This is a genomic window from Prolixibacter denitrificans (genome assembly GCF_003014495.1).
Taxonomy (GTDB): Bacteria; Bacteroidota; Bacteroidia; order Bacteroidales; family Prolixibacteraceae; genus Prolixibacter; species Prolixibacter denitrificans.
The window spans coordinates 115,344-230,686 of sequence record NZ_PYGC01000004.1 but is presented as its reverse complement, the minus strand read 5'-3'; the positions used below and the strand labels follow the sequence as shown (position 1 = coordinate 230,686).

At 45.6% G+C, this 115,343-nt stretch carries 84 protein-coding genes (1 of these 84 only partly in view); 37 read left to right on the top strand and 47 right to left on the bottom strand.

Features of this window, described 5'->3' with window-relative positions; genetic code table 11:
- Positions 1-143: 143 nt before the first annotated feature.
- Positions 144-1,142, top strand: coding sequence for a zinc dependent phospholipase C family protein (locus CLV93_RS09975; protein WP_106542055.1), 999 nt, complete (start codon positions 144-146; stop codon positions 1,140-1,142).
- 92 nt (positions 1,143-1,234) lie between these two features.
- Here the strand turns inward: CLV93_RS09975 and CLV93_RS09970 are convergent, their stop codons facing one another.
- From CLV93_RS09970 to CLV93_RS09930, 9 genes are all read right to left on the bottom strand, one after another.
- Entirely contained in the window at positions 1,235-1,933 is a 699-nt protein-coding gene (locus CLV93_RS09970; protein WP_106542054.1) for a LytR/AlgR family response regulator transcription factor, read from the bottom strand.
- Entirely contained in the window at positions 1,930-2,979 is a 1,050-nt protein-coding gene (locus CLV93_RS09965; RefSeq protein ID WP_106542053.1) for a sensor histidine kinase, read from the bottom strand. Before CLV93_RS09965 ends, CLV93_RS09970 begins: the two co-directional genes overlap by 4 nt.
- Positions 2,976-3,623: a hypothetical protein gene (locus tag CLV93_RS09960; RefSeq protein ID WP_146141998.1), complete on the bottom strand. Its 648-nt coding sequence runs from the start codon at positions 3,621-3,623 to the stop codon at positions 2,976-2,978. Before CLV93_RS09960 ends, CLV93_RS09965 begins: the two co-directional genes overlap by 4 nt.
- A gap of 327 nt (positions 3,624-3,950) precedes the next feature.
- Positions 3,951-4,331: a GxxExxY protein gene (locus CLV93_RS09955; protein ID WP_106542210.1), complete on the bottom strand. Its 381-nt coding sequence runs from the start codon at positions 4,329-4,331 to the stop codon at positions 3,951-3,953.
- A gap of 252 nt (positions 4,332-4,583) precedes the next feature.
- Positions 4,584-6,785 carry a xanthine dehydrogenase family protein molybdopterin-binding subunit gene (locus CLV93_RS09950; protein WP_211297796.1) on the bottom strand — a complete coding sequence of 734 codons (2,202 nt, stop codon included), beginning with the start codon at positions 6,783-6,785 and terminating at the stop codon, positions 4,584-4,586.
- A 4-nt stretch (positions 6,786-6,789) separates the two neighbouring features.
- Positions 6,790-7,773: an FAD binding domain-containing protein gene (locus tag CLV93_RS09945; RefSeq protein WP_106542050.1), complete on the bottom strand. Its 984-nt coding sequence runs from the start codon at positions 7,771-7,773 to the stop codon at positions 6,790-6,792.
- A 23-nt stretch (positions 7,774-7,796) separates the two neighbouring features.
- Positions 7,797-8,399: a (2Fe-2S)-binding protein gene (locus CLV93_RS09940; protein ID WP_106542049.1), complete on the bottom strand. Its 603-nt coding sequence runs from the start codon at positions 8,397-8,399 to the stop codon at positions 7,797-7,799.
- 221 nt (positions 8,400-8,620) lie between these two features.
- A complete protein-coding gene (locus tag CLV93_RS09935) occupies positions 8,621-9,133 on the bottom strand; it encodes a hypothetical protein (RefSeq protein WP_106542048.1) in 513 nt (170 codons plus the stop codon).
- Positions 9,134-9,341: 208 nt separating this feature from the next.
- A complete protein-coding gene (locus tag CLV93_RS09930) occupies positions 9,342-10,748 on the bottom strand; it encodes a methyltransferase RsmF C-terminal domain-like protein (protein WP_106542047.1) in 1,407 nt (468 codons plus the stop codon).
- Between the two features lie 175 nt (positions 10,749-10,923).
- Between CLV93_RS09930 and CLV93_RS09925 the strand changes: the two genes are divergently transcribed.
- On the top strand, positions 10,924-12,696 hold the full coding sequence (locus CLV93_RS09925; RefSeq protein ID WP_106542046.1) for a family 16 glycosylhydrolase: 1,773 nt from the start codon (positions 10,924-10,926) through the stop codon (positions 12,694-12,696).
- A 141-nt stretch (positions 12,697-12,837) separates the two neighbouring features.
- On the opposite strand, the gene CLV93_RS09920 is transcribed toward CLV93_RS09925, so the two are convergent.
- The 5 genes from CLV93_RS09920 to CLV93_RS09900 form a co-directional block, all read right to left on the bottom strand.
- Positions 12,838-13,764 carry a YitT family protein gene (locus CLV93_RS09920; RefSeq protein ID WP_106542045.1) on the bottom strand — a complete coding sequence of 309 codons (927 nt, stop codon included), beginning with the start codon at positions 13,762-13,764 and terminating at the stop codon, positions 12,838-12,840.
- A 232-nt stretch (positions 13,765-13,996) separates the two neighbouring features.
- Positions 13,997-14,347, bottom strand: coding sequence for a 50S ribosomal protein L19 (gene rplS, locus CLV93_RS09915; protein ID WP_106542044.1), 351 nt, complete (start codon positions 14,345-14,347; stop codon positions 13,997-13,999).
- 140 nt (positions 14,348-14,487) lie between these two features.
- Positions 14,488-16,161, bottom strand: coding sequence for a dipeptidase (locus CLV93_RS09910; RefSeq protein WP_106542043.1), 1,674 nt, complete (start codon positions 16,159-16,161; stop codon positions 14,488-14,490).
- Positions 16,162-16,276: 115 nt separating this feature from the next.
- Complete coding sequence (locus CLV93_RS09905) at positions 16,277-17,329, bottom strand: anhydro-N-acetylmuramic acid kinase (RefSeq protein ID WP_106542042.1); 1,053 nt, start codon at positions 17,327-17,329, stop codon at positions 16,277-16,279.
- Positions 17,326-19,044: a M23 family metallopeptidase gene (locus tag CLV93_RS09900; RefSeq protein WP_106542041.1), complete on the bottom strand. Its 1,719-nt coding sequence runs from the start codon at positions 19,042-19,044 to the stop codon at positions 17,326-17,328. Before CLV93_RS09900 ends, CLV93_RS09905 begins: the two co-directional genes overlap by 4 nt.
- Positions 19,045-19,167: 123 nt before the next feature.
- Between CLV93_RS09900 and CLV93_RS09895 the strand changes: the two genes are divergently transcribed.
- The 3 genes from CLV93_RS09895 (at position 19,168) to rny (ending at position 21,451) form a co-directional block, all read left to right on the top strand.
- Positions 19,168-19,461 carry a hypothetical protein gene (locus CLV93_RS09895; RefSeq protein ID WP_025863942.1) on the top strand — a complete coding sequence of 98 codons (294 nt, stop codon included), beginning with the start codon at positions 19,168-19,170 and terminating at the stop codon, positions 19,459-19,461.
- A 14-nt stretch (positions 19,462-19,475) separates the two neighbouring features.
- Entirely contained in the window at positions 19,476-19,769 is a 294-nt protein-coding gene (locus tag CLV93_RS09890) for a cell division protein ZapA (protein ID WP_106542040.1), read from the top strand.
- A gap of 122 nt (positions 19,770-19,891) precedes the next feature.
- The gene (gene rny / locus CLV93_RS09885; RefSeq protein WP_106542039.1) at positions 19,892-21,451 is read left to right on the top strand and encodes a ribonuclease Y; all 1,560 of its coding nucleotides are present in this window, start codon (positions 19,892-19,894) and stop codon (positions 21,449-21,451) included.
- Positions 21,452-21,502: 51 nt separating this feature from the next.
- Here rny and CLV93_RS09880 read toward each other — a convergent pair whose 3' ends face one another.
- The gene (locus tag CLV93_RS09880; RefSeq protein WP_106542038.1) at positions 21,503-22,363 is read right to left on the bottom strand and encodes a transglutaminase family protein; all 861 of its coding nucleotides are present in this window, start codon (positions 22,361-22,363) and stop codon (positions 21,503-21,505) included.
- A gap of 9 nt (positions 22,364-22,372) precedes the next feature.
- Entirely contained in the window at positions 22,373-23,248 is an 876-nt protein-coding gene (locus CLV93_RS09875; RefSeq protein WP_106542037.1) for a nucleoside phosphorylase, read from the bottom strand.
- A gap of 152 nt (positions 23,249-23,400) precedes the next feature.
- Here CLV93_RS09875 and CLV93_RS09870 point away from each other — a divergent pair, with 152 nt between their 5' ends.
- Together CLV93_RS09870 and CLV93_RS09865 are read left to right on the top strand one after the other, a co-directional pair.
- Complete coding sequence (locus tag CLV93_RS09870) at positions 23,401-24,213, top strand: prohibitin family protein (RefSeq protein ID WP_106542036.1); 813 nt, start codon at positions 23,401-23,403, stop codon at positions 24,211-24,213.
- Between the two features lie 61 nt (positions 24,214-24,274).
- A complete protein-coding gene (locus CLV93_RS09865) occupies positions 24,275-24,739 on the top strand; it encodes a DUF4293 domain-containing protein (protein ID WP_106542035.1) in 465 nt (154 codons plus the stop codon).
- A gap of 72 nt (positions 24,740-24,811) precedes the next feature.
- Here the strand turns inward: CLV93_RS09865 and CLV93_RS09860 are convergent, their stop codons facing one another.
- The 8 genes from CLV93_RS09860 to CLV93_RS09825 form a co-directional block, all read right to left on the bottom strand.
- Entirely contained in the window at positions 24,812-25,270 is a 459-nt protein-coding gene (locus CLV93_RS09860) for a GAF domain-containing protein (protein ID WP_106542034.1), read from the bottom strand.
- A gap of 59 nt (positions 25,271-25,329) precedes the next feature.
- Positions 25,330-25,782, bottom strand: a complete 453-nt coding sequence (gene pyrI, locus CLV93_RS09855) for an aspartate carbamoyltransferase regulatory subunit (RefSeq protein ID WP_106542033.1) — start codon at positions 25,780-25,782, stop codon at positions 25,330-25,332.
- 12 nt (positions 25,783-25,794) lie between these two features.
- Complete coding sequence (pyrB, locus tag CLV93_RS09850; protein WP_106542032.1) at positions 25,795-26,706, bottom strand: aspartate carbamoyltransferase; 912 nt, start codon at positions 26,704-26,706, stop codon at positions 25,795-25,797.
- A 305-nt stretch (positions 26,707-27,011) separates the two neighbouring features.
- A complete protein-coding gene (locus CLV93_RS09845; RefSeq protein ID WP_106542031.1) occupies positions 27,012-27,626 on the bottom strand; it encodes an IMPACT family protein in 615 nt (204 codons plus the stop codon).
- Positions 27,627-27,629: 3 nt separating this feature from the next.
- Complete coding sequence (locus CLV93_RS09840) at positions 27,630-28,490, bottom strand: hypothetical protein (RefSeq protein ID WP_106542030.1); 861 nt, start codon at positions 28,488-28,490, stop codon at positions 27,630-27,632.
- 81 nt (positions 28,491-28,571) lie between these two features.
- Positions 28,572-30,002 (bottom strand): chromosomal replication initiator protein DnaA, encoded by a 1,431-nt coding sequence (dnaA, locus tag CLV93_RS09835; protein WP_106542029.1) that lies wholly within the window; start codon positions 30,000-30,002, stop codon positions 28,572-28,574.
- A 352-nt stretch (positions 30,003-30,354) separates the two neighbouring features.
- A complete protein-coding gene (locus tag CLV93_RS09830) occupies positions 30,355-31,614 on the bottom strand; it encodes an MlaD family protein (RefSeq protein ID WP_106542028.1) in 1,260 nt (419 codons plus the stop codon).
- Positions 31,615-31,683: 69 nt separating this feature from the next.
- Positions 31,684-32,883 (bottom strand): N-acetylmuramoyl-L-alanine amidase family protein, encoded by a 1,200-nt coding sequence (locus CLV93_RS09825; RefSeq protein ID WP_106542027.1) that lies wholly within the window; start codon positions 32,881-32,883, stop codon positions 31,684-31,686.
- Positions 32,884-33,034: 151 nt separating this feature from the next.
- Between CLV93_RS09825 and CLV93_RS09820 the strand changes: the two genes are divergently transcribed.
- Positions 33,035-35,671, top strand: a complete 2,637-nt coding sequence (locus tag CLV93_RS09820) for a putative LPS assembly protein LptD (protein WP_146141997.1) — start codon at positions 33,035-33,037, stop codon at positions 35,669-35,671.
- A gap of 9 nt (positions 35,672-35,680) precedes the next feature.
- Here CLV93_RS09820 and CLV93_RS09815 read toward each other — a convergent pair whose 3' ends face one another.
- Positions 35,681-36,838 carry a serine hydrolase domain-containing protein gene (locus tag CLV93_RS09815; RefSeq protein WP_146141996.1) on the bottom strand — a complete coding sequence of 386 codons (1,158 nt, stop codon included), beginning with the start codon at positions 36,836-36,838 and terminating at the stop codon, positions 35,681-35,683.
- Positions 36,839-36,943: 105 nt separating this feature from the next.
- On the opposite strand from CLV93_RS09815, the gene CLV93_RS09810 reads away from it, so the two are divergent.
- Entirely contained in the window at positions 36,944-37,417 is a 474-nt protein-coding gene (locus tag CLV93_RS09810; protein ID WP_106542024.1) for a superoxide dismutase [Ni], read from the top strand.
- 69 nt (positions 37,418-37,486) lie between these two features.
- Here CLV93_RS09810 and CLV93_RS09805 read toward each other — a convergent pair whose 3' ends face one another.
- Entirely contained in the window at positions 37,487-38,026 is a 540-nt protein-coding gene (locus CLV93_RS09805; RefSeq protein WP_106542023.1) for an HD domain-containing protein, read from the bottom strand.
- A gap of 184 nt (positions 38,027-38,210) precedes the next feature.
- Between CLV93_RS09805 and CLV93_RS09800 the strand changes: the two genes are divergently transcribed.
- The gene (locus CLV93_RS09800) at positions 38,211-40,772 is read left to right on the top strand and encodes an SEL1-like repeat protein (RefSeq protein ID WP_106542022.1); all 2,562 of its coding nucleotides are present in this window, start codon (positions 38,211-38,213) and stop codon (positions 40,770-40,772) included.
- Positions 40,773-40,824: 52 nt separating this feature from the next.
- Positions 40,825-41,934: a cellulase family glycosylhydrolase gene (locus tag CLV93_RS09795; protein ID WP_106542021.1), complete on the top strand. Its 1,110-nt coding sequence runs from the start codon at positions 40,825-40,827 to the stop codon at positions 41,932-41,934.
- A gap of 5 nt (positions 41,935-41,939) precedes the next feature.
- On the opposite strand, the gene CLV93_RS09790 is transcribed toward CLV93_RS09795, so the two are convergent.
- Both CLV93_RS09790 and CLV93_RS09785 read right to left on the bottom strand, forming a co-directional pair.
- A complete protein-coding gene (locus CLV93_RS09790) occupies positions 41,940-42,443 on the bottom strand; it encodes a hypothetical protein (RefSeq protein ID WP_106542020.1) in 504 nt (167 codons plus the stop codon).
- 27 nt (positions 42,444-42,470) lie between these two features.
- Positions 42,471-43,349, bottom strand: coding sequence for an AraC family transcriptional regulator (locus CLV93_RS09785; protein WP_106542019.1), 879 nt, complete (start codon positions 43,347-43,349; stop codon positions 42,471-42,473).
- Positions 43,350-43,536: 187 nt separating this feature from the next.
- On the opposite strand from CLV93_RS09785, the gene CLV93_RS09780 reads away from it, so the two are divergent.
- The 5 genes from CLV93_RS09780 to CLV93_RS09760 are packed head-to-tail and all read left to right on the top strand — an operon-like array spanning position 43,537 to position 51,921.
- Positions 43,537-46,140 carry a TonB-dependent receptor gene (locus tag CLV93_RS09780; RefSeq protein ID WP_106542018.1) on the top strand — a complete coding sequence of 868 codons (2,604 nt, stop codon included), beginning with the start codon at positions 43,537-43,539 and terminating at the stop codon, positions 46,138-46,140.
- A gap of 59 nt (positions 46,141-46,199) precedes the next feature.
- Positions 46,200-47,489: an MGH1-like glycoside hydrolase domain-containing protein gene (locus CLV93_RS09775; protein ID WP_106542017.1), complete on the top strand. Its 1,290-nt coding sequence runs from the start codon at positions 46,200-46,202 to the stop codon at positions 47,487-47,489.
- A complete protein-coding gene (locus CLV93_RS09770) occupies positions 47,486-49,066 on the top strand; it encodes a sodium:solute symporter family protein (protein WP_106542016.1) in 1,581 nt (526 codons plus the stop codon). The genes CLV93_RS09775 and CLV93_RS09770 overlap by 4 nt, the downstream gene beginning before the upstream one ends.
- 3 nt (positions 49,067-49,069) lie before the next feature.
- Positions 49,070-50,749, top strand: a complete 1,680-nt coding sequence (locus CLV93_RS09765; RefSeq protein ID WP_106542015.1) for a sugar phosphorylase — start codon at positions 49,070-49,072, stop codon at positions 50,747-50,749.
- 50 nt (positions 50,750-50,799) lie between these two features.
- Entirely contained in the window at positions 50,800-51,921 is a 1,122-nt protein-coding gene (locus CLV93_RS09760; RefSeq protein WP_106542014.1) for a glycerate kinase, read from the top strand.
- 5 nt (positions 51,922-51,926) lie between these two features.
- Here CLV93_RS09760 and CLV93_RS09755 read toward each other — a convergent pair whose 3' ends face one another.
- Positions 51,927-52,952 carry a zinc-dependent alcohol dehydrogenase family protein gene (locus tag CLV93_RS09755; RefSeq protein ID WP_106542013.1) on the bottom strand — a complete coding sequence of 342 codons (1,026 nt, stop codon included), beginning with the start codon at positions 52,950-52,952 and terminating at the stop codon, positions 51,927-51,929.
- A 136-nt stretch (positions 52,953-53,088) separates the two neighbouring features.
- Between CLV93_RS09755 and CLV93_RS09750 the strand changes: the two genes are divergently transcribed.
- Both CLV93_RS09750 and CLV93_RS09745 read left to right on the top strand, forming a co-directional pair.
- Positions 53,089-53,841, top strand: a complete 753-nt coding sequence (locus tag CLV93_RS09750; protein ID WP_106542012.1) for a DUF72 domain-containing protein — start codon at positions 53,089-53,091, stop codon at positions 53,839-53,841.
- Positions 53,842-53,850: 9 nt separating this feature from the next.
- The gene (locus CLV93_RS09745; RefSeq protein ID WP_106542011.1) at positions 53,851-54,120 is read left to right on the top strand and encodes a cytoplasmic protein; all 270 of its coding nucleotides are present in this window, start codon (positions 53,851-53,853) and stop codon (positions 54,118-54,120) included.
- Positions 54,121-54,125: 5 nt separating this feature from the next.
- On the opposite strand, the gene CLV93_RS09740 is transcribed toward CLV93_RS09745, so the two are convergent.
- Entirely contained in the window at positions 54,126-55,682 is a 1,557-nt protein-coding gene (locus CLV93_RS09740; protein ID WP_170108915.1) for an ArnT family glycosyltransferase, read from the bottom strand.
- A gap of 474 nt (positions 55,683-56,156) precedes the next feature.
- Here CLV93_RS09740 and CLV93_RS09735 point away from each other — a divergent pair, with 474 nt between their 5' ends.
- The 9 genes from CLV93_RS09735 to CLV93_RS09695 all read left to right on the top strand — a co-directional run bounded on the left by CLV93_RS09735 (position 56,157) and on the right by CLV93_RS09695 (position 74,802).
- Positions 56,157-57,053 carry an ABC transporter ATP-binding protein gene (locus CLV93_RS09735; protein WP_106542009.1) on the top strand — a complete coding sequence of 299 codons (897 nt, stop codon included), beginning with the start codon at positions 56,157-56,159 and terminating at the stop codon, positions 57,051-57,053.
- A gap of 50 nt (positions 57,054-57,103) precedes the next feature.
- Positions 57,104-60,445, top strand: a complete 3,342-nt coding sequence (locus CLV93_RS09730; protein WP_106542008.1) for a golvesin C-terminal-like domain-containing protein — start codon at positions 57,104-57,106, stop codon at positions 60,443-60,445.
- An 11-nt stretch (positions 60,446-60,456) separates the two neighbouring features.
- Positions 60,457-61,944 carry a TolC family protein gene (locus CLV93_RS09725; protein ID WP_106542007.1) on the top strand — a complete coding sequence of 496 codons (1,488 nt, stop codon included), beginning with the start codon at positions 60,457-60,459 and terminating at the stop codon, positions 61,942-61,944.
- A 24-nt stretch (positions 61,945-61,968) separates the two neighbouring features.
- Positions 61,969-63,024 carry an efflux RND transporter periplasmic adaptor subunit gene (locus CLV93_RS09720; protein ID WP_106542006.1) on the top strand — a complete coding sequence of 352 codons (1,056 nt, stop codon included), beginning with the start codon at positions 61,969-61,971 and terminating at the stop codon, positions 63,022-63,024.
- Positions 63,025-63,065: 41 nt separating this feature from the next.
- Positions 63,066-66,161 (top strand): efflux RND transporter permease subunit, encoded by a 3,096-nt coding sequence (locus CLV93_RS09715; protein ID WP_106542005.1) that lies wholly within the window; start codon positions 63,066-63,068, stop codon positions 66,159-66,161.
- 69 nt (positions 66,162-66,230) lie between these two features.
- Positions 66,231-70,958: an efflux RND transporter permease subunit gene (locus CLV93_RS09710; RefSeq protein ID WP_106542004.1), complete on the top strand. Its 4,728-nt coding sequence runs from the start codon at positions 66,231-66,233 to the stop codon at positions 70,956-70,958.
- 28 nt (positions 70,959-70,986) lie between these two features.
- Positions 70,987-71,721, top strand: a complete 735-nt coding sequence (locus CLV93_RS09705) for a hypothetical protein (protein ID WP_211297794.1) — start codon at positions 70,987-70,989, stop codon at positions 71,719-71,721.
- 83 nt (positions 71,722-71,804) lie between these two features.
- Positions 71,805-72,701 carry a DMT family transporter gene (locus CLV93_RS09700; RefSeq protein WP_106542003.1) on the top strand — a complete coding sequence of 299 codons (897 nt, stop codon included), beginning with the start codon at positions 71,805-71,807 and terminating at the stop codon, positions 72,699-72,701.
- A 148-nt stretch (positions 72,702-72,849) separates the two neighbouring features.
- Positions 72,850-74,802, top strand: coding sequence for a KamA family radical SAM protein (locus CLV93_RS09695; RefSeq protein WP_106542002.1), 1,953 nt, complete (start codon positions 72,850-72,852; stop codon positions 74,800-74,802).
- Positions 74,803-74,970: 168 nt separating this feature from the next.
- On the opposite strand, the gene CLV93_RS09690 is transcribed toward CLV93_RS09695, so the two are convergent.
- Positions 74,971-77,283 carry a beta-N-acetylhexosaminidase gene (locus tag CLV93_RS09690; protein ID WP_106542001.1) on the bottom strand — a complete coding sequence of 771 codons (2,313 nt, stop codon included), beginning with the start codon at positions 77,281-77,283 and terminating at the stop codon, positions 74,971-74,973.
- A gap of 332 nt (positions 77,284-77,615) precedes the next feature.
- Between CLV93_RS09690 and CLV93_RS09685 the strand changes: the two genes are divergently transcribed.
- From CLV93_RS09685 to CLV93_RS09665, 4 genes are all read left to right on the top strand, one after another.
- Positions 77,616-78,161 (top strand): hypothetical protein, encoded by a 546-nt coding sequence (locus CLV93_RS09685; protein ID WP_106542000.1) that lies wholly within the window; start codon positions 77,616-77,618, stop codon positions 78,159-78,161.
- Positions 78,162-78,252: 91 nt separating this feature from the next.
- Positions 78,253-81,378 carry a SusC/RagA family TonB-linked outer membrane protein gene (locus CLV93_RS09680; RefSeq protein WP_106541999.1) on the top strand — a complete coding sequence of 1,042 codons (3,126 nt, stop codon included), beginning with the start codon at positions 78,253-78,255 and terminating at the stop codon, positions 81,376-81,378.
- A gap of 12 nt (positions 81,379-81,390) precedes the next feature.
- Positions 81,391-82,887 carry a SusD/RagB family nutrient-binding outer membrane lipoprotein gene (locus CLV93_RS09675; protein ID WP_170108914.1) on the top strand — a complete coding sequence of 499 codons (1,497 nt, stop codon included), beginning with the start codon at positions 81,391-81,393 and terminating at the stop codon, positions 82,885-82,887.
- Between the two features lie 1,449 nt (positions 82,888-84,336).
- Positions 84,337-84,804 (top strand): GNAT family N-acetyltransferase, encoded by a 468-nt coding sequence (locus CLV93_RS09665; protein ID WP_106541996.1) that lies wholly within the window; start codon positions 84,337-84,339, stop codon positions 84,802-84,804.
- A 63-nt stretch (positions 84,805-84,867) separates the two neighbouring features.
- Here CLV93_RS09665 and asnB read toward each other — a convergent pair whose 3' ends face one another.
- Both asnB and CLV93_RS09655 read right to left on the bottom strand, forming a co-directional pair.
- Positions 84,868-86,535, bottom strand: a complete 1,668-nt coding sequence (gene asnB, locus CLV93_RS09660; RefSeq protein ID WP_106541995.1) for an asparagine synthase B — start codon at positions 86,533-86,535, stop codon at positions 84,868-84,870.
- A 311-nt stretch (positions 86,536-86,846) separates the two neighbouring features.
- Positions 86,847-87,368: a hypothetical protein gene (locus tag CLV93_RS09655; protein WP_106541994.1), complete on the bottom strand. Its 522-nt coding sequence runs from the start codon at positions 87,366-87,368 to the stop codon at positions 86,847-86,849.
- A 154-nt stretch (positions 87,369-87,522) separates the two neighbouring features.
- Between CLV93_RS09655 and CLV93_RS09650 the strand changes: the two genes are divergently transcribed.
- Positions 87,523-88,776: a hypothetical protein gene (locus CLV93_RS09650; RefSeq protein WP_153637039.1), complete on the top strand. Its 1,254-nt coding sequence runs from the start codon at positions 87,523-87,525 to the stop codon at positions 88,774-88,776.
- Here the strand turns inward: CLV93_RS09650 and CLV93_RS09645 are convergent.
- A complete protein-coding gene (locus CLV93_RS09645; RefSeq protein ID WP_170108913.1) occupies positions 88,773-90,239 on the bottom strand; it encodes an ATP-binding protein in 1,467 nt (488 codons plus the stop codon). The genes CLV93_RS09650 and CLV93_RS09645 overlap by 4 nt on opposite strands.
- A gap of 294 nt (positions 90,240-90,533) precedes the next feature.
- On the opposite strand from CLV93_RS09645, the gene sfsA reads away from it, so the two are divergent.
- The 5 genes from sfsA (at position 90,534) to CLV93_RS09620 (ending at position 95,263) form a co-directional block, all read left to right on the top strand.
- A complete protein-coding gene (gene sfsA / locus CLV93_RS09640) occupies positions 90,534-91,226 on the top strand; it encodes a DNA/RNA nuclease SfsA (protein WP_106541991.1) in 693 nt (230 codons plus the stop codon).
- Positions 91,227-91,256: 30 nt separating this feature from the next.
- The gene (locus CLV93_RS09635; protein ID WP_106541990.1) at positions 91,257-92,486 is read left to right on the top strand and encodes a PNGase F N-terminal domain-containing protein; all 1,230 of its coding nucleotides are present in this window, start codon (positions 91,257-91,259) and stop codon (positions 92,484-92,486) included.
- 168 nt (positions 92,487-92,654) lie between these two features.
- Positions 92,655-93,221, top strand: coding sequence for a hypothetical protein (locus tag CLV93_RS09630; protein WP_106541989.1), 567 nt, complete (start codon positions 92,655-92,657; stop codon positions 93,219-93,221).
- Positions 93,222-93,303: 82 nt separating this feature from the next.
- Positions 93,304-94,533, top strand: coding sequence for a dienelactone hydrolase family protein (locus tag CLV93_RS09625; protein ID WP_106541988.1), 1,230 nt, complete (start codon positions 93,304-93,306; stop codon positions 94,531-94,533).
- Between the two features lie 106 nt (positions 94,534-94,639).
- A complete protein-coding gene (locus CLV93_RS09620) occupies positions 94,640-95,263 on the top strand; it encodes a histidine phosphatase family protein (protein WP_106541987.1) in 624 nt (207 codons plus the stop codon).
- Positions 95,264-95,326: 63 nt separating this feature from the next.
- On the opposite strand, the gene CLV93_RS09615 is transcribed toward CLV93_RS09620, so the two are convergent.
- The 13 genes from CLV93_RS09615 to hemE all read right to left on the bottom strand — a co-directional run.
- Positions 95,327-96,631, bottom strand: a complete 1,305-nt coding sequence (locus CLV93_RS09615; protein WP_106541986.1) for a M16 family metallopeptidase — start codon at positions 96,629-96,631, stop codon at positions 95,327-95,329.
- Between the two features lie 31 nt (positions 96,632-96,662).
- Positions 96,663-98,021, bottom strand: coding sequence for a M16 family metallopeptidase (locus CLV93_RS09610; RefSeq protein ID WP_106541985.1), 1,359 nt, complete (start codon positions 98,019-98,021; stop codon positions 96,663-96,665).
- 259 nt (positions 98,022-98,280) lie between these two features.
- Entirely contained in the window at positions 98,281-100,707 is a 2,427-nt protein-coding gene (locus CLV93_RS09605; protein ID WP_106541984.1) for an ABC transporter permease, read from the bottom strand.
- Positions 100,708-100,722: 15 nt separating this feature from the next.
- Positions 100,723-101,376 carry a 3-keto-alpha-glucoside-1,2-lyase-like domain-containing protein gene (locus tag CLV93_RS09600; RefSeq protein ID WP_106541983.1) on the bottom strand — a complete coding sequence of 218 codons (654 nt, stop codon included), beginning with the start codon at positions 101,374-101,376 and terminating at the stop codon, positions 100,723-100,725.
- A 70-nt stretch (positions 101,377-101,446) separates the two neighbouring features.
- Complete coding sequence (locus CLV93_RS09595) at positions 101,447-103,783, bottom strand: ABC transporter permease (RefSeq protein WP_106541982.1); 2,337 nt, start codon at positions 103,781-103,783, stop codon at positions 101,447-101,449.
- A 47-nt stretch (positions 103,784-103,830) separates the two neighbouring features.
- Positions 103,831-106,230 (bottom strand): ABC transporter permease, encoded by a 2,400-nt coding sequence (locus tag CLV93_RS09590; RefSeq protein WP_106541981.1) that lies wholly within the window; start codon positions 106,228-106,230, stop codon positions 103,831-103,833.
- Between the two features lie 87 nt (positions 106,231-106,317).
- Positions 106,318-107,316 carry a DUF4097 family beta strand repeat-containing protein gene (locus CLV93_RS09585; protein ID WP_146141994.1) on the bottom strand — a complete coding sequence of 333 codons (999 nt, stop codon included), beginning with the start codon at positions 107,314-107,316 and terminating at the stop codon, positions 106,318-106,320.
- 27 nt (positions 107,317-107,343) lie between these two features.
- Complete coding sequence (locus CLV93_RS09580; protein ID WP_281351405.1) at positions 107,344-109,668, bottom strand: ABC transporter permease; 2,325 nt, start codon at positions 109,666-109,668, stop codon at positions 107,344-107,346.
- A gap of 301 nt (positions 109,669-109,969) precedes the next feature.
- The gene (hemH, locus tag CLV93_RS09575) at positions 109,970-110,989 is read right to left on the bottom strand and encodes a ferrochelatase (RefSeq protein WP_106541978.1); all 1,020 of its coding nucleotides are present in this window, start codon (positions 110,987-110,989) and stop codon (positions 109,970-109,972) included.
- Positions 110,990-111,031: 42 nt separating this feature from the next.
- Positions 111,032-111,937, bottom strand: coding sequence for an oxygen-dependent coproporphyrinogen oxidase (gene hemF / locus CLV93_RS09570; RefSeq protein WP_106541977.1), 906 nt, complete (start codon positions 111,935-111,937; stop codon positions 111,032-111,034).
- A complete protein-coding gene (gene hemG / locus CLV93_RS09565) occupies positions 111,937-113,307 on the bottom strand; it encodes a protoporphyrinogen oxidase (RefSeq protein ID WP_106541976.1) in 1,371 nt (456 codons plus the stop codon). Before hemG ends, hemF begins: the two co-directional genes overlap by 1 nt.
- Positions 113,308-113,310: 3 nt before the next feature.
- A complete protein-coding gene (hemN, locus tag CLV93_RS09560) occupies positions 113,311-114,687 on the bottom strand; it encodes an oxygen-independent coproporphyrinogen III oxidase (protein WP_106541975.1) in 1,377 nt (458 codons plus the stop codon).
- Positions 114,688-114,698: 11 nt separating this feature from the next.
- A protein-coding gene (gene hemE / locus CLV93_RS09555; protein ID WP_106541974.1) for a uroporphyrinogen decarboxylase crosses the window boundary here: on the bottom strand, positions 114,699-115,343 show its 3' portion. It continues 402 nt past the right edge of the window; only the last 645 of its 1,047 coding nucleotides appear in the window; its start codon lies off the right edge, out of view; its stop codon occupies positions 114,699-114,701.

The following is a 115,343-nucleotide window of genomic DNA, read 5'->3' as shown; positions in this document are numbered from 1 at the left end:
GTAAATTTGATTTGAGTATCCGGAGGGGGCGTAAGCGTTATAGAGATGACCATTATTTTAAATTATTCTTAATAAAGAGCGATTGTTGCAACTTTGGATTAGTTTTGGAGGCAGAAATCTTCGACGGATATAAATTTTTAACAATGAAACTTTTTTTAAAGAGTTACTGGAGCCGGATTGTTCCTTTTATCTTCCTGGCACCTTTTCTGATGTCATGGGGAACCTTCGGGCACGAGCATATCAACCGCGCTGCTGTGTTGGCGCTTCCTGCTCCCATGCAGACTTTCTTTTTCAATCATATCGATTTTATGACAACGGAGGCGACGGTTCCGGATATTCGAAAATATACGTTGCGTTACCAGGCGGAAAAACCCCGGCACTATATCGATTTGGAGAGCTACGGAACGTTGGATAGTTTGCCGGCTACCCTGAAGGAGGCGGAAGAGAAATATTCACCGGAGTTTTTACAGAAGAACGGAATACTCCCCTGGTACATCGAGGAGATGATGAAGAAGTTGACCACTGCCTTTAAGGAAAAGAGGAAAAACGAAATCCTGTTTTTGGCGGCGGACCTGGGGCATTATGTCGGCGATGCTCACATGCCGTTGCATACGTCGGTGAATCACGATGGCCAGTTGACCGGCCAGCGGGGGATTCATTCCTTCTGGGAATCGCAACTGCCCGAAATGTTCGGTGACCAGTACAACTACAACTGCGGTCAGGCGAAGTATATTAAAAATATTCACCAGGAGGTGTGGAAGATTCTCCGCCATTCGCATCAATTGGCCGATACGCTGTTGCTGGCCGACCGGGAACTGAAGAAGCACTTCAAAGGGGATGTGTTCGAGCGGGATGCTTCGGGCAAGATTCGCAGAAATAAGTATCATCAACCCATTCATACAGCGGCCTATGCCCGTGCTTATAACAAGGCGTTGAACGGAATGGTGGAGAAACAACTTCGGAAATCCATCAAGGAAACAGCTGATTTTTGGTATACAGCATGGGTGAATGCAGGAAAACCGGACCTGACCAGTCTCGACCCGGCAGAACAGACCAAAAGAAACCAGCCGGAGCTGAAGAGGGAACTTCAGTTGTGCCATCAGGGCAAACTGACGGACCTGAAGAGCAATAAGGAATTTTAAGCGATAAGCTTAACTTTTAAGCAGGGAATCAATCATGTCGAACGGGGCCATCCACCCGGCGAAGTGTTGATTCCCTGTTTTCTTTCTATACCTTACGATTTTTCCCCGAGGGTTTTCAGTAAATCATCCTTGTAATTGGCTCCTATCGGGATGAGCTGGTCGGCTATTTTTACCTGGTTGCCGTCGATGTACTGGATTTTGCTCAACGCGATAATGTAGGACTTATGGATGCGCAGGAACTCTTCCGGAGGCAATTGCTCCAGCATATTTTTCACGGTATCATGAACCACCAGGCACTCTTCAGATGTGAATACTTTAATATAGTCACCAAACGACTGCAAATAGTCTATCTCGTCGAAATTGACTTTGTACACTTTTTTATCTGCTTTCAGTAAAATAAACCGGTTGCCTGCCGCGGTTTTCATATTGGCAAAATTGATTTTCTCGACAGCCTTATTGATGGCTTTCAGAAATCGTTCGAACGAAAACGGTTTCACCAGGTAGTCGACCGCATCAACCTCGAAGCCTTCTATGGCATATTCGGGATACGCGGTGGTAAAGATAACCAACGGTGGATTGCTTAGCGTTTTAACGAACCGGACACCTGAAAGCTTGGGCATATTGATATCCAGAAAGATGAGTTGTATGTCGTCGTTCTGCAACTTGTCGTTCGCCTCAAATGCATCGAAACAGATGTCGACCAGTTCGAGCATCGGGCTATCGGCAATGTATTTCTTCAGTACATCCTGCGATAGCGGTTCGTCGTCAACAATTAAGCACCTGATTTTCATTTGGCATGGTTGATGGTTAGTTCCACTTTGAACGTTTCTTCCCCGTCGGTTATTCTTAGCTGATGATTGACGGGATAGATCATTTCAAGCCGTTTCTTCACATTGGCAAGACCAATCCCCTTGTATTCTTTCTTTTCCACGTCATCGGTCACGCCCTTGTTGTTCTCCACGGTTAAGGTAACGTGGTCTTCTGTCATCTGCAAATTGATGTGAACAAACGATTGGCTGGTGACACCTTTGATGCCGTGTTTGAAACTGTTTTCGATTAACGGAAAGAAGAGTAACGGCGCAATCCGGATGTTTTCCGGGGTACCGGTCATTTCAAAGGTAACAGTGGCCCGGTTATCGGTTCGCAGTTTCTGTAGCTCGATGTAATCTTCCAGGTATTTGATTTCCTTTGTTAGAGCGACTCTATCTACGCTGGCTTCGTATATAATGTACCGCATGATATCGGAAAGCTTCAATACAATTTCCGGCGTTTTGTCGGAGTGGCTCAGGGCCAGCGAATAGATACTGTTCAGGCTGTTGAAAAGAAAATGCGGGTTGATTTGTCCTTTCAATGCTTTTAGCTCCGTTTCCACTTTTTCTTTCTGTAGTTGGTTCAGGCGGTGTTTGGCTTCTGACAGTTCGAACCACCCCTTGGATAACTTGAGCAGGGTTGTAATCCCGACAAATACGACCACAAATTTTACGATGTCGAAGAACTCGTAATAGGAGATGAAATAATATCCCGGTAGTAGGTAGCTAACCCATTTATCGAAAAAGAGCAGGTTGAATCCGGCGGTAGCCAGTATTGTCATAGCCAGCAGTATTCCGTACACGAAATACCTATTTCTGCTCAAATACCGGGGAATCAGAATCGATAGATTGACATATATGCCGGGAATGATGGTGACCAGAAACAAGATAGTGTAGATGATATCAATCTTTTCGATCTTCCCGGAAGGGGTAAACAGATTCAGCAAAACGTAATACGAAACACACCAAAACAGGATATGCTGTACAATCCTGTTCCGGTAGATGTTTTTTATTTTGTCGATGTTCATTGCTGTACCCGTTTCAAATAAAAGCACATGATTTCATCCTTGTTTTTAGCATCGGGATTATCGACAAAAGCATTCGGGTCGGTTCCGTATTTTATCAGGAACTTTTGCAGCTCATCTGTCGATGCCGTTAAGATATAGGAATCATCCTGATACTTTTTGTGAATAGTTTCATGTGAGATACGGATTTTATTGTTTTTAAGCAAATCAGCCAGCCAGGCTTCGTTGAACCATTTGATGCTCAAACTGTCTTTCGATATTCCTATTTTGGCAATGCTATGTGCCTTTACCAAATGGAAAGCAGTTAGATCAGGAACATTGACATCGTCCGGGTAGAAATCGACGTATAGCTGGTGGTTGAGCTGAAACAGATGGACGACAAACTTCGATGTGCCATCTTTATCGGTATACGAAACCGAATAATTATTCTGCAACGAATCGGCCGGATTGCCTGGAATTGGCCCTCCCGCATGATGTACTGTTTGCTTAATGGTCCATTTATTCGATTCCTGGTCGAGCCAGGTTCCTAGCAGTTCCTTTTTGAAGATGACATCTTTTGCCTTATAGAAAGGATGGAGTGACTTGACTATACAGCTGCTGACGATTACTGCCAGCAGGAGAGTTAACAGGAGCATTTTTGTTTTCATGGCGATTGAATTTAGTGGTTAAACAATCTGTAACCAAAGTAAATTCAACTAGCCCTTGCAGACAATTTTTTTCGATGAACACGCTTGTTTCTTCGATGAAAAGGAAAGTTAACGGTGATTTTTCATTCGGATACTCACTTTACCACAAAGTGCACGAAGATTTTTCACAAAGGACACCAAGACCACGTTGTGAACTTTGAGTTTTCTTAGTGCTCCTTGTGGTTAGTTTTTTACCACAAAGCACAAAGTTTTCAACAGAGCCCGAAAGACGAGCTTATCAGTGGCAGTGGCAGAGTTATCGATCTTCGGTAAGAATTATTCATTATTTCAAATTGAACCATTAATTACACGCCGGACTCCGTCTTTGAATAAAACAGTATTGAAATTCATTAGTAATCCAAGGCGACTATGACTCAACTTGAGGTAGGTCAATATTTGTGCTAAATGTAAATCATTCAACGCTTCGACAGATTTTATTTCCAAAACGAGTTTGTTTTCAACCAATAAGTCAACTCTATAACCTGCATCCAGTTTAACCTCTTCGTATATTAACGGTAAAGCCTTTTGTTTCTCTACTCTTAGGTTTAACTTATAAAGCTCAAAATAAAGACATTCTTCATAAGCACTTTCCAGTAGACCAGGTCCTAGTGCCTTATGAACCTTAAGCCCTGCTTCAAAAGCAATTTTAGACAATTCATTTTCATTCATTGCGTTCTGGTTAGTAGGTTTGCATTTCATCAAAGCTCAAATCAATTTATAAAAATTAGATGTGCAACCGATCGAATCTCTTTTAGTAAATGCAGTGATTCCGTAGTGGCCTTTGTGTTTCCTTTGTGAGCTTTGTGGTAAATCGTCAGAGAGACGCACTCTTCGTTATCGTGTTAATTGGCACTTTGACTGGTTCTCATAAAAAAGACCGGCGGAAAAATTGCCGGCCTCTTTCTATCTGTTTGAATTTATCTATGCATTGAAAAATCGCTCAACTGTGATAGGTAGATCACGTACCCGTTTCCCGGTAGCGTTGAAAACAGCATTGGCAATGGCTGGCGCTGCTCCGATGATGCCGACTTCGCCCAATCCTTTTGCTCCCGACGGATTGATATTCGGATCGGGTTTGCCGATAAAGGAAACCTCGATGAGCGGCACATCGGCATTGACGGCAAAGTGATAGCCCGCCAAATCGTTGCCAATCAATCGCCCCGTTTTGAAGTCCACCAGCTGTTCTTCCATCAGGCCCATACCAATGCCTCCGGCACCGGCACCAATCACCTGGTTGGCGGCTGCTTTCGGATTGATAATCCGTCCGGCATCTACCACAATCACCATTCGGTCGACCTTGATTTTACCGGTTTTTTCATGCACTTTCACTTTATAGAAATGCGCGGCAGAAGAGCAGAAGCCGTACTTCTTACGCTCTTCACCCGGCCCGGCAAATTCCTCTACCTTGATGTCGTTGAGATTGTTTTTGCTGAAGATATCGGCATAAGGAACAAAATTGTCCTTGTAGGTAACGCCTTTATCGGACAACGAGATGTCATCGATATTCAAGGAATTGGCATCTTTATCGGGCCAGGCATAACCAGCCACTTTTCGTTTCAGCGCCAGACTGGCGGCGTAAACTGCACTACTGACGGAGGCCATTCCCCGGCTACCACCCTGACTGGGAGCCTTAGGGAAATCTGAATTTCCCAGCTCGATCTTTATCATGCTTTTGGGAATACCGGTAACTGTGTGAGCTACGTTTTGCATGCCAGTTCCTGTTCCGGTCCCGATGTCCGTCATGGCTGTGCGAACGGTGATAACTCCATCTTTTTGCATGTCGATGGAGGCGCCGGTGTACGAACGGCCGGAGCCCCACATGCCCACGGCAACGCCGTAACCAACTTTGTAATCGCCTTCTTTCAGGGAACCGGGAACCGGATTACGGTTCTTCCAGCCAATCAGTTCGGCACCTTTTTCCAGGCACTCATTCAGATAATTGGTCGACCACGGCAGACCGGTTTCCATTTCGTAAGGAGCGATATTTTTCAGACGAACTTCCACCGGGTCCAGTTTCAGTTCGTGGCACAATTCATCGATGGCACTTTCCACACCAAAACAACCGGTTGTGTCACCTGGACCACGGTTCCAGGTCGGCATGGGTAAGTTGAGTTCAACGATGGCTTCCTCTGTTTTTACATTCTTAAAGCCGTAGATTTTGCGGGTAACGCGGGTAATTCCATCGGAGAAACCCTGTATTTTGGAAGAATTGTTCCTGGCCTGATGGATGATTCCCATGAATTGACCGTCTTTATCGGCTCCCAGTTTCACCCGTTGCCACGATTCAGGCCGGTAGCCGACCATCGTAAACATCTGCGGACGCGTGAGCATCACTTTTACCGGACGTTTGACTTGCTGGGATGCCATTACTGCAGCGATGGTATGAGGCCATACTCTTAGACCGCTTCCAAAGCCGCCTCCGACAAATTCACTGATGACATGAATGTTGTCTGTCGGAATATCGAACAAGCTGCTGATGACGGACTGCACCCGGTTGACCCCCTGATTTTTATCGTACAGTACGAGTTTGTCATTCGGTTTCCATTGGACAATGGTGGCGTGCATTTCCATCGGGTTATGAATTTCCTTGGCAATGGTATATTCCTGGTCCACCTTGTAGGGCGCATTTTCCCATGCACCAACGCTGCCCCGGTCGTTTTCGGTCTCTTTCAGCGATACCTCTTTGACTTTCTTTGCGAAGTCCGTTTCGGGTATTGCTTCCTCGTATTCCGCTTTAACCAGCGAAGCGGCAAACATGGCATCCTCGATGGTTTCGGCTACCACCATGGCGATGGGCTGGTCGTTGTAGTAAACCTTGTCGGTATAGAAAACAGGTAGTCCGAACCGATTGTCCGGCATCTCTTTCATTCCGGAGAAACCGGATACATAAGGCTTATTTTCATGCGAAAGAATATCAATGACGCCGGGAGCCTTCATCGCTTCTTCAACCTGCATTTTTAGAATCCTTCCTGAGGCGATGGTACTTCCGACCATCACTCCGTATGCTACGTCAGGAATATCATATTCCGCTGAATATTTTGCTTTGCCGGTTACCTTCGCTATCCCTTCCACACGACCTTTCGGCATTTGTTTCGTGTTTTTCGAGTCAAAAAAGTAGCTCATCACCTTATGCTTTATTCGTGAGACAAGTGTGTAATGCGGTTTCTATCGCGCCTTTCAGTAAAGGAACCTTGAAGGCGTTCGTCGATAGGGGAGCGGTATCCTCAGCAGCTATCCGTGCTGCTTCGGCAAAGTTCTCGGCGGTTGCCTGTTTCCCTTTCAGGAAGGCTTCGGCTTTGGTCCAGCGCCAGGGTTTATGTGCTACTCCACCGGATGCCAGCCGGGCTTCACTGATCTGGTTCCCGTCCATATCCAAGGCAGCTGCTACCGAAACGAGGGCGAAAGCGTACGATTCACGGTCGCGCAGTTTCAGGTACTCGAAATGCTTGCTGAAGTTGTTCTTCGGAACAAAGATGGAAGTAATCAAAGCGTTTTCCGGAAGGTTGTTATCCTTTTCGGGATTGTTTCCGGGCAACCGGTGAAAATCCAGGAAGTTCATCGTCTCTTCCGAACCGTCAGCTTTCCGGATATTGACCTTGGCATCCAGCGCGGCGAGTGCCACACACATGTCTGAAGGATGAACAGCCACACAGGCATCGGAATAGCCAATAATTGCACCCATCCGGTTATTCCCTTTTAAGGCGCCGCAACCGGAGCCATTTTTTCGTTTGTTGCACGGAAGCGTCAGGTCGTAAAAATATGGACAGCGGGTACGTTGTAACAGGTTTCCTCCGGCCGAAGCCATGTTGCGAATCTGGGGTGAAGCTCCCTTCAGAATGGCTTTGGAGAGTAACGGCCAGCTTTCCAGGATGGCTTTGTTTACAGCGATGGCTGTATTCCGGACCATCGCCCCGATGACGACTCCGTTATCTTTTACTTCGATCTGGTCGGGTAAGGTGTTGGTTATGTCCAGCAACTTATCCGGTTCATCGATTTGCTTTTTCATTAAGTCCACCAGGTTGGTACCTCCGGCAATGTAATGGGAATGTTTGGTTACCGAGGACAGCGCTTCGCGGACCGTTTTGGGTTTCGTATATTCGAAAGGTTTCATCTGGTTATTTTTTCATGGACGTTTCATTTGGCTACTTGCTGGATGGCTTCTGTGATGCCGTTGTAAGCACCACACCGGCAGAGATTGCCGCTCATGTATTCTTTGATTTCCTCTACCGACCCGGTGTGTCCTTCGTCGACACAAGCTACTGCCGACATAATTTGCCCGGAGGTGCAGTAGCCACACTGGAAGCCGTCGTGCTCAATGAAAGCTTCCTGCATCGGGTGCAGGTTGTCTCCGTCGGCCAAGCCTTCGATGGTGGTGATTGCTTTCCCCTGGGCCATGGCGGCCAGGGTTAAACAGCTCAATGCTCGTTCGCCGTTTATATGCACTGTGCAGGCACCGCATTGACCATGGTCGCAGCCTTTTTTACTGCCGGTCAGGTTTAACTCTTCCCGGAGTACGTCCAGAAGTGTAGCCCGACTGTCAACGGTGAGCGAATATTGCTTTTTGTTGATTTCGAGCTGGATGGGAATCATCTGCTTTTTGACGAAGAACTTCTCTTTGACGTCCTGGTAAAAAGCTTTTACGCTGTTGGGAATGAATGACAATGCCGCCAGTGCAGAACTGGATCTTAAAAAGAAACGGCGGCTCATCGACATGGCATTAGAATGGGAATGTTTCATCGTTAGCAATTAATTTGGTTAATGCCTTAGCAGGTCTCTCTTTCAAATTTATGAAATTTCAACCAGTCCCCGGCATTGACTTTTGAAATATTGGCTAATGAATGAGGTTGTAAATCTTATGCTTACGATACGGAATTGGAATGTGTCAGCGTGAAAAGTCGACACTCACCCCTCCATTTTTAGTTTCCGTTATCCAACAATTGATGGAGCGGAAATGGTTTTTAGATAAGCAGAAGTGCAATGGCAATGACCACACCTGAGCCTGCGACTATCATTCCTTTCTTGAAAATTTTTGCTTTGGGTTTGAACATCCACAAAGAAGAGACGGCTAAAAAGAGCAGTAATATTCCAAATATCGTGGTAAACAAATGTGATGGATTTTGACTGACTGATTTATGAACTGAGTTCATCTTCGAAAGAATTGTAGGAAGTGCTTTAATCTTATAATTGGCAACTCCAGTGGCCTTATTATAGGTGCCGTTGGCAAAATAATGCAGGTCGCCTTCCGTTTTGATGATTTTGAAACCTCTCATATGTAATTCGCTGCCTAATGCCGCTTCGTCAAGATTTACAGGGAGTTTTCTCTCTACCGTTGTTTCCCTTTTCAGGAAATCGGTATCCCGGTAAACCAGAATGATTCCGCTGATGGAATAGATGAGGGTAAAGCCTAATACGAAATAGCCAACATAGCGATGTAACATTCGCATATAATAGTGGATGCTTCTTTTTTTCATGTTTTAGGTTTTAGTCGAAATGAAACTTAAGATAGTCTGCGTTTGTTGCTCCCCGGTGCTATTGGCTGAGCAACATGTAATTGGATGAGAATGCCAGACGAAGGTTTAACTTAACGTTTCAATTTTTTCTTCGATTCGCAGAGGGAAGGGCGGGCAAAGAACAGAATTTTGGAGAAGTTTCTGGTGTTTGGCGTCTCGTTGCGGATGTCTACCTTATCGGAAACTTTGCTTTTTCCTCTTCCAGTTTTTCGGCCAGGTATTCGGTGATGTCCATCCGGATACGCCATTCTTTTGGATAGTTGCTGTTGAAACGATTGCCCAGGTTTTTAGCCCATCCTAGCGGGATATTCCGGTAGGTGAGCAGGTGCCAGCCTCGCTCTTTCGCTTCGGGTCGGATTTCATCGCGGTGCAGGAATTTGATGGCATCGTCAAGCGTTAATTCGATTTCAGGAAATGTGCCTCGTTTCAGGATGGGAGAAAGCGCCAGTTCGTGTGCCGGAACGACCTCTTTCTTTTTCTGTTCCCCGATTTTGACACCCGCGTGTACAATCCGCAAGCCTTTCTGCAGCCAGGTTAACTCGGCAGCGTATTTCGAAGGAAAAGCAAATAGCGTATCGTTCAGTTTAAATATGTCGAGATTATCGCCGGTAAGCCAGCCTTCAACCAGAGCTTTCTCAGCACGAGATGCTGGCGAGAAGGCAGCACTCTTCATTTTCCTGGGCATGCGGGTTGTTTGGCCATCCAATTTGCGGACAACTGCCATAAAGAAGCCTTCTCCTTTGGTTTTGTGCGGATAAAACCGGTATCCCGAAAGACCGCCCGCTTCCGTTTCAGTAACGCCCCATTCTGCTTTCATCGGAAGGGAAATATTCTCGACGTTGGCAAATTCGTTCAGCCATTTCAGATTTTCCTCGTTTTCGCCCGGATTGTAAGTACACGTGCTGTAAATGAGGATGCCTCCGGGTTTCAACGCCGGCCAAACATCGGCGAGAATGCGCTGTTGCCGTTGGGCACAAAGTTGTGTGTTTTCGGGCGACCATTCAGCAATGGCGTTTTCATCACGCCGGAACAGACCTTCTCCGGAGCATGGAGCATCCACCACAAGCACATCGAACTGACCTTCGAATGTGGCAAAGTCCTTCGGATCATTGTTGGTGACCATGACATTGGGATTTCCCCACTTTTTCAGATTTTCCGAAAGGATAACTGCCCGGCTACGGATGACTTCGTTGGAAACGAGCAAACTGTTTTCCGGAAGGAGAGAAGCAATGTGGGTGGATTTACCACCCGGAGCACCACACAAATCCAGCACTTTTAAGGGCTCGTCGGGTAATTGACGAAAAGCTTGCTCGGAGAACATCGAGCTGGCTTCCTGGACGTAATAGACGCCGGCGTGTAAAAACGGGTCGAGCGTGTAAAAAGGACGTTCTTCTAGATAGAAACCGGTTTGACACCAGGGGACCGGTATCCCGTTTGCCGGCTTTTGGGCTTTCGCTGAATTGACCCGGATGGAACTGACAGCTGCTTCCGAAAGCGATTGTTGAAATGCTTCGAATTCATCCCCCAACTGAGCTTGCATTCGTTGAGTAAAACTTTCGGGAAGTTGTGTCGCCATGGTCGTTCGATTTCCATTTAAAATTATGCAAAATTAGCTTTTTAAATCAGAGGGAAGTTCTAAATTGTGGCCCCGAAACGAAATATTTGATTCGTTTTCACGTTAGATAGTTGACAACATAAGCTAATTAAAAAGGCCGGATTATCCGGTTACACGCTCGAAATCAGTATAAAATATGTCAGGTTTTAGTTTGAAATACAAGCTGGGACTCATCCCGGGTACGGCAAAAATTGATGCAAAGTGGAACAAGTTGCTGGGCATGCGCGATGAGCTGCAGGAATTGGAGCAATCGGACGAACTGGCTCGTTACCGTGAGCTGGATGCTGAACTGAAATCTGCTGAGTTCAGGGCCCGGAAAAAAGAGCTGACCCAATTGAAATTTGAAGGGAGCCATGAGCAAAAAATACTGAGTGAATTGGAGCACTTAAGTCGTTCCAAGTCGATGAAGCAGTATTTTAAAACGCTAAGCTCCGAGAAACTGGCCCGCTTCAAAAAGATTGAAAAAGGCGACAAGCTGGCCCGGTTCAGTGAGCTGGAAAAAATTGTAACCACTCCTGAATTTACGAAACGCAGGAAGGATGTGGAGAAACTCCATTACAACAATTCTCCGGAAGCATCCAAACGAAAGGAGTTTGAGGCGTTGAAAAATGATAAGCGACTGAAATCGTATTACAACACGCTCGCTTCCGACAGTTATCGGTTGTATATGAAAGCGGAGGAGAGTGGAGAGAAGCCTTCGGACCCAAATGAGATTAAGCGTTACGAGAAATTTCTCGCATCGGGTGAGTACAGTAACCTGAAAACGGTTGAGAAACAAAATCTGACTCAGCGGTATGAAGAGTTGCGCGGTGAGGTACAGTCGGATGAATTCCTGGAAAGAGAGAAGTTTCTGAAAAATAGTAAGCGCTATCAAACTACCGATGATTACCGTTTGCTGGCGGAATATGAAAAATTAAGCAAAGATCCGGAAATCAAATTTTACCACAAGTTCAGCAAATCAGGCGAATATCTCAATTATCAGCGGGTGCACGATTCGAAAGAACTCGAGCGGCTGAACGAGTTGGAAGACCTGGTGAAAGACGAAGGTTTCCGGGAGCGGGTAGCCTTCCTGAAAGACAAGAAGCGCTATGAGAAATCGGAAGACTTTAAGCTGGAGCAGGAATTGGCTAAGCTGAAGAACAGTGAGCTGATTAAGAAATATTTTGCTTTGCATAAAGCGAGAGAGCTCAATTTCTTCGATAAGTGGCAAGTCGCTTTCGATGATGAGTTCACACGCGACGGCGTTAACTTCGAGCGTTGGAATTCAGGGATTTATCCTGGTAAGGAAGTTTTCGGAAACAACTACTCGCAAGCTGATGAGTTGCAATGCCTGAATGGTGAAGAGAACCTGCAGGTGCATGGTGGAATTCTATCGATTGTTACCCGCAAGGAAGAGTCGAAAGGAATGCGTTGGAACCCGCAATACGGATTGATTCCCGCAGAATTTCAATATACCTCGTCGATGTTGAATACCGGAAACAGTTTCCGGATTAAGCAAGGTATTATCGAGGCGAAGATACGCGTGAATCCATGTGCTGAAATTGTGTCGGCTTTTTCGTTGAAAGGCGACGGAGCATTCCCGCAAATCGATATTCTGCGCAGTGGCAAGAATGAGGTGAGCATGGGAGTTATCCGCGAAATTAAAGGAGAACCGGTTTGGCAACATCAAACTATCACTGGATTGAATTTTAAGAAGTTTCATGTATATCGACTCGAGTGGGACGGACAAACACTGACATGGAAAATCAACAATGCGGTGGTTCATCAGAGCAAGGTCGATTCTTCGTTTGATAATATGTTCCTGAACCTGCTTTCTAGTGTGCACGAGGAAGTGCATCACCAAAATCTACCACATTACTTCGAGGTGGATTGGGTAAGATGCCTCGTGCCTCAGGCCGGGAATAATTAGAACGCGCCACGTTTCAGAAAAATACAGACAGGTCACTTTTATAAAAAACAAAAGGAACAATAACGTGCAGCTAAGCATCGTTTATTGTTCCTTTTTTCGTAGCAAGAGGTAAACTGTTGTCCTTTGTAATGTGCTTTTATGCTATTGGTCGCTCATTTTCGTGCGTAGCGAGCGGAAACCTTCTCCAAGAATTTCACTGGCGTCCATGATGGTAATAAAAGCGTCCGGGTCCACCAGATTGATGTGCTCTTCCAGAATGGCAACTTCGCGCCGGCTTACTACCGTGAAGATGATTTCCTTTTCCTGGTTCGTAAACATGCCAACGCCTTTCAGATAGGTACCGCCACGTTCCAAATCGACCAGTATCTTATCCTTTATCTCGTCATGTTTCTCGGAAACGATGATAAGCGCTTTGTTATAATTGGCCCCTGCCATGGTTTGGTCGATGGCTTTTCCTGTAATGTAGATGACCAGCCAGCTGTACAGCGGAATCTGCCAGTCTTTGAATGCAAGCAATGCCATCAAAACAATCGTCGAGTCGACATAAATCATCAACTGTCCGAGTGGCATGTTGGTATATTTGGCGATAATCATGGCGATGATATCGGAGCCACCGGAAGTCGCTTTCGATTTGAAAATCAGTCCTAATCCAAAACCAATCAGCACCCCTCCGAAGATACAGGAGAGTAGTACATCGTGAACCAACGGTGCATCTCCGTCCACACGCATGTAGGTTATGGCATCCATAAAAACGGATGACAGGACAAACCCAACAATGGTTTTTACACCAAAACGAGGGCCCAGAATTTTGATCCCGGCATAGGTTAGCGGTATGTTCAATATTAATCCGAAAAGACCAATGGGAACACCTTCGGGCCAGAAGGAAAAAAGCCCATGCGTGAGGTAGTGCACGATGATGGCAATACCGTATACGCCTCCCGGAACAATTTTATGGGGCGAGATGAAGTAGACAAATCCAACGGCCAGAATAAACGAGCCGACAATGATGTACATGTAGTCGATGAACCATCGCAGGGAAAAGACCCGCTCTTTCGGTAGGAAAGCCATAATGTCTGAGTTAAATTGTTTGGGCTAAATTAGATATTTTAACCTGTTTACAATACGATAAAACCTGATCCTTTTCTTAAACATTTCAGCGGGTTTGGACCATTGAGCACTTGCTTGTAAAAGACTTTTATTAAGGAATAAAGCCCGCTTATCAATTGTAATCAGAAATGAGCTGCAACTATACAAAAAAAGGCTTTCCGATCGGAAAGCCTTTTCAATAATAGTGGTAATCTTAGAATCTTTTCTCTTTGATCCGGGCTTTTTTACCAGTCCGGCCACGCAGGTAGAACAAGCGGGCACGACGTACACTACCTCTCCGGTTCACATCGATCTGATCGATGAAAGGAGAATTGGACGGGAAAATTCTTTCCACGCCTACGTTACCCGACATTTTCCGAACAGTAAAGGTCTTGGTTAAACCTGAACCTTTGATCTGAATTACCGTACCACGATAATTCTGAATTCTCTCCTTGTTACCCTCACGGATTTTGTAATGTACCGTGATAGTATCACCAGGACCGAACTGCGGAAGTTCTTTCTGTTCTCCTAAAAATGCGTTTTCTGCTGCTTTAATGAGATCCATCGTATTTAATTTAAGTATTTGACGAACGCAATATTAACAGGTCGTCTGCCAGAGATTACGTACGGAAATTTCGCGGCAAAAGTATGGATTTTTTTCTGAATCATAAAATATTAGCTCCAAAATCCACTTTTGCGTTCCGCTTATTTTTCTTTTAAATGGTCACCGGTTTGCTTCGCCACGTTGCGGTACCACCATTCCGGGTAACCGGGTTGAGCTGGCATCACCGGAAGTTTACCGCTTTCGTTGCGCTCGAACTTACCATCTTTCTCTTTCATGATGTTACCATCCTTGTACTTGATAATCAGGTAATGTTCCAGCTGTGTCCAGCGGTTCACCGTCAGGTTCACCTGCTTGTCGGAGTATTCCGTTAAGAATTTGCGGGCCATATTGTGCTCGCCTTTATTCCATAAGTCCATGGCAGCTTCATCAACCGCAGGGGTGAAATCGACAAATTTGGTTTCGAGTTCACTCTGTACTTTCTGAATGTCTTTGATCATGTAATCGTAACGCAGGTAAGCCAGATTCGATACGGTATTGAATACCCAGAACGCTGAGGTATTTGACCAGGTCAGCATGTCGCCGTTTCCCACACGAATTGGTTCCGGAACTTTCTGAATACCGCAATATACCGGCATGTAGCAGGTCGAATAGGTATCGTCAACGCCAAACCACATGATACCACCAATTGGATCGGGGTATTTGGAGCGCATTTGAGCGATGAATGAGAAACCGGTTTGTTGAGTTGAGATAGCACGCTCGTTGACGTAAGTCGTCGAATCAACCTGCCAGGTCAACGGACGCCAGCGGTAAGGCAGTTTGAATGGACCGGCACCCGGGTCTTTGGTCATATCCAAAGCAGTTCCTTCGAAGTGGTCGCGCATCATGCCCATTACGTCTTTTACTGTTAACAATGTATCAGGTTTTACCCAAAGCGGCATGCGGTTGGTTGCATAGCCGTTGGCTCCGTGAGTAATTTTACCCATGGCATAGTCCTGATATTGATCCATGTTGCTGGCTACTTTACGGAAACCAGCCCAAACACGAGCATCGCAGAAACGGGCTCCTCCGAAATCAACCGGAGCGTAAGTGCCCGAGAAGCTAAAGTCTTTGTTTTTGCCATCGAACCATCCTTTTTCACGTGCAAAAGAAATAACATCGCTTGAGTAAAGGCAGTTATCTGGATCGTTCAACGGGAAAGTGGTGATACGAGCCTGGTTGGCATGTCCTGAGATGTATCCGTCAGGAATGCGACGAGCTACCCAAACAGCACCTTTTTCAGCTTCACCTTTTCCAATCATTTCCAGAATCCATACTTCGTTCGGGTCAGCAATCGAGAAAGATTCTCCTTCGCTGGCATATCCGTACTTGGCAACCAAATCGGTCATGACATGAATAGCCTCACGAGCTGTTTTGGCACGTTGCAGAGTCAGGTAAATCAAGCTACCATAATCAACAATCGCTCCGGGTTGATGATGCAGTTCCTTGCGGCCACCAAAAGTGGTTTCACCAATCGAAAGCTGGTGTTCGTTCATATTTCCGGTTACCTGGTAAGTGTGGGCAACCTGTGGGATTTTTCCCAGGAATTTGCCGGTGTCCCATTCAGTGACGTCAACCATATCGCCGGGCTTGTGATCGGCTGCCGGCCAGAAATACATTTCTCCGTAAAGTGTATGTGAGTCAGCTGCATAGGTTATCATGGTTGAGCCATCGACCGTTGCACCTTTGGTGATCAAAAAGTTGGTACAGGCGTCGGCTACGTGAACCTGCAGCGCCAGCCAAATCAGGCTAGTCAGTAAGAGCGTTTTCTTCAGCATAATAGAAAGGAATTTTTTCGTTTTTGACAAAAATAGGAAAATAAATGAATGGGCTACTGCGGCAAACGCCCACTGTACGACCTTTTTATATGATATTTGTTAGGTTTTCTCTGTCTTATGGTAAGTAAATGGTTCCACCGGTGTTGTCGCGGGAAGCTCCGGTAACAGCAGAAAGGCAGTTGATTTCGTGCCGGTTGGCCATTACGCCCAGGAAGGCAAAGATGAGTGCTTCCTTAAAATCGATGATCTCCTTCTCGGGAATAATGACTTCTGCTTTAGAACATGCGGCAATGCGATTCATCAACAGGGGATTGTGTGCGCCACCTCCGGTAACCAGCATTTTCCCCGGAAGGTGGATGACCCGGCCAATTTGAATAGCAACATGTTCGTAGAGCGTCCTCATTTGGTTGGCTAACGAAAGTGAATATTTCTCCAGTAAAGGAATCATTTCGCTGTCGAGCCATTCTTTGCCCAGCGATTTGGGTGGTTTTTCTGCGTAAAAGGGCAAGTTATTCAGCTCGTTCAGCAGAGCATTATCTACCTGTCCGCTTTTCGCGATGAGGCTGTTCTTATCGTATTCTTGCCCCTTTTGCTGGGCCAGATAATTGAGCACGATGTTAGCGGGACCAATGTCGAAGGCAATGCGTTGTTCTTCTTCCTCGTACGAGATGTTGGCAAAACCGCCCAGGTTGAGGCAGTACTCATATTCTCCAAAAAGCAGGCGGTCACCTATCGGGACCAGCGGAGCTCCCTGGCCGCCGAGTGCCACATCCATGTTACGGAAGTCGGCAATGGTTTTGATGCCGGTTTCGGCTGCGATTATCGTTCCGTTTCCCAGTTGAAACGTGAACTGTTTTTTAGGCTGATGAAAGATGGTGTGCCCGTGCGATGCGATAAGTTGTGGCATCGTTTTTCCTTGCAGAAATCGGTTGATGACTTCTCCGGTATACCGGGCATATTCGTTATGAAGTAGCAAGATTTCTTGCGCTGTACTTTTTTCCGCTTCTTTTAGTTTTTTCTGCCATTCGGCAGAATAGGGAACGGTTTCGGCGGCTTCTATGAGAAATGACCAGCCGGAGTTCGTATGCTCAAAACGGCACAATGCCAGGTCGATTCCATCGAGCGAAGTGCCTGACATTAGACCTAATGCAATAATACTTTCTTTCATTTATAGAAGGTTGCCGTATATACCGATTGATTTCCTTTTGCGTCGGTTATCGTGAGTTTCAACTGGTGGGTTTTTCCCATTTCCAGACGGGTCGGGTCAATCGTGTAAGTTAGTAAATCATATTTGGGATCGTAGGCAAATAGTGCCCATTTTCCGTCGATTTCGCCCCGGTAGGTTGCGATTCCCGAAAGGTTATCTTTGATTCTGAACCGGATGTGCTTTGGATTCACGAGGTGCTTGTGCTCTTTAATATTAAGTGAACGAATCGTGGGAGGAACGGTGTCCACTGCCACGCTGAAATTTCCAAAATAGCGCGGATAACCGACGATCCAGCCATCGGAATATCCACCACCGGCGCTCCATTTCTGGCCATCCGGGTCGAGAATGACGAGCAGTGCTTTGCTTTCCAGCGAATCAGGAAGACTGTCCGGCTTAATAGACACGCGAATAGGCTTTTGTAGCGGCGTATATTTATCCTGAATTTCCTGCAAGGGGGCATAGCATCCATCGGGTGTGGCTTCTTCCTTGAAATGAAATGCCAAATCATCATACAAGGCTCCAACAGGTACTTTCAATTTCAGGTTATCTGCCTGAAAGTAATTGTCTTTGTCGTACGAAAATATCCGGGCACCGTTATCATGTCGGACCGTGTTGTCCGGCGGAGTACTTTTTACCTGGAACTCAAGCGTTGACTCATTACCATAAGCGTCAGCGGTAATTACTTTCACCTGGTGGATCTTGTCATCCGTGAAATCGACGATGCCGTTGTTTTTATCGATCGTGTATATGTCGAGCTTATTTCCCGGTTGACGGAAAAGTCGGTGGACCCAACGTCCGTATCGTTCGCGCTCGGCATAATCGGCCAGACTGTTTACGTAACGGGTTTCGGCAAAAGAGATATCGTTTATCTTAAAACCGAAAATTGTATCCTGATCGACTACCAGCAATGCGCTGTATATGCCGCATTTACTCCAGCTCGCATTCAGGTAATCGACAGCCTGTATACCAAACGCAGTCGGACCACTCACTTTTAAAACCGGATTTCCTTTCAGGTGGTATTCCGACGAATAGTAAACGGTCGGATACCGCTTGTGTTCATAAACTCCGGTCGAGGGAAACGAATAAGCGTAAAGCGAGATCATTTTGGGCGGCATATTGTCTTTTATCGGGAAGTGCCATTTCAAGCCGTTCTGCGGGCGCTGGGTTTGGGTATCCCTGATTTCGAAATGTAGATGCGGGCCTCCTGAACTGCCGGCGTTTCCCGACCAGGCAATTACATCTCCCTGTTTCACCGGAAACGAATCACGGGGAATGGTAAGATTCACAGCAAACTGTTCCCGTTTATACTGAATTCGCCTTATATATCTTTGTAAATGTGGCATCAGGCGCTCCAGGTGGCCATATACCGAAGTGATTCCGTTTGGATGATTAATATAAACAGCACGGCCATAGCCGGTGGGAGAGATTGCTACGCGTGTAACATACCCATCGGCGACTGCATGAACCGGAAGGCCTGTATGACCGCCGGTGCGCATATCGAGCCCGGAATGAAAGTGATTGGGGCGTAGTTCTCCAAAATTACCCGAAAGGGAAATTGGTGGTTTGATGGGAGGAATTAACTTCTGTGGTTCATCGGGTGGTGGAGGGGCCTCTTGACCATAAACCTGAAATGACCATATCCATAACAGCACAAAAAGCGGTGTAAATAGCTTCATTCTCTTTCCCTTTCAGTTTATCTCACGAAAATAAAAACTTTACACCGACCATACTAGCATTATGTGTAACGAAATTTTTTCGATTTGATTAAAATATTAACTTTGTGTAGGAAATCCTGAAGTATGACAGAACGTGAAACTGTTTTATTAGGAGAGTTTAAGGAGAAAATCGATAAGCTTATTCGGCGTTGTGAAACGTTGAAAAGTGAGAACTATCGTCTCCTGGAAGAACAGGTTCAACTCCAGGATCAAATCAGGTTGTTGAGCAGTCGCAACGAAGAGTTGACTGAAAAAAACGAACAACTGAAATTTGCTAAGTCGTTACTGGCGTCTGATGGTCAATCGCACGATGCCCGTATCAAGATTAACCGAATAGTGCGGGAAATAGATAAGTGTATTGCTATGTTAAATAAGTAATACCACCTGCTGAAATGGAAGATAAGCTTTCAATCAATATTAATATAGCCGACCGTCGGTATCCGTTGCGAATTGACCGCAACGACGAGGAAAAGATACGGAAGGCGGCGAAAGTTATTAACGACAAGGTACTGCAATACAAGCAGCGCTATGCCAATAAGGACAGCCAGGATTGTTTGTCGATGGCGACTTTGCAGTTTGTGATTCAGATGCTTGAAGTTGAGAAACGAAATGATATTTCGCCATTGGTTGAAGAACTGGAAGAACTCAACGATTTTTTAGCAGAATATCTGGAAAAAGAAAGTTAATTAAGTCCGTTTAATTGATGATATTTGCCCGCATTTTTTCTTCTTTCCATCCGGGAAACCGAGTGGGGAGAAGTTGAAATTGCGGGTTTTTTTGTTAAAATTGAAGTAATAAATATGGTAATATGACAACAGGAATAATCATAGCAGCTGTCGTTGGCTTAATCCTGGGAGGAGTAATCTCCTACTATGTTTGGGACAAGGCGCTGAAGAAGAAGAAAAACAAACTCATCGGCGAGGCAGAGGCCAAGGCCGAGATGCTGAAGGAGAAGAAAATGCTCCAGGCAAAAGAGAAATTCATTCAGCTCAAATCGGAGCATGAAAAGTATATCAATGAGAAGAATCAACGGATTACCGGCGCTGAAAACAAACTGAAGCAACGCGAAAGTAATTTCCTGCAGCGAAAAGAGGAGTTGCAGCGCAAGGTGAAGGAATTCGAGACGACCCGTAAAGAGGTGGAGGTAATCCGTGAAAACCTCAGTGCTCAGTTGGAAGTAGTTGAGCAGAAGAGTGAAGAGCTGGATAAGATGCACAAGCAACAGGTTGAACAACTGGAGTCGATCTCCGGCCTGTCGGCCGAAGAGGCGAAGGCACAACTGGTCGATTCGCTGAAAAACGAGGCCAAAACCGAGGCGATGTCATACGTCCAGGAGATCATGGATGAAGCGAAGATGACTGCCAATAAGGAGGCCAAAAAGATTGTTATCAAATCTATTCAGCGAGTTGCTACTGAAACTGCGGTTGAGAATTCAGTTACCATCTTCCACATCGAGAACGACGAAATCAAAGGTCGTATTATCGGTCGTGAAGGACGTAACATCCGTGCGTTGGAAGCAGCTACCGGTGTTGAAATTATTGTCGACGATACGCCGGAAGCCATCGTTCTTTCAGCGTTCGATCCGGTACGCCGCGAAATTGCCCGTTTGGCTTTGCACCAACTGGTAACAGACGGACGTATTCACCCGGCCCGCATTGAAGAGGTCGTAAACAAGGTGAAGAAGCAGATTGAAGAAGAGATTATTGAGACCGGAAAACGGACTTGTATCGACCTGGGTATTCACGGAATGCATCCTGAGTTGATTCGTTTGATCGGTAAAATGAAATATCGTTCTTCTTACGGACAGAACCTGTTACAGCACTCGCGCGAAACAGCCAACTTGTGTGCCATTATGGCTTCTGAACTTGGTTTGAACCCGAAACAAGCCAAACGTGCCGGACTGTTGCACGATATCGGTAAAGTGCCGGATGACGAGCCGGAATTGCCACACGCTATTCTTGGTATGAAGCTGGCCGAAAAGTACAAAGAGAAGCCGCTTGTGACCAACGCCATTGGTGCTCACCACGACGAGATTGAGATGACCAGCTTGCTGGCACCAATCGTGCAGGTTTGTGACGCGATTTCAGGTGCTCGTCCGGGTGCCCGTCGCGAAGCTGTTGAGTCGTACATCAAGCGCCTGAAGGACCTGGAAGCCATGGCGCTTTCTTATCCGGGCGTAATGAAGACTTATGCAATCCAGGCCGGTCGTGAGTTGCGCGTAATTGTGGGAAGTGACAAGCTGACTGATAAGGAGGCTGAAGAGCTTTCGTACGATATCGCCAAGAAAATCCAGGATGAAATGACGTATCCCGGACAGGTGAAAATTACAGTGATTCGTGAGACTCGTGCTGTGAATTATGCCAAGTAAATAAGATAGAATAGAAACAAAAAAGAGCTTCGAAATTTCGAAGCTCTTTTTTTATGCGGTGATAATCTCTTTTAATACATCCAACTGTTTTATTTTTTCCTCATCACCTGTTGCCCGGTAAGAATCCTGCAAACTTTCGATGAGTCCCTTCAGGCAAAAACGGTCGTCCATCATAATGTCCGAACCCATTTCCAATTGCTGCCGGCTCAGGTAGTAGTCCATCTCTTTGTGACCAATAATGGCTCCTTTGTTTGCCGGATTGATATAAAAGAGAATAGGGGAAGACGTGGTGCCGAAAGCTTCCTTAGACATCTCCGGGTCGTAATAGCCTAAAAACAATACCCGCTTCAAATTCAAATGATAGATGGGTAATTGCAGCTTTCTGGCTACCAGACAATAGAATAACGTCAGCGTGGACGGATTTCCCTTACGGGAAGTAAGTAAATCGTTGATAAAGCAGTTTTGCGGTGAGCCGAAATTCGCCACATTCAAATCGAAATGATACAGTTCGAAAAGCACATGGTTCAGGATGGTGGTTTTTTCGAGCGAGGTTAACGACTCATTCATCTCCAGCCACGCATCTGTGACAATTTGCTGCACCTGGGTTTCCACGTCTTTCGAGTTCAGATCGGGATACTGAATTTGACTCACAATGATCCAACCATCCAGAAAGGAGGGGAGTTCCGATTCATTCCACTTTCTCAAACGGTCTGCAACTTTCCGGAAGCGGAGGTGCGCAATCACTTTTTCCAGGCGATCCTGTTGTTGCAGGGTGTTGGCATTTTCCCATGCTATTTCCAACTCGGGAATTAGCAATGGGTCAATTTCCATCAACTCCTGAAGTACTGCTTCATAAACCGTCTTTTCCGGGTCTTCCAGCAGCGAAATCATGGCCTGTAACTGCTTATCCATTATTCGGATTTACATAACAATTCGTTCAAGCACGGTTTCCACCAGGTTTTTAATCACTGGTTTATAATTTTCATTCGCTTCACGCGTTACGCGGTTCGCAATGATGGCACAAATAGTGAGGGCGTGGTGACCCAGCAGATGGCTCAGTCCGTAAATCGCCGAGCACTCCATTTCGTAGTTGGTTATCTTCATTCCGTTAAAACGGAAAGACTCAATTTTGTCATTCAATTCCGGATCAGCTGTCGGCAGACGAAGCTCGCGGCCTTGCGGACCATAAAATCCCGGTGCCGAAATAGTTACTCCCGGTACCATATCTTCCCCGACAATCTTCTTGAAGAGCTCTGAATCGCTTTCCACTACGTAAGGAGATGTAAGTAACGGGTTCCAGTCGGTATGTTCTTTGAAAGCTTTTTCGAAATCTATATCGGCAAAGGTTTCACGTCCGGCGTAAAAGTTCATCAAACCGTCAAAACCAATGGCGCGCTGCGAAGCAACGTAGCTATTAACCGGAATATCGCCCTGAAGTGCACCGGATGTGCCAATGCGGACAATGTTCAGTGCCGTATGCTCTTCTTTGACTGTGCGGGTTTTCAAATCGATATTCACCAGCGCATCCAGCTCATTTACTACGATGTCGATATTATCGGTTCCAATTCCGGTCGATAAAGCCGTAATCCGCTTGCCACGAAATGTCCCGGTTGCCGATACAAACTCCCGGTTCTCGGATGTCGATTCAATGTTGTCGAAAAATGAGGAAACCAGCTTTACACGTCCCGGATCTCCCACTAAAATAATGTTTTCAGCAAGATTCTCAGGTTTGAGGTGCAGATGAAAAATAGTTCCGTCGGGATTGATAATAAGCTCAGATGCTTTTATTTTTTTCATAGATTTGTTCAAAATTGTTGTATATCCAAAACTATCGAAAAATAATCATAATTTCAAAGTCAGGAATTACCTGCTTTTTCAGTATTTTTTGATGTACCTGACCTTTTTTCGTTTCGAACCGAAATTTCAAACTAATCACTTAAAATAACCGTATGAATTTTAAACGATCCTATCTTATTCTTGCTGCTATTGTTGTTGTCGTTATTGTTTTTTTCAGTAGTAGTATGTTTTTTACCATCGAACCTGGCGAACGCGCCGTTATCTTCCGGAAGTTTTCGACAGGATTGGATAAGGAACATGTATACCTTCCCGGATTTCATATGATTGCTCCCTGGAACAAACTCTTCGTTTATGACGTGAAGGAAAAGAAGCGTGAAGAAACAATGGACGTGCTCGATAAAAATGGTTTGTCCATCAAAATGGACGTTTCCATTCGTTTCAATCCGGTTCATAATCGCATTGGATACCTGCACGAAACCTTCGGTAAGGATTACATCGAGCAGTTAATTATTCCCGAAATTCGTTCAACTGTGAGGCGGGTAGCCGGGCGTTACACGGCCGAGGAGATTTACTCGACCAAACGGTCAGAAGTAGAAGCCGCCATCATCGACGAAGCCCGGAAAGTGATGGAACAAAATAACATCGATTTGCGTGCTTTGCTGATTCGCTCCATTAATCTGCCTAACGAGATTAAAATGGCGATTGAGAGCAAGCTGAAGCAGGAGCAGGAAGCGCTGGCTTATCAATTCCGTCTGGAAAAAGAGAAAAGCGAAGCTGAACGGAAACGGATTCAGGCTGAAGGTATCGCTGCGTACAATGATATCATCAATAAGTCGTTGACAGATAAAATATTAAAGCAGCGCGGTATTGAGGCGACGTTGGAATTGGCCAATTCACAAAACTCCAAGGTGATTGTGATTGGTGCCGGAGATAACGGTCTGCCGTTGATTTTGAACAATAACTAATCGGTCAATTTCTGTTGATGCTTAGCGGCGAAAGATTAATTTTGCAGGAAAAAGAATAACCATGTTACAACGAATACAGTCCATTTATCTGTTGGGAGCACTGTTGTTAATAGTGGCCCTGTTTTTTGTGCCGTTTGCCGAAATAGTCGGGAGCGACGGTTCTATTTACGTTTTCGATAAAGCGGGAATTTACCTGCAGGGAGCCAAAGACCCGGAGATTCTCTACAGCGGTCTTGCTATTCAGGTTTTCCTGGGAATTATTGTGCTGGTGAACCTGGTTACTATTTTCTCCTTCAAGAAACGGATTCGTCAGATTCGGCTGTCGGTTTTCAATATCCTGCTGATGATTGGCTTGTCGGGAGTTATCTACTATTTCGCATCGCACAGCGCCAAACTGCTCGACGGAAAATTTAGCTTTGAGCCCAGTCTGGTAATGCCGTTAATTGCCGTGGTGTTGACGTACCTGGCTATTCGTAGCATCGGCCGTGATGAAGCGCTGGTTCGCTCCATCGACCGCATTCGTTAAGCGAAAAAATCACCAAAAATAAAAGGCTGTTCCGATGTGGGACAGCCTTTCTTATTTTGAAAAGGTACGTTCTTAAAACTGTTCGGCTACCATTTTGCAAATGGCTCCGAGAAATTGCTCGTCTTCGTCGGTAAATGGTCCGGCCGAGTGCGAATCGATATCGATTTCGGCCACAAATTTTCCGTTTTTCATAACCGGAACCACAATTTCACTTTGTACATCGATACTGCAGGCAATGTAATTGTTTTCGGTACTTACATCCTGCACCACTTTACTCTCACCGCTTTCAGCTACCTGTCCACATACACCTTTTCCTACCGGGATATGGGTGTGTTCCGTTGGTTTGCCAACATACGGACCTAACACCAGTTCGTTGGCGTTTTCATCCAACAGGTAAAAACCAACCCAATCGTAATGGTAGACCTCTTCTTTCAGTTTGGCGCAAATGTCGGCCAGTAGTTGCTCACGGCTCTTCGAAGCATCGAACAGCGGTTTTATGCCATTCAGGATATTTTGAAAATCAGTTTGCATGGTATCAAAAAATTAGCATTTCGTTTTCCGGTTCAACCGGAAGTCCAAAGATGATAATTCTATTTGATATCCATCTGATCCTGATGGGTGATTTTTTCACAATAATGGCATTTCAAAGCTACCGGTGATTTGGAAATTACTTCGAAATGCGTGTCGATATTTTCGTTGTTCGTGATGCATTTCGGATTGAAGCAACGTGCAATATCCTGTATTTCATCCGGAATTTCGACCACGTATTTTTCCACGACCTCGTAGTCTTTGATGGTATTGAGCTTGGCATGCGGAGCTACCAGCGCAATTTTGTTAATTTCTTTGTCTTTGAAGAAACGGTTTTCCACCTTGATGATGGCTTTCCCTTCCATCACATTACTGTCCAGGTTGTTTCCAAAGGTGACCATGTCTTTGCATTCGTCGAGCTTCAGAATGGAAATTACTTTGAAAAGGGCAGTGGTGGGGATATGATCGATAACGGTACCTTGCTTAATGGCACTTACGTTTAATTGCTTTTTCATTGTGTTCGGGAATTATTTCAGGTTCAACAAATGAGCGATAATAGCCATACGGGTGTAAACGCCGTTTCGGGCCTGTTCGAAATAGTAGGCTTTCGGATTGCTGTCTACATCGGTATGAATTTCATTCACACGGGGCAGCGGGTGTAAAATTCGCAGGTTGTCCTTGGTGTGTTTCAGCATCTTGTTGCGCAGGATGTAAACGTTTTTCACCTTCTCGTAATCAACCGGGTCAGGGAAGCGCTCTTTCTGGACTCTCGTCATGTAAATAATATCGGCTTCGCTAATGATGTCAGTGAACTCAGTGTGCTCGAAATAACGCAGGCCTTTCGACTGAAGGTACATTTTGTACTCATTGGGCATGGTCAGTTCCGGTGGTGCGATGAAGTTGAAAATCGGATTGTCGAAATGCGACATCGCCATGAGCAGACTATGCACTGTTCTTCCGTACTTCAGGTCACCTACCATAAACAGGTTGATGTTGTCGAGCGTCTCCTGCGTTTTCACGATAGAATACATGTCGAGCAGGGTTTGAGTGGGATGCTGATTGGCACCGTCACCAGCGTTGATGACCGGCACGTCCGACACTTCGGAAGCGTAGCGGGCACTTCCTTCCAGCGGGTGGCGCATCACAATCAAATCGGCGTAGTTGCTCACCATTTTAATGGTGTCGTGCAATGATTCCCCCTTGGTGACACTGGAAGAGGACGAATCGGTAAAACCAATGATTTCTCCACCCAGACGGTTAATGGCCGTTTCGAAACTTAAGCGGGTGCGGGTGGATGGTTCAAAGAAAAGGGTGGCTACCACTTTTCCGTCAAGAAGTCGCTGATCGGGATTGGCTTCAAAATCAGCCGCCAATTCCATGATGCGCATGTATTCTTCTTTCGAAAAGTCGGTAATTGAAATCAGATTTTGTGCGTTCATTGGAGCTACGTTTACAAGTTAATGAATGGTGTTTTAAAATTGCGGACAAAAAAAAACCAACAGTTCCAATTGAAAATGGCTCTGTTGGTTTCTTTTGAAAGAAATATCTTTAGTCGAAATGATCGATCTGCGAAGAAATGAAGAGAACGCCCTTCCCATCGCCTGAGTTTATTTCGAAAGCGAAATGGTTCGTACAACCGAATGTTATCAATTGCTAATGGCTGTTCTTGCTTCATTAGAGACAAAGATAGGGAAACTGGTTTTGAAATATTTCAATTTCAACTCAAAACTTATTCACAAATTGTTCATCGAACGCCAATGCGCTCGACCTTAGTTTGTTCCAGCGACGATAGCTTGTCAGTGATGGTCCCGCTCAACGATTGACGCACGGCCAGCACAATGCGGCACGACAGTTCAAACTGAGTCTCCAGTTGCTCCAGATTGTCGTCTTTGATAATGGTCATTACGTCGTTCATCGCAGGATATTCAAACTTAATCTCGAGCAAATCTTCCACGACGCGTTCGATAATTTCGGCCTGTTCCAGCGCATCTTCGGCAGCTGTTCCGTAAGCTTTGATAAGCCCACTAACGCCGAGTAGCGTTCCGCCAAAATACCGAACTACTACAATGAAAATATTGGTCAACTCTTTCGAGCGAATTTGTCCAAGGATGGGGCGGCCAGCTGTGCCAGAAGGTTCACCGTCATCGTTGGCCCGGTAACGTTCCATATCGGCTCCCAGCCGCCAGGCGTAGCAATGATGACGAGCGTTGTGGTGACTTTTTTTAAGCTCGTTCAGAATTTCCTTGATTTCTTCTTCCGTGAAAACGGGATAAGCATAAGCGATGAATTTACTTCCCTTATCCTTGTACAGTCCTTCTGACGGTTCGGCAATGGTCAGGTATGTATCGGTTGTTTCCATGAATCAAATGTAAACGAGGATAAAGATACTGATGAATGAGAGAATAATCCCGGTCCAGTTGACAGTACTCAGCTTTTCGCGGAAGAAGAGCATGCCGAGAATGGTAGAGAAGGCAACAATGCACATGTTGTTCAGTCCGAAAACCACGGAGCTGGCCAGTCCGCTGTACGAAAGGGCATGAATCATGAAATAGAGCGAGCCGAAATTGGCTGCTCCCAGGAAAATTCCTCCGGCGATAACAGGAAGGCGAAAGAACTCTTTCCATCCGGGACGTTTAAAAATGGTTACCACTAAGCCAATTATTCCCGCGGTAGCGAACAGAACAGTCGTAAAAACGGCCGTTGTAGTTCCTCTTACGTAAACCTGTTGGACGTATTTTACCATCGAGTCGACTGCTCCTGTTCCGAGAAAGATAACGACCGGCAATAAAACGGCATTCCAGTTGGTTTTTCCGTTTCGTTTATAAATAGCTAAGAGCACAGCAAGAATGGCGGTGGCAATTCCGATTATCCGGAAAATGGTTACCCGCTCGCCAAAGAACAGGATGGAGTAGAGAATGGGTACGACCATCGAGAGTTTGGCCGCCAACGCCGTAATGGTAATCCCGGCCTTTTGCGAAGAGCGGGCTATCAAAAAGAAGATGGCAATGAAGAGGATACCAATCAATAGGGCATAGGGCAGCCAGCCAGCTTTGATAATCGTGGTTACCGAAGGCAAATGAGGAACCAGCCGGAATCCTAATACCGACGCGGTAATGTAATTCAGCAGAATGACCAGAAACAGGTCGGCTTTGTACTTTTCCAGGAATTTGAATATGAAAAAGATAAGCGTCGACGACAGAATACTTAACAGCAGGTAGTGCATGGATTTGCGATATTTTACGGACACGAAAATATAAAAAAAAGCAGACCCGGAGGCCTGCTTTTTTAATCACTTAATGAAGCATTACATCTTCAGCTTGCGTTCAATTTCGTCGATGTATACCCTGAAGTTTTTGTCCGTATCTTTCAGATTACTTACCGTTTTACAGGCATGCAGCACAGTCGCGTGATCTTTCCCGCCAATTTGCGAACCGATGGACGCCAGCGATGATTTGGTCATGCTCTTCGAAAAGAACATGGCAATCTGCCGGGCCTGTACAATTTCACGTTTCCGTGTTTTGGCCTGTAAACTGTCGATCGGCATACCAAAGTAGTCACACACTACCTTTGTTATAAAGTCGATGGAGATTTCACGCCGGGTATTTTTCACCAGCTTGTTCACCATCTTGATGGCCAGATCGAGCGTAATCTCTTTCTTGTTCAGGGTTGCCTGGGCGAGGAGCGAAATCAAGGCTCCCTCCAGTTCACGGACGTTGGTGTTGATATGCGAAGCAATGTACTCGAGGACTTCTTCGGGTATATCAATACCGTCTTTGTAGATTTTCTTCCGCAAGATGTTCATGCGGGTCTCAAAATCGGGGATCTGCAAATCAGCAGTCAATCCCCATTTGAATCGCGACAAAAGACGCTGTTCCAGTCCCTTCAGTTCAATCGGTGGCTTATCCGAAGTGAGGATAAGCTGTTTTCCGGTTTGATGCAGATGGTTAAAGATGTGGAAAAATGTTTCCTGTGTCTTTTCCTTGCCGGCGAATTCCTGCACGTCATCAATAATCAATACGTCAATCATTTGATAGAAGTGCAGGAAATCGTTACGGTTATTGTTCCGCGTCGCTTCCGCAAACTGTGTCTGGAATTTGTTGGCATTTACGTAGAGCACTACTTTTTCGGGGTACCGCTCTTTTACTTCAATCCCGATGGCTTGCGCCAAATGGGTTTTCCCAAGTCCCGAATTACCGTAAATCATCAGGGGATTGAAAGCTGTTCCTCCCGGGTTTTGTGCTACCGCGAAACCGGCACTTCTGGCCAGCCGGTTGCATTCGCCCTCCACAAAATTATCGAAGGTATTATCCATCTTTAGTTGCGGATCGATGTGCAACTTCTGGATGCCGGGAATCACGAACGGATTCTTGATAGATTTTTCCTCTTGCGTGAGGGGAGCTGAAAGCGGCCGGTTTTTAATTTTCTTGTTGTTGTTTGTCGGCAGCTTCACGGTATAAGGCTTGCTGTTAACAGTATTGTTGTTGTCAACCACAACACTGTACTCCAACTTGGCTCCAGTCCCGAGCTCTTTTCGCAGGGTCTTACGTAAAATGTCAATGTATTGCTCTTCAAGGTACTCGTAAAAAAACGGACTCGGTACCTGAATCGTCAATACATTCTCTTCCAATTTTACCGGAACAATAGGTTCAAACCATGTCCGAAAACTAATGGCAGGAACGTTGTCCTTAATAATCCTGAGGCAATTTTCCCAGGCCTTTTCATGGTCGTTGTTCATTTAGGCAGCAGGCTTAAAAGAAGTTCAACTTTGTTATTATTTCCATTTCCCAAGACAAAGGTTATAAAAAATTAGCCTGAAAAAAATTCCATCGACTCTTGCATTTTAGTATCGGTTTAGACTTCAGTTTATTAAAAAAGTAAAAAAACAAAAATAAATTAACTATCTGATAGTCAATTGTTTGAGTTCTAGCATGAGCCACAAAATCTTGGTAAGTAGATTTTTGTGAATTCATTCGCTAAGCTGGTTTTTGGAATCTTCCCGGTAGTGATGCGGCAGGCTCGGTTACCGGGAGGCTATTTCCGATTTTATTCAGCTATCGAATTTAAAAAAAATGAAATTGGAATGAAATTTATTTGTTAACCTTTTTTAACGCTCTTTCTAATCTGATTTTTTTCCCATTTTTAAATGCCACGATCGAGGCGTCGGGAAAGACATTTTGAGCCTTATTTAAAATGGTTCTAATTTGCTCAATCGATGATGTGTTCCCGACAAAATAGTTAAAGTACTTACCTGATTTGACCTCTTCGACGTCTTTAAATGGCTTAAATAGAGCTGATTCCATAGGTATTGCTGAAGTGCTGCTTACCAATAGAACCCTAAATTTCACATTCTCATTAGGTTGCGAAGTATGCTTCGGAGTAAGGTAAATTTCTTTGCCCAGATCGAACGCTGAGAAGTGGATAAAACGTTTCGGGTTTTGACGTAAATCGATCAACAACCGGTTCAGGTTTTGAGTTATCCGGTTAAGATTGTTATACAGCATCGGATCATTTACCAGTAATCCCAAACTTCCATCCTGGTTATTCACTTTGGTCATAATCTCATCCAGGTTGGTGAGCATATCGTCGAACTTGCTCAACGAGGCTTGCAGCTGCAGTGCTGAAAGTGTATCGCTTACGTTCGACAGGTTTTTCATGATATTATTAATATTGTCAGCGTTGTTGTTCAACGTCTCACTTATCTTTCTCAAATTGGTGATGGTTGAGGCCATGTTTTCTTTCTGGGCGGCCACCAGCAAGTTCAGGTTCTTGGATGTTTGTTCGAGATTAAGAATGGTATTGTTGATGTGGGCGAAGCTTTCCCGCAGATTGTCCCGGGTTTTGTCATTAAAAACATAAGTAACTACCGTGATTGCAGAGTCGAGCGAACCGAGCAGGTTTTCAGCCTTGGCTTTAATCGGGGCTAACTCCTCACTTACCTGTTGCTTCAGGTCAGCCTCTACGGAAGTACGAAGCGTATCGTAGGGTTGGTAATACTGCTGACTTTTTCCCATCGTCAACTTTACCGAACGTGAGCCCAGAAGGTCTGTGCTGACAATTTCAGCTACGGTTCCTTTAGGGATTTCGAAGTTCTTGTTGATGGCCAGTTTGACCATGAGATCACCGGAGCGATCTTCCTTAAAATAGATGTCGCTGACATAACCTACTTTGAAGCCGTTCAGTCTTACATCTGATGAGGCTTCGAGGCCGCCGACGTTATGATAACGGGCGTAATATATTTTTTCTGATTTGAACAGGTCACGTCCTTTCAGGAAGTTGATTCCCCAGATAAGTATCGCGAGGCTACCCACAGTGAGTATACCGATTTTTGTGGTCTTACTAATTTTCATGCGTGGCTAAGATTGATATAGAGTCTAAACAAAAGTAAAAAGGAAAATCCTGATAAAAAAAGCACTATTTTACTTTGATGCTTCTGCAGCTACTTTTCTTCGTGCCTTTTGCATGGAAACCGGATGGCCGTTTTCGTATGCTACCACGTACGCATCCGGGTACTTTTTCTGAATCTCTTTCAGTTGATTCTGCACATCATCTTCGCTGGTCGATGCGCTGGTGAGGTACTTATATATATTGTCGGTCTTGATTCGGTACAGATATTTGACCCCTTTAAAATTCTCCGGCTCGAGTTTCAGCTCTCGTTTGGAAGCAGCAATTTGGATGGCAAATACCACTCCTTTAAAAAGGTCAACGGTGTCTCGTTTGGAAACAGCCAATGAGTCGATAGCGGGCTTGACTTCCTCTTTTTTGTTTTCAACAAGCTGTGTGTGGTACTTGCTGCGTGCCTCGATGGTTTCCTTGTATTTTCGGAATGCCCGGAATATGGCCGATGCAATAATGGCTCTTCCGTTATCGCTTTCAAGGTAGTTCAGCTCTTTTTTGTTGCTCATGTAGCCGGTTTCAATCAATACGCTGGGCATTGATGTTTCGCGGAGTACAAGGAAACCTGCCTGGCGAACGCCGCGGTCACGTCTTCCTGCCCTGGTTCTGAACTGATCTTCCACGTCGGAAGCGAACATTAGGCTTTGGTCCAGGAATTCATTCTGAACCAATTCAAACATAATATATGATTCCGAGGAGTTGGGATCGAAACCTTCATACCGTGTGGTGTGATCCTTCTCGAGCAAAATTACGCTGTTCTCTTTCTTGGCGACTTCGAGGTTGTCTTCTGTTCTGTGCAATCCCAGCGCATAGGTTTCGGTACCATGAATAGACGGCGTACCACAAATATTCGCGTGAACGGAGATAAATAGGTCGGCCTTTATTTTATTGGCGATTTCAGCACGTTTGTACAATGGAACAAAGAAATCGCTGTCGCGCGTATAGACGACTTTAACGTCCGGCATGTATTTCTCAATGTAATGACCTAATTTTAAAATAATGCCGAGAGCGATATCCTTCTCCATCTTTTTTCCGACCATGGCACCGGGGTCGCGACCGCCGTGGCCTGCGTCCAAAACAACTGTTTTCAGTTTATAGTTTGGATCGTTTCCTGGCTGGGAAAAAGCGGGCTCCGGGAACAGAGCGGCCATTCCCAGTATGAGAAGGACGATCTTTTTCAGATCTTTTATTTTATTGAGGTAGAGGGAATTTATAATGTACATTTTGTCGCTTGCTTTATCATAACTACTACAAAAATAGAAAGATTAAATAATTTTTAGGGAGACCCCAATTCTAAAGGAGGTTTTTTTACTTTTGCACTACATAATTTTATCGCTGATTCGGTAGGTTAAACGTATTTGAATAGACACGATTTTGAGTAAAAATCATCGATTATATCTTTTCTTTGTCATCCTGTTGTTTAATTCGTTGATGGCTTATGCTCAGGAACCGGTTGAACGGAAAACACCTCAGTTGCGCTCGGGTAATGTGAATCCTCAGATGCAGCCCGCAACCAATATTTCTCCGGCTCCGGATTCGCTGAGTCAGAATCAACAGCAAGATCAGCAATCTTCACAGCAAGTACAATCCATTGATGCAGAAATCACCTATACGGCGTCCGATTCGCTGGATTTTTCCATCACCGGGAAAAAGGTGTTCATGTATGGTGATGCCCAGGTCAATTATAAAGATATTCAGTTAAAGGCGGCTTACATCGAATTGAACCTCGATAGCAGCGAAGTTTATGCGGTTGGTATGCCCGACTCAACCGGAACCATTCAGGGGAAACCCAACTTCAAGCAAGGTTCCGAAGAGTTTCAGGCAGATAAGATTAGGTACAACTTCAAAACAAAAAAGGGAATTGTATTTGGTGTGACCACCGAACAGCAGGGAGGTTATGTACAGGCCGAAAGAACCAAACTGGTTAACGATTCGACTTACTGTTTGAAAAATGGTAAATACACGACCTGTGATGCCGAACATCCGCACTTTTACCTGGAAATGACAAAAGCCAAGGTAATTTCCAATAAAAAGATCATCACTGGTCCGGCTTACCTGGTGGTGGAGGATTTGCCACTGTATTTTGCGATCATTCCGTTTGGATTCTTTCCGAATTCGCCGAAATATTCTTCCGGTTTTCTGATGCCCTCATACGGTGAAGAGAAGAACCGTGGTTTCTTCCTGCGCGATTTCGGTTACTACTGGGCGGCCAGCGACTATTTCGATGTGGCGCTTCGAGGCGATATTTATTCGAAAGGCTCCCGGGGAATAAAATTTCATACCAATTACAAGCTTCGATACAAGTTCAGCGGAAGCTTTGACCTGAAATATTACAAGAACGTTTTCGGTGACAAAGGTCTTCCGGGGTATAAAACACAAAACGATTTTGCCATTACGTGGAGCCACCGGATGGACCCCAAAGCCAGTCCAAACCAGACGTTCAGTGCCAGTGTGAACTTCTCGACCAGCTCGTATGATCAAAACAATGCATATTCTACACAGAATTACCTGACAAACACCAAACAGTCGAGTATTTCCTATACCAAGCGTTGGGAAAATTCGCCGTTTTCCATGTCGGCTAACCTGCGGCATTCGCAGAACAGTCGTGATACGACCATTAGCCTGACGCTGCCGCAGATGACGATCAATATGAATCGTATATATCCGTTCAAGTCGAAGAATCGCGCGGGGAGGGAAAAGTGGTACGAGAAGATTGGTGTTAGTTATACGGCCGATATTCAGAATCGGACCAACATGAAGGAATACGACTTGCTGAATTCCTCGTTTATTACCGACTGGGAAAACGGAATTAAGCAGAATATCCCGATTAGTACTTCCTTCAAGGCATTGAAATTCGTTACCGTCAGTCCATCGTTTAATTACACGGAGCGTTGGTACACTAAGCAAATACGGAAAGACTATAACTACGATACCAATAGATTACAGGTTACCGATACCATTTACGGTTTTACCCGCGATTACGATTATTCGTTCAGCGTGGGGGCGTCAACTAAGTTGTATGGTACGTACGCTCCGAAAAATCCGAACAGCAAAATCAAGGGTATCCGGCACGTGATGACGCCCAGTATCAGCTTCAGCATGCGCCCCGATTTCAGTGATCCGCGCTACGGTATGTATGGAACAGTTGCTGTTTATGACTCCCTTGGAAGACCGGAATTAATCAGGTATCCGTATCACGATGGTGCCCTTTACGGTACTGCCGGAAGCGGACGTTCTGGTTCTATCGGCTTCAGCCTGAACAATACGCTGGAAATGAAAAAGCTGAAGTCGGAGAAAGATACAACCAGCAAGGATGCTTACAAAAAAATCAAGCTTCTTGACCAGCTTTCGCTGAGTGGCTCGTATAACCTGGCAGCTGATTCATTGAATCTATCAAACATCAGTTTGCGAGGCCGGACCAAAGTGGCGGGAACCAACATCAACTTTGGTGCTATTTTCGATCCGTATGCCATGGTCGACGGGCGACGGATCAATACCTTCGAAGTGAACCAGACGGGTAAGCTGGCTCGTTTGACATCCGCGAACCTGTCCTTCGGGTTATCTTTTAAGTCGAAGAAAAACGATGATAAGAATGGGAAAACGCCGGGAGAAGAAGCTGTAGATGACGGGCAGGGAAAAATTCTGCCCGGGGAATACCCGGAGTATGCTGACTTCAATTTGCCTTGGGACGTTCGCCTCGATTACAGTTTCCGGTACAGTAAAAACAGGCCGGACGTGAGTGCTAATATTACTTCAACGGTTGATTTTTCGGGTAACGTGAACCTGACGAAGAAGTGGAAAATCGGTTTTTCGTCGGGTTACGATATTGGCAACAACCAAGTGACGTTTACGCAGTTTAATGTGTTCCGCGACCTGCACTGCTGGCAGATGTCTCTCAACCTGATTCCGTTCGGATACCGGCGAAGTTACAGTTTCACCATCAGGGCCAGTTCGGCACTGCTGAAGGATTTGAAACTGAACAAACGTCAGAGTTTCTACGATAATAATTAGGATATTTTTTCAGAGAACCACACCGGACGTTTGAAAAGCAATGTCAAGTAACTGGTATAGTTCGGGAATATTGATGCGCGTGAAATCAGGCGAGCCTAGTTCGCCCTGACGCACAACGATCATGTTTTCTTTTGGAACGATAATAAGGTATTGTCCCATTTGACCACGGCTGAAAATAACCTGCCGCCCACGGTAATTAGTAATCCACCAGTACCAGCCCCAGCTGTTAACCTCTTTGCCGGCGGCATTGCGCAATCCTTCTACCGGAGTAATCATGTTTCTGAGGTAATCCCGTGATACAATTTGTCTGCCATCCCAGTAGCCTTCGTTCAGAATAAGCTGACCAATGCGTGCTAAATCTTTCGCGGTAGCGAAAAAGCAACAAAATGCTTTCTCATTTCCGGCGTCATCAACCGACCAAAGCGCCGGCTCAGCACATCCCAGGGGAATCCAGAGTTTCTTTTCGAGGTAGTCTGATATTTTCATACCTGAGGCCCTTTCGATGACCATGGCCAGCAATTGTGCGTTGGCGCTGGTAAAATGCCAGGTTTCGCCCGGCGGCTCCGACGATTTCATTTTCAGGATGCGTTTGTTCAGGTCTTTGGCATAATAAGCCTGGAGGGAAAAGGGCCAGCGTTTGGTCATATTTTTTGCGGGCTGCAATCCGGATGTCATCTCGAGAAGGTTCCGGATGGTAATGCCCTGGTTCATTTTTTCATAGAACTCCGGATAAAAATCACTGACATGCTGGTCGACGCTTTTAATGTAGCCATCCTGAATGGCGCTTCCGACCAGTAAGGAAAGAATTCCCTGCGTAAGATTAAATGAGTTGGGCCGGAATTTAGCACCGGCGTCCTGCGAGTAGTATTCTTTAACTATCTGGTTTTGGTGAACAACTACATAGCTAAAAGTGTGGCCCGCTGCAAGGTAGAGTTTCTGTTTTTCGCTAAGCGGAATCTGGCTTTTCTTTGGAAGCACAGACCATGGCTCAACACTACCGGTGTCAATTTTCTGGTAATCGAAAAGTTTGTAATCGTCGTACCCCGGTGTGCGGTACATCAGAATTCGTCTGCTGAAGCGAGGCATAACAAACGCAATCACTAATCCGATAATTATCAGGCTTAATGAGAAGAATATGCGTCCCCTTTGTCGTTTAGTTAGTGCCAAGCTTTGTTTTTTGTTTTCAAACAGCTGTATTCTGTTATTGTTGAACAATGAACGACTTACTGTGTTAATAGTACGCAAATTAACTAACGATTAAAACCTGATATTATGAAAAAATTGGTGTTCATTACCCTTTTTGCTCTTCTTGCTATGTTTTCGGGTGAGGCGAAAGCCCACTGTGAAATTCCCTGTGGAATTTATGGAGATTCGCTTCGCATTCAACTGCTAAAAGAAGATATCCATACAGTGGAAAAAAGTATGCAAATGGTAACCCAGTTATCAGGTGAAACACCTGTTAATTATAACCAGTTGGTTCGTTGGGTAACCAATAAAGACGTGCATGCAACCAAAATACAGGATACCGCGACACAGTATTTTATGTTTCAGCGCATCAAGTTGAGCGACGAGCCGGAACAACAAAAGAAGAATATAAAAATGTTGGGACTGCTGCACGAATTATGTGTGTATGCCATGAAGGCGAAACAAACAACCGATTTGAAATACATCGGGATGATGAACGATGTAGTCGATAAATTTGCCGCTTTGTACTTCGAAGGGGCAGAGCATGAACATAGTCACTGATAGAAAGTTTAGGTAAGGAAGAAAGGCGGGATATTTCCCGCCTTTTGTTTTGTTGTTATTATTCCTTGTTTACAGGAATAACTCGCACCATTCGTTAAAACGGTTAATATTTTTCTGTCCGAAGCGCCCCATCGATTTTCTGATTTCGTCGAGCGATTTTTCTTTTTTCAGGTCCTTGCTTTTGGAGAAGAATTTATCGGCAAAGCAAATGATTTGTTCTTCCACCGATTCCGGAACAAAATCGCGCTCCGGCAGAGGAAGCTTGTTTTTTATCACTTCTTCTGCCGTAATGCCCACTCCGGTGTGACGTTCGCATACCAGGGCATGGTCGTTCAGGCCTTCTGTTTCCAGTATTTCGCGCCCCAAATAACCATGACACAAATAGGGAAGTTCGCCATAGCATCCGAGGTCGGGAGCATGAGTTTTGATGATACCGATATCGTGCAGCATGCCGGCTTCGGCAATAAAATCCGAATCGGGATTGAGTTCCGGATGGCGCTGGGCAATCCATAACGCTTTTTCGGTAACCAATTGACTGTGAGTAACCAGAATTTGGTATGCTTGAGTGTCTTTTCTGTAGTAGTGGTCAATAATTTTCAGCGGTTCCATGCTCATGGTGTTTCGGGTAAAATTAACGTTTTTGAAGTTGCCCGATTAAACGTCGATCCTAAAATTATATAAAAGGCAATTTCGTTTTTATTCCAAAAGGGAAAAATATTACAGAAATTCGATAAAACCTTTTCATTCTGTTAACTGGTTACGCTATTTTTAAAGTCTGTTAAATCGATAAATAATGACTGAAAATATACTCCCTGAAAACAAATTATTCCTGCGAGGTCTTGAATTGCTGAAGAGAGGCAAGGCGGAAAAAGGACTGAAACGTATCGAAAAAGCGTTCGATACCGGTTATAAGCCTGCAATGATATTCCTTGATTTCTATGAGCAGGAGAACTCATGGGAAACGGCATACGAAGCTTTTGAGAAGTTGATGGAGAATGGCTTTTCGGATGCTGCTTTAACCATTGGGAAGTGGTATTATACGGGTGAGAACAGGCAAAAGGATGCCAGTAAATCGGTTCGTTGGTTTCTCGAATCAGCCCGTGCCGGCGGTGCCGATGGCTGTAACTATATTGGAGAAATGCGCGAAACCGGCATCGGCCTCGAGGAGAATGATGAGAAAGCTTTTGAGTGGTATGAACGGGGAGCTGAGCGGGGAGACATTGTTGCGAAGTATAATTTCGGACGACTGGTCCGAATTGGGAAAGGCGGCCGCCGCGATTTGGAAGAGGCCGTTGATAACTGGTATGAATCGGCAAAAGCAGGTTATGCTCCGGCTATGTACAAAATCGGGGAGGTTTTCGAAGAAGGATTATCGGTGCCCGTAAAATTGCCAAAGGCGTTTGAGTGGTATTTGAAAGCCGCAGAAAAAGATTATCCGGAAGCCTGCGGTAAGGTCGGTCGTTTCTATTACGAAGGAAGGGGAACGGAGCAGGATTACGCACTGGCTTATCATTGGTTCTCAAAAATTGGTGATCCCCTGCCGGCTGATATTTCCATGAAAATGGGAAAAATACTCTTCGAAGGGCTGGGCGTTGAGAAGAATATCGAATTGGCAAAAAAATACCTGGAACAAGCGGCCGATGCCAACTTTATGGAAGCCATGTTTCTGCTTGGACGTCTGTTGGACGAACTGGGCGAAAAGCACGACTGGTACCAGGTGGCAGCCGACAAAGGGTATGCACCTGCCCAGGAAATTATTGCCAACCAATACCTCGAAAAAGCAGAATCAGAAGGTGCCGAATGGCTCGAAAAGGCTGCTTTGGGAGGTAATGCAGAGGCCATGCTTCGGTTATCATATCTGTATGAAACGGGCGAGAATGTTGAAGTGAATGCAAAAAAAGCCGTTGACTACGCGAAACGCGCGGCGGACAAAGGTGTCGTTGAGGCGCAATACCGTTACGCCAGTCTCTGTCTGGCGGGAGAAATCACCGAAAAAGATGAGCATGCAGCGGCCGACTATTTCAGCCGTTCGGCCGAAGCCGGACATCCTCGGGCTGCCTACCTGATGGGCATCTTGCATGAGAAAGGACTGAGCTATTGGTCTGATAAGGAAAAAGCGTTTCAATGGTTTATGGATGCGGCAGAGAAAGGTGTACCTGGTGCCATGTTCCGCGTAGGCGTTTACTTCGAAAATGGCATCACGGTAGAAAAAAATCCCGAAAAGGCATTTAGCTGGTATCAAAAAGCGGCGGACGAAGGTTATGCCCGGGCTTTGTTTAATCTGGGCGTGCTTCACGAAGCTGGCCGTGGAGTTGAAGCCAACACGGGTAAAGCTGTGGAAATGTATCGCCTTGCGGCGGAAAAAAATATTCCGGAAGCCATGAATAATTTGGGCAATGCCTATCATCAGGGGAAAGGAGTTGAGGTGAATCTGGAAGAGGCGGCCAGATGGTATCAGAAGGCGGCGGACAGTGGTTTTGCTTTGGGCGAATATAACCTTGGTGTGCTCTATTACATGGGCGAAGGTTTGGAGAAAAATTATTCAGAGGCGTTTCAATTATTTGAGAAGGCTGCTGAGGAAGGCTCGGTGGAAGCCAAATATAACCTGGCCGGAATGTACTTTTATGGCGAGGGTGTCCCGAAAGATCAGGAAACGGCTTTTGCACTCTACCGCGAAGCAGCTGAAAATGGTTTCTCCGAGGCTTGGCGAACACTAGGCGAACTTTATTTAGATGGTGAGGGGACGGAAGCCGATCCGGTCAAAGCGGCCGAATGTTTTGCCAAAGGTGGCTATGGCGGCGATAATGAGTCGCGTTTTATGCTGGGACGTTTATATGCCGGAAATGACGAACAGGCCGATTTTCCGAAAGCCATTTCATTTCTGGAACCCGCAGCGAAAGACGGATTCCTTCCTGCGGCCAACCTGTTGGCGACCTTATTGGTTTCGCCCGAACTGGAGAAACGTCATCCGGCAGATGCCTGGAAATGGTTGAACAAAGCTGCTGGAGGTGGATTGCGCGCGGCCAAATTGAATAAGGCCACTTTCCTGAAAAGAGGAGAACTGAACGGTCCCGATTTTAAAGCCTGTTTGGAGCAATTAACCGAGTTGGCAGATGGCGGCGATGAGATGGCCCGTTTTAATCAGGCTTTGCTCTATCTTGCTGGTTTGGGAGTTCGCAAAGATGTGGATAAAGCCCGTGAATTATTGGAGGATGCATCAGTCGGTGGCTGGCTTACTGCAGCTGAGTTGTTGCACATGGATAAACTTCCCGAAGGCCCTGCTGCACTGGAATACTGGATGCCTTACCTGGCAACCGATGCTGAAGGGAACATTCTGAAAGGAAACCTAAGTTAGACGAAGAAAAAGACGATTTCCTGAAAAGCTGAACTAACAAAACCTACATACGATGGAAAGACGTGACTTTTTGAAACGAGCCGGTCTGGCAACAGCCGGAACACTCCTTACTTCGGGCAGTGCTATGGCTTTCGATGAAGCAAGGGATATTCGCCCGGGGAAGATCCCCCGCTGGTATGGTTTTAATCTGTTGGCCAAGTTTTCGGGAAATCAGCCCAACCGCAAATACGATGAGGAAGATTTTGCACTGATGCAGGAGTTAGGATTCAATTTTGCCCGCCTGCCCATGTCGTACTGGAACTGGTCGAAACCGGAAGTGGACAAATGGATGGATATCAATGAGAAAGTATTCCTTGATGTCGATCAGGCGGTGAACTTCGGACATCAGTATAATGTGCATATCAACATGAACCTTCATCGGATTCCGGGTTATTGTATTAATGGTCGTGGTCTGGAACCCATCGATTTGTTTTACGGACCTGAGAAGGACAAGGCTCTTGAGGCGGCCATTTATCACTGGCGGTATATTACACGACGTTACAAGGGCATTCCGAACCGGCGTCTCAGCTTTGACCTGCTCAACGAACCTCCTGTCACACCCAATGAAAACTACGCCCGTGTGGTCAGAGCGCTGGTGGAAGCAATCCGGGAAGAAGATCCGAAACGACTGATTTTTGCTGACGGCATCAATGTGGGTCGCGATCCGGTTCCGGAAATAGCTGATTTGGGCCTTGTGCAGAGTTGCCGTGGCTACGACCCGATGCAGGTCTCGCATTACCGGGCGAGTTGGGTTCCCGGTTACACTCCCGATAGTTGGCCGGAACCATCCTGGCCGTTTACCGATAAAAGCGGGAAAACCTGGAACAAAGAGGTGCTCAGGAAGGAAAAGATTGATCCCTGGCGTCCGTTGGTGAAGAAAGGTGTGAATGTGCATGTGGGCGAATGGGGATGTTATAAATATACTCCGCATGAAATATGCCTGAGCTGGATGGAAGATTTTCTTTCGCTGTGGCGTGAAATGGGTTGGGGATGGAGTCTCTGGAACCTGAAAGGCGATTTTGGTATCTTTAATTCAGACCGGAAAGATGTGAAGTACGAAAACTTCCGTGGTAACCAGCTCGATCGGAAAATGCTGGAATTGTTGCAGAAGTACCGTTCGTAGTTTGGCTATTTTGTTTTATCGGAGGTTTGCTTTAATGAGGCATCGATAGCCTTAAGGAACCTGTTTTGGGTGTGCCAGTTCAATAAATTCATAATCAGAAAGAAGATCTCAATAAGCACCAGAACAAAACCAATTATTTCATTAAAGTAAAAACTAAAAGCAGAAACTGGCAGCAATAGGATAAACAACCATTTAATAGTTGAAACGGAAAATAAACCTGATTTGAAATGTAAAGTCATTAGTGATTTTTGCTGACCCTGCTCTTCTATTTTTAAGAATACTCTGAATTCTGCAGATCCACCGAGTCCGCCATTTTCTGAGATTAATAGTTCGTTGGTTTTCTCTGTTTCATGAATGTATAAAGAACCAGCTTCTAACGATTGTTTTTTATAGTTGGCCCAGCCTGCTTCAGGCGCTTTTTTGAAGAATGGTGAATTTAAAAGCTTCTCCAGCGCAGTTTCAGCGTTTTGGTTGATAAGTTTTTCTGATTTCGAGGTTAAGTCAGGCATGGCTAAATATTCTGGTTATCGAGGGTTTTAGTTTTCTTTCTTCGAACTTCGGTAAATATTTCGGTACTCTTTGGGAGTCGTGTGCATTATTTTTTTAAACGAACGATTAAAGTTTGAGAGGTTGTTAAAGCCACAGGCAAAGCAAACCTCGGAAATGTACATATCGCTAACGGCTAGTAGTTTGCAGGCCTCGTTGACGCGGGTCTCAATCACAATCTCCGAGAAAGTCTTCTTGGTCACTTTCTTGACAAACTTGCACACCGAACTCTTATTCATATTCAATTCCTCGCTTAGCTCCGTGAACGAAATGTTGTTCGATTGATAATTCTGCAAGATGTAGGAATAGATTCGCTCAATGCGATTCGACGCTTTCAGGCTGTCTTTCACCTCGTGATGAAAGTGGGTAATGACTTCCTGTGTTTCGGCATTCGCCAGCAAATCGAGGAGACGGAAAAAATGCAGAAGCCGGTTGAACCCATTTTCGCGTTCAATCATAAACATTAATGGCAATGCTTTCGACGACGTTTCCGAATTGAAAAAGATGCCTTGCTGACTCTTGTCCAACAACTCTTCTATTTTTTTCATCTCAGGGGCATTCCAAAATGCATCGCCAAACATGTCCCTTTTAAAATTGACTACAATCTGCTCAGTGTACTGATTGGTAATCCAGGAATGGGGAAGGTTCTCACCAATCAGAACAAAGTCACTTTCGGTATAATCGGAAATATTGTAGCCTACAAATCGCTTCCCGGAACTTTTCAACGTGTACGTAATCTCGAAATCAGGATGGTAATGCCATACACCCTCGTTATGGATATCTGGACGTTTGGCTCTTACGATTCTTCGACAGAGAATGGATTGTCCCGGGTCCTCGGTCAGCATTTCAATGGTTGGTCTTCCGGTCATTTGTTTAGAACGATTCTTACTTTATGTTATAAAGTGACAGTGTATTGACAGTAAAAGTAATCAATAAATGAAAAAAGGCAAATAAAGTATCATAAATGGAAAATAAGAGTCAGGAGTCCGGGATTTATAGTTCATAGTTTTACCATCAGAAAATTCAATCCAAGTCCTATTAAAAAATAGTAAACCTATGAAGACTAACATTTTTTTAGTTCATTTTCTTGCCTTAATGATGTTATCTCTGACATCAATGGCGCAAGGAACAGGTACCTTATCAGGAAAGGTGACCGAAAGTGATAACGGCAATCCATTGCCTGGGGCGCAGGTATATGTCGATGGCACAACAAACGGTACCATTACCGATGGAAATGGCCATTATTCACTGAGCCTTCCGGCCGGAACGTCTACGGTCAGTGTTTCGTTTGTTGGTTATACAAAGCAAACCACAAAAGTTACCATCCAGGAAGGCAAAACACTTACCAAGAATTTTGGCCTCTCTGCTGACCTGTTTAACCTGAACGATGTGGTTGTAACGGCAACGTTTAGTAAACGGACGCAATTCGATTCTCCGTTGTCGATGACCGAAATGGACAGCAAGAAGCTGGAGAAACTGACGTCCAACAGTCAGGCTGATATTCTGAGAACGGTTCCCGGTATCACTGCCGAAGGTGGCGGTGGCGAGGTTGCTTCCAACGTGTTTGTACGTGGTTTGCCTTCCGGCGGACAGTATCAGTTTACACCGATTCAGATTGACGGAATTCCGATTTTGAGTGCTTTCGGTCTGAACTCTTCGGCACACGACGTTTATTTTCGGAATGATTTAGGCTTCCGGAATATGGAATTTGTAAAAGGTGGTGTTTCTACCTTGTTCGGTGCTGGTTCGGTTGCGGGTATTATCAACTATTCCAGTATTACCGGCTCAGCTATCCCCGAAAACAAAATTCAGCTGGAATGGGCTGATGGTGGCCGTGCGCGGGCTGATGTACTCTCTTCAGGACAGATTAATAAAACAACTTTTTATGCCTTTTCAGGTTTCCTCCGGTATGACGAAGGGCCTTTGAAAACAGGCTTAAAAACAGTTGGTGGACAGTTCCGTGGAAATATCAAAAAGATGTTGAATGATGGTAAAGGTGCTTTTACCCTTTACGGACAGTACATCGATGATAAAGTAGTATTCTATTTGCCTTATCCGTTGAAAAACAACAACGGAAACTATTCCCGTCCGAAAGGAAATGACGGAAAAACGGTATATACGACGCTGACAGGTGAAGCGACTGATTTCTCTTTCGATACTCCTTATGGTGTTCACAAATCGCAAATCAGCAATGGTGTAATGACTAAAGGTGGTTACCTGATGGCTGATTTCAACTACAATTTTGATAATGACTGGGTGTTGAAGGTTAAAACAAAATATGCCAGCTACCAACACCAGTTCAACCTGTTTTTAGATGGCGACGGAGTACATAACGTTCCGGAACTGCAGTCTGATTACCTGGCGGCAAGAGGTTTACCTGCCAACGCTACGTTCACGTATGTTTCTACCGGACAGCCCTTGAAACCGACCGATTTGCTTTTCCAAAACCGTATTTTGGATCGTAATCGCCCGATGCAGGAATTGGTTGGTGAGTTCAACCTCTCGAAAAATTTCGCTTGGGGAAGCGCGAATCACAATCTTACAATTGGAACCTTCAATTCGTACACCTCTGCCCGAGACGATGACTACATTTACAGCTATTTGGGCGATTTCCGGAATGAGCCGAAAATGGTTAATGTAACTTACCAGGAAAACGGAGCGACTCAGCATTATACAGAAGGCGGTTACATTGTCGGTTCTGGTTCGCAGACGTCCAATAAAGTGAATGCGATGCAGAAATCGGCCGGCTATTTGGCTGACGAAATTAAGTGGAATCGATTCAATCTGGACGTCGGTCTCCGCTACGAGCATGCGAAAGGATTTATTACCAGTGAAACCGGAATCGGCTCCAATACTTTCGATAAAGGAACTGTACAAACCAATGGTTTTGCACTAGCGATGGCGGGTCTGTATAAATTGTCGCATCAAGCCAATTTGTATGCAAACTTCTCGAAAGGGTATTTCTTCCCCGAAATTCGTTCGGTGAAATTTATCAGTCCCGGTGTGACACAGTCATATAAACCTGAAAAAATTTATCAGGCGGAAGCCGGTGCTAAATTCGGATTTAAGAATTTTGCAGCCAATCTGGGCACTTACTACGTAACATTAGGCGACCGTCGTTCAGTTGATTTTGTGAATGATGGTGCTGGTGGTGTCATCGAACAGGTAAGTGTGCAAAGTACACGGACCATTGGTCTGGAGGCGTATGCAAGTTATTACCTGACCAAAAAGCTGAATTTCTACGGTAACTTAACTGTTCAGAATCACGAGTATACCAAGGTAGAAGGAAATCCGGGTCAGGTTGGTAACTGGTTGAGAAGACAGCCCCGTGCCATGGGAATGTTGGGTATTGCCTACAATGATGGTGTGTTTGATGCCGGCTTATCAGATAATTTCATTGGCAAGCGTTTTGCCAACGATGCAAATACTGTTAAGCTGGATCCCTATTCTATCATGCGCCTGGATGCTGGCTACACAACAATGTTGGGCAAAACTCAGTCATTTCGTTTAGGTGTGTCGGTATTTAACCTCGCCAATTCAGTAGGTATTACCGAGGGATCGCCCCGTCAGGGAAATTCGCAGATTAGCGGTGGCGACTTTTTCGTCGGCCGTCCAATTCTGCCACGAAGAGTATATGTGAGAGCGACCTTTAATTTCTAATCAAATTTTCACTAAGTCGGTTATTCTTATTGGAGAATAACCGGCTTTTTCTTCTCTATATGGAACTTGCACATCAGTGTATACAGGTATTGGATAAAAACTGGAAAGGTCGATTTACCATTCCGTCACCCCGTTTGTATCCGTTTCAATGGAATTGGGATTCGGGATTCATTGCGCTGGGAAACTTGCATCACAAGCCTGAAAGGGCGCTTACCGAGATGGAAGCATTATTTTCCGGCCAATGGAAGAATGGATTTCTACCGCATATTATCTTTCATAACGCGGAAAAATATAGTTCCTATTTTCCTTCTGCTGATTATTGGAATTCCGGTGTGTCGGAAGAAGCACCCGCTGATTTGAAGACATCCGGAATTACTCAGCCGCCGGTTCATGGATTTATTCTGGAAGAGTTATTTAAAGCCGGATTGGATATTCAACGCATCAGCGAGCTGTTCAATAAAGTCAGTTCTTATCACCAATGGCTCTATCAATATCGTGAGTACGAATCCACCGGATTGGTGGCCATTTGGCACAACTGGGAATCGGGGATGGATAACTCACCGTGGTGGGATATTCCGCTGGAGCGGATTACGTTGGATGAGCTTGAATATATTCAGCTCGAAAGAAAAGATGTTCATGAGGTGAAAGAAAGTGAATCGACCCGTCCCAAAGATTTGGATTACAAGCGATATCTGTATCTGGTTGATACGCTCAGGGAACACAAATATTCAGGAATTCCTGATGATTTTCCATTCCAGATACTCGATCCGGTTTTCAACAGTATTTTGCTCGCATCAACGGAGAGTCTTATTCGCCTTGGAAAAGTATTGAATAAAGATACTGACTGGCTTTCGCAGAAATTAAATCAGGGAACGGAAAGTTTCGACGTCTATTTTCTGGATGATGAGCAGGACCTTTATTTTCCTTACGATCTGGTTGGAAGAGAACAGCTAAAGCAACCCTGTTCAGGTTCTTATATTCCCATATTTGCCGGAATTCCTTCATTAGCCCGTGTTCAGCGGATGCTGAAGCCAAACCGGGAGCAAACACAGATTCGTCCTTTCCCGTCATGCCATCCGGAAGGAGTGGGTTTTGAGCAGAAAAACTATTGGCGCGGACCGGTTTGGGTGAATATGAACTGGCTGATTTGGAAAGGTTTGTTAAATTACCATCTTTCCGGTGAAGCTGAGCTGGTTAAGAATCAAACCATTGGAATGGTGAAGGAATACGGGATTTTTGAATACTTTAATCCCTTTACCGATAACCAGTCGGGAACGGGCTACGGAGGAGCAGATTTTTCGTGGACCGCTGCGCTGGTGTTGGACATGATTAATAAAACGACTTCATGAATTGGATAGACTATATTATCGTGGTGGTTTATGCCGGTGGATTTTTATTGCTGGGAAAACTATTCAGCAAGAAAAGTGGACGGCAGGACTATTACCTCGGAGGAAAATCATTTGGTTGGTTCCCGTTGAGTCTGTCGGTGATGGCTACGCAGCTTTCAGCTATTAGCTTCATCTCAGCACCTGCTTTTGTTGGAATTCGCCAGGGAGGTGGATTGCAATGGCTCAGTTATGAGTTTGGGCTACCACTGGCCATGATATTTCTTGGAGTATTTTTGGTTCCCAAATTATATAAAGCCGGAATTGTCAGTATTTACGAATATCTCGAGAATCGGTTCAGCCGCTCAACACGCATTTTGATTAGTATTGTTTTCCAGATAAGCCGCTCTTTTGGAACAGGAGTGATGGTTTATGCTGTAGCCCTTATTCTGATGAGCGTGTTGGGGATTCCCTTTTATCAGACCATTCTGGTGATTGGTGTCATCACACTCATTTATTCTTACCAGGGAGGCATGAGTGCAGTTGTTTATGGCGATATGATTCAGATGATTATTCTGGTCGGTGGAATTGTGGTTTCGTTATTTGTTGGCCTTGATTACCTTGGGGGCTTTCACAATTTTCTGGCTCATCTGGATCCTTCGCGTTTAAATGCAGTCAATTTTAAAGATTTTGGAATCGGAGAGGGAAGCGGCAGTGCTTTTGGTTTTTTCCCGATGGTCATCGGCGGTTTCTTTCTGTATGCATCTTATTACGGAACTGACCAGTCGCAGGTTCAGCGCTTGTTGTCGGCAAAGAACATCAAAACAGCCCGAAATACACTGCTGGTAAATGGTCTATTGAGGTTCCCGATTACGTTGTTGTATAGTATCATGGGACTGGTGGTTGGTACCTTTGCGTTGGTGACCCCGGCTTTTTCCAGTCTGATTCCAGCTGACAAACCTGACCTGTTAATTCCGGTTTTTATTCGTGATTATTTGCCGCACGGGCTGGTGGGGTTATTGATTGTGGCTATTTTGTCGGCAGCTATGTCATCGCTTAGTTCAACTATTAACTCGTTGAGTGCCGTTACCACAGAAGATTTATTAGTAGCAGGAAAGAAAGTTAGTGATAAAACATACTTAAAATACTCCAAACTTACCTCAGTATTCTGGGGAGTTGTTACCATTGTGCTTGCTTTTTTTACCGGGAATATTGCCGATACCGTTATCGAAGCGATCAATAAAGTAGGGTCGGTTTTCTATGGTCCAATTCTCGCTACGTTTATGGTTGCCAGCATGGTTCGCTGGGTACATTCGCGGGCAATGAATGTTGGATTGGTCACCGGTGTTTTGGTCAATGTGTTTCTTTGGCTGGTTGTAGGTGATCATCTTTTCTGGTTCTGGTGGAACCTCATTGGCGCAGTGGTCACCTTCGCGGTAGCTTTAATCATTCAGAAACTGACTCAGAAGGAGAAAACAGTAGCTGAGAAGCAAGCTATTGATGACGAACCCTATCATTTCTGGTCGAGGAACACCATTATTTTAATTGTACAGTTTATCGTGATTGTATTAATAAGTCTGTCACTGAAATATCTCTTGTAATTTATGGAATACATTAAGGAACTCCTGTCGGGTATTTACAAGCCCGAAGAGGTTACTTTGCTTTTGGATGGAATTGATAAACTCTGGAATAAGTACCAGTTTCTCGCTGACGCGGAAAATAAAATGCTTACTCAGAAGGATGTCGTTTTAATAACGTATGGCGATCAGGTTTATCAGGAAGGAGAGGATAAATTGGTGACGCTTAACCGGTTTTTGAATAAGTATTTAAGCCGGCAGGTTTCCATCGTACATATTCTTCCGTTTTATCCATATACATCTGACGATGGCTTTTCGGTAACTGATTACTATTCGGTTAATCCTGAACTGGGAAACTGGCAGGAAGTTGAAAAGATGTCGGACGATTTCCGGTTGCTGTTCGATGCAGTTATCAATCATAACTCGAGTCAATCTGATTGGTTTGTGGGGTTTTTGAATGGCGAGGAGCAATACCGTGATTTTTATATCGAAGTGGATAACCTGGACGGCTGCGAAAATGTGACCCGTCCGCGAACATCTCCGCTGGTCCATACTTTTTCAGGAAAGAATCGCGATTACCAGGTTTGGACAACGTTCAGCCGTGACCAGGTTGACCTGAATTTTGCCAATCCACAGTTATTGTTGGAGGTGCTTAATCTGTTGCTGTTTTACGTGTCGAAAGGAGCTTCGATTATTCGCCTCGATGCAGTTGGATTTATCTGGAAGGAGAAAAATACAACCTGCATGCATCTTCCGCAGGCGCATAAACTGGTTAAGCTGATGCGAAGCGTTATTGAGCATTTGAATCCATCAGTGATGTTGCTGACGGAAACCAATGTGCCGCACCCGGATAATATTGCCTATTTCGGCGATGGCGACGAAGCGCATATGGTGTATAATTTTACGCTGCCTCCGTTGTTGGCTTTCAGCCTGCTGAATGAAACGACGGAGCGCTTTAGTGATTGGGTTTCGAATCTGGTAGTTCCGCAAAAAAACGTGTGTTATTTTAATTTTCTCTCCAGTCACGATGGTATCGGCGTGATGCCGGTAGATGACATTCTGAATCGGGATGAACTCAATGTGCTCATCGACGCGGCGCAGGCTAACGGAGGAAAAGTTTCGTACAAATCAAAAGGGAACGGTGAGCAAGTCCCCTATGAGATCAACTGCAATTTTCTTAGTCTGTTACATGGGCCGGACCAGGATGAGGAGTTGGGCGTGAAACGTAGTTTGCTGGCTCATGCTGTATTGCTGACGATGCCTGGATTGCCGGCCATCTATTTTCATTCGATGGTGGGCTCAGAGAACGATGTGAAGGGAATGGAGGAGAGCGGACAGAACCGTCGAATAAACCGGCAGAAGTTCGACTACAAATACCTGGAGGAGCTGCTCGATAATCCGGATACCCGCCAGTCGGTCATTTTGAACGGATTGAAAAGGTTGATTGATATTCGAAAAAATGAGACGGCTTTCGATCCGTATGGAGAATTTGAGGTGATTAATTCGGTTAATGGAGTATTCTCTTTGTGCAGAAAAGGAAATTCGGATGAAGACTCGGTATATGCCCATTTTAACCTGACGCAGCGAACGCAAAACATCCTGCTGGCCGGAAATGCTGAATGGACGGATATCATCTCTAATCGTACCTTTAATAAGGAGTTGTCTCTTCAGGGACTCGAATTTGTTTGGCTGAAGAAAAGAGGATAAATAGCAGATATTCTAACTTTTTTATTACTTCATCTCATAAAAGTAAGCTGATGAAAATTCTGATCGCCACCGATAAATTCAAAGGTTCCCTGACCGCTTTGGAGGCATGTAATGCTGTTAAGGAGGGAATTCTGAAGGTGATACCTTCGGCACAGGTCGATATGTTGCCTTTGGCCGATGGTGGCGATGGCACACTGGAAACCATCGAATCGAAACTTCATTTCAAGCGGATTTATCTCGACGTAACCGGACCTTTATTTCGGAAAGTCGGAGCATGGTACGGCCTGCAGGATGATACAGCATACATTGAAATGGCCTCTGCTTCCGGTTTGTTATTGTTGAGAGAAGAAGAGCAACATGCGCCTTCTGCTACGACGCTGGGTACCGGCGAAATGATTGTCGATGCTTTGCACCGAGGTGCCCGAAAGATTTATCTGTTTGTCGGAGGTAGTGCAACCAATGATTGCGGTCTGGGCGTCGCGCAGGCATTGGGCTATCGTTTCTTTGACAAGAATAGCAACGAACTATCACCGGTTGGTGCTTCTTTGGAGAAAATAGTTTCTATTGGTGGAAAGGCCAATCCGGATGTGGCTAACACGGAGTTTGTCCTGGTTACCGATGTAGAAAATCCTTTGTACGGAACGAATGGTGCTGCCCATGTTTTTGCGCGGCAGAAAGGGGCTAATCCGGAAGAGATTGAAATGCTGGATAGGGGGCTGAGGCATTTTAGCGAACTGATAAAACAAGAATGGAAGTTTGATGTGGCTAACATTCCCGGAGCTGGAGCTGCTGGTGGATTGGGAGCCGGTGCCATGATTTTCCTGAAAGCGAAACCACGGAAAGGGATAACAACCATCATGGAAATTCTGCATTTCGACAAGTTGCTGCAAGAAGCTGATATGCTCATCTCGGGCGAAGGAAAATTTGACCAGCAAACACTGGAAGGGAAAGTGGTCAAAGGCACGATGGAACGGGCTCTGCAATTCAAAAAACCTTTCGGCGTTGTGTGCGGTATTTGCGAATTAAAATCTGACGAAATCAACGAACTGCCCGTCGTTGCTGTTGAGGCGATTAAAAACGAGGAGACCTCCTTTGAAGATGCGATGCAACATGCTTATGCGCTTTTGGTTACCCGAACAGAACAACTTGTTGGAAAGATGCTGAAGTCCTGACAGTATTAGATTTCCAAAACCTTTGCTCCCCTGATTTTTCGTTGTTTGATGTCGATCAATGCCTGATTTGCCTTTTCAAACGGATATATCGTAACATCCGGCTTGAACGGCATCTCCGCTGCAGCGGAAATCAACGCTTTCACATCGTGGCTGGTGACATTGGCCACACTTTTTATCTCCTTCTCCATCCACAGGTGCCGGTCGTAATCCATCCGGTACAGTTCATCCTGATCGATATTTTCTTTCCGGATAGCGTTGATGACAAGTCGCCCGCCCGGTTTCAGGCATTCCAATGCCTTTATCACCGGTTTCCATACCGGCGTAGTGTCAATGATACTGTCCAATTGGTGGGGCGGTTTATCGGTTGTGTTGCCGGCCCAGGTAGCACCTAATTCCAATGCAAATTTTCGTTCGTTGGGATTTCGCGCAAAGACGTACACTTCTGATTTTGGGAAGCGAAACCGCAGCAGTTTAATGACCAAATGGGCGGAAGCTCCAAAGCCGGTAAGTCCGAACCGCTGACCGTCTATTGGGTTACAGAGTGCAGCCGAACGGTAACCAATGGCTCCGGCACAGAGCAAGGGAGCGGCCTCGGCATCGCTGAACAAGTCGGGGATTTTGTAAGCAAAACCTTCTGGTACGGTCATGTATTCAGCATATCCGCCGTTGACATCTCTTCCTGTTGCCCGAAAATCGGGGCAAAGGTTTTCTCTTCCTGAAAGGCAGTATTCACATTCTCCGCAAGCCGAAAAAATCCAGGCAACACCTACGCGGTCTCCTACCTTAATGACGGAATTGCCTCCCCGGTTTTCTTCTACGATTCCGACTACCTGGTGGCCTGGAACGACCGGAAATCTCGGTGGCGGTGTTCTGCCTTCAATCTCGTCCAACTCGGTGTGGCAGATGCCGCAGGTTTTTACCTTTATCAGCAGTTCGCCTTCTTTTGGAACCGGTTTGGGTAGTTCAACCTGTTTGAGCGGTTCCTGTTCTTTGTTCAAATCGCTGATTTTTTCAATAACCCATGCTTTCATGACGATGATTTTTAGCTGGTTCAATTATAAAGTTAGTGTCTGTTGAGCGTGATTACAAAATGCATCGGTGGTGAATTACAGATTCCCCTTCCGATTTCATAACTTTACCGATAGTGGTAAAAAAATGATATGTGAGATGGATTTCAGTAAGTTGCATATCGGCACTTCGGGATGGAGCTACAAGCACTGGAATGGTGTGTTTTATCCTCCGGACGTAAAACCGGCCCAATACCTTGAACATTATCTGACACAGTTCGATTGCGTGGAACTGAACTCCAGCTTTTACCACTTGCCCAAAAAGATAACGGCTTCCGGCTGGATGAATCGCACGCCGGAAAACTTCCGCTTTTGTCCGAAGATGAGTCGTTTTATTACGCACCAGCGACGTTTGTTATATGCTGAAGAGGCCGTGCAGAATTTTTTCGATGTATTTGATATCATGGCAACGCGTTTGGGGCCGGTGTTGATTCAACTTCCACCAGGTTTGCATTATGATTTGCCCAGGCTAACCGATTTTCTGAATTATCTGACTGAACAGTTTAGTGAGTATCAGTTTGCCATCGAGGTAAGGCATGATTCCTGGTTGCGCGACGAGTTTTTCGATTTGTTGAGGAAAAATAATATGGCTTTTGTGATGGCCGATTCAGGGAAACGCTATCCGTCGGCCGAGGTGGTTACTGCCGACTTTGTTTATCTCCGTCTTCATGGTAATGTAAAGCTGTATGCTACAGATTATCGCATGGAAGAGTTGCAGGTAAATGCGGCGAAAATAAGGAACTGGGTTAAGCAAGGAAAAGAGGTGTGGGCATTCTTCAATAACGATTTTGAAGGATATGCTGTAAAAAATGCAATGGAACTAAGAGGTTTAATGATGAACGACCAAAATTAGTTTGGCACGATGAACGATTTGATACCGGTTCGGGTTGAGTGTTATTCCGGCTACAAAGCAGACGAATACCCCATCTGTTTTTACTGGGGCAATATCTGTTTCGACATCAAAGAAATACTCGATCGCTGGTACCAGACTGACAGTTATGCCGAATGGCCCGCTGCTAATTATTTTAAAGTAGAGACACTGAAAGGACAGTATTTCTTGCTAAAACACGAAATGAAACCGGATCGCTGGTACCTTGTCATCAAAGGCGAGAGTATGAACCTACAGGCTTGAGCTTGCTAATTTTCCCATTGATAAACCTGCGTAGTTTTGTTCTCGAATAGATCCTTCTGGTGAACAATCTCTTTTAGCGGAAGAGACTTCAAATCCTTCTGCACTTTGGTGACAGAGATAAGATATCCGTTCGGGTGTTCCTGGAAGAAAGCGCTAACCTCTTCCGGCGTCTTCATTTCAGGGATATGTTTTTTCAGCGCAAAGGCAAAAGCCGGATTGAATCGTCCGTAGAAAGCGACCGGACGACTGGTATCCATTACCGTAAGTGCTTTTTGTACCGGATTTTGCCGGTTTACTGCCGGGAAAGCTACCAGAAAAAAGAGTAGTCCGGCCATGATCCAACCAGCGGAAAGTGCCGTGAAAATTCGCTGTTGACTGCGGTTCCGGTAGAAATCATATATTGCCCAGGCGGCTCCGGCAGGAATCACCAAAAATAGCCAGGCCATATTGGCTACCGGAACAAGACTTTTATCCAGTTTCATGGCAACGAAAGCGCCAATCGGGATGAGTAAACCAACGCCCAAATTAATCCAGAGCGGGCCTTTCATTTTTAATTTAAAGTTGCTGAGGTAATAACCAATGAGCACGGCTACAAACGGATAAGCCGGCATAGGGTAGTTGGGCAGCTGTGTGGAAGATATCGAGAAAAAAACGATGATGACCACCGAAACAATCATTGCAAACAAAATCAAGTCGTTGCTTTTGCGTTGGCGAAATGCTTCCCGGAAGGACTGAAAAAGAAAAACAGTGTACGGTAGAAAGGCCAACAAAACGAAAATGGCAGTCAGTAAGAAGAAACCACCGTGTCCTTCCATTTCGTTGGAAAAACGGTCGAGATTATGCTTGAAAAAGAACTGACGCGTCCATTCGCCATTGGTTGCCAGTCCGACTTTTACGTACCACGGAATGGCTATTATTCCGGTTACGACAACTCCCATAAGCAGGCGGAACTGTTTGATGGTTTTCCAGCGGAAATCGCGTTTCAGGATTAAAAACAGCAAGCCGTTAAGTCCGGCGAAACCGAGAGCAACCGGTCCCTTGGCAAGGATGGCCAATCCCAGCGATGCATACATTGTAATGAGCCAGGGCCATTTTCGTTTCTGGTAGAATTCGAAAAAAGCCCAGTGTGTTAGAGTCATGAAGAATATAAGATAGGGGTCGGGCACGCCCAGGTGGAATTCGATGGAGAAATTCAGCGATGTGATAAGGATAAGCCAGGTAAGCAGGGCTGTTTTTTCTCCTGTATATTTTCGGGTAAACAGAAATGTGATAAGCAATGTCAGTGCTCCCATGATAGCCGAAAAGAACCGGGCGGCGAATTCATTCACTCCGAAAACCTTGAAAGAGGCCATCATAAAGTAATAATGCAACGGCGGCTTGTCGGTACGAAGCCGATCATTAAACGTAGGAACTACTAAGTCGTTACGGGTAAACATTTCCCGGGCACATTCCACATTTTTCGATTCATCGAGAATGTATATCGGATTGTAGCGGATACCAGCCGTATAAAGGAAAAAGGCCGCAAAAAATAGAAATATAGGAAGATATTTACCTGTTCTCATCTGTTTAAAATTTTTTGATTCCTGAATGTTCAAAAAATTTCTACACATTCAGGAACTCTCATCAATTTTAACCATCCTCATTTGTGTATTATAGGATGATAAAAATTAATGTTCGTTTCATTTTGTCTAATCTTAATTCAGGGGCAAAAATACGGCTTACCAGCTGTAATCATGTTGTTTAGCTGATTTTTCTTTTCTCTTTTTATCGATTCGTTGAATTTCAGGTGGTTAAAAATGGAATTATGATTACCTTTAAAATCCGTTAAAATTATTATGTAACGTTTTTAAACCTTTTACTACCAATAGTATCAAAGTAACTAATCTTTCTAAGACGTTCCTTTCCTGTGAAAATGCAAGCTCCTGACTAACCGCTTATTCAGCGCTATACATCTGAATGTATTTCACATCGCAGGAATCGTTTTTCGAGAATTAGCTAATACGAAATCGATTGTTAACACTTCAAAAACTACACGTGTGAACATTGAGATTAAAGATCTGAATAAGATTTATCCGAATGGAAATCATGCTCTGAAAGAGGTATCGCTGGAGATCGGAAATGGTATGTTTGGTTTGCTAGGCCCTAACGGTGCCGGTAAATCGAGCCTGATGCGCATTTTGGTTACCCTCATGAAACCTTCGAAAGGGCAGGTGCTGGTAAATGGCCTCGATTTACAGAAGCATCGTCGCGAAATCCGGAATATGTTGGGATACCTACCCCAGGACTTCCGCTTCTTCGCCAAACTAACCACTTGGGAATTCCTGGATTATAGTGCCCGTCTGGCGGGTATCAAACAACGGAAAGCCCGGATGAGTGCAGTGGAACAGATGCTGGAAGAGGTTGGGCTATACGAAGCCCGCAACCGCATGGCCAACAAGCTGTCGGGCGGTATGAAACGCCGTCTCGGTATTGCGCAGGCACTGATTGGCGAACCGAAAATCATCATTGTGGACGAGCCGACCACCGGACTCGACCCGGAGGAGCGCATCCGTTTCCGGAATTTGCTCTCGTCTATCAGCGAGCGGGAAGTTATTATCATTCTTTCCACGCACATTGTGGGCGATATCTCCAGTACCTGTACCGATATGGCTCTGCTGAACCAAGGCTCTCTTGCCTATCACGGTGCTCCGGACAAGCTGATTGAAATGGCCCGCGGAAATGTGTGGCAGATTTCAGCTACCGAAACCGAGTACCAGGAGATACAGGAGAAGTATCCCATTATATCTTCTATTCCGGCTGAGTCTGGCTGGGAAGTACAGGTGGTTGCCCGTGATGTGAACGGTTACGCCGGAGAACAAATTGAACCGAACCTGGAACATGCTTACGTGAATTTCATGGAGCATGAACTAAATCAACGCTGGCACGAAGAATAAAGGTCTGCCGGTTATTATCTTAAAATCCTAACGCTAAAGAAACAACGATCATGGCATCACTTCACCATATTCGTACCGTAGCCACATACGAATCCAAAACGCTGTTCCGCAGTTGGTTTTTCCGGATTTTTGCCATCCTGGCGCTGGTATTTGTCTTCTTTTTCAATCTCTTTTATCAAACTAAAGTCGGATTTCCGTTCGACGATATGGTTGCGCTTCCTGCCAAGGTTCCGTTCATGAACCTGTACATTATTAATATGGCGCAGGCCATTATCGCCATTTTCCTGGCATCCGACTTCCTAAAAAGGGATAAAAAGCTCGACACCACGGAGGTTATTTACATGCGTTCCATGTCGAACGCTGATTATGTTATCGGGAAAACACTGGGGAACCTGTATGTTTTCCTGTTGCTGAATGTCGTTGCGTTGGTGATGGTGGCCGTTTTCAACCTGATTTCGCCTTACAGTGCGTTCCGGTTGATGCCCTATTTTTACTATTTCTTCCTGGTAAGTGTACCTACACTGCTGTTCATTCTGGGATTGGCCTTTTTGCTGATGTCGGTTATCCGGAACCAGGCGTTGACCTTTATTCTGCTGTTGGGCTACATCGCGGCAACGCTTTTCTATCTGCAGGGAAAATTCCATTTTCTGTTCGATTACATGGCCTATCGGTTGCCGCTAACCTGGTCCGATTTTGTGGGCTTTGGTAACCTGAATAGCTTGCTGATGCAACGTGGAATCTATTTCTTCCTTGGCGTTGGATTTATTTGCCTGACCATTTTATTGCTGAAGCGGTTGAATCAGTCGAAAACTGTAAACGGAGTTGTGACCGTAATCGGATCCGGTTCGCTGATTTTCGCATTGGTGCTTGGCTTTTTCTATGTAAACCGGGTGAGTCAGTTCGACAATCACCGGAAGGAAATGATTGCACTGAATGACCAGTACGCCAAGGCTCCGGTGATGCAAATGACCCGTTGCGATTTGGACGTGAAGCATAACGGAAATTCGATTGCCGCTACTGCTGATATGCAACTGAAAAATACGGCCAGTGAACCGGTGAAAGAAATCATTCTGACGTTGAATCCCGGCTTGAAGGTTACAAATGTGGAAGGTGCCGGATTCGAACGTGACCAGCAGCTGCTGAAAATTAAACCGCAAAATGCTGTCGCACCGGGTGATTCATTGCAGGTAAAAGTGCAATATGCCGGCACCATTGACGAGTCGCTGTGTTACCTGGATTACGACAGGGAAAGACTCGATAAGATTACTCTTGATGACAATGCGACCATCGATAAGCGGCACGCATTTGTGCAGAGCAATTATGTATTATTGACTCCCGAAACCCGCTGGTACCCAACACCCGGAATTACCTATTCCTCAAAAGGCCTGGGATGGTTACACAAGGGATTTACCCGTTTTTCACTTACCGTAGAACCAGCGAATGATAGTTTGAAAGTATTGTCGCAAGGTGAAAAAACAATTGGGGCTGACGGTAAACTAACCTTCCGGGATAAAGAGCCTTTGCAACAGATTTCTTTGGTGATGGGAAATTACCAAACCCGTTCCATCACCGTCGACAGTATTCAGTATAGCCTGACTTACCTGAAAAAACATAACCGCTTCGACGAGTTCTTCACGGAAGTAAAGGATTCACTGGCGCCGGTTATTCGTGATTTGAAGAATACGTTCGAGGCGAAATTGCAACTTCGGTATCCGTATCATCGGCTCGAACTGGTGGAAGTACCGGTGCAGTTTTACTCTTATTCGCACCTGTGGACGGTTACCCGCGAGCAGGTACAACCCGAGATGGTCTTTCTGCCGGAAGGCGGTTACATGGTTTCCGGAGCTAACTTCGCTTTATTGAAGCGTTGGGCCGAGCGCCGGAGCCGGCATACCAACGAAAGTGTTACAGAACGGGAGTCGGAGGAAAATCTGTTCCGTGATTTTGTGAACCGAGCGCTCTTGTCAACCGATGAAGGCCGCGGATTCCGCATGAGATTTGGTGGTCCCGGACGTAATTTCGATGACAATCCGAATCCGTATTTTCTCTTTCCCGATTATTACACTTACGTGAATGAAATCAATTCGCCGAAGTATCCCATCATGAACCGCGTGCTCGAATCGTATCTGGTCGAACGGACGTCGGATGATCGTCCGGGTTTCATGCGAAATTTTATGGGAATGTCGAGCGATGAGCGCGGAAACATGGAGCTTCAGGATAAATCGTTTGCTCAGGTATTGCAGGATCAGGACGATCCGGATATTGTTGATAATATCATTCAAACGAAAGGTGAATTCCTGTTTGCGCTGATGAAAGCTGCTGCCGGCGAAGATAAGTTCGATAACGTGCTGAATTCCTTCCTGGAGAAAAACCGTTTCCGGGAAACCGGTATCAATGATCTAAAAACCGATTTGGCTTCTTCATTCAATCTGCAACTCGACGATTATCTTTCTTCATGGTACAATTCGAAAGAGCTGCCGGGTTACCTCGTTACTGATGTGGAGGCTGTGAAAGTGAAAGATGGCGATCGTACCCCGACCATGGTGACTTTCCATTTGTCGAATACCGGAAAAGAACCGGGCGTAGTGAAATTTACTTTCCGCCTTGGTGGACAGGGGGGACGAGGCAGACGTTTCGGCGGAGGCGGAGATGAGGAGACAGTGGATCGGATTGTTGCTATTGCACCTCATCAAACCAAAAGGGTTGGCATCTTGCTCAACGAAGAGCCCCGCATGATGATGACTAATACGTTCGCGTCAGCCAATATTCCGGCTGTATTGACTCAGCGTTTCGAGAAGATTGAGCTGGACGAAAAACGAATTCCATTTAACGGGGAAGAGGTGATTGATTATGAGGATGGAACAGCTCCGAATGAGACGATTGTTGATAACGAAGACCCTGAATTCAAACTGATACAACCCGAGTCGAGCAGTTTCCTGAAAAAGATTTTCGAAGCTCAACTGATGGACAACGAAGACCAGAAGTACAAAGGTCTGAATTTCTGGCGTCCGCCGGTGGAATGGACTTTAACAACGAATACTAATTTCTATGGGAAAACGGTTCGGTCGGCGTATTACACCAAAGGAGGCACTGGCGATCGCGAAGCCATCTGGAATGTTCCGGTTAAGGAGTCCGGTTATTACACCGTATATGCTTACGTCCCGAAAATCAACATGCGTTGGCGGGGTGAGGATAAGGGTGAATACACTTACACCATTCATCACGATGACGGAGAAGATCATCCGGCAGTTGATATTAAAAGCACCGATGGCGGTTGGGTTGAACTGGGAGCTTACTATTTCTCACCTGATACCGCGAAAATTGAATTAACGAATAAAACCGACGCCAGTATCGTTTATGCCGATGCAGTGAAACTGGTTAAAGAAAAATAACCTGAAAATCCATGAATAAACGAAAGTATCTCTATTTATTGTTGTTACTGGGAGTGACATTGCCGTTGCATGCACAAAAAATTCTGACCCTCGATGATGCCATGGCAATCGCAGTGAAGCATAGCCCTGATTTGATTGCTTCGAGGCTGAACCTGGAACGGACGAGCGAGTCGCTGAATGCGAAGCGGGCTTCGATGAAATCGCAGTTTTCACTGAATCTAAATCCACTTCAATACAGCCAAAGCCGGGAATTCAACGATTTGATCTCGCAATGGAACACCACGGAAAATTTCCTGACGTTTGGAACATTTACCGTTCAGCAGCCGATTTTGCTCACCGATGGAACTATTTCGCTCAACAACCAATTTGGCTGGAGGAACAGTTACAGTGAGTACACAGGTGTTCGGGACAAATCATTTTACAACAACTTGTATTTGAGTCTTACACAACCGTTGTTTACTTATAACCGGCAAAAGATGGAGTTGAAACAGCTGGAGCTGGATAACGAAAATGCCATGCTGAGCTATGCCATGCAACGGTTGAACCTCGAGAAGAATGTATCACAATTCTTCTACAATGTTTACCTGGCACAAATGAGCCTGAACATTAAGGAAGATGAATACAAAAATACTCAGAAGAGTTACGATATCATCAAAAATAAGGTGGATGCCGGGTTGGCAGCTCAGGAAGAGCTGTACCAGGCTGAGGTGAACCTGGAGACAGCACGTTCGGATAGGGATAACCAGCGGGTGACCCTGGAGAATTACAAAGACCAGTTCAAGCAGTACATCGGCATGGATATTTATGAAGATATCACCGTGATGGCTGATGTAGAAGTAAAACCTGTAACTGTGGATCAGCAAAAAGCGATTCAGCACGGTTTGGCTTCCCGCATGGAGATTCGTCAACGCGAGATTAACGTACAGAATTCGCAGTTCGATCTGATTCAGGTGAAGGCAGCCAATGAATTTCGCGGGGATGTCAGTATTACCTATGGTTTGTTGGGTGACAACCAGGAGTTGAAGGATGTGTATAAAAATCCGACCCGGAACCCGCGGGTAAATGTGGCGTTCAATATTCCGCTGTGGGACTGGGGCGAAAAGAAGGCTCAAATTAAAGCGCAGGAAGCTGTCATTAAAACGCAGGAACTGAATCTGAGCAATGAAAAAGTTCAGATTACACTGGACATTCGTCAAGTGGTGAGAAGTCTTCAGAATATGAAAAACCAGATTGACATTGCTAAAATCAACGAGAAGAACGCACAGTTGACTTATGATATTAACCTGGAACGTTACCAGAACGGTGATCTGACCAGTATGGATTTAAACCTGTATCAGACACAGCTTTCGGAGAAGAAAATGGCTTATGCGCAATCGCTTATCGATTACCGAATCGAGCTGTTGAACCTGAAGGTGCAAACGCTATACGACTTTGAAGCGAAAAAATCGGTTGTACCGGAAGAATTTCTGAAAGAATATCGCGATAGCCAAACGAAATAACCATTCCTGAAAAAATCTTGTCAAATGAAGATCTCGAATAAATGGTTGCTCGCTGCTCTTTTACCTCTATTAGCAGCATGTGGCAATCAGAATAACCAAACAGATAACGAACTGGCCATTCCGGTTTCAGTTCAGGATGTGAAAAAAAGCTCGATTGTTCAATACGTTAGCACAACAGGAACGACGAAGGCAGCAAGCGAAGCCACGTTGAGTACAGAGATGGCTGGTAACTATTATCTGCAACGCAATCCGAAAACCGGGCACCCATTTAGCTTAGGCGATAAGGTGCAGAAGGGGCAGACGATTGTTAAGCTGGAAGATGAGGAATACAAAAACGGAGTTTCGCTCGAAACCAAAAAACTGAACTACGAGATTGCTAAACTGGAGTACGAGAAACAACAGTCGCTATACGAAAAAGGCGGCGTCACCCTTCGTGAAGTGAAAAATTCGGAAGTATCGTTGAGCCAGGCAAAGCAGGATTACGAAAACGCGCAATTGCAGTTGGCGAAGATGGATATCCGGGCTCCGTTTACCGGAATCCTGGTTGATTTGCCCGATTTCACCAATGGTACACGTGTCGCTTCGGGAACAGCGGTGGCTACCCTAATGGATTACAACACACTCAATATGGAGGTGAATCTGCCCGAGAAAAACCTCTCTGTCGTGAAGGTTGGACAAGACGTTGATATTACCAATTATACCCTTCCGGAAGATACCCTTTCGGGAAAAATCAGTGAACTATCGCCGGTTGTGAGCAGCGAAACCCGGACTTTTATCGGGAAAATCCGCATTGATAATCCCGATTTGAAATTGCGTCCCGGAATGTTTGTGAAAGCTGATATACAGGTAGCGCGGAGAGATAGTGCTATTGTTATTCCCAAAGACATTATCGTTTCGGGTAACCGCGGAAAAACGGTTTATATCGTCGTGAAAGGTGCGGCACAGCAGCGGGTTATCGAAACCGGACTGGAAAATGCTAACGAAGTACAGGTTACTTCCGGCCTGAAAGCAAACGACCGGGTGGTTACCAAAGGTTTCGAAACATTGCGTAACCGGTCGAAAGTAAAGGTAGTTAAGTAGTTATTCCGGCAGCGTCCGCTGATCAGGAAAATCATATTTCTATGAGAAAACTAACGAATTTTTCGGTGAATTATCCGGTTACGGTGCTGATGGCGGTACTGGCAATCCTGTTGCTCGGTATCATCTCGTACCAACGACTGGGAATTGACCTGTTTCCCGATTTGAACTCGCCGCGCCTGTACGTGGAGATAAAATCGGGTGAACGTCCGCCTGAAGAGATGGAAACGCTCTTTGTGAAAAACATCGAAGCGCTGGCCATCCGCCAAAGCAAAGTCACACAGGTTTCTTCGATTATCCGGACGGGTTCGGCGCAGGTAACGGTCGAATATGCGTGGGGAAAAGATATGGACGAAGCTTTTCTCGATTTGCAGAAAGCTTTGTCGAACTACTCGCAGAACAGCGAAATAGATGAGCTGAACATAACCCAGCACGATCCAAATACAGCGCCGGTCATGATCGTTGGTCTTTCCAACGAGTCGATTTCCGATATGAATGACTTGCGGAAAGTGGCTGAAAACTATATCCGGAACGAACTGATCCGGCTGGAAGGTATCGCCGAGGTAGAGTTGGCGGGACAGGAAGAGCGGGAAGTACGCATTGACACGGATCCGTATAAACTGGAAGCTTTCAACCTGACGATGGACGAACTGAGTCAGAAGATCGAGGCTTTCAACCGGAGTATTTCCGGTGGTTCCATTACCGAAACCGGTATGCAGTACATCGTAAAAGGCGTGAGCATGCTGCGCGATATCGACGACTTCAACAACCTGGTTGTGGGTTACAAAGCGCCTGTCGCAGGTGATGAAACGGCTCAGAAAACACCAATTTTCCTGCGGGAAGTTGCTCATGTTTCTTATCAGAATAAAGAGCCGGAAAACATCGTCCGTGTCAACGGAAAGCGTTGTATCGGACTGGCGATTTACAAGGAAACGCGGTTCAATACCGTAAAAGCAGTTCAGGATATAAACGAGGAACTGGCCAAGATTACCAAAGCGCTTCCGGGTTACCATTTCACGGTAGTGAGCAACCAGGGAACATTTATCAAGAGTGCTATTAATGAGGTGAAGAACACACTGCTCATTGGTATTGTACTGGCTGTGTTTGTGCTGTTCCTGTTCCTCAGAAGATTTGGAACTACCCTTATCGTCAGTTTGGCGATTCCCATATCCATTATTGCCACTTTCAACCTGATGTACTTTAATGGGTTAACCCTGAATATTATGACGTTGGGAGGACTGGCGTTGGGAGCTGGTATGCTGGTGGATAATGCTATTGTGGTGATGGAGAATATTTTCCGGAATCACGAGAGCGGTTTGTCAGTGCGTGAATCGGCTATTGTTGGTACGGCCCAGGTTGGAGGAGCCATCACGGCTTCGACGTTGACGACCATCGTAGTTTTCCTGCCCATCGTTTATCTGCACGGCGCTTCAGGCGAGTTATTCCGCGACCAGGCCTGGACCGTGGCTTTCTCACTACTATCTTCTTTGGTCGTCGCTATTTTCCTGATTCCGATGATGTATCACCGCATCTACCGGAAGAAAGAGGCGACACTAAAATTTCGTTCAGTTCAGGTAAAAGGGTACGGAACTTTTCTGTCCCGGATTTTGGAACGTCGTTGGTGGGTGATTGGCGGAGGAATTGCTCTGCTGGTTATTTCAGCTTTGCTTTATCCTTTTATCGGAAGTGAGTTTATGCCCAAAGCCGATAGTCGCGAATTCACCATCGAGGTAAAAATGCCCGAAGGCACACCGCTCGAACGAACATCGGATGGAGTTGCATCAATGGAAGCGCTGCTGAAAGAACTGTTGGGCGACAATGTGCAGTCTATCTATTCCCGCATTGGTCCGGGTTCCGATTTGTCCGAAACAACGCAAAGTGTTTTTGAAGGAGAAAATACGGCTGAGGTAAAAGTCGTGCTGAAGCCGAACGCGAAATACAGTTCACGCAATGTGGTGGAAGCGGTTTCGAAATGGTACAAAGACAATCCACAGTTCGAAGTCAACTTTGTGCAGGACGAAACAGCGCTGCAAAGCATTCTGGGTACGCAGGATGCACCAGTAGTGGTGGAGGTTCAGGGAGAAGATTTGAACGTAATCGATACACTTACCCGGCAGGTGATGAAAAGAGTCCAGAATATTCCCGGATTGTACAATATGCGCACAAACATCGAAGACGGTTATCCGGAAGTAGATGTGGAAGTCGACCGTTTGATGGCCGGAATGCATAACCTAAGCGTGGAGCAGGTGGTCAGCCAGATTACTGCTCAGCTGGAAGGACAGGATGCAGGCCAGATGGAGAAGGGAGGTGAGATGCGCGACATCACCATTCATACTCCAAAGATGAGTTTGAGGCAGTTTCATAATATTGAGCTAAACAGCAATGGACAAGTCATCCGGTTGGATGAGATTGCCAGGTTGAAAGAGTCCGTTTCGCCAAAAGAGATTTATCGTCTTAACCAAAACCGTATTGGGAAGGTGATGGCTGATTTGGATAAAAACGTGCCGCTGGATAAAGTCGTAAGTCAGATGCGCAGCAAACTGGCCGGCATGCAGTTGCCTAACGATTATAAAATCAAAATAGCCGGCGAAGAGCAGAAACGCGAGGACTCGATGCATAGTCTCGAGTTCGCACTCCTTTTGTCCATTATTCTGGTGTATATGGTAATGGCTTCACAGTTTGAGTCGCTGATTCATCCATTCGTCATTCTACTGACTATTCCGTTCTCGCTGGTTGGAACTGTGTTGCTGTTCTTCATCATGGGACAGCCGTTCAATATCATGGCGCTAATCGGTGTGATAATGCTGGTGGGAATTGCGGTCAACGATTCTATCATTTTTGTCGACCGCATTAACCAGCTATGGCGAGGTGGTATGGAAAAACGGGAAGCTATCGCGGTAGCGGGACAACAACGTATCCGTCCAATCATCATGACCAGTTTGACGACGATATTAGCGTTGCTTCCGCTGACATTTGGTTTCGGAGAGAGCGCTTCGTTGCGTTCGTCGATGGCATTGGCGGTTATCGGAGGTTTGGTAACCAGCACCATTCTAACGTTGGTGGTGATTCCATGTGTGTACGATCTGTTTACCGGAAAAACGATTCGTAGTCTGGATACAGTGACAGACGAAGAGGAGTAACGAATACCGGGATAAGGACGGTCTGAAAGGCACCGAACAGGCCTTCGGACAAGCTAAACTTGCGAACGAATGAAATTTATTATAAACAGAAAGACCCTTATCAGCATGTTATTCATCGGGCTGAGTTTGCTGGGATATATCTCCTGGCAGAATCTCCCGATGGAGCTGTTTCCCAATGCTGAGCTGCCCGTGCTTTTCGTTCAGGTGAATACCCAAACGGAGGTGGACCCCAAATACATGGAGAACGAGGCCATCATTCCGTTGGAAGGAGCGATTGGAACCATGCAGGGAATTGAAAATCTGCAATCGACAGCACAATCGCAACGGGGTACCATTGTCGTTGAGTTCAAGAAGAACGTCAATTTCAAATATACTTATCTGAAGCTACAGGAGAAGATTGATGAAGCGAAACAGTCGCTTCCTGAAGAATTCCGGGTAACCGTGATGAAGGTGGATCTGGACCAGATGAACAACCAGTTCATGGAGCTTCAGGTGCGCGGTTCCGGTGGTGTCGACAGGGTAAGGAATGAAACTGATCAGGAGATTGTTCCTGAACTGGAAAACATCGACGGAGTTGCGGGAGTAACGGCCTATGGTGGCCGTGAGAAATCCGTTGAGGTGCGACTGAAGAAGGCGATGTGCGAGGCGTATGGCATTACGCCGGCAACTATCCGGAGCAAAATTGCCCAAAGTTACCGCACCCGTGCTTTCGCCGGAAATGTATATCAATCGAACCGGCAGTACATCGTGCACGTCAATGCCGAGTATACCGATATCAAGTCGCTGGAAAACCTGGTAATTGCCGATGGTCCCATCCTGCTAAAGGATGTGGCGAATGTTTATTTCGGTGTGAAGGAAGAGACCTCTTATTCCCGTGTCAACGGAAAGGATGCGGTGACAGTTCGGCTGGTGAATGACGCACAGGCGAACCTGATTGATGTTTCGCACAAAACGCTCGATGTGGTTAAGAAGCTGAATGAGAAGTTGGCTTCGAAAGATATTGAGATTGTTGTCCAGAACAACACGGCGCAAACCATGGAGGACAACATCAACCAGATTATTGAACTGGCTTTGGTGGGTGGACTTCTGGCCGTGCTTGTGCTTTGGATTTTCCTGAAGAACTTCCAGCTGGTTTCGGTCATTGCTCTGGCCATTCCCATTTCGGTGTATTCGGCGTTCAACTTCTTCTATGCGGCCGATATCACTATCAATAGTCTGACTTTGGTGGGAATGGCGCTGGCTATCGGGATGTTGCTCGACAATAGCGTCGTCGTGCTTGAAAATATATACCGATTACGATCACAGGGCCTTCCTCCGGCGAAGGCAGTCATTCAGGGTACTACGGAAGTGTGGCGTTCGATTGTGGCGGCTACATTGACCACTATCACGGTATTTTTGCCTTTCCTTTTTTCCGATAATTACCTGATTAGCCTTATCGGGAAAAATGTGGGTGTTTCTATTATTTCGACTCTCACCATCAGTTTGTTTGTGGCGCTGTTGCTGGTGCCCATGATGGCCCACTATTTCCTTTCCAGGAAGAAAAGTACCTCGATTAATTTCAACCAGGTTTCCATGCGGAACCCGTTGATTCAGGGGTATGTGATGGTGTTGAAGAATACGCTCCGAAGTCCGGCCAGGACGATTATCGGTGCACTGGTTTTCTTTTTCCTGACCATTTTTATCGTGTTGGCGGTGAGCGTGAATAACCTCAGCGAAGTTGAGACCAACGATTTTCAGATTTATGTGACCATGCCTTCCGGTTCGACGCTCGAATCGACTGACAAGGTCGTTTCCCAAATCGAAAGCCGTCTCGAACCAATAGAGGAAAAGCAGGATGTCGTTAGTAAAATTGAAGAAGATAATGCGGTCGTTACGGTTACGCTGAAAGACGACTATAAGAAGACGAGCAAACGAAGCATAGCCGAAATTAAAAGCGATGTCGAAAATCGTGTTGAAAATATTTCCGGCGCTGAAATTAGTGTCGACGAAGAACCGGCTTCTTCCGGAAACCGCGGTGGCGGAGGTGGCGGTTCGTTTGGAGGAGGTGGAACCAGCTTCATGCGGTTGCTGGGAGTGGGAACCAACTGGGAACGCATTCTCATCAAAGGACAGGACTTCGAAACGATGAAGAATGTGGCTTCCGATTTTCAGTATTATCTCGAAAATCTGGAGTCGATGCGCCGCGTGCAGGTGAGTTATTCCGACAATCGGCCGGAAGTTCATCTCGAGTTTCATCCACTGCTGCTGACTGCTTACGATATTCCTTTGTCCAATATTGCTTCTGAATTGAATTCTTTCAACCCGGAAATCAATACCAACGTTCCGTTCAAACAAGGAAACGACGAATACGATATCATCATTCGTGATGAAGATGCGAAGGACAAGAAAGAGCGTTCGGCTGATGATTTAAGGCATTTACTCATTACCGATGCGAATGGTGGTACCCACGAATTGCAGTCAGTAGCCGACGTGGTTTTCTCTTCCGGGTACGCGCAAATCGACCGGGTGAACCAGGAAAAGCAGATTGAAGTGCGCTATCGTTTCATCGACGAGGCGCAGGATTCGAAGACCTTGCTCGATGCTTACCGCATGGAAGTGGACCAGATCGTAGCCAATTACAACCTGCCTTCGGGTGTTGCTGTTCAGGTTATTCACGAAGAAGATGATCTGCAGGAGTTTTATTTCCTGATTTTGGCGGCCTTTATCCTGATCCTTATGATTCTGGCTTCGGTATTCGAATCATTGTCCACTCCGTTTGTTTTGATGTTTTCCATCCCGCTGGCGGCCATCGGATCATTCCTGGCCCTCATCTTTACCGGGAATAGCCTGTTCAATGCGAACACGTTAACGGGCTTCCTGATATTGCTTGGGGTTGTTGTGAACAACGGAATTATACTCATCGACTATACCGGTATTCTTCGGAAGCGTGGTTACCGGAAAGAACGTGCCCTGATTACGGCCGGAATGTCGCGTATTCGTCCGATTCTGATTACGGCTATTACCACCATCGTGGCCATGCTGCCACTGGCGATGGGCGACAATGAATATGTCGGAGCAATTGGTGCACCGTTCGCTATTACTGTAATTGGCGGACTAAGTGTGAGCACATTGCTAACTCTCATCTTTATACCGACCTTCTATTTTGGCCTGGAGAATGCGATTAACTGGGTGCGCAAGCTCGATCTTCGGATTCAAATCCTTCAGATTTTGCTTTACGTAGGTGGCTGTATTCTCATCTTCACGAAAGTGGATACATTCATGTGGCAGATGGTCGATCTGGTTGGATTGACGGTATTGATTCCCGGAACGACCTGGTTCGTGAAAAATAGTCTGCGAAAAGCCACAGAAACGGTAATCGATTCGGATGTACCGATTCAAATCAGGATACAGAACCTCGTGAAGATTTACGATCGGGGCAATCGGTTTATTCGTGAATGGAAGGGCAACCGGAACATTCGCGAACGCAAAGGCGAGCTGAAAACGTATCATTCGTGGCGCGATTTTGATGATTTTGTCTGGGAACTGCCGCTATTGGGCTTCCTGACGTACTTCACGTTCTCTTATCTCGACAGCGGTTGGTGGATGTTTGTCATGGCACATTTTGTCTTCCTCATGGTTTTGTCGATTTGGCGCAGAGTACAACTGCTACTGGCTTATTCTTCCGCGCAAAGCGGAAAAGACCGGCCGGTGAAAATGGGAATTATCATTCATCGCCTGCTGTATTGGGGACTTCCGGCAGTGGCATTGGCGTTGTTTTATCTGAAATGGGAAACCATCGGTTCGGTGGTGATGATTGCGGTGTTGTGGTATTTCGTGTTGGCAGTGAAAGTGACAGCTGATAAACTGTATCGCGAAAAGGTGAACATCGAACGGTTGAAAGGTCGTTTTGCCGGCTTGCGCCGATTGTTCTTCAAACTGGTGGAACAAATCCCGGTTATCGGTCGTAAACGCGACCCATTCAAAGCATTGCGTGGCGTTTCGCTGGAAATTGGAACGGGTATGATTGGTTTACTCGGACCGAACGGCGCCGGTAAATCGACGATGATGCGTGTGATTTGCGGAATTTACGACCAGAGCTATGGTAAGGTTTGGATCAACGGTGTCGATACGCAACACAAACGCGAAGAGCTGCAGGGACTGATTGGTTATCTTCCGCAGGAATTCGGTACGTACGAAAATATGTCGGCGTGGGAATTCCTCGATTACCAGGCCATGTTGAAAGGTTTGTCGGAAAAAGAGGCTCGCGAAGCCCGTGTGCAATACGTGCTGGAAGCGGTTCACCTGTGGGATCGGAAAAACGAAAAAATTGGTTCGTTCTCCGGTGGAATGAAACAGCGGATTGGAATTGCACAAATCCTGTTGCATCTGCCGCGCATTCTTGTTGTCGATGAGCCGACTGCGGGCCTCGATCCACGCGAACGTATCCGTTTCCGGAACCTGTTGGTGGAATTGAGTCGTGAGCGCGTGGTCATTTTCTCAACACACGTCATCGAGGATATTTCCAGTTCGTGTAACCAGGTGGCTGTTATCAACCGCGGTGAACTGCGTTATACGGGTCATCCCAACAACATGCTGAAACTGGCCGATGGCCTGGTTTGGCAGTTCCTGATTCCGGCAAAAGAATTTGATGCCATGGAAGGAAAAGATCGGGTCGTGCACCACATGCGCGATGGTGACCAGATTAAAGTCCGGTACATCTCGGCAATTCAACCGGCTCCGGATGCCGTAGTGGTGAAACCGGTGCTGGAAGAGGCTTATTTGTGCCTGTTGAAAGGAATTCAAAAAGAAAACAGTTGATTCAGTTCAACTAAATGAACGCTTGAAGATGAATACAAGATATATCGATAGAATCGTGAAAAACCGCTGGTTGGATTTGATTGTTCGCATGGCGCGGTACAACATGAAAATCATATTTGCCGGACGGTTCCTGTGGTTTTTCCTGGCATCGCTGGTTTTTTACATTCTGCTGGCCATTAATCTGGTCTTTAACGAGCCGGGCTACACCATGTCGTCGGTTTACGGAATTTTGTATTTCCCGGCGGTGCTGCTCATCTTTTATCCTACTGCTTTTGGCATTCAGAACGACGCTGACGCACGTATCCTGGAAATCCTTTTCGGGATACCCGATTACCGTTACAAAGTGTGGCTGGTTCGTTTGGTAATGATATTTATTCTGGTTTGGCTCTTCCTGTTGGTATTTTGCGTACTGGGCTACTATGCCTTGGTGCCGTTTCCAATTAATTCGATGTCTCTGCAGCTGATGTTCCCCGTGGTTTTTCTCGGTTGTATGTCGTTTATGTTGTCTACCGTAGTGAAAAACGGAAACGGAACAGCGGTCATCATGGTGATTGTTGGAATTACGCTGTTAATCCTGAGTGATCTGCTTAGTCGCACCCAGTGGAATGTTTTCCTAAATCCATTCTCGATTCCCGATGATATGAATGAGTTAATCTGGAGTCAGATAACCCAGAAGAACCGGATTTTTCTGGCGGTTGGAAGCGTGATATTTCTCCTGGTTGGATTGACCAATCTGCAGCGCCGTGAGAAATTTCTGAAGTAGGAATAAAATTTTGTCTGCCGGATGTAAATTTATTTTGGCAGTTGCCATTCAGCATTACCTTTGCAGAAACAGATAACCTGACAATGAAAAGCGAAACGCTGAAGAGCCATTTTAAGCTGCATTTTGTGGTCCTGATTTATGGATTCACCGCCATACTTGGCAAGTTGATTACGTTGCCGGCCACACAATTGGTCTGGTTCCGCATGCTTATTGCGGCTGTTTCGTTCTATCTCTATTTCCGTATCCGGAAGAAGAGTTTTCGCGTTTCCCGGAAGGATTTACTGCAAATTTTGGGCGTGGGGCTCATTGTGGGGGCGCATTGGATTACCTTCTTTGGGGCGATTAAAATCTCGAATGTTTCGGTAACATTAGGTTGTCTTGCCTCCACTACATTGTTTACCAGTTTCCTGGAGCCGTTGTTTTATCGTCGTCGGCTGAACCTGCTCGATATCTTTATCGGGTTGATGATCATCGCTGGACTTTACATGGTGTTCCGTTTCGAGACACAGTATACGGCCGGAATACTGGTGGCCCTGACGTCGGCATTTTTGGCCGGTTTGTTTACCGTTCTGAATAAAAAGCTGATTGCCCACAACAGTGCGTCGGTGATTAGTTTTTATGAGATGCTGGGCGGATTTGCCGGTATTTCTGTTTTCCTCGCTGTAACCGGTCAACTCAATTTATCTTCACTTCAGATGACAGGTATGGACCTGTTTTACCTGTTGTTGTTGGCCGTGGTTTGTACCGCTTTTGCGTTTGCCGTTCAGGTGGACGTGATGCGGGAGTTATCTGCCTATATTGTCGCGCTGACCATTAACCTGGAACCTATCTACGGTATTTTGCTGGCCTTCTTTATCTTCGGCGAGTCGGAACAGATGACCGGCGGTTTTTATGCCGGTACAGCGGTTATCCTGCTGGCGGTTTTCGGCTATCCTGTTTACCATCATTATAAACGGAAAAGATCGCTTCAAAAAGCCTGATTCTTCTCTTCTGTTTTTTCCCGCGAAGCGCTGAAATGATTCATTTTAGGGGTACTCTTTCAATTGCTTTATCATCAGATTTATAGTAAATTGTATAAAGCAGTGTTTAGGTGGAAATTTCTTTTTGCTAACCTTTAAAGATTACGTCATGGTGCATGCAGTGAATAAGAGGAAAAGTTCTGTCGGCAGGAAAGAGGAAAAACAGGTTTTACCGAAATTGAAATGGGCAGGAAGCAAGGTGCAGGATGATATCTTTTCGGATGATGTAAGCCTGTTTAAATCGCATTTCGATGTCGATTATGAGAGCTATTTACAACGGTTGTGGGATGCCAATAATGATATTTACCGGATTTTAGCGGAAGCAGACGATTTGGAACAGGCCCGCGATAGGTTTTATGCCTATTTGGACCGGACCGAGCGGAAGGTTTTCGATTTGGACAATAAGCTGCACATTCTCGAAAAATCGACTGTGCGCGAGTGCATACGGGTATTGCGCAGTATCATAGGGCCAATCAACGAGTTTCGGACCGAGTTTTCGGCGCTGGATAGTTTATGGAAATTAGCCCGGAATCAACGGACCGAGCTGAAAGAGAAGATATCGGTCGGGTTTATCCTGGAGTTTATCAACCTTTTTCGTGGGGTAACCGGCAAGTCACATATTTACCTGGAAGATAAAGAGGTGGAGAAAGGAATCCCCGACTTCCTCCGAATGGAAGGGCGGGAGGCGGCTCACTTGCGGACAGAAATCCTCGACGAAATGGGCTCCGGCATGCTGAAATATTTCAAGAAATATCCTTCCGGATTGGAAGAGGAAGTGATAGGCTGGCGAACCGAAAACCGCTCGCGCATCCTTCGGCACTTCAAGGGCACGGAAAAAGACTGGAGCAGCTACACGTGGCAAATACGGAACGTGATTCGGTCGTCGAAACCGCTGGCTGATTTGATTGAGCTCTCGGCCGAACAACAGGAAACGATCGACCGTGCCGTGCAGCATCATATTGCTTTCGGAATCACGCCCTATTATCTCAGCCTCATGGATTCGCAAATCTCGGTTGGATACGATCACGCTATTCGCGCCCAGGTGATTCCGCCCAAAGAGTACGTGGACAAAATGAGCGAATTGCGGCCGGGCCGTAAGCTCTCGTTCGATTTTATGGGTGAGCACGACTGCTCTCCGGTCGATCTGGTGACCCGTCGGTATCCCATGATTGCCATCATGAAACCGTACAACACCTGTGCGCAGATTTGTGTGTACTGCCAGCGAAACTGGGAAATTGAGCGGGTGCTCGAACCAAGGGCCATGGCATCGAAAGAGAAGCTGCAGAACGCCTTATCATGGTTCGACCGGCATAAGAGCATCGGTGATGTGCTGATTACCGGGGGCGACCCGCTCGTGATGCGCGATGCGCAGCTGGAAAATATCCTGGCAACCCTTTCCCAGAAGAAGCATATCTACCGTATCCGGATTGGCTCGCGCACGCCGGTGGTCCTGCCCATGCGTTTCACCGACGAGCTGGTGGCCATGTTGGCCAAATATCACCAGCCGCCCCGGTTACACCTGTCCATCGTCACCCATTTCGAGCATTCGTACGAAATTACGCCCGAAGCAATGGAAGCGGTTCAGAAGCTCCGGAAAGCGGGCATCAGCGTTTATAACCAGCAGGTGTTTACGGTCGAGAATTCGCGGCGATTCGAAACGGCTAAACTGCGCAAGGATTTGAAATCGATTGGGGTCGACCCGTATTATACCTTCAACATGAAAGGAAAAGAGGAGACGAAGCAGTACATGGTGCCCATTGCCCGCATTCTGCAGGAGCGAAAGGAGGAGGCTCGTCTGTTGCCCGGCCTCGACCGCACCGACGAGCCGGTGTTTAATGTTCCCCGTTTGGGAAAAAACCATCTGCGTGCCGGGCAGGACAGGCGCCTGGTGATGATTCTGCCGGACGGCTCGCGGGTGTACGAGTTCCATCCGTGGGAAAAGAATATCAAGCCCATTCCGCCCTATAACTACGTCGATGTGCCCATTTACGACTACCTGGAAGAGCTGGCTTCGCGCGGCGAGAATATCCACGACTACCGGACCATCTGGTTTTATTATTGAGAAGCGCCCGCTAGGTCGCTCTGCCTTCTTCAGTACCCTGAAAAATCTCCTGCCGGGTGTATTCGCTTTCTTTTGTTGCCCGGGTGGCCGTTACTGTTTGGCAGGAACCATTTCGGGTTACCCGGGAAGTCGCTGCAGCGAAGGTTTGCTGGCGCTCACCGGCTGCGGTTAGTATACCTCAATCTCATCGGTAAAAATGAATACGCCCTGGTGCGGAACACGCGCATATTTCGCTTTTACACGGATGTAACGGCACGCCTGGCCGGGGAAATCAACCCTGATGGTTTTTACCTTTATTTCCGGCGATGTTCTCGGGTTCACCGGTTCGGCTTGTTTCCAGCTTTTCACATGCCGGTAGTGTCGCCCGTCTTCCGATAACCATACATCCATGCCTACCGGGAAGCGGATGCCGGCGCCCGAATCTTCCAGGCAATTCAGGCCCACCTCGTGAACGTTCATCACCGAGTCGAGCTGAACAACGGCGTCGAAATCTTTCCCAATGACGCCAATCCATTTGCCGTTGCCCCATTTGTTGCCGCCAAAATCCAGATCGGTCAGTGTTTGTCCGCCGTGTGCGCTGTATTGGGCCGTTGGCTTGCTTTTCAATATCACTTTCGCTCCCCGCGCTTTGTGAACAATGGCCTTTTTGATTTCCGGCTTCACCAAAGCAACACTGTCTTTTACCGAAATCGCCTTCACGGTAGTGGAGTGGTCGAGCAAAAACGGTTGGGTATAATGTACGCCGTTGTTGAGCGTCGGCACTGAGCCATCGGTTGTATAAATAATGCCGGCCGGAAGTTCGGTGGTGATGTCCACTTTCAGTTTCTTATTTTCCGGGTTAACCGAGAAGTTAATGGCTGGCCGGTAAGCGCTCGGTGCATAGTTGATGTTGAGTTTCCTGTAGCGGCTCAGCATTCGTTCCATTTTAGACTGGAAACGGTGCCAGTTTTTGGTTCCTTTTTGTTGCCACGCAATTTCCGACAGCGCGGCCATGCGCGGAAACACCATATATTCCACATGTTTGGCATTGGGCATGTACTCGGTCCAAACGTTGGCTTGCACGCCCAGCAAGCGCGAAGCATCAGCCGGTGTGGCATTTTTCGGCAGCGGCTCGTAATCGTATACCTTCTTTAACGGAGAATAACCGCCAAATGCCCTGGGCTCGTTATCGCTGAGGCTTTGGTAATGGTCGAAGTAGAGCACCGAACCGGTTGTCAGCACCGTGGGGTGGCCTTTGTCGAGTACCCGTTTCACGCCGTCTTCGCCGCCCCAATACATAATGCTGGCCGTGGGAGAGAGCTTGCCTTGCAGGATTTCGTGCCAACCGATGAGCTTCCGTCCCTTCGATTTCAGGTATTTGTCGAAGTGGTTGATGAAGTAACTCTGAAGACCGTTGGGCGTCAGATGCTTTTCGCGCATCAGCTTTTGGCACGAGGCGCATTTCTTCCAGTTACTCTTATTCACTTCGTCGCCGCCAATGTGGATGTATTTCGACGGAAAGAGCTGAACCACTTCGTCGATGACATCTTCCAGCAGCTTATAACTCGCCGGGTTGCTGGCGCAGTAAACACCGGTGTTCGGCAGTCGTTTCCCGTTTTTATCTTTGCCGAGCAGTTGCGGATAACACTGAAAAACTACCTCGGAATGGCCGGGTAACTCAATTTCAGGTACCACGGTAACAAAGCGCTTTTTCGCGTAAGCAACAATCTCTTTGATCTGTTTCTGCGTATAAAAGCCGCCGTATTTCGGACGGTTATCGCCCGGTTTCCATACCTCGAAATCCTGCCAGGGCATTTTCCCCGGTTTAACCACCCGCCAGGCGCCCCATTCGGTCAGCCTGGGATGTGATTTGATTTCGATTCGCCAGCCAATGCCGTCGACCAGGTGCCAGTGAAAAACATTGAGTTTGTGCATGGCCAGGTAATCGATGTATTTTTTGATGAAATCGACAGGCATGAAGTGGCGCGAAACATCGAGGTGCATTCCCCGCCAGGAGAAACGTGGTTTATCGATTATCTCAACAGCTGGCAAGGCCAGTATGGGGAAAGATTCAGTTTCCAGTTTTGCCGGAAGAAGTTGCCGAATGGTTTCGACAGCATAGAAAAGTCCGGCTGCTCCGGACGATTGAATCAGAACCTGGTTTTGATTTATTGTAAGGATATATCCTTCATTGGTTAGCGAGTCGAGTGCCGGATTGTATTGAAATAGAATCGCCTTCTTCCCGGTAGGTAAATTCTCCGAAAAGCTGACAGGCAGATTCATTTTTACCGTACGATGCAATTGTTCCACAGCCGGAAGCATGGTGGAATCGGAAATAATAACCGGTGTTGAGGTCTTTAGAATGAAGTCAGGCGCTTCTTTGGTGGTCAGCTGCCAGGGCTGAGGAATCACTTCGATGGGTCGGACGGCTTTTGGAACGGGCTGACAGGCCATACACAGAAGCGCGATAGAAAGGGTGAGCAAGGTGGCGAAAGACTTCATACTACAGTTGGTTTGTTGTTATTGGCGGCTAAAATAACCATTCGGAGGAAAGCCGGGTAAAGTTTTAATAAGATTGGCGCAAATGAGAAAATTACTTCGGGAGTATTTCAACCTGTTTTGGATGGAGACTATCGATTGTTAACAGTTTTGACTTAATTCTGAAATAGATTCCTCATAACTTTTCAATGCTTTCGTCATAACTAAATAAGGTGCAATTAATACGTTCCAGTTTTTCCCGCCGTAATTTTGAACCGGTAAAAATAATGCTGGCTGAAGTATATGACGCTGTTTTTACCGCCTGATTTAAAGATTTTTGACTAAAACTGATCGAAATGAAAGGGGTATTGTTGATTTTACTGTTCGTCTTGCCGTTGCATATGCTGTTAGGACAGGATTTTGCAGCAAATGCGAACGGAACGAAATTCAAAACCAAACATCCGGCAGAAAAGGAAGCGGTTGCGAGAGCTTATAAGTGGGAGTTTTATTCTCCGGATCTGAATAGTTATCAAAAGAGAAAGTCTCCGGTTGAAAATGGAGAGCGTTTCGATGCACCACTCGAGCCGTTGAAGGATATGTTCAACGAAAGTTATACCGATAAGGAACCGATTGCTCCAGGAAATCCGGCAACGCGCATTGTGATTCGCAAACCTTCGATATACAACGCCGTCCGGAAGATTGACAAATACTATTCAAAACAGGTAGCGCGTGGTGAAATGAATTCGGCGAATGCTCGCAAAAGTCTCGAAAGAGTCCTGACCATTGCCATTGCGGCACTCAGCGAGAGAAGCCAAAGTTTCGAGGATGCTCTTCAGCAAAACAGGAGAAATCCGGAGGCACTGCTAGCTCAATTTAACCAGGTAAAACTGAAGGATATGTAATATGAAATGAACAAAAGGGGTTGCTGCAACAACCCCTTTTTTATGCAAATAAGCTATTTCAAATAACCTATTTATTAACTGTTTTAAAGATATGAAAAAAAAGCTTTTTCTGTTTCTGGCCTTTCTGGGATTCCTTACGGGACAACAGGCCTTTGCGCAAACAGAAATAAAAGGGTCTGTTAAAAGTCCAGAAGGAGAATCGATTCCGGGAGTGAATGTGGTGATAAAAGGCACCACCAACGGAACAATAACCGATATCGACGGAAACTATACCATTCAGGCGCCGGGTGGAGGCGTGCTGGTATTTTCCTTTATCGGATACAAACCCCAGGAAATTCCCATCGATGGACAGAAAACCATTAATGTAGTTCTGAAGAAAAATACTGAAGCAATTGACGAAGTAGTTGTCACCGCATTGGGGATTAAAACCGAGAAGAAGCGCCTTGGGTATGCTACGCAGGAGATAACCGGTAAACAACTTACCCAGGTGGAGGATGTGAACGTGATGAATACCCTCGCGGGAAAAGTATCCGGGTTGACTGTTCACACCAAAACCGGTTTATTTCAGGCACCTGATTTTCTCCTTCGCGGGAAAAAGCCATTGATAGTACTGGACGGTATTCCTATCTCGACTGACTTTTATGACATTTCGAGTGACGATATTGCCAGCATTAATGTGCTGAAAGGGACAGCGGCTTCCGCTTTATACGGTTCGCGTGGTAAAGATGGTGCTATCATGATTACCACAAAAACAGCGGCTAAAGGGAAACTGAATATTTCCGTCAGCAACAGCGAAATGTTCTCTGCCGGATTTGTCGCTTTTCCGAAAGTGCAAAGCGAATATGGTAACGGTTCCAATGGACAGTACAAATTTGTCGATGGAGCCGGCGGCGGTATTCACGATGACGACTTGATTTGGGGACCGAAGCTGGATCAGGGCACCAAAATCGTTCAGTGGAACAGCCCGATTAAAGATTTGCAAACGGGCGAGCTGATTCAATGGAAAGGGCCGGTGAAAGGAACAAAATACGATGACTCGAACCGGTACGAACGTGTCGCAACGCCCTGGGTTTCGCATCCCGATAACCTGAAGAATTTCCTGGAAACAGGAATCGTATCCAACTCCAATTTCAGCATCAGCTCTTCTAACGACAAAGGTTCTGTCCGCCTGTCCGGAAGCCATATGTATCAAAAAGGTATGGTGCCGAACTCTTCGTTGAAAAGCACCGGCATCAACATGAGCTCGCACTATAAGATTTCGAATAACCTGACGTTGGATGCCAAGCTTTCGTATAACAAAGTGTACACCGATAATTATCCTCGTCACGGTTATGGCCCGCTGAACCACATGTACACGATTGTGGTGTGGATGGGTTACGATGTTGACGTTCGTGATATGCGTGATTACTGGATGAAAGGTCGCGAAAACTACAAACAGGCCAACTGGAATTATCTGTGGTACAACAACCCGTATTTCATGGCGTACGAGTGTACTCAGGGCTATGACAGGAACGTTGTCAACAGCAATGTGTCGCTAAACTACCAGCTTTTGCCTAATTTGTCTATCCAGGCACGAGGTGCTGTACGAAACCGTTTTCAATACGAAAACCGGAAAACACCGAAAAGTTACCTCTATTACGGAAACAGTGTGCTGGGAAATTTTGAGGACTGGAAAACCAAGTGGAACTATTACGATTTCGATGTTCTGGCAACTTATACGAAGAGTTTTTCCGATAAATTCAGCCTTGATGCGTTTGCCGGAGCTTCTTCTTTCAGCTACGATTACGACTACCAATATGCTTCTACGGATGGTTTGATTACGGGTGGGCTTTTCAACCTGGGTAACAGCCTGGGGCCGGTGAAAGCTGAAAACCGAATTGAAAAGAAGGCAACCCGGAGTGTATACGGTAGTGTGAACATCGAGCTGTTTAAAGCATTTTACGGAACGGTATCAGGTCGTAACGACTGGTCATCGACGCTTCCGGTCGATAACAACTCGTATTTCTATCCTTCGGTGTCGGGAAGTTTTGTTTTCGACAACATTGCAAAATTACCTTCCTGGATGAGTCATGCACAGGTGCGTTCAACCTGGGCACAGGTATCGACCGATTTTAGCGTGTACAGTCTGTACAATACTTACTCCAATACTGCGATGTATGGTTCGACTCCCGGTATGTCATATCCGTCCGGTTTGGCCAACAGTGAAATTAAGCCGGCTAAATCTACGTCATGGGAACTAGGTGGAAATATTGGACTCTTCAAAAATCGGCTGAGTATTGATGCGACCTATTACCAGGTAAAAGACGAAAACCAAATCATCGATCTACCGATTTCTATTACGTCCGGGTTCGATTCCCGCAAGGTAAACGGCAACGTATATAATACGACCGGTGTGGAGTTGATGGTGAACGTAGTTCCTGTACTGACCCGCAAAATGCGCTGGAATATGGCGATTAACTGGTCTACAAACAAGAAGGTGCTCAGCGAAATCTACGGAGGAGCCGATAAGTTTGGTTACCTGCACAAAGACGAACGTGTAGACAGCTATTATGCCACTGTTTGGCAAAAATCGCCTGATGGACAGACTATTATCGACCAAGCGAGTGGTTTGCCTATTCGTGACCCGTTTGCACGGAAATTGGGCCATCTCGATGCGAATTGGCAGTTCGGTTTCAACAATACGCTTACCGTTGGGCACTGGCAATTTAACGCACAGGTTGATGGTCGCGTAGGCGGAATTATGCCTTCACTTACCGTAGCTAAACTTTGGTGGGGTGGGAAGCATCCGGAGTCGGTAGCCAACCGCGATGCAGAGTACGCAGGTAAACTCTATGTTCCGGACGGTGTTGCCGTGGTTAGCGGTGATGTTCAGTATGACACCGACGGTAATATTGTATCAGACACGCGTGTGTTTGCCAAGAACGAGAAAGGACTGAAGTATTCTAACTGGGCGATGACGTATGGTTATCGTGCGAAAGGGTTAGGAGTGAATACTTTCGATGCTTCTTTTATCAAACTCCGTGAGGCTTCAATTAAGTACGATTGCTCCTCACTTTTTGGCGGGACAGTTGTAAAAGAAGCTTATGTGCAGCTGATTGGCCGGAACCTCGCTATGTGGAAAAAAGCAAAGTTGATTGATCCTGACTTCGGTAATGACGATCACTTACAGGATCCTTCGGCACGATATGTTGGTTTTGGACTGGGTGTTAAATTCTAATCAATGCAAATCATGAAATTCTTACAAAAATCGATATTACTCTTCCTGTTGGCCGGCGCACTGTTTTCGTGTGAGAAACTGCAGGATATTAATGATAACCCTAACAATGCTCCGGTTACGCATCCCAAACTTCTGTTGAAAGACATAGCATGGAATGCATTTGACGGGCAGGGAACCGGTTCGATGTTTGCGTCGCGGGTAATGGTTAGCTCCGATGGGGCCAGCAACGAACAATATTATACCTGGGATCGCGATAATTTTGACCGTTACAATCAGCTTCGGAATATTACAAAGATGATGGAAGAGGCAGACAAACAGGGTACACCAGAATACACTTATCTGGCCCATTTTTTCCGTGCTTATCAGTTTTACCAGTTAACCCGCCGGTTTGGGGATATACCATATTCCGATGCTTTAAAAGGGGAAACAGATGGGGTGTATGCACCAAAATATGATGAGCAATCGAAGATTATTCCGGCTTTGCTGGATGAACTGAAAGCTGCGAATGAAGGTCTAAAAAGTGTAACCTATATCGACGGAGATATCATCTACGGAGGCGATCCGATGAAGTGGCGTAAGTTAATTAACTCTTTCCGGTTGCGTATTCTGATGAACCTCTCGAATAAAGCGAATGATGCTACGTTGGATATTCCGGCGCGTTTTCGGAATATTTATCAAAACGAGCCGCTGATGGAGAGTATCGATGATGCGGGCCAGCTGGTATATCTCGACCAAAAGGGAAGCCGCTATTTCGAGTTCCTGGGTAAATTCGGCTCGGTCGGGATGGATTCTACTTTTGTCCAATTGCTGAAGGACCGCCAGGATCCCCGGTTGTTTGTCTTCTGTCAACCGAATCCGAATGCTGTTTCGGCAGGTCTTCCTGTAAACGATTTCGACGCATATGGTAGTGCCGATCCTACGTTGACGTTCGGTGCTATTTCTGATGAGAGAAACAAAGGATATGTATCAATGGTGAATCCGCGTTATTTTGACGACCCGGTGAACGAACCTCACAAATTGATGGGGTATGAAGAGTTGCAGTTTATTCTGGCGGAAGCGACGGTTCGTGGCTGGATTGAAGGTGGCGATTTGGCAAAGGCAAAGGCCTTTTATAACGAAGGAATCAAAGCATCGTTTCTTTTCTACCGAAAGTATGCAGAAAAGTATGCTGCATATTTGGGAGATGGCGCTATCGCTGAATACCTGAATCAACCAATGGTTAATTTTGATAATGCTACGACTTTCGATGAGCGTATTCGGTACATTATCACGCAGAAATATATCCAGTTTTATTTCCAGACTGGCTGGGAACAGTTTTATAACCATCGCCGAACAGGATATCCAAAATTTCTGACCGGCGGTGCGGTTGGAAATAATGGCCAGGTTCCTGTGCGTTGGATGTATCCCGAAGATGAATATAACACCAATGCTGTCAATGTGCAGGATGCCGTTGCGAGACAATTCAATGGCGATGATAATATTAATGGAACAATTTGGTTATTGAAATAAGGCTGCAGTGTGCATCAATTTGATCTGTTTTTTTGATTCATTCCAATAATTCAGGTTGTTGTACGTTTAATAGTAAGTAGCCAATCTCTCTTTTCGCAAAGTTTTTAGGTTTTTATTAGCGGAGTCCCTGTTTGGGATTCCGCTTTCGTTTTTTTACAAGTGCTAGCTGCAACGGTTATTTAGTGTACGAGGTTGGTTCACTTTCTTTACTGTATTATAACAATCTTAGATATTCTATAAACAATATTTTGAAAAATGAATATCTTGTCTTATCTTCAGTATAACAAACGATTAAGATCATGTCTGGCAGAAATAACTAAAGTTTTTCTCGAATGATTTCATAAACACTGATAGTAATGGCAAAGAATTATTATCCTTTTTGATGGATCTTTTCGTTTGCATAAGAGGTTATATAATTGATGAATGACATAATAACGTTTTTAGTATCGGTCCAATGGAAGCGTAGCAGGCTCAAATGTTTCCATTTTTAGTTTGACCACCCCTCCCAACTACTCTGGTTCGGAGGGGTTTTTTATTTCAGTTGAATTGGCAAGTTGTTGATGTCGTTGTTTTTCTTAAAAAGAATGCAAACGGTGTGTTCAAAAAAATATTAGAAAACAGCCAACTTTTTGATGAATGTACCGATCTGTTACGTGAATGTGCAGATCCTTTCGTTAAACGTATAATATTATGAAAAATAAGTGATTGAAAATTGACAAAAAACAACGCTCTAACTTATATTAGATTTGCTAAATATTCAAGAGTATGTTATTTTTATTTATCGAAAACTAACTAACATATTATTTTTTACTTGCTATTGAATTAATCATGTCAGTCAGTGATAGAAAAAGCAGCATTGTTGGTATCACGGTTGCATTTTGTGCCGCGAGCGGATTTGTTCTGGAGTTGTTTGCATCATCCGAAATGCGATTCGGGACAGGTATGATCATCGGGGCAATTATCGGTTTTCTTTTTGGCAATTTTATTAAAATGCTGGTAATGCCGTGGAGACAACGCTAATTGATTTATTCGGTTCAAACCTTTTCCTTTTTTGTCGATTCATCAATCGTATTTCTTTTATCCACTCTGATAACCGAATTCCCGGCTAGGTGATTTTGTGTACCTCAGGTATTGGGTATTTCGCGGTAGCGAATTGTTGGCATGATGATATTTATAAGAATTGGGTTCGCTGGTACCTTCTTTTTGACAGGAGAAAAACCGGCAGCTCTTGCTGCATGCGAATGACAAGAGTTCGAATATTAACAAGTTTGGGTGTTTTTGTTAGTATTCAACCGTGCTCCCCTCTGATGACTAATCGGAGGGGTTTCTGGTTTTATGCGGATACTACTTTCATAACGTTCGCAATCGAAACATTCTTTGTGTTCGGCTAAACAATCTGGATGCAATAAACTTTAATAAGGGTGAATCGAGTTAACTGAAGAAAGGACGATGGTAAAACTCAGGAAGTACCGCAACGAGGATTTCGATAAGGTAATAGCATTGCATCAAAAAGCGCTTGAAGCTATTGGAATGTACCGGGGAGAAGGTCCGTGGGACGATGATTTACCCTATCTGGATATGATATATGGTGGCGATAACGGCTATTTCCTGGTGGGAGAGGATGAAGGTCGAATTGTGGCGATGGGAGCTTTTCGGAAAACAACCGGGCATCTGGCGGAGATTAAGCGAATGCGTGTCGATCCGGATTACCAGGGAACGGGATTGGCGCTGGAATTATACACGGAATTGGAAAATGAGGCGGTATCGCGTGGCTATGAGAAATTCCACCTGGAGACATCGGAACCACAGATGGCGGCCCGGAAATTCTACCAAAAGGTTGGTTTCCGGGAAACCGGAACAGCCATTATCGACGGGACACTAAGCGTTTTAATGGAAAAGGATTTGCCTCAAAAATAAAACAGCCACCCGAAGCAGGAACGGGCAGCTGTTGATAAACTAATTTTGGGGTCAGATTTTTTATTACTCGTAAGCCTGTTGGTGAACAGTTTTCACCGCGCGCCCACTTGGGTCAGCACTGCTCCGGAATGACTCATCCCATGCAAGTGCTTCCGCTGTACTGCAGGCGATTGATGGTACCGACGGAACACAGGCAGCTGCCTGGTCCGACGGAAAATGCTCACTGAAAATGGCCCGGTAAAAATATTCTTCTTTCGACATTGGTGGGTTAACCGGAAAACGGAATTTGGCATTGGCCAATTGTTCGTCGGTCACCTCTTCAGCTGCAATTGATTTTAGTGTGTCGATCCAGCTGTAGCCTACACCGTCGGAGAATTGCTCTTTTTGACGCCACACAACACTATCCGGTAGGTAATCCTCAAATGCTTTGCGAACCACCCATTTCTCCATGCGGCCTTCTTTTGCCATCTTGGCTTCCGGATTCAAACGCATAGCCACATCCAGAAATTCTTTATCAAGGAAAGGAACGCGTCCTTCAACTCCCCAGGCGGCTAATGATTTGTTTGCTCTCAAACAGTCGTACAAGTGCAGTTTGCTCAGCTTTCGAATGGTTTCTTCGTGGAAAGATTTGGCATCGGGTGCTTTATGGAAATAAAGGTAACCACCGAAAATTTCGTCAGCGCCTTCTCCTGAAAGTACCATTTTTACACCCATCGATTTGATGACCCGTGACATGAGATACATTGGAGTGGAAGCCCGTACCGTGGTTACGTCATAGGTTTCCAGGTGATAAATCACATCTTTCACCGCATCTAATCCTTCCTGAATGGTAAAATGTATTTCGTGATGAACGGTACCGATGTGATCAGCTACTTTCTGTGCGGCTGCCAAATCGGGTGAACCTTCCAGTCCAATGGCAAACGAGTGCAGCTGTGGCCACCATGCATCTTTCTCATCCTGCGTCTCCACCCTGTGCGCTGCATATTTTTTCGCGATAGCGGAAATAACCGACGAATCGAGACCACCTGATAACAACACACCGTAAGGTACGTCGGACATGAGCTGACGGTGAACAGCTGCTTCAAGCGCATCACGTAACTCATCAATGGAGGCAGGATTGTCTTTCACATTGTCATACTCCATCCATTCGCGTTGGTACCAGGGTTTCATTTCACCCTCGGTGCTTGACCAGTAATGGCCCGGCAGAAACTCTTCAATCTTGTTGCAAACGCCTTCCAGCGATTTCAGCTCAGAAGCAACATAAAAGTTTCCGTGTTGATCCCAGCCCATGTACAATGGAATAATGCCGATGTGGTCGCGGGCAATCAGGTATTCATCCTTTTCTTTATCGTAAAGAGCAAAGGCAAAAATTCCGTTTAATTCTTCCAGAAAGTCTTTTCCTTTCTCCCGGTAAAGGGGAAGAATTACTTCACAATCCGATTTGGTGAGGAACTCGTATGAGTCTTTGTAGCGGTCGCGAATTCCCTGGTGATTATAAATTTCACCATTCACAGCCAGAACCAAATTACCATCCTTGCTGTACAATGGTTGTCCTCCCGATGAAGGATCGACAATGGATAATCTTTCGTGAGCCAAAATGGCTTTGTCCTCGCAAAAAATACCGGACCAATCCGGACCGCGATGGCGAATTTTCTTGGACATTTCCAATACCTGTGGTCGCAGCTGCTGCGAATCTACTTTCAGGTCAAATACACCGACAATTCCACACATAATAAATCGATTGTTTGGTATTTAATAATTCGTTTATCTGATATCTATAATAACTCTTTTTGAAAGCTTTTGTTGTTGTAAATATACATATTTCTTTAAAAAACCACTAAACACATGACAAAATGTAATGTAAAAATGGAATATTTAATATTAATGTAAGGATTGTGAAAAGTGAAAAAAAGGGACTTGGATTAGGAAATCAATCTTTTTTATATCAGAAAAATCAGATAGGAGGGGGTAATCGCGTTGATTAGGGTAAAATAAACCCGGCATTTGAATGAAATGCCGGGGGCTAATTTTTTTTGAAGAATTTATTCAAATTTGTTGATGATTCCCTGATCGAGCATGGATTGTGTGATTCCTAAATCCTGTTCGAGAAATTCATCCAGCTCTTCTTCACTGTTAAAGTCGGAAACCAGGCCATTATATACCAATGTGATTCTATCGGGAGCCTGAAGGATTTTCAACCCGGGAAGTTCTTTATTGAAGTCTTTAACAGGATGTCCCGGCTTTTCGCCTTCATCTTCAGCGACCTGGTCCAGGTAACTGACATAAAAATCGTGTCCTCCCTGGAGCAATACCTGGAGAATATCGTCATCATCGGCGCGGTCGTAAAATTCAGTGACAGTCAGACGATAAATTTCCATTGTTCCTTCGCCATTTACATAAAGCACGTCGCCGAAAGGCTTATCGGGTCGGGTCTCCAGTTCTTCGAAATCGAGTGCTTCCGCTTTCGCGAGAAAACGAGGCTGGGCGTTGTGCAAAATAAATTCAGCCGGTTCATCTTCCGAGGCAAATGGATGATGGCATATTAAAAAGCGAGGTGTTTTCATCTGATTATATTTTTTAGACCTTTCAAGTATTTGTTGAAATATGTCAGCAAAATGTTTGTAAGACTATCATTGTGACATGTTGCTGAATTCATGTTCTTTTTTTATGCTGCCAAGTTAGGGATTTTTGATCCTTTAGCGCTAATCGTTTGCTTCTTTGCGGTACTTTTGTGCCATGCTTCCTGATATATACCTCTATAATCCGACAAATGAGTTGGCGATTGTGAATGGCGACCCCAACTATATGCCCCCAAAACGATTGATTCAGTTTGAAAAGGATTTGAGCACTTTGCCAATGTTCTTTGCCTCCTTTAAGGATGTTGTCTTGGTTCACGAAGTTCCTTCTGACGACTTTTTAGGCTTATGGGCAAGAACAGGGAAGGAGCTTCCGGTATTCGTGAAAGAAGATGAGGCACTCAATGATCAACTGTTTTGTCAGCAACCGAAAGGATTTTTGTATCCGTGGGGATGGAGTCCGGCTGTTCATCACAGACTGGAGCCTTTGAAAGATAATTGTTCCGATGCATTCAAAAACTCGCCAGTGGCCAACTGGAAAGTGGATTCTCGTGATATATACAGCCGGAAAGCAGCAGCCGGAGTATTAACGAAAGTTTTAAACGCTGTCGGGAAGAACGACTGGTTGTTACCGGAAGAAAGATGTCCGGTTTCTTGCACCGAATTAGATGAAATCATCGCGTTGCAAAGTCGGTGGGGACGGTTGGTAGTAAAATCTCCCTGGAGTGCCTCAGGAAGGGGAATTCAGATGTTGAGAGAAAATGAGTTCAATCAATCGAATCAACAGGTTATTTCCGGATTTTTGAAGCAGCAGGGATTTGTAATGGTAGAACCCTGGCTGAAGAAAATGGCTGATTTGTCGCTGCAATTCTATTCGGAAGGGAAGGGTGAAGTTGCTTATCGCGGACAGGCTGCATTCTTGACCGATGCAGCCGGACGTTACCAGGGAAACTATATCCGCGAAATTCCACCGGGACTTTCCACAGAAGAAGAAAACTTTTTATCGACTTATTTACCGGTTGTCAGGCAGGTATTGCAGGAGGCGCTTTCCGAAAGTGATTTTTCGAGCCAATATTATGGTTGGCTCGGAGTCGATTTGTTGCTTTATCGTGATGCAGAGAATGCTCTCCGGTTGCATCCTTGCCTTGAAATCAATTCTCGTTACAACATGGGTGCGCTGACGCTAAAATTGCGCGAATTGATTTCGCCCGAAAGTGGCGGGCGTTGGGAAATTAATTTTGACAAATCGGGTAAGTTTAACCGTGATATGACAGTTCAAATGAACCGGTTTCCGGCCAGAATAGTTGACGGAAAAATGGTCGAAGGGATTTTGCCGATGGTCCCACCGGCCGATAGTGCACAATTCAGCGCCTGGTTAAAAGTTGAGCGGATTTAGCTGACGGTTGTTTCGACCGGAGCGTAAGGAATGCTGAACCGGAAAGTTGTTCCGTTTCCGGGACTCGATTCCAAATCGATATTACCGCCCATTTGCTCGATCAATGCTTTACATATCGAGAGCCCCAGGCCGGTTCCCTGGGCAAACGGATCGAGTTTGGTGAAACGTTGGAATATTTTCTGCCGGTTCTCTTCGGATATGCCAATGCCCGTATCGCTTACATAGAATTGTAGCAGGCGCTCCCGTTGGTTGATGCTATATCCCACCTTGATTTCTCCTTTTTGCGTATACTTAATCGCATTCGAAATCAATTGCTTCAGGATTTGAGTCAATCGGTCGCAATCCGTTTTAACATCCGGAATGATTTGATTCTCCGATTTTTCATCAATAATCAGCTCGACCTCAGGCAGCAGTTGCTTTCTCATCGTTTGAGTAACATTCTGGCATATATTTTTGAGATTGCACTGAACAAAGTCGATCTCGTATCTTCCGCTTTCAATCTTCGAAATCTCGACGATATCATTGATTTGGCTGAGCATCTGATCGGTTTGCTGATGTATAATTCGTTGGTATTCGAAGCGTTCTTTCTGTTCAATATCGTCGTCGGACAACAAATAAGCAAATCCGATAATGGAGTTCAGCGGTGTCCGCAGTTCGTGACTTAGGTTGGTGATAAAAGCTGTTTTCAATCGATCGGATTCTTCCGCTTTTTCTTTTACACGAATCAATTCGTTTTCGATAATCCGACTGCGTTCCAGTTCGTGTTCCAACCGGTTATTTCTTTGTTTGAGCTCGAGTGTGCGCTGTTGAATTTCCTTTTCGCGGTTTTGGTGAGCCTCGTTGAGCAAGTTTTGCTGCTCCAGATTTTGCTGATGCTGAAAGAAGTTCCTTCTCGAATAATACTCAAGATAGTAGGAGCCGAACATGCCAATCAGGTTCATGGCGGTGAAGAAGAAAATAGAGATGACCAATAGTTCCGAGAAAGTCTGTTGTGCAATGACTTTTCCAACAATAAATGCAATCAGTACAATCCATCCGGCTATGGAAGCATATAAAAAGCGCAGTTTTATGAAGAAGTATCCAGCGGCAAATACCAGCATCAGGCCACCATAGTAACTAAAGTTTTCCGGTTCGAGAATGAGCATATAACTAATCCCGGCACCGGCAACAATGTAGCAAAGGGTCAGTAAGCCCTGCCATACTCTTTCAAAATATTGGGAATAGGAAAGAAACAAAGTACCGGCCATTAGGGGCAGTACAATACCAAACCGGATGAACAGGAACGTTGTTAAGCGATTGGGAATATAGAGGTAGTCAACAATGCTGAATCCGGCATACAGAATCGTTAACAGCAGAAACGCAAACCGAAATTGTGGTAACGATTCGCTGAAATACTGTTTCTTAAATTTGGATTCTGTCTCTTTCTGACCTGAAAACAGCAATGTAACCGGATGAAGCCTCATTCGTCTTTCAGTTGTCTGGGGGTAAAGCATGCTATTGAAAAAGGGTTAGATTTTATTTATGTACATCTTCAAGTTACGGCATTCTCCTGATTAAAAACAGTATTCGCTCAAAAATTAACATTTTGATTAATAAAAATCTCATAAATGAGGTTATTTGACAGTTAAACTCTCATTACGTAGAGGCACAAACTTTATAAAGTTTTCCGTGGAAAACAAGGTATTGTTTAGTTTTGAACATATCATTGCTCTTCAAAAAACAGGCAATGATAACCGAACGCTTGAAAATTGTTTTGTATGAGATTTGAAAAAGAACTGGTGCATGGTCGTTTAATTAAGCGTTACAAACGGTTTTTGGCTGATGTAAAATTAGATGACGGGACTGAAGTAACGGCCCATTGTACCAATTCCGGAACAATGAAAAGTTGCCTGGAAGATGGGGCGGAGGTGTACCTTACACCGGTGAACGATCCGAAAAGAAGGACAAAATTCACCTGGGAGATGATTAAAATCGATGGACGTTGGGTCGGAATCAATACCAACAATCCCAATAAAATTGCTTTTGAGGCGGTCCGTAATAACCGAATTCCCGAATTGAGCGGTTATGAGACAGTGAGACGGGAGGTGAAATTCGGCGACAGTCGTTTCGATGTGATGGCTCAAAATGAGAAGGAGACCTGTTTCATCGAGGTGAAGAATGTAACCATGAAAGAAGGAACCGATGCACTTTTCCCGGATGCTGTAACCACCCGCGGACGTAAACACCTGAATACACTAATGGAAGTGAAGAAACAGGGGATGCGGGCGGTGATGCTTTACATTATCCAGCGTACGGATGTAGAACGATTTGAGCCGGCAGATGCCATTGACCCGGAATATGGCAAAGCACTCCGGGAAGCCTACCGGGAAGGCGTAGAAATCATTCCGATGCAGGCCGAAGTGACGCCGGAGGGCATTGAACTGGTTCGAAAACTTGATTTTGAGTTGTAATATCCTTTTACCAAACAATTGTTGAATCCTATGAAAAAGAGCTTTTTTTATCTGCTGGCCTTATTGCTGCTATCGTCGTGCGGGCCGAAAAAAATACCGGCAGTGGGCGACCAGACCTATCTGGTTTTCGATAACCAGGTGGTGAATTTTGTGCCCGGTAAATATCCGAAAGACAGCATTCAACCGGATGCCAATGGTATCATCCATCTGGGCGACGGGCGTTTGTTGCTGGAGAAAATTCATGTTCCCGATTTTCAACGGTCGGTGAAAGTGACAGCAACGGTTACCCTGAAATCACATGGCGACCGGTGGGACAAGTCCGGTTCACTGTTTGTGATACCGCAGAATTCATCGACGAATTTTCTGAATATCTGGACGGGGAAGAAGAGTTTTCCTGAGCCGGCGAAAGAACTGGAAGGTTTGCAAGGCATCGTTGCTGGCGACGATTACCAGCCGGTTCTTGAACTCATGCGTTTTATGACGCCGTTCGGTGTTGGCTTTTACAGCGATTCGACATCGGCGCGGAAGCCGGTTTATATCGATAAATGGGCGAAGGAAGTTCAGTGGAAAGAAGATGTCACCGACCGTATCTCGCAGCTGGAAGGCGACGTGTGGATTGGCGTGTGGGTGGATACCTGGACAAAGGAAGGTTACGAACTGAGTGCCACGCTCGACTTCGATGAAAGTGATATTCCCTGCGATGCACAAAAGCCAACCCATGCCGAACCGGTGCTGAATACCGTTTATTACATCGGTCCGCAAGGGTACCCGGATATCTTCGCCCGAAAGAACATCAACGTCAATGTCGACATCCCGGAAGGGGCAAAGAATGTCCGTTTGCAGTACATCGTTACCGGACATGGAGGCGATGATGGCGGTGACGAGTTTGTGCAAAAGGAAAACATCATTTCGCTTGACGGGAAAAAAGTATACGATTTCATTCCCTGGCGTACCGATTGCGCTTCGTTCCGGCGGTTCAATCCAAGCTCAGGTGTTTGGCTGGAGAAACGGAAGGTGCAGTACCTCGATTGGAAAGCGGGCAAATACAAAGTGAAGGAGATGGAAGAACCGATTGCCTCGTCTGATTACTCTCGCTCCAATTGGTGCCCGGGAACAGATGTGCCGCCGGTTACTATTCCGCTGGATTCCATTGCAGCCGGCACGCATCAGATCACCTTCAGCATTCCCAAAGCTCAACCCCGCGAGGGAGACAAAATGAATTTCTGGCTGGTTTCGGCATGGCTCGATTGGGACGAATAAGTTTCTATCTGAAAATAGAATACTGACCCCGGATACAAAGTCGATATCCGGGGCTTTTTTGTGCCGACTTCCAATTCACCATGTTTTACTCCTTTTTGATGGGATATGTCGAAACCTAACCGGGGCCTCTACTCGTAGCAATTAGTAGAAGCTTAAAAGCAATTGGTTATGAAAATTATGCGTTCCATATCTCCCTTTATTACTACGTATCATGTTGTTCGTGAGAAGAAGCCGGTTACGTTTGCGTACCGGACACCTCGGGGCGAGCTGTTTTTGCTGAGCCGCGATGCGATTCGGAGTGAAAACGATTTTGTACGGAATGTGAAATGGGAAGATTTGCTCGCGGTCGATGAAAGTCTGAGCGAGTTGAAAAAGTTATCACCCAACTATGCCGCTTTCCGGAATACCCCAACTGAAATGTGGCAGGTGAGCAAGATTGACCGGCAGACCGAAACCGGAAGTTACATCGACCAGCACCTCGAATGGATTAGTAAGATGTATGTAGACGGCTATTTTACAGGCGGAACCTATCCGCACTGGATTTATGTTCCGCGGAGTTCGAAGAAGTATGCTTATGTCAATTTCACTATTGGCGGCCTGTTGGCTGTGCTCGGATCTTATATTTTCTTTTCCGGAGGACAGCTCATTAACGACAACGTGGTAGTGGCATGGCTGGCCGGTGTTATTTTTATCCTGATGGGCGTACGAATTTTGTCGCGTGCCCGGAAGAGGTGATTTATTACTCTTTCTTCTCGAAAATAGCTCTTTCCAAGCGCGATTCCTGCCTGTATAATTACCTTTAGGCATCGAAAAAATCATGATGAGAATTATGCTTCCTGTTTCTGTTGTCCAATTATTCCTGGTGTTATCCCTTTCGGGCGTCACTTTTGCCTGCCAGTCAAGACATAAAAGTAGTAAACAGGTTCCGGCGGTGGAACGAACCGATTCCTGTCTGTCGAACCCGGAGCATACCTACGAGGTGTTTGTTCCGGCCCGTCAGTCAGCGGATACCCGTTTGCCCTTGTTGGTCGCCATCGACCCGCATGGTTCGGGAAAAACGGCTGTTGAGCATTTGAGGGAAGCGGCCACAACTTATCCGGCTGTGTTGGTGGCTTCCAATCTCATTCAGAATGACGACCCGCACTATATGGATGAGCTGCAGCAATTGATTACCGATATCAAAAAGCGTTTCCCGGTAGGAAAGCAAATCTACCTGGCAGGGTTTTCGGGCGGAGCGCGGATGGCGCTGGGCTATGCAGCAAAACATCAGGTCGACGGGGTAATAGCCTGTGGTGCTTTTGCCAGCCCGGACCAACTGACGGCAATAAGCTGTCCTGTTATGGGACTCATTGGGATGGATGATTTCAATTTTCCGGAGATGGTTCAGTATATTCTCAAGCCGGAGTTAACACCTTCCAACGTCCACATCGAACTGACAGAAGCGTCGCATGCCTGGCCGGATAAAAGCAGATTAACGAACGTGTTCGGATGGTTCCGGTTGTCGGCTCAATCAGGAAAAAAAGACAATAAGCAGCAGATTCGACGGTTTACTAAAGTACAGCATGCACGAATCGATTCGCTGGCCGGAGCAGGAGCCCTGTTGCAGGCTGCCTGTATCTCCCGCAACATGGCATCGGTGAAAGCTTTTGACAATGCTGGTTCGTTCGATACCCTGACAAACGAACTTGCCCGCCGGTCTGCCTATCAGGAACAAATTTCGCAGTTAACAGCCAGCCTGCAGTTTGAATTCAACCGGCGGCAGCTGTTCCTTCAATCTTTGTTTTCGAAAGACGAAAACTGGTGGAAGAACGAGATTTCGGCTTTGCACGAGAAAATGGTTACGGAACCGAATCTGGTGCAGCGCATGGCCTACAAGCGTCTGGGCGGCTTCCTGGGCATTGTTTGTTACTCGTATGCCAAACAGTTGGCCGGGCAGAAAGATATTCCTCACCTGGAGAAAATACTGACGATTTACCGTCTGGCGGAACCGGATAACAGAGATATGCAGCACTACACCGAAGTGCTTAAAGGTTTAGAGTGGAAATGATTTCGTGTGGCGGACTTTTCGTGATTTAAGGTAGTGTTGATGATAATTTTGCACTTAACACACGAATGTTGATTTCCTTAGCTGGCGAACAAGCAAAAGAAAAATAATGATTGATTTTTGGCTGATTAGACACGGTGAGACGGTAGAGAATGCGCAAGGAATTTGCCAGGGACAAACTCCCGGAACGCTCAGTGAGGACGGGATGATGCAGGCCAGAGCGTTAGCTGAATATTTAAAGAATGAAGAGTTCGATGTGATATATTCCAGCGACCTGCGACGGACGATGAAGACGACGGAAGCAGTTCTTCAATTTCATCCGGGGGAAGAGATTATTCCCGAGCCGCTTTTGCGGGAACGTTACCTGGCGGATTGGCAGGGAAAGCCGTTTCCTAAAAACTGGAAAGAGATGGATTTGCCGGAAGAAGCAGAGACCTCTGAAGATTTGATTGTGCGGGCCAAAGCTTTTCTCTCCCTGCTTAAGGAAAAGCATGAAGGAAAGAAGGTTTTTGCCATGAGCCATGGCGGTTTAATCCGCGCTTTCTGGACAGTACTGCACAATCTTGACAATGGTTCTTACTCCCGTTGGGATGCGCCGGAGAACACCAGCATTAGTCGTTTCGGGTTAAACGAGGACGGTTCGGTTAATGAACTGGTTCGCAACCTTGCCGAACATTTGGAAACCGTACCGGTGAGCAGCAAAGCCAAAAATAAAAACGACTGGCAGTTATAAAAAAGGATCAGCCGACAGAAATGATATCTATCGGCTGACTTTATTTGAATAAACGATACTCTTCTATTTGACCTTTCTGTTGAAAACGTCTTTGTCAATCACGGATTCATCGCCAAGATAGTTCCAGTTAATTCCATCGACATATTGGCTAAATATTTTTTGCATTTGCGCCAATGTCACTGCATCGATATGGTCGATAAAGTGAGTTGTCATATCTATCGAACCTTTTATTTTGGCAACTCCCAGCGAGTAGGCTGTGTTGTAGGTCGATTGTTTTCCCATGAAATAGTAAGTGGTATACTCACTTTTCGAATTTCTCAAATCGACGTCGGTAAAGCCGTCGTTTTTTAGCGTATCCATTTCGTTCACCATCACGGTTACTGCTTCGTTGGGTTTTGTGGTGGTTACATATACTGCAGAATAGGGGATAAAACCAGTCGAAGAGAAAGCTTGCGGAGCATACGACAGATTGCGTTTGGTCCTTACTTCTTCGAATAATTTATTCCTCAGGATATTGAAAGCTAGCCGGAAAGCATAGCTGTCAGGCGATGTAAAAGCCGGCGCGCCCAGCATTCCCTGAATATAATTGGTCGACAATTTTCGACTTTCGGTATTCAGGGAGTTGGTATCGATGGTGGTTGCAATGGCTGCAGGCATTGGCTCAACCGGAGTTGACGGCAAGTTGCCGAAATCCTTCTCGACCATTTTCCTAATGTCCTGTTCCTTCAAATTCCCCACAATAACCAGTACCATTTTGTTGGCATTTAGTAGTTTGTTGTAGTAGTTTTTGACATCATCCTGTGTGAAAGCCTTCATTGTTTCAACCGTTCCGGGAACCTGGTAGGCGTAGCGTGTACCCTGAAATGTATTTTTCATACACATATCAGACAGTGTATTGTCCGGATTGCTTTTTCTGTTTTGAATACCGGCAATCAGTTTTTGCTTCAATAACCCCAGTTCCTTTTTCTCAAATACCGGATGATTAACAGCTTCCGAAAATAACTTCCAGCCTTCTGAGAAATAGGGTTTGACGCATTCGAGGCTAATGCTGCTATAGTCATAACCTGCGGAGCCGCTAACACTGACTCCATATTTGTCGGCCATATTCTTAAAGGCATCTTTTGCGTATTTCTGCGTGCCACAATCCGAAGTAGCAGCCAGGGTTAACGCCCCGATTCCTTGCTGTTTTTCATCGTAGTTTGCAGTTCCTCCTTTGAAGAACATAATAGCTGCAACGGTTTGTTTCGACGATGGCATAAAAACAACCTTTAAGCCATTTACCGTCATTTCTTTTACCGAATTTCTGGCCTGTACCCCCAGTGATAAGGATACAAGCAACATAACGAATATATATCTTTGAATTTTCATAGTGTTTTAATTTTGATAATGGCAATTGTGATTATTTCTTCCAAAAAGTCGCAGGATGCAACAAGGCTTCCGACTTGGTATTAATCAACAATCCGGCAGCGTAGGGCTTGTCTTTAATGTATTTATCGACATAATTAATCAGATCCTGTTTGGTCACTTTCTTGATGTTCGGGATGTAATTATAGTAATAGTCCAATGAGGCCGAACACCAGAAATAAGCCATCGTATGCGACAGATCGGAAGTTACATCCGATTCCTGCAGATGGTTAATTTCGAGCTGACGTTTGGCATTTTCCAATTGTTGATCGGTGATGTAATCGGGCGAGTCCCACATCGAAATTTGTTTTTTCACTGCTTCGGCGCAGGCCGCTACTTTCGTTGGATTAGGAACGACGATAGCACTAATCGGTCCGGTATATTTTAGTGTTTGATAACCAACATTTGCCTGCAGGGCCAATCCGCTATCGACTAGCATTTTTTGAAATTTACTCGAATTTTGGCTCAGGATAGTAGAGAAAACATCGGCCACATATGTGTCGTGTACATCGCGACGGGTATCGGGTCCCTGCCATTTCAACATCATGATAGGAACACGTGCATAGGGTGATGTCACTACAAAATAGTTGGTGGAATCAAGCGGTTGGAATTCAGGGATGGGCCATTTCTTAAACGGGTCAAAACCTGAGGGTTTCCAACTGGAGAAAATATCTTTAACCTTAGCGAACACCTCTTTGTGGTTGACGTCTCCGCTAACGATTAGCATGGAATTATTGGGCCAATAATATTTATGCTGAATGGTGTGCATTTTTTCAGGTGTAGCGGTCCTGATGATGTGATGGATACCGATGGGATTCTTGCGAGAGTATAAATTTCCCCACAGTACATGCTTCATGGAATCGGATAGCAAAAAGAAGGGATTCGATTCGAGCCGCTGGAACTCGCCGTCGACAACTATATTTTCTTTCTTAATTTCTTTCGGAAGAAACAGTGGATAACGAATGGCCGAATTCATGAAGTGCAAACCTTGCGTCCATTTGCTTTTGGGAAGGGTAAAAAAGTAATTAACCCGCTCGTTTCCGGTTGAGCCGTTGAAAACAATACCGAGCTCATGCACTTTGGCCATAAAGGCTTCCTGACTGGGATAGTCTTTATTAGCTTTGAAAAACATGTGCTCGTACAGGTGGCTTAACCCATTGAACTCGGGCGGTTCGGTGTAGGAGCCGTTTTTGGTTGTGATTTCAACGGTAGCTAATGGCACGCTGTGGTCTTCAATAACCAGCACTTCCAATCCATTGGAAAGTTTAGTCGTGTAAAAATTAGATGGTTTTTGAGCCTTTGCAACTGATAACACCAGGAAGAAGCTCAAAATTAATAATGCTTTTTTCTTCATTTTATATATGTTTTATGTAAAATATTCAAACCTTATGAAAGATAAGATTTACGTATAAGTGCAGGCTGGAGTGTTAGATAGCTGTGCTTTGGTCGAATTGAAAATAAAGCTACCGTTTTTTCTTCTAACAACAAAGAGCTGAATAACCTTAGTGAATTGCTGAATGTTAAAATTCAATAATTCTGGATTGAGAATACAGCTAAATTTAACTCTGAAGGGGATGGATTCGGCGGAATAATGAGGAACTATTCTTCATTGTTTATTCATACCGCAACGCATCCACCGGATTTCGTGTTGCTGCTTTCCAGCTTTGCCAGCTAACGGTGAGCAGGGCAATTCCAATGACTAAGATTCCGGCTAACGCGAATATCCACCAATTCAGGCTGGTTTTATAAGCAAAGTTCTCGAGCCATTTATTCATGGCAAACCAGGCAATAGGAGCCGCAATGATAAAAGCAATGACTACCCATTTGATGAAATCTTTGTTGAGCATGGTCATCACTTCCGATATTTTGGCCCCATTCACTTTACGGATGCCGATTTCCTTCGTTCGTGCAATGGCAATAAACCACGCCATGGCAAACAGATTGATGGCGCTGATGAGAATCGCTACCAGGACAAAAGCCTGCAGCATTCGGATGAGTTGATATTCCTTGAAAAACTGTTGATTGTAAAAATCATTCATTACCAGGTATTCGAACGGATAATTGGGGAATGTAGCCTGAAATTTCTTCCGGATAAATGGGATGACAGAAGCAATATTGGCCTGCTTAAGCTTCACAAAATAGTTGCCCCAAATCATGTTTTTCGTCCAGTCGAAGAGGATCATTGGGCCGGGTTTCTCGCGCATGTTCTGGAAATTGAAATCTGAACAAACACCTCTTATTTTCAATTCGATATTTTGCAGGGCACTTTCGTCCGTTAGTTTCAGAACTCTGCCCACTGCTTCCTGCGGATTCTTATAGCCTAAAAAGTTGAGACACGATTGATTGATGATACAACCTTCATCGACATTTTCGGCGTGTGGTTCAAAATCGTTTCCGGCTAAAAGTTTGATGTCGAAAAGTTTCAGATAATTGACCCCAGCTACCAGAACAGCTGCTTTTCCTGCCCGTTCGGTTCCTTTTTCTGAAAAGCTGAAGTTAAAGGCAGCCGTTTCTCCCGGCATCCGGTTACTTTGCGTAATACCTGATATGCTGGGATTCCGTAGAAGGTCTTGTTCGAAAGCATCCAGATTGTTGATGCGTTGTGAGGTTCGACGGAAGTTTTGAGGAACTTTAACGGCGATGGTGTTTTCGAGGTTGAATCCCTTGGTTTTTTCTTTCAGGAAGTTCACCTGTTTGTTGATACCGATAATCCCAATGATAATGACCATGACAATGGCAAATTGACCAACGACAAACAATTGCCGGAAGGAAATGCCGGGCATCAGCGGTTTATATTTAAGCTTGAACAAATCAAGGCTCCGGAGACGTCCTATCAGGAAACCGGGAATAATGCCGTTAACAACAATGCTTAGTAAGAGGATGCTTCCCAGACCAAACCAGAATAACCGATTGTGCAGTGAGAAATCGAGCGTGATACCAAACTGGTTTTGTATAAACGGTAGAAGCAACATGCAGATCAGGAAAGCAACTGCTGTCCCTATCGCATGAATGACGAGCGAATCGGTCAGCGATTGCCCAATGAGTGTTTTCCGGTTGGCACCGAACACTTTTTTCAATCCGGTAGCCGAAGCATGATTGAGCGCCCGGGTAAAGGAAAAGTGTATGTAATTGAGCCCGACCGCCAGCACAATCAGCAAGCTGATGATGAGTAGAATGTACAGGTAATCGGCACGGGCGTTGGTTTGCAGCTCATGTTTCAAATGTGAATGCAGATGAATATCTTTCAACGGCTGCAAATGGTATACATGCAACTGGTTATTTTTCTCGAAATAATCCTTTTTATGTGCCATCGCCAGTTGGTTCATCTTCTGCTCCAACGCTTGTATATCCGTTCCGGGATGCACTTTCAGATAGGTGTAAAAATCGGTTTCTCCCCACGGTGCTTTCATGGGAGGAGGAAGATGCATCTGGTCGTGAAACGACAGCAGCATATCGGGATGAAAGTGCGCCTGCCGGGGAATATCCTTGTAAACACCGACTACCTGGTATTCAAAAGCCGGATATTTGGTGATGGTTTTGCCGACCGGATTCTCGTCACCAAAGTACTTCCTGGCAGTTGATTCCGACAGAACAGCCGTGTAAGGAGCTGTCAAAACTTTGGCTCGGTCACCCTGAAGCAGCTGAAAAGAGAAGATATTCAGCAGTCCCGGCGAAGCAAAATAGACCTTGGTATCCTTGAAAATATTTTCACCGATTTTGTATTGCGGATTACTGGTTTGGGCCAGAAACCCGGCTTCGGTTACTTCCGGATACGTTTTTTTCAATGAACTTCCCATATCCCGTTCACATTCAGGGATGGAAATCTGAAGTTTGCCATCAGAATACAAATCGGTCGTAATGCGGTAGATGTTTTTGGCATCGGGGAATATCCGATCGTATTGCTGCTCGTATGACACGTATCCGGAAACCAGGATAAAGGTCACTAACCCAACGGACATGGAAATGAGGAGCAGGAGAGTGGGCCTCAAATTATGCCTGAGCGTCCGGATGGTCATATGGAAATGATACAGGATATTCATTAGTTAAACGTTAGGTTAATTTGCTACCGGGCTAATCTTGAGATTTTTGAACCAACCTTCCGAATTGTTGCCAACCCACAAGGCAATCCATCCTTTCTTCCGGGTACTGATTTGATTGACAACCAATGAAGGTTCAGAGGAATGATTGACATAAACTTTCACTTCCGGATAGGCAACCTGAATCGTTGCCTGAAACCATTCATCCGGTTCGGGTACGGGTGCGACTTTGTTTTCATATTTACCCGGATATTCGTTGCGGAGTTTGTACCAACCATATTGGGGAGCGGAAATGTACTGGACCGAATGTGTGTTTCTTTCCGGATTTTTGAAATTAAAGGGCCGGAAGTAAACAGCGTCGAAGGTACTGTCGTTCATGCCATGAAAAGCCACTCCTACAAAACTGCGTCCCGGGGCATTTTTCCCCTTGATGTCGAGTTCTATGGTTCCGTTTTGAAATTCAACGTCTTTCAGAATGAGTAAACCATCTCCGGGTTTTGCATCCATGTGCACATTCCTGTTACAGGAAATTTCGCGGTTGAACGCAGACCACTTCTGGTTATCCTGAACCGTCGATAAGTCGGGAACGATAACTTTTGATTGCTGCGCTTCTGCCGGAAATTGGATGCTGAACAGTAGGGCAATCAGTAAAATTAATCTGTTAGTCTTCATGGTGTTCACGTTTTGTCAGGCTATGGATTTGATTATTTGGTTATATGCATATTACGGATTAATTGTTAGACTATTCATATCGCAAAGCCTCAATTGGATTGCGGGTGGCAGCCCGGTACGAATGCCAGCTCACTGTCAGCAACGCGATAACCAGAGCGAGGAATCCGGCTAAGATGAAAATCCACCAACTTAAGCCAGTTCGGTAGGCAAAGTCTTCCAGCCATAAATTCATAGTATACCAGGCTACAGGCGTAGCAATGACAAAAGCAATACCTACCCACTTGATGAAATCCTTGTTCAGCATGGCCATTACTTCCGAGACTTTGGCACCGTTCACTTTGCGGATACCGATCTCTTTAGTGCGACGTTCGGCGGCAAAAATCGCCAGCCCCAGCATACCCATGCACGAAATAACAATGGCTAATAGTGCGAAGATGCTCATGGTTTGCGCCAACCGTTCCTCCGATTTGTACATGGAATTGAACCAGTCGTCGTAGAACTCATATTTGTAAGGATAGCCTGGCATAACATTTTGCCAGGTTTTATGAATAAACTTCATGGTTTCCCCAATATGGTTAGCAGACAGCCGAATACTGATTGCATTTGGGAATCCTTTGGAAGCTAGAATGATAAATGCTGGCCCGATAGGTTTTCGCATGGAACTGTAGTGGAAATCATTGACAACACCGATGATGTCATAGCCTCCGTAGTTGTTAAAACGCTTGTTATCCAGGTTTGTGAATCCGAAATGTTTATACCCTGTTTCATTGATGAGGCAGACTTTACCAAAATCGCTCGGCTGGGGAGCCCTTCCTTTGATGATGTGCAGTCCCATGGTTTTGATGAATGAGCTGTCGGCAACGATACTGGGAACGGTTTCGTTTTTATATCCCAGGTCGAACCGGATATCTCCCGGGACTCCCTGGCTCACACTTGCATCTCTGATGTAGGGCGATTTTTTTAATTCGCTTGCCAGGACCGACGTTTTATTCATGTCCTGGTCTTTCAGCCAGGGAATGTCAAGGCGTAACAGTTGTTCCTGATTGAATCCCAAATCCTGATGTTTGACGTATTGAATTTGGCGCCGAACGATTAGCACCGAAACGATCAGTATAACCGAAACGGCAAATTGAAACACGGTCAGCGATTGACGCAGGTAGTTTTTCTTTCCGGAAATGAACGTTGTGCCACTTAAAATTTTTACCGGGTTGATGCCCGATAAAACGAATCCGGGACCGATGCCGCTTACTAAGCCTAAAATCAGAATAGAAAGCAGAAGAACAATTGAAGTCGGGAAGTGATACAGAATGTTGAAATTGAGCGGCGTGTTGAAGGCCACTTCATAAGCCGGAAGCATGAGCCGCAACAGGAGAGTCCCAATAAGAAACGCGCTAAAGCCAATCAGCGTCGATTCTGCTACCAATTGACCGATGATCTGTTTCCTGCTGGCTCCGATGGTTTTGCGGATTCCGCTTTCTTTGTTTCGTTTGGCCTGCTGTGCAACCGTGAGGTTGATGTAGTTGATAACGGCCAGGATAAGGATGATAAGACCAATGGCGGCAAACAGTTGCAACAATTTGGCATTCCCTTTCCGGTTCGACACACCGGTGGTTGGATCATGCAGATAAATATCCTTCAGTGGCAGGAATCCGGCTTTTTCAACATACGGTTTTAGCAATTCTTTGTGCGCATTGATTTTCGCGATGAGTTGCTCCGGCTTTTCATTCTTCTTCAGTTGCACATAGATTTCAAAAGGCCATCGGTACGTACTCAAATCGTCTGAGTTTCCTATGGCTTGCTTGAATTTAAAATTATCGTTCTGCGCATTCACGATAAAGTTGGCTGTGAAACTTGAATTGGCCGGAAAATCCTTGATAACAGCACTGACGGTTACCGGATAGATGTCATAAACATCCAGTTCTTTTCCCAACGGATTTTCATTTGGAAATAGTCTTTTAGCCGTACTTTCCGTGATTACCACAGAATTTTTGTCCTGAAAAGGAGTAGCGGTTTGCTGTGCCAAAACCGGTACAGAGAACATATTAAAAAACTGTGGGTCGACAGACATGGCACCCGTATGCAAATAAGTTCCTTCCTTGCCGTATTTTAATTCAACCGGATGGTTATAACAATCGACGTAGCACGCATTTTTAACTTCGGGGAAATGCTGAAGAAGAATGTCTTTTACCCGGTAGTCGATTTCGCTGGAATTCTTTTTTGCATCGGTGAGCCGGATGATTTGGCGGTAGTTTTTGTTGTAACGGTCGTATGAATATTCTTTTAATAGAAAAAGGGTAATGGCCAGACTAACAGAAATAGCAAATGCAAATCCGGCCACATTGATCAATGTGAATTTTGGATTGGTTCGCATGTTCCGCAGAGCCGTTTTTATGTAGTACCAAATCATGTATTGTCTGTTTATGAGGTTACAATAACTCGTGTCACTTTCGTCGTTTATTCATACCGCAACGCATCTATCGGATTACGGGTCGCTGCCTTGTATGATTGCCAGCTGACAGTGAATAGGGCAATAGCGAAGGATAATATCCCGGCAAGGGCAAATACCCACCAACTGAGTCCGGTTCTGTAAGCAAAATTTTCCAGCCATAAATTCATGACATACCAGGCAACGGGCGTAGCCACAACAAAGGCAATGGCTACCCATTTGATGAAATCCTTGTTCAGTAGAGTCATGACCTCAGAGATATTGGCGCCGTTCACCTTCCGGATACCGATCTCTTTGGTTTTGCTAATGATAGTGAAGAGACTGATTGCATACAAGCCGACTGCTGCAATTGCTATCGAAAGGATGGACAGAATGAGTAATAGCTTTTTTGCCTGCTGATCTCTGCCATACTGACTAGCCAGGACAGCGTTGTGAAATTCATATTGAAGAGGTTGACTAATGTTGTACTTTTTCCATTGCTTCTGCAGGATAGCAATCACATCGGATATTTCATTCGTTCGGTATTTGACAAAAATATTTCCGTTATTTTCTGCTCTCAGCATTATCAAGGGCTGAATCTTGTGATAGAGCGAACGATAGTTGAAGTCGCTAATAATTCCGATGATACGAAACCGGGAATTATTCATTAACAGTTCTTTCCCGATTAGAGAACCTTTTTTTCTGTATTCGTTAGCAGCGGTTTGGTTTAAGATGACGGCCTTATCGTCAGTCGGGTGATTCATATCGAAAAAACGTCCTTGATTCATCTTCAAACCAAATGTTTTCAGGAACTCATCGTCTACCTGCATGGCGCTGGTGTGTACAAAATTATCTTCATTCTGCGTCTCGAAGTATGCACTAGTCATGCCGGGGTCATCTTTCCCAAAATTGACATCGCTGCTGGTAAGATCCTTTATGGCGGCATAGGCTTTCAGGTCGTTGATAAAGCTTTTGCGGTTGGTGTCGCTCATGCCATATAGATTGAACATGAGAACATTATTGCCGTCATATCCCCGGTTTTTATTCACCATATAACTAATCTGCTTTTGAACGATGATGGAGCTGAGAATGATCAGCGCGGACAGAGCGAATTGCAGGAAAACAAAGCTGTTCTTGACGGTAAAGCGGTGGTGACTATTTTTTTCATCCTTTAAGAGATTGAGCACCTTCCTTTTGGATACATAGTAGATGGGCAGAATATTTGTTAGCATGTTAAATAGCAACAACGCGAGGAAAGTAAGCAGGAATATCTTTATCAATAAAATCGGCGAAATTTCAACACTCAGATTCAGGTAGTGGGCGAGTGGTTTTCCACCTACTTCATAGAGTACGATAGCCAGAAAAAATCCAATGGTCCAGAAGATGAGTGATTCATAGAGGAACTGTGTGGCAATTTGGCCGCTGAAAGCTCCGGTCGTTTTCCGAATGCCAATCTCTTTCAGGCGAGTGGATAAATTGGCAATGGTGAGATTCGTGAAATTAATAGATGAAATTAGCAAGACCAGTAAGGCCAGAATGATGGCCCCGTATACATATGTTTTACTGGCTGTAACAGCCGGATCGAATTTGTGATTGCTGAAATGGATGGCTGTTAGCGGTTCCACCAAATAAAAGAGATAAAGCGAATCATTCGCCTTCATATCATCCCATGTTTTCGCTTTGGCTCCATCAATTTCAGGCATGCTGTGCGTGTAGACGGTTTTGGTTAGTTGAAAGCTCAACTTATCAACATCGGGGTTTGCTGTATTTGTTTTGATGTAGGTATAGTATGATTGAGAACCCCAATCCTGTTTTTCCGGTTGGGATTTTTCAATGGACTGTACAACCTGATATTGCAAGTGAAAGTTTTTGGGAAAATCCTTGAATACACCTGTAATTACACAGTCTTCGTCCATCAACTTGACCACTTTATCCAATGCGGCATCGGCATTGCCAAATAGTTTAATGGCCAAGCTTTCTGATATCGCAATATCATTTTTTGAGCCAAACAGATTAGAAGATGTTTTTTTTATAGGTAGATGAAAAAATGAAAAGAAATTGGAGTCGGCAAAGAGCAACGGACCGCCTTTTATTATTTCGTCGTGGTAGTGGATATCGGCGTCTCTGTCAGGTCGGAGCCTTGTTGCTTCGGTAATTTCAGGAATATCATGAACGATGGTTTCAGCCATGGCAGCGCTGGTTACTGCATAATCAGCCTCATCTCCGTTAAGGTTTCCTTTCATGTAAATGCGGAAAATCTTGTCCTTGTCGGGAACAAATTTGTCGAAGCTGGTTTCGTAATAAACGTATCCGGCAGCGAACAAAATCACTGCAAAGGAGATGCTGATACCGAAAAGCTTGGCAAATGTCAATGCACTGTTCTTTCGTGCATTGCGGAATACCATTTTGATGTTTGACAGATTGAGCATTTGGTTTCTTATTATGATTTCATTCAGCTATTTGTATCGTGTTGATTCAGTGTGATTTTGTCGCCGCCTTTCAGTCTTGTCTCTATTCTAATCCTGAAACTTCACGTTGACGTTTCCACCGGATGCATGCATGTAAACGGGGATTCCGCCACCGTTCATTGTTCCTTTGACCCGGTCTTTTTCTGATGTGCCGGAAAAGTTCTGCAGGTCGATGTATACTCTGTCTGATTTCAAATCCAGGTCCATACCCAACTTATCGCCATTTTGAATCGTTGCGTCAACTCCACCGCCACTGGATGCCAGGTACAGTTTCTTACTTAAATTACTGATGTTAACATGTACAGAACCTCCGCTGGATGTAGCTCTTATAGCTCCGGTTTCACCAGTGACAGTTACACCGCCTCCGCTACTACTGGCATCCACATCTCCGTGCACATTCTTCAGGCGTACACCTCCGCCGGAACTGCGTGCATAAACATTTCCGTGACCTTCATCCAGAGTTACACCGCCTCCGCTGGAGCTTAAGCGAGCATCACCATTCTGATTAATCGCCTGGACACCACCACCGGAGGAACTGGCCTTGGTGGTTCCTGTAACGTTTTCTATTCGTATTCCGCCTCCGCTACTTGCCAGGTCATGGGTTCCATCTACATCTGAAATTTTTAATCCACCGCCGCTGGACGCTATATTGCAGGACATTTCTTTAGGCACAATGATCTTCAGGGAAATACCGACGTTGTTCCAGAACTTGAAATTTCGTTTGCGCTCAACATTCGCCGTGATGACCGAACCATTTTTCTGTATATCCAGGTTAAAATCTTTCAGAACATCAGCGAGTGACGGGTCTGTCGGAGATAGTATTTTTCCATTTTTCCGGACAAAGGCCTGCACAACCACTTTGTTTTGGTCGGTCCCTTCTACGACAATGCCACCACCGGAAGATTGGGAATTCAATGTTCCCGGTTGATTCAGTTCAAAGGTTTTGGTTATCGTAGGAGTGCCCTTTTGAGCAAATCCGTTGCACGAAAGCAATGTCGCCATCAGGGCGATTAATGTGTACCGTTTGATTCTGATTTGACTTTTCATGATCATATTTTTAGGTTCTCTTTAAAGTTACTCATATCTCAGCGCTTCTACAGGGTTTTTGGTCGCAGCTTTCCAGCTTTGCCAACTTACCGTGAGTAGCGCAATTACCAGGGCCAGTATTCCTGCTAAGGCAAAAATCCACCAGCTTAAACTGGTCCTGTAAGCGAAGTTTTCCAGCCATTTATTCATGGCAAACCAGGCAACGGGTGCGGCAATTGCAAAAGCTATACCGACCCACTTGATAAAGCCCATATTGAGCAAGGTCATTACCTCTGAAACTTTAGCCCCGTTAACTTTGCGGATACCGATCTCCTTGGTACGCTGGCGCGTTGTAAATACGGTAAGACCAAACAGGCCGATTAGGGCGATGAACATAGCTAGTAAGCTGAAAAAACCAATAATCTTTTGCTGGGCCTGATAAGATTGATAGTTGGATGCCAACGCATCATCGAGAAATGAAATCTGAAAAGGAGTTTCCGGAAACCTGTTCTTCCAGAGTTTCTTTATTTGGTGGACCAGACTTTGTATATCGGCTGTTTGAAAACGGATATTCACAACCTGGTAACCCCATCCATCCCACGATGGATTAGCCATAATAATTAATGGCTGTATGTTGGATGTCAGTGGTTTGAAGTTGAAATTGTTCACGACGCCAATCACGTTTAGTTTTCCATCACGGTCAATTTCTTTACCAATGGGGTTTTTCCATCCGGCCCTTTTTACCAGTTGTTGATTGACCAATACGGCATTTTTGTCGAGGCTTTTATTTCCCCTGAAGTTCCTGCCTCTAATAATATGGACGTCGAAGCATTTAAAAAAGTCGGCATCGGTGTAGAGTGCATTTATGATAGTTCGCTGTTGTTCACCTTCCAATTTATATCCGTTTGCAGTCAGGCCATTACCTACAGTCTGACTACTTAGGCTGGCGGCGCGGACAGAAGCTAATTGGAGTAAATCCTGTTTGAAGCCATCCAGTTCATTGTTCATGAATTCGTCGTCAGAATAGACAGAAAGAACATTGTCCTTGTCAAAACCTAATTCATGATTCAATAAAAAACTGTTTTGTCTGGCTACAACAAAAACGGAAACAAGCAAAAGGATGACGACAGCAAACTGAAAAGAAACCAGTAGTCTGTTTCTCATTTTTCCGGATACGGCCGCCATTGTTGTATCCTTTAATGCTTCAATTGATTTTGTTTTTATCACTTTTCTTGATGAAAAGAAGGAGACAACAAGTGATAAAAGAGAAATGATAATTAATAGAAAGACTATTATAGACAAGACTGATTCCTGCATCGAGACAGTCGTTTGTAGGTAGGTATTCAGGAAAGGTAAAAACACCTGAAGGAGGATAATTCCCACTAACGAAGCGGTCGCTGTTAATATCAGGACTTCAATGAAAGTCTGAAATATCAGTGCGTATTTTTCTGCACCAAAGATTTTAAGAAGACCCAAATCTTTCTTTTTTGCAAGTCTCTGGGCAGTATATAGAATAATATAATTGACTATGGCCAGTAATAAAATCAGCAGGGTGATACTGCCAATAATATAGATGCTGCTTTTGCTGCGATTTGAAGAGCAATCGTATTGAATGGAGCCATCTGATAAGTGAACATTTTCAATATTTTGCAATGATGCAGAATAGGACCACCCCGAACGATTCCATTTGTCATTAATCTTTTTCTGAAGAAAATCCGGAAATGCCTTCTCTATTTGTTGTGGGGAAGTGCCCTTTGATAGTTCCAGGTACGAAAGCATTGTCCATCCGCCATCCCATCCTTTGTAATCATCGCTTTGTCCGATGTATTTTAATGAGATAATAGCATCAAAAGTGAGGTGGGTGTTGCGAGGAGGATTGGCCGCAATTCCGTTAACCGTGAGTAATTTATGGTTGTATTTGAGTGTTTTACCAATCGGGTTGGAATTTCCGAATAGTTGTTTGGCTGTATGTTCACTCAGTACAATTTTATCTGCATTGTTCAGTACAGTTGTTGGATTTCCTGTGAGCAATTTAAAATGGAAAAAAGGGAAGAAATTGTCATCCGCAAAACGAAGATTATTTATTGAATAAAGGGCGTTACCAGAATATACCTTCGCAGGATTTTCCATGGTAACACGACAATATGCATCAATTCCAGGTATTTCTGATTTCATATCGGGTGCCACCGGATAATATACAAATGCAGATGATGAGACGCCCCGGTTAGTCTTGGTTGTACTGACTACCCGATAAATTCGATTATGGTTTGGGAAAAACTTATCGAAACTAAATTCATATTTTACAAACAGAAATAGAAAAAGACAAGCTGCAATTCCTATAGAGAATCCCAAAATATTAATAATGGAATTCATTTTGTTTTTCAAAATATTCCGTAAAGCGAGTTTGAAAAAGATAACATCCATTTTTTTCTATTTTACTCGTTTGTTTGATTCAATTGAGCAGTCGCTACTGATTTGATTTATTCGTACCTCAGTGCTTCAACAGGATTTCGTGCTGAAGCTTTCCAGCTTAATTCTTTGAAAAAGTTAATCAAAAAAAATGCCCTTATCGATAAGGGCATGTATATCAGTGAATAGAATGTCTAGGGGAACGGCTGTTTTATCAAAAACTTTGACAACCGTGTCCATTATCTTGTCAATATCGGCTTGGGATTTAGTTCATCTTTTCTTTTACCATCGCTTCCAGGGCATCGATCCACAGGGGATGGTCGTTGAGGCTCTCCACCATCGTGAGCGTTTCGCCACCGTTTCCGGTGAAGAAGCGTTTGTAATCAATGCCGATTTCCACGCGGGTTTCCAGGCAGTCGGCCACAAAGGACGGGGCTGCCACCAACAGCTTTTTCACACCTTGTTTGGCCTGCTCTTCCAGCAGTTTGTCCGTGAATGGTTTGATCCATTTATCCGATAAGCGTGATTGGAACGATACCGTATAATCGCCGGGTTTCAGGCCCAGTTCGTCAGCCAGCTTGCGGGAAGTAGCATAACAGGCGGCTTTGTAGCAGAAGGTTCCGTGTGCCGGCATGCCTTCATGACAGGTACAGGTGGTATTGCTGATGCCGGGGTGCGATTTGTCGAGGTGGCGCAGGGGCAACCCATGATAAGAGAAAATGACGTGATCATATTCTTCCGGCTTTTGTTCGCGGATTCGTTCGGCGAAAGCCTTGATGAAATCAGGACGGTCGTAAAACTGGCTGATAACCTGCACATCGGGAATGACGTTCCACTTCCGGACGGCGGACCAAAAGGCTTCAACAGCCGTTCCGGTAGAGGAGGAGGCATATTGCGGAAACAATGGCAACAGGATAATTCGTTCGAATCCACCTTCCTTAATTTGCTTCAAGGCTACTTTTAACGACGGATTGCCGTATCGCATGGCCACAAAAACCTTGTCGCCTTTGGGCAGACGTTCTTCCAGTTTTTCCTGTACGCTGTTGGCAAAAACCACCAATGGGGAGCCTTCTTTAGTCCAGAGTTGCTGGTACAATTTCGTCGATTTGGGGGCCCGGAACGGAACGATGATCAGGTTCACCAATATTTTCTGCAGTAGCCAGGGAATGTCAATCACCCGCTGGTCGTTGAGGAACTGAAACAGGTAGCGACGAACACTGCTAACCTTCGGCTCGTCGGGCGTTCCGACATTCATCAGGAGAACAGCTGTTTTCTTTACGGCCATGAAAGCAATTTTAGGTAGTTAAATTTTTGTTTAGAAAACAGGTCAATCCTTTAAACAGTTCACCCAGTCAATATCTTTTTTCAGTAATGAAAGGGTTTCGGCTTCGCGTGAACCGGATTCCGGTGTGTAGTTGTATTCCCAAACGGCTTCCGGTGGCATGCTCACCAAAATGCTTTCGGTGTTTCCTCCCGAGGCCAGTCCGAATTTCGTTCCCCGGTCGTACACCAGGTTGAATTCCACGTACCGTCCACGCCGCATTCGCTGCCATTTTTCTTCCCTTTCGGTGAAAGGTTTATCAGCGTATCTTGCCAGTTGTCCGGCATACATTTCCGGGTACGCACTGGCTAAATCGACCGTGAATTGTATCAATTTTTTCAGCGGAATCTCTTCGGTCGGTTTCAGCCGGTCGAAGAAGATGCCTCCCACGCCACGGGTTTCATCACGGTGAGGAATGAAGAAGTAGTCGTCAGCCCATTTCTTGTAATCGCGATAGAACGAAGGCGAATACCGGTCGCAGATTTCCTTCAGTTTCCGGTGAAATTGCTGTGCTCCGGCTTTGTCGATGTAGTGGGGCGTGAGGTCGATGCCGCCGCCAAACCATTGTACACCGTTGTCGAGACTGAAATGGCGCACGTTCATGTGAATAATGGGTGCGTGTGGGTTCACCGGATGCAGAATGGAGGAGATGCCGGTTGCCGCATACGCCGAAGCTTTTTCGCCAAGCAGTTTCTCCATTTGGGCACTGTAGGTGCCTTCCACGTGCGAGAAGTTGATCGCTCCCTTGGCAATCCTGTCTCCGCCGGCAATCACCCGTGTCATGCCACCGCCAATGTTTTTCTTCCAGGCATCGCGACTGAACGTGGCTTTGCCGTCGGCCTGCTCGAGGCGGGCACACATTTTCTCCTGCAATTCGCTGTAAAGCTCCGCTATCCGGGCTGTCTCTTTCATCAAATTTCTTTTTCGGTTATCATTCGCGCCTGTTTGATGCGGTCGGCCATCCCAATGCCGTTCCGGATGTTTCCGGCCAGAATCAGTCCGGGATATTTTCCTTCCAGGCGGTCAATCATTTCAAAGCGCTCCTTCGAATTGGCACCGTATTGCGGAATGGCGTGCCGGTAGCGGTAAATGTGCTGAAGATCCGGCTTTAGTTCCGTCAGTTTCATCATCGGGACCAGTTCCTTTTCCAGTACTTGTTGAATCTGCCCGTCGCTGAAATCAATCATTTCCGGATGGCGGATACCGCCCATGAAGACTGATAAGACAGCGCCACCTTCCGGTGCACGGTTCTGAAAAAACGACGAGGTAAACAATACGCCCAGCATATTTTTGTTTTCCTTTGCGGGAATGAGGCCGCCAAAGGCATTGAGTGGCATGCCTTTCCAATCTTTGAATCCCAGAATGACCTGCGTAACAGTCGCGTATTCTAGTTCCCGGAAGGGAGCCAGTTCCTCATCTGCGAGGAATGGATAGAGACCGCCAAACGCATGGCCCCCAACCGTTGAAATAACCTTGGGTGCCCGGACGGTTTGGGTTTCGCCATCTGCAGTGGTTGTGACGGTGAATCCATCCCGGTCGGGCTGAACGTGCGTGTTTTCCGCGCCCAGCGTAATGCTCTCCAATCCGACCGACTTTTCCAGCGCCTTAATCAATGATACGAGACCTCCCTGGGCCGAGAAAACCTCCCGTGTTGCTTTCGAATCACGAGGCTCTTTGGGCTCTTTTCGTTTTTTCATGGCGCCGCCCACAAAGCTGCCGTAATTTTGTTCCAGATTGAACAGCTTGGGCAAGGCAAACTCGGTGACGAGGTATTCCGGGTCACCGGCATATACGCCCGAGATAAACGGATTGACCGCGTAATCGAGGAAGCTTTTCCCCAGCCGGCGACGGACCAGGTCAGCCACCGATTCGTTCGGTTTGGTGCCTTTCTTCCGAAACGGTTCGCCAAGAATCCGGAACTTATCGTACCAGGTAAAGAGGGGTGTGCCGATGGCTGATATAGGGCCGGAGGGCAACGCATGCCAGTCTTTCCCTTTCCAGATGAGGCGCCGTTTGGCAGCCGGATCGGCTGTTTCGAGTGTCACATCTTTCTGCAGTTCCTCGAAGAGTTCGGCTACATCCGGATTGCCCAGCACTCCGGTATTCGGCCCGGTTTCGAAGGTGAAGCCATCCTCCCGGACGGTTTGAATCACCCCCCCGGTGTGGGTGTTCTTTTCGATGACACGAACATTTTTGCCCTGCTTTTTCAGGTAATGTGCGGCGGTCAGACCGGTGAGACCTGCGCCGATAATAATGACATCGGTATTTTGTGTATTGCTCATTTGTCAGACTGGTTTGGAAAATTTGGACTCGTTGTCGCCGCCCATCAACGGGTCGAACGTGGCGGCCACGTTGCGGATGAAGAGGTTTCCTTCCTCGGTGACGTGTATCTTGTCATTATCGAATTGAATCAGGCCATCGGTTTGCAGCTCGTCAAGCTTAGCCGCTTCGTAATGGACGGCCTGGCGAACAGTGTCCTGCGAAACCCGGCAACGTTCGGCCATATCTTCCCATTGAAGCTGTCGGTTACACATCACTTCGGTCACTACTTCGCGGACGATACGCTCATCGTCGTTCAGCCGGTAGCCTTTGGCGATGGGCAGATGGCCTTCTTCGACCTGCTGCATATAATCGTTGATGGATTTGCTGTTTTGCGCATATACCTGCTCCAGCTGACTGATGCCCGAAACACCGAAAGCGTAAACCTGTCCGGTGGTCCGGCGGGTGCAATAACCCTGAAAATTCCGGTGCAACCGGCGCTCTTTATGAGCAATGGTCAATTCGTCGTTGGCTAACGCGAAATGGTCGAGACCGATGGCGTGATAGCCGCTGTCAATCAACAATTCGCTGGCCCGGTCGAACATGGCAATCTTATCCTCGTTGCTTGGAAGGCCAATCACTTCGAGGCGTTTCTGACTCTTCTTCACCCACGGAACATGGGCGTACGAGAACGTCACCAACCGGTCGGGCTTCATCGTGATGGCCTTTTCGATGGCCGCAATAAAGCTGTCGACGGTTTGGTTGGGCAAGCCGTAAATGAAATCGAGGTTGACATCCACCGGTTCGTCGCCTTCTTTCAGCAATTGAATGAGTTCGTCCACCGGAAGCTGGGACGGATCCCGGTTGACCGCTTTCAATACGTTCGTATCGAAATCCTGGATGCCGATGCTGAAGCGCCGGAAGCCGGCTCCTTTCAATCGTTTTACCGACTCTTCGTCGAGATGGGCCGGGTTGCATTCGATGGCAATCTCCGGTTGCTCGATGAACGAAAAATTATCGAACAGCAACTGGTTCAACTCTTCCAGGTAATGAACCGGTATAGCGTTGGGCGTACCGCCGCCGTAGTGAATCTGTGAAACTTTCCGTCCGGGGCCGATGTATTCTTTCACCATTTCCACCTCCTTCTTCACTGCCTCCATGTACCGTTTCACGGTTTCATCCTTTTTCATGGGGAAAGAGTTGCAGCCGCAGAAAAAACACATTTTCCGGCAAAACGGAATGTGGAAATAGAACGAGATGTTTTGCGGTTCCCAGTCATTCGACTCAGCCAGTGCTTTCCGATAATCGGTTTCGGTAAAACTTTCGGTAAAGAAATTGGCCGGCGGATAACTGGTGTAACGGGGTACCGGACGATTGTATTTCTCTAATAATTCGTTATTCATTCTTGATGCATTTATGACCGTTTCCAGTCGGCATTCTTTGCCCAGTCGGCCAGAAAGCGGGCGTTTTCAAACGGGATACCGGGCATAAAGCCGTGCCCCAGGTTGAAAATCCAGTTTTGATTTTCCGCGCCAAAGCGGAGGTATTTTTTCAGTTCCTTTTCGATTTCTTCCTGCGGTGCAAACAGTAGCCGCGGGTCGATATTCCCCTGCAGCCCGATGTCGGAATGGACCAGTTTCCGGGCAGTGGTCAGCGGTGTTTGCCAGTCGATGTTGAGGAAATCTGCCTCTTCGGGTGAAATACCGGCCAACCCGGTTCCAATCCCTTTCGGGAAGAAGATGAAGGGCAGTCCGGCGTCGCGAACCACCTGTGCTATTTTCCGCACGGGCGGAAGGAACAGTTCGTTGTATACATCGAACGGCAGCAGACCGGCGTGGGTATCGAAGAGTTGGAAGACATCGATGCCGTGTTTGATTTGCCCTTTGATGTACTCGATGGACATCTCGGTGAGGGCGTCAATCAGCTGCTTCGTAGTTTCCTTATTTTCGTAGATAAACCGAATCGCATCGGGGAAATCTCCTTTACGTCCCAATCCCTGCAGCATGAACAACAGCACGGTGAGCGGTGCCCCGCAAAATCCGATAAGCGGGATATTGGC

Excerpts from the sequence above, each read along its gene's own strand:
- CLV93_RS09695 (WP_106542002.1), top strand. The coding sequence starts at position 72,850 with ATGGTGCATGCAGTGAATAAGAGGAAAAGTTCTGTCGGCAGGAAAGAG.
- CLV93_RS09590 (WP_106541981.1), bottom strand. The coding sequence starts at position 106,230 with ATGCTCAATCTGTCAAACATCAAAATGGTATTCCGCAATGCACGAAAG.
- CLV93_RS09910 (WP_106542043.1), bottom strand. The coding sequence starts at position 16,161 with ATGCTGAAGAAAACGCTCTTACTGACTAGCCTGATTTGGCTGGCGCTG.
- CLV93_RS09965 (WP_106542053.1), bottom strand. The coding sequence starts at position 2,979 with ATGAACATCGACAAAATAAAAAACATCTACCGGAACAGGATTGTACAG.
- CLV93_RS09770 (WP_106542016.1), top strand. The coding sequence starts at position 47,486 with ATGAATTGGATAGACTATATTATCGTGGTGGTTTATGCCGGTGGATTT.
- CLV93_RS09585 (WP_146141994.1), bottom strand. The coding sequence starts at position 107,316 with ATGAAAAGTCAAATCAGAATCAAACGGTACACATTAATCGCCCTGATG.
- CLV93_RS09720 (WP_106542006.1), top strand. The coding sequence starts at position 61,969 with ATGAAGATCTCGAATAAATGGTTGCTCGCTGCTCTTTTACCTCTATTA.
- CLV93_RS09675 (WP_170108914.1), top strand. The coding sequence starts at position 81,391 with ATGAAATTCTTACAAAAATCGATATTACTCTTCCTGTTGGCCGGCGCA.
- CLV93_RS09610 (WP_106541985.1), bottom strand. The coding sequence starts at position 98,021 with ATGAAGAAAAAAGCATTATTAATTTTGAGCTTCTTCCTGGTGTTATCA.
- CLV93_RS09620 (WP_106541987.1), top strand. The coding sequence starts at position 94,640 with ATGATTGATTTTTGGCTGATTAGACACGGTGAGACGGTAGAGAATGCG.
- CLV93_RS09875 (WP_106542037.1), bottom strand. The coding sequence starts at position 23,248 with ATGAAAAAAATAAAAGCATCTGAGCTTATTATCAATCCCGACGGAACT.
- hemG (WP_106541976.1), bottom strand. The coding sequence starts at position 113,307 with ATGAGCAATACACAAAATACCGATGTCATTATTATCGGCGCAGGTCTC.
- CLV93_RS09920 (WP_106542045.1), bottom strand. The coding sequence starts at position 13,764 with ATGGCTTTCCTACCGAAAGAGCGGGTCTTTTCCCTGCGATGGTTCATC.
- CLV93_RS09680 (WP_106541999.1), top strand. The coding sequence starts at position 78,253 with ATGAAAAAAAAGCTTTTTCTGTTTCTGGCCTTTCTGGGATTCCTTACG.
- CLV93_RS09725 (WP_106542007.1), top strand. The coding sequence starts at position 60,457 with ATGAATAAACGAAAGTATCTCTATTTATTGTTGTTACTGGGAGTGACA.
- CLV93_RS09705 (WP_211297794.1), top strand. The coding sequence starts at position 70,987 with ATGAATACAAGATATATCGATAGAATCGTGAAAAACCGCTGGTTGGAT.
- CLV93_RS09900 (WP_106542041.1), bottom strand. The coding sequence starts at position 19,044 with ATGAAGCTATTTACACCGCTTTTTGTGCTGTTATGGATATGGTCATTT.
- CLV93_RS09790 (WP_106542020.1), bottom strand. The coding sequence starts at position 42,443 with ATGCCTGACTTAACCTCGAAATCAGAAAAACTTATCAACCAAAACGCT.
- rplS (WP_106542044.1), bottom strand. The coding sequence starts at position 14,347 with ATGGATCTCATTAAAGCAGCAGAAAACGCATTTTTAGGAGAACAGAAA.
- CLV93_RS09895 (WP_025863942.1), top strand. The coding sequence starts at position 19,168 with ATGACAGAACGTGAAACTGTTTTATTAGGAGAGTTTAAGGAGAAAATC.
- CLV93_RS09760 (WP_106542014.1), top strand. The coding sequence starts at position 50,800 with ATGAAAATTCTGATCGCCACCGATAAATTCAAAGGTTCCCTGACCGCT.
- CLV93_RS09830 (WP_106542028.1), bottom strand. The coding sequence starts at position 31,614 with ATGAAAATTAGTAAGACCACAAAAATCGGTATACTCACTGTGGGTAGC.
- CLV93_RS09580 (WP_281351405.1), bottom strand. The coding sequence starts at position 109,668 with ATGAATTCCATTATTAATATTTTGGGATTCTCTATAGGAATTGCAGCT.
- CLV93_RS09775 (WP_106542017.1), top strand. The coding sequence starts at position 46,200 with ATGGAACTTGCACATCAGTGTATACAGGTATTGGATAAAAACTGGAAA.
- CLV93_RS09810 (WP_106542024.1), top strand. The coding sequence starts at position 36,944 with ATGAAAAAATTGGTGTTCATTACCCTTTTTGCTCTTCTTGCTATGTTT.
- CLV93_RS09710 (WP_106542004.1), top strand. The coding sequence starts at position 66,231 with ATGAAATTTATTATAAACAGAAAGACCCTTATCAGCATGTTATTCATC.
- CLV93_RS09685 (WP_106542000.1), top strand. The coding sequence starts at position 77,616 with ATGAAAGGGGTATTGTTGATTTTACTGTTCGTCTTGCCGTTGCATATG.
- CLV93_RS09745 (WP_106542011.1), top strand. The coding sequence starts at position 53,851 with ATGAACGATTTGATACCGGTTCGGGTTGAGTGTTATTCCGGCTACAAA.
- CLV93_RS09930 (WP_106542047.1), bottom strand. The coding sequence starts at position 10,748 with ATGGCGACACAACTTCCCGAAAGTTTTACTCAACGAATGCAAGCTCAG.
- CLV93_RS09975 (WP_106542055.1), top strand. The coding sequence starts at position 144 with ATGAAACTTTTTTTAAAGAGTTACTGGAGCCGGATTGTTCCTTTTATC.
- CLV93_RS09925 (WP_106542046.1), top strand. The coding sequence starts at position 10,924 with ATGTCAGGTTTTAGTTTGAAATACAAGCTGGGACTCATCCCGGGTACG.
- sfsA (WP_106541991.1), top strand. The coding sequence starts at position 90,534 with ATGAGATTTGAAAAAGAACTGGTGCATGGTCGTTTAATTAAGCGTTAC.
- CLV93_RS09645 (WP_170108913.1), bottom strand. The coding sequence starts at position 90,239 with ATGAGGCTTCATCCGGTTACATTGCTGTTTTCAGGTCAGAAAGAGACA.
- CLV93_RS09955 (WP_106542210.1), bottom strand. The coding sequence starts at position 4,331 with ATGAATGAAAATGAATTGTCTAAAATTGCTTTTGAAGCAGGGCTTAAG.
- CLV93_RS09880 (WP_106542038.1), bottom strand. The coding sequence starts at position 22,363 with ATGGATAAGCAGTTACAGGCCATGATTTCGCTGCTGGAAGACCCGGAA.
- CLV93_RS09615 (WP_106541986.1), bottom strand. The coding sequence starts at position 96,631 with ATGAAAATTCAAAGATATATATTCGTTATGTTGCTTGTATCCTTATCA.
- CLV93_RS09755 (WP_106542013.1), bottom strand. The coding sequence starts at position 52,952 with ATGAAAGCATGGGTTATTGAAAAAATCAGCGATTTGAACAAAGAACAG.
- CLV93_RS09825 (WP_106542027.1), bottom strand. The coding sequence starts at position 32,883 with ATGTACATTATAAATTCCCTCTACCTCAATAAAATAAAAGATCTGAAA.
- hemH (WP_106541978.1), bottom strand. The coding sequence starts at position 110,989 with ATGGCCGTAAAGAAAACAGCTGTTCTCCTGATGAATGTCGGAACGCCC.
- CLV93_RS09865 (WP_106542035.1), top strand. The coding sequence starts at position 24,275 with ATGTTACAACGAATACAGTCCATTTATCTGTTGGGAGCACTGTTGTTA.
- CLV93_RS09625 (WP_106541988.1), top strand. The coding sequence starts at position 93,304 with ATGATGAGAATTATGCTTCCTGTTTCTGTTGTCCAATTATTCCTGGTG.
- CLV93_RS09870 (WP_106542036.1), top strand. The coding sequence starts at position 23,401 with ATGAATTTTAAACGATCCTATCTTATTCTTGCTGCTATTGTTGTTGTC.
- CLV93_RS09785 (WP_106542019.1), bottom strand. The coding sequence starts at position 43,349 with ATGACCGGAAGACCAACCATTGAAATGCTGACCGAGGACCCGGGACAA.
- CLV93_RS09700 (WP_106542003.1), top strand. The coding sequence starts at position 71,805 with ATGAAAAGCGAAACGCTGAAGAGCCATTTTAAGCTGCATTTTGTGGTC.
- CLV93_RS09805 (WP_106542023.1), bottom strand. The coding sequence starts at position 38,026 with ATGGAACCGCTGAAAATTATTGACCACTACTACAGAAAAGACACTCAA.
- CLV93_RS09630 (WP_106541989.1), top strand. The coding sequence starts at position 92,655 with ATGAAAATTATGCGTTCCATATCTCCCTTTATTACTACGTATCATGTT.
- pyrI (WP_106542033.1), bottom strand. The coding sequence starts at position 25,782 with ATGAAAAAGCAATTAAACGTAAGTGCCATTAAGCAAGGTACCGTTATC.
- CLV93_RS09750 (WP_106542012.1), top strand. The coding sequence starts at position 53,089 with ATGGATTTCAGTAAGTTGCATATCGGCACTTCGGGATGGAGCTACAAG.
- CLV93_RS09730 (WP_106542008.1), top strand. The coding sequence starts at position 57,104 with ATGGCATCACTTCACCATATTCGTACCGTAGCCACATACGAATCCAAA.
- CLV93_RS09740 (WP_170108915.1), bottom strand. The coding sequence starts at position 55,682 with ATGAGAACAGGTAAATATCTTCCTATATTTCTATTTTTTGCGGCCTTT.
- CLV93_RS09715 (WP_106542005.1), top strand. The coding sequence starts at position 63,066 with ATGAGAAAACTAACGAATTTTTCGGTGAATTATCCGGTTACGGTGCTG.
- CLV93_RS09800 (WP_106542022.1), top strand. The coding sequence starts at position 38,211 with ATGACTGAAAATATACTCCCTGAAAACAAATTATTCCTGCGAGGTCTT.
- CLV93_RS09600 (WP_106541983.1), bottom strand. The coding sequence starts at position 101,376 with ATGAAGACTAACAGATTAATTTTACTGATTGCCCTACTGTTCAGCATC.
- CLV93_RS09890 (WP_106542040.1), top strand. The coding sequence starts at position 19,476 with ATGGAAGATAAGCTTTCAATCAATATTAATATAGCCGACCGTCGGTAT.
- CLV93_RS09765 (WP_106542015.1), top strand. The coding sequence starts at position 49,070 with ATGGAATACATTAAGGAACTCCTGTCGGGTATTTACAAGCCCGAAGAG.
- CLV93_RS09595 (WP_106541982.1), bottom strand. The coding sequence starts at position 103,783 with ATGATTTGGTACTACATAAAAACGGCTCTGCGGAACATGCGAACCAAT.
- CLV93_RS09860 (WP_106542034.1), bottom strand. The coding sequence starts at position 25,270 with ATGCAAACTGATTTTCAAAATATCCTGAATGGCATAAAACCGCTGTTC.
- CLV93_RS09950 (WP_211297796.1), bottom strand. The coding sequence starts at position 6,785 with ATGAGCTACTTTTTTGACTCGAAAAACACGAAACAAATGCCGAAAGGT.
- CLV93_RS09905 (WP_106542042.1), bottom strand. The coding sequence starts at position 17,329 with ATGAAAGAAAGTATTATTGCATTAGGTCTAATGTCAGGCACTTCGCTC.
- CLV93_RS09635 (WP_106541990.1), top strand. The coding sequence starts at position 91,257 with ATGAAAAAGAGCTTTTTTTATCTGCTGGCCTTATTGCTGCTATCGTCG.
- rny (WP_106542039.1), top strand. The coding sequence starts at position 19,892 with ATGACAACAGGAATAATCATAGCAGCTGTCGTTGGCTTAATCCTGGGA.
- asnB (WP_106541995.1), bottom strand. The coding sequence starts at position 86,535 with ATGTGTGGAATTGTCGGTGTATTTGACCTGAAAGTAGATTCGCAGCAG.
- pyrB (WP_106542032.1), bottom strand. The coding sequence starts at position 26,706 with ATGAACGCACAAAATCTGATTTCAATTACCGACTTTTCGAAAGAAGAA.
- dnaA (WP_106542029.1), bottom strand. The coding sequence starts at position 30,002 with ATGAACAACGACCATGAAAAGGCCTGGGAAAATTGCCTCAGGATTATT.
- CLV93_RS09940 (WP_106542049.1), bottom strand. The coding sequence starts at position 8,399 with ATGAAACATTCCCATTCTAATGCCATGTCGATGAGCCGCCGTTTCTTT.
- CLV93_RS09970 (WP_106542054.1), bottom strand. The coding sequence starts at position 1,933 with ATGAAAATCAGGTGCTTAATTGTTGACGACGAACCGCTATCGCAGGAT.
- CLV93_RS09605 (WP_106541984.1), bottom strand. The coding sequence starts at position 100,707 with ATGAATATCCTGTATCATTTCCATATGACCATCCGGACGCTCAGGCAT.
- CLV93_RS09840 (WP_106542030.1), bottom strand. The coding sequence starts at position 28,490 with ATGCACTACCTGCTGTTAAGTATTCTGTCGTCGACGCTTATCTTTTTC.
- CLV93_RS09655 (WP_106541994.1), bottom strand. The coding sequence starts at position 87,368 with ATGAAAACACCTCGCTTTTTAATATGCCATCATCCATTTGCCTCGGAA.
- CLV93_RS09780 (WP_106542018.1), top strand. The coding sequence starts at position 43,537 with ATGAAGACTAACATTTTTTTAGTTCATTTTCTTGCCTTAATGATGTTA.
- CLV93_RS09665 (WP_106541996.1), top strand. The coding sequence starts at position 84,337 with ATGGTAAAACTCAGGAAGTACCGCAACGAGGATTTCGATAAGGTAATA.
- CLV93_RS09845 (WP_106542031.1), bottom strand. The coding sequence starts at position 27,626 with ATGGAAACAACCGATACATACCTGACCATTGCCGAACCGTCAGAAGGA.
- CLV93_RS09690 (WP_106542001.1), bottom strand. The coding sequence starts at position 77,283 with ATGAAGTCTTTCGCCACCTTGCTCACCCTTTCTATCGCGCTTCTGTGT.
- CLV93_RS09935 (WP_106542048.1), bottom strand. The coding sequence starts at position 9,133 with ATGAAAAAAAGAAGCATCCACTATTATATGCGAATGTTACATCGCTAT.
- hemN (WP_106541975.1), bottom strand. The coding sequence starts at position 114,687 with ATGAATAACGAATTATTAGAGAAATACAATCGTCCGGTACCCCGTTAC.
- CLV93_RS09960 (WP_146141998.1), bottom strand. The coding sequence starts at position 3,623 with ATGAAAACAAAAATGCTCCTGTTAACTCTCCTGCTGGCAGTAATCGTC.
- hemF (WP_106541977.1), bottom strand. The coding sequence starts at position 111,937 with ATGAAAGAGACAGCCCGGATAGCGGAGCTTTACAGCGAATTGCAGGAG.
- CLV93_RS09945 (WP_106542050.1), bottom strand. The coding sequence starts at position 7,773 with ATGAAACCTTTCGAATATACGAAACCCAAAACGGTCCGCGAAGCGCTG.
- CLV93_RS09795 (WP_106542021.1), top strand. The coding sequence starts at position 40,825 with ATGGAAAGACGTGACTTTTTGAAACGAGCCGGTCTGGCAACAGCCGGA.